The sequence below is a fragment of the Yersinia mollaretii ATCC 43969 genome, assembly GCF_013282725.1.
GTDB classification, from domain to species: Bacteria; Pseudomonadota; Gammaproteobacteria; order Enterobacterales; family Enterobacteriaceae; genus Yersinia; species Yersinia mollaretii.
The window spans coordinates 865,074-980,416 of record NZ_CP054043.1; the positions used below are offsets into that span (position 1 = coordinate 865,074).

The window sequence follows — 115,343 nt, forward strand, 5'->3', positions numbered from 1 at the left end:
GATGCTTAAATATGCTATCACGGTAACCAAATTGGCAATCTTCAGCTGAAAGACGCAGAACGGTGCCCTTATCCATATCAAGTAGGTCAACGTATTCGCAAACTTTTTGCAGTTCAACGCCATAAGCACCGATATTTTGAATAGGTGCGGAACCGACGCAACCCGGAATTAGCGCTAAGTTCTCTAAGCCGGGCATGTTGTTTTGCAATGAATAACAGACTAATTGGTGCCAATTCTCTCCAGCCCCGACATGCAGATGCCACGCAGCATCGTCTTCAGTAGAAGTGATACCTTTAATACGATTAAGTAATACTGTCCCTGAATAATTTTCGATAAATAGAACATTACTACCTTCACCTAGTAAAAGTACGGGTTTGTGCTTAGATATAGATTCACGCCATGCGTTAATCAATTCTTCAATCGAGTTGGCACTGATTACGTGACTCGCGTAGGCTGATAGCGCGAAAGTATTGAGATGTTTTAGCGGGGAACCTTGATTCAACATTACATTAGATACTCATTCTAACTAGCTCTGACGCTAGTCTAACCGATCATAATACGCATATTGTATTTTGTTTTAAGTGAGAGCATAAAAAACTGCACCCTGACTTGTTGGGCTTCCAACTGTCAGAGTGCAGTTCAGTCGCGGAGACTTTTTTTGGTTTTGACACATAGCAAAAACCCCACGCTTTTGGCATGGGGTCTCGGCTTGATTTGATGCCTGGCAGTGTCACAGTATTCGTCTCATCTTGAGGATGAGTCTCACCCCTTCGGGGCCAGCGCAAGGCGCTGTTCAAACTGCATGCGCAGTAGTATTCGTCTCATCTTGAGGATGAGTCTCACCCCTTCGGGGCCAGCGCAAGGCGCTGTTCAAACTGCATGCGCAGTTTGTCGCATGTCATGCTCGAATAGCGCACGCCAGAACCATAAACAAAAAAGGCCACCCATCAGGGTAGCCTTTTTTGTTTATTTGATGCCTGGCAGTGTCCTACTCTCGCATGGGGAGACCCCACACTACCATCGGCGCTACGGCGTTTCACTTCTGAGTTCGGCATGGGATCAGGTGGGACCACCGCGCTAAGGCCGCCAGGCAAATTCTGTTTCAATCAACTCGCTCACGATAAACTCTCGTCAGCCAGCCAATCCAATCTCGGAACATTCGCTGAAAATCTACTCTCAAATCACCAAAACACCTTTGGTGTTGTAAGGTTAAGCCTCACGGATCATTAGTACTGGTTAGCTCAATGCATCGCTGCACTTACACACCCAGCCTATCAACGTCATAGTCTTTAACGTTCCTTCAGGGGGCTTAAAGCCCCAGGGAAGACTCATCTCGAGGCAAGTTTCCCGCTTAGATGCTTTCAGCGGTTATCTCTTCCGAATTTAGCTACCGGGCAATGCCATTGGCATGACAACCCGAACACCAGTGATTCGTCCACTCCGGTCCTCTCGTACTAGGAGCAGCCCCTCTCAATCTTCCAACGCCCACGGCAGATAGGGACCGAACTGTCTCACGACGTTCTAAACCCAGCTCGCGTACCACTTTAAATGGCGAACAGCCATACCCTTGGGACCTACTTCAGCCCCAGGATGTGATGAGCCGACATCGAGGTGCCAAACACCGCCGTCGATATGAACTCTTGGGCGGTATCAGCCTGTTATCCCCGGAGTACCTTTTATCCGTTGAGCGATGGCCCTTCCATTCAGAACCACCGGATCACTAAGACCTACTTTCGTACCTGCTCGAGCCGTCACTCTCGCAGTCAAGCTAGCTTATGCCTTTGCACTAACCTCACGATGTCCGACCGTGATTAGCTAACCTTCGTGCTCCTCCGTTACTCTTTGGGAGGAGACCGCCCCAGTCAAACTACCCACCAGACACTGTCCTCACCCCGGATTACGGGGCCGAGTTAGAACATCAAACATTAAAGGGTGGTATTTCAAGGTTGGCTCCATGCAGACTGGCGTCCACACTTCAATGCCTCCCACCTATCCTACACATCAAGGCTCAATGTTCAGTGTCAAGCTATAGTAAAGGTTCACGGGGTCTTTCCGTCTTGCCGCGGGTACACTGCATCTTCACAGCGAGTTCAATTTCACTGAGTCTCGGGTGGAGACAGCCTGGCCATCATTACGCCATTCGTGCAGGTCGGAACTTACCCGACAAGGAATTTCGCTACCTTAGGACCGTTATAGTTACGGCCGCCGTTTACTGGGGCTTCGATCAAGAGCTTCGCCTTGCGGCTGACCCCATCAATTAACCTTCCAGCACCGGGCAGGCGTCACACCGTATACGTCCACTTTCGTGTTTGCACAGTGCTGTGTTTTTATTAAACAGTTGCAGCCAGCTGGTATCTGCGACTGGCTTCGGCGCCGAGAGCAAGTCTCTTTACCTAATGCCAGCGTGCCTTCTCCCGAAGTTACGGCACCATTTTGCCTAGTTCCTTCACCCGAGTTCTCTCAAGCGCCTGAGTATTCTCTACCTGACCACCTGTGTCGGTTTGGGGTACGATTCAATGTTACCTGATGCTTAGAGGCTTTTCCTGGAAGCTTGGCATCAACTACTTCTGCACCGTAGTGCATCGTCATCACACCTCAGCGTTGATAAGCAACCGGATTTACCAAGTCACTCCGCCTACATGCTTAAACCGGGACAACCGTCGCCCGGCTAGCCTAGCCTTCTCCGTCCCCCCTTCGCAGTAACACCAAGTACAGGAATATTAACCTGTTTCCCATCGACTACGCTTTTCAGCCTCGCCTTAGGGGTCGACTCACCCTGCCCCGATTAACGTTGGACAGGAACCCTTGGTCTTCCGGCGTGCGGGTTTTTCACCCGCATTATCGTTACTTATGTCAGCATTCGCACTTCTGATACCTCCAGCAGCCCTCACAGGCCACCTTCAACGGCTTACAGAACGCTCCCCTACCCAACAACGCCTAAGCGTCGCTGCCGCAGCTTCGGTGCATGGTTTAGCCCCGTTACATCTTCCGCGCAGGCCGACTCGACCAGTGAGCTATTACGCTTTCTTTAAATGATGGCTGCTTCTAAGCCAACATCCTGGCTGTCTATGCCTTCCCACATCGTTTCCCACTTAACCATGACTTTGGGACCTTAGCTGGCGGTCTGGGTTGTTTCCCTCTTCACGACGGACGTTAGCACCCGCCGTGTGTCTCCCGTGATAACATTCTTCGGTATTCGGAGTTTGCATCGGTTTGGTAAGTCGGGATGACCCCCTAGCCGAAACAGTGCTCTACCCCCGAAGATGAGTTCACGAGGCGCTACCTAAATAGCTTTCGGGGAGAACCAGCTATCTCCCGGTTTGATTGGCCTTTCACCCCCAGCCACAAGTCATCCGCTAATTTTTCAACATTAGTCGGTTCGGTCCTCCAGTTAGTGTTACCCAACCTTCAACCTGCCCATGGCTAGATCACCGGGTTTCGGGTCTATACCTTGCAACTAGACGCCCAGTTAAGACTCGGTTTCCCTACGGCTCCCCTATTCGGTTAACCTTGCTACAAAATATAAGTCGCTGACCCATTATACAAAAGGTACGCAGTCACACCACGAAGGTGCTCCCACTGCTTGTACGTACACGGTTTCAGGTTCTATTTCACTCCCCTCGCCGGGGTTCTTTTCGCCTTTCCCTCACGGTACTGGTTCACTATCGGTCAGTCAGGAGTATTTAGCCTTGGAGGATGGTCCCCCCATATTCAGACAGGATGTCACGTGTCCCGCCCTACTCATCGAGTTCACAGAAGGTGTGTTTTTGTGTACGGGACTATCACCCTGTACCGTGCGACTTTCCAGACGCTTCCACTAACACACAAACTGATTCAGACTCTGGGCTCTTCCCCGTTCGCTCGCCGCTACTGGGGGAATCTCGGTTGATTTCTTTTCCTCGGGGTACTTAGATGTTTCAGTTCCCCCGGTTCGCCTTGCATGGCTATGTATTCACCATGCAATAGTGCAACGAATTGCACTGGGTTTCCCCATTCGGGTATCGTCGGTTGTAACGGTTCATATCACCTTACCGACGCTTATCGCAGATTAGCACGCCCTTCATCGCCTCTGACTGCCTAGGCATCCACCGTGTACGCTTAGTCGCTTAACCTCACAACCCGAAGGTGTTTCTGTGCTCAAAGTGGTTGCGCGTTCACAAATGCGGTGTTGTTCCGTGCGCGCAATCCTCATGAACGTTAAGTTCACTCCGGTTGCTGTGCGCGGTACGCCTTGCCTTTGCGTCGCTCACTCACTTTTTGACATTGAAAACCTGTCGCATTGCGATTATTTGAGAGACTCTAATACAGGTTACTTCTTATCTCAGTACTGCTACGGAGAGATAAGTTTCAGCTGTATTGTTTCAATTTTCAGCTTGTTCCAGATTGTTAAAGAGCAATATCTTAAACACGACTCGTTAAAGTCATCTTTAAGATATTTTTTAGTTCATAAAGAACCAGTGATAATGTCTTTCACACATTATCGGATTGGCGTCCCCAAGGGGATTCGAACCCCTGTTACAGCCGTGAAAGGGCAGTGTCCTAGGCCTCTAGACGATGGGGACACAAAAATTGCTACTGAATCAGTGATTCAGTATTTTTGTGTAAAGGTGAGAATGTGGTGACACATTCGAACGACTGATGCAGTAAATACTCGATGCCGAGGTTCTACAGCACAATCATCACCCTCATCAACAGGTGCTCTTGCTCATTACATTCATCAGACAATCTGTGTGGACACTACGCAATGCGTATCGTTAGGTAAGGAGGTGATCCAACCGCAGGTTCCCCTACGGTTACCTTGTTACGACTTCACCCCAGTCATGAATCACAAAGTGGTAAGCGCCCTCCCGAAGGTTAAGCTACCTACTTCTTTTGCAACCCACTCCCATGGTGTGACGGGCGGTGTGTACAAGGCCCGGGAACGTATTCACCGTAGCATTCTGATCTACGATTACTAGCGATTCCGACTTCATGGAGTCGAGTTGCAGACTCCAATCCGGACTACGACAGACTTTATGTGGTCCGCTGGCTCTCGCGAGTTCGCTTCACTTTGTATCTGCCATTGTAGCACGTGTGTAGCCCTACTCGTAAGGGCCATGATGACTTGACGTCATCCCCACCTTCCTCCGGTTTGTCACCGGCAGTCTCCCTTGAGTTCCCACCATTACGTGCTGGCAACAAAGGATAAGGGTTGCGCTCGTTGCGGGACTTAACCCAACATTTCACAACACGAGCTGACGACAGCCATGCAGCACCTGTCTCACAGTTCCCGAAGGCACCGAAGCATCTCTGCTAAGTTCTGTGGATGTCAAGAGTAGGTAAGGTTCTTCGCGTTGCATCGAATTAAACCACATGCTCCACCGCTTGTGCGGGCCCCCGTCAATTCATTTGAGTTTTAACCTTGCGGCCGTACTCCCCAGGCGGTCGACTTAACGCGTTAGCTCCGGAAGCCACGCCTCAAGGGCACAACCTCCAAGTCGACATCGTTTACAGCGTGGACTACCAGGGTATCTAATCCTGTTTGCTCCCCACGCTTTCGCACCTGAGCGTCAGTCTTTGTCCAGGGGGCCGCCTTCGCCACCGGTATTCCTCCAGATCTCTACGCATTTCACCGCTACACCTGGAATTCTACCCCCCTCTACAAGACTCTAGCTTGCCAGTTTCAAATGCAGTTCCCACGTTAAGCGCGGGGATTTCACATCTGACTTAACAAACCGCCTGCGTGCGCTTTACGCCCAGTAATTCCGATTAACGCTTGCACCCTCCGTATTACCGCGGCTGCTGGCACGGAGTTAGCCGGTGCTTCTTCTGCGAGTAACGTCAATCAATCGTGCTATTAACACGACTGCCTTCCTCCTCGCTGAAAGTGCTTTACAACCCGAAGGCCTTCTTCACACACGCGGCATGGCTGCATCAGGCTTGCGCCCATTGTGCAATATTCCCCACTGCTGCCTCCCGTAGGAGTCTGGACCGTGTCTCAGTTCCAGTGTGGCTGGTCATCCTCTCAGACCAGCTAGGGATCGTCGCCTAGGTGAGCCATTACCTCACCTACTAGCTAATCCCATCTGGGCACATCCGATGGCGTGAGGCCCGAAGGTCCCCCACTTTGCTCTTGCGAGGTCATGCGGTATTAGCTACCGTTTCCAGTAGTTATCCCCCTCCATCAGGCAGTTTCCCAGACATTACTCACCCGTCCGCCGCTCGCCGGCAAAGTAGCAAGCTACTTTCCGCTGCCGCTCGACTTGCATGTGTTAGGCCTGCCGCCAGCGTTCAATCTGAGCCATGATCAAACTCTTCAATTTAAGATTTGTTTGATTTGCTACTAATGAAAGTAGCGATGCTCAAAGATTACTTTCTGCAAATATGCATTCGAACCGAAGTTCAAATGTGTACTGCTTTGGTCACTCTTCAAGACTTTGATATTGCTTCTGCCTGCCGAAACAGGCTTCGATATCGTCTTGCGAGTGCCCACACAGATTGTCTGATAAATTGTTAAAGAGCGTTCGTTACCCGTTTGCCTTGCGGCGAATCTTACGGTAACGCGGGAGGCAGATAATACGCTTTCCCGCTGAAGAGTCAAGGTTTTATTTGGTTTCTTTCGAACTCAAACGCCTTCTTTTCTCTTCCTGACCCGACGAAGTGTGTTTCGTTGTTCCCGGTCAGTGGAGGCGCATTATAGGGAGTTCCTGACAGGCTGCAACCCCTAATTTGAAAAAACTTTTCAACCGCGTTTTATTTCAACAAGTTGCTGTGATATACAGCGGTATTGCTATTTTTCGTACTGTAGTGCTGAGAAATCCTGAGTAAAACTGCTGACTTGTTGCCAATCAGTATATTCAATTTCTTTACTCGTATCGGTTTCTCCACCTGTCATACGCATAATCAGCTGAATCATCACTCGATCTATCCAGCGATAGCGGGGATAACGCAGGGCACCTGCAAATACTGCACATAGTGTGGGTTGCCAAGGCGTGCTGAGTAAGAATTTACGGACATAGGCATTCGTTTGTGGAGATCGTTTTTCTGGCTTACGTGCTGTCAGATTTACCGCAAAGAAGGCACTCGGCATTTGATTTAGCTGTTCGACGTGTTTGCTAACGAATTGACTCAATACCGGACTGAAATGCCCATAACGCACAGAGGCACCAATCATGACTTGTTGGTATTGGTTCAAGTCAATTTGCCCAACCTGCGATAGGTCCTGTATTTCACAGGTCGCCGTCGCTGACAGTTGCTTAGCTATATAAGAAGCAATTGCCTGTGTTTGGCCATCTCGGCTAGAGAAGAGTATCAGTACGTTCATAGCAATGTTCCTTATGCAGAATTACTCTCGCCAGAATGTTGGGGTGAAAAGCACCAGCAAGGTGAAGACTTCCAATCGGCCAAATAACATAGTTATCACCAATATCCATTTAGCCGCTGGATTCATAGATGTGAAGTTATCAGCGACCACTCCCAGACCCGGCCCGAGGTTATTTAGCGTCGCGGTGACAGCGGCAAAAGCGGAGAACTCATCAACCCCAGTTGCGATGATCGCCAACATACTGATGATGAAAACCAAGGCATAAGCGGAGAAAAAGCCCCAGACTGCTTCCAGTATCCGTTCCGGCAGCGCCCGCCGCCCCAGTTTGATGGTATAAACCGCATTCGGGTGGACAAGTCGTTTTAATTCACGCGAACCTTGCAGATAGAGCAGCAAGATGCGGATAACTTTCAAACCGCCCCCAGTCGACCCCGCACATCCACCAATAAAAGCAGAGCATAATAAGAGTATCGGTAGGAACAGCGGCCACTTAGAGATACTGTCGGTCGTGAAGCCCGCCGTTGTCGCCATAGAGACTACTTGGAAAAATGCCTGATTTAAGGTTTCCAGCCCCGATTTGTACACACTATGTTGCCAGAGCACTAAGGTACAAACGATAACCAGCGTCAATTGTACAAAGATAAACATGCGGAATTCGGGATCGCGCCAATACACTTTCAAACTGCGTCCACTCAGAACCGCAAAATGCAGGCCAAAGTTACAACCAGAAATCAGCAAGAAAATGCCAATAATGGTGTTAATGGTAGGGCTGTTGAAGTAGCCGATACTGGCGTCATGGGTTGAGAAGCCGCCAATCGCGATAGTAGAGAAGCTATGAGAGATAGCATCAAACACGGACATCCCCGCGCCCCATAGGGAAAGCGCACAGGCGATAGTCAGCAATACATAGATGAGCCAGAGTGTTTTGGCTGTTTCAGCAATTCGTGGCCGCATTTTATTGTCTTTCAGTGGGCCGGGCATCTCTGCTCGATAGAGCTGCATCCCCCCGACACCCAAAATCGGCAAGATAGCGACCGCCAACACAATGATCCCCATACCACCGAGCCATTGCAGCATTTGTCGATAGAATAAAATGGCTTTAGGCAGTGAATCCAATCCGACCAAGGTGGTCGCACCGGTGGTTGTTAGCCCAGAGAATGACTCAAAAAATGCATCGGTGAGTGAAAGGTTTGGCCGCTCTGAGAATAAGAAAGGTAATGCCCCCACGCTACCCAGCACCGTCCAGAAAAGCACCACGATAAGAAAGCCCTCACGGGGCTTAAGTTCATGTTTTTGTTTTCGGTTCGGTAGCCAGAGCAAAAGACCTATCGACAGAGCAACAAAAAAGGTTTCGCTGAAGGCACGGCCGGCACCATCACGATAGATTAAGGCTACCAGTCCGGGAATAAACATTGTTCCGGAGAATAGGATGACCAGCAGACCAACAATACGGGTTATGGCACGAAAATGCATTCCGGCACGTTCCTTAGCAATTCACTTGGATGGGGATTATTGCGAAATGGGCGTCAATTGCAACGTACCACGACTGAGATCACGCAATTTGTCCCCGACCTGACTGGCTTGAGTTGCTGGCAAAGAGAGATGAAGTGTCACGAGTTCCGCGTATTCACTCCGTAAAGTCTGTCCTTCAACTTGCTGTAATAAAGTTTCTACCCTAGCAAGCTGCGCGTAGTCACACTGCAAAGTATATTCTACCTGCGGGACTTTATATTTTACTTCGATCTGTTTTAACGCCTGCTGAACGCCGCTACCGTAAGCCCTTACCAGCCCGCCCGTTCCCAGTTTGATGCCACCATAATAACGCACAACGACCGCCGTGATTTCTCCGATACCGCTGCCCATAAGCTGAGCCAGTATGGGTTTCCCCGCCGTGCCAGAGGGTTCACCATCATCGGAAAAACCCAATTGTTGTGAATCCGCTGGCGTACCCGCAACAAAGGCCCAGCAGTGATGCCGGGCGGTTGGGTGTTGCTGCTTAACCTGCTGAATAAAATCTTTCGCTTCATTCACCCCACAGGTATGTGCCAGTAAGGTGATGAAGCGACTTTTCTTGATCTCTTCGCTGATTGACACCGGCGCAGCAGGTATCAGGTAAGGCTGCATCAGGCTAATTTCAGATCACGTGTCATATTCTCAACCCGCTTATCGTGAATAACAATATTGTCTTCTATGCGTATACCACCATAAGGTTTCAGCGCATCGATACGATCCCAATTGAAATGCCGACTGAACTCGCCGGTACGCCACGGAGCTAACAGCGATTCGATAAAGTAAAGACCCGGTTCGATGGTCAAGACCATACGTGGTTGCAGAATCCGCGTGCAACGCAGGTAAGGATACTTGGATGGAGCACTGAGATGCGTACCTTTGTCATCTTGCATAAAACCAGCGGTATCATGCACTTGCAATCCAAGTGGATGCCCTAAGCCGTGAGGGAGGAATGGGCAGGTAATGCCTTGTTCGACCATCGCCTCTTCGCTGATACCGGTGACCAAATTATGAGTGCGCAGCAGTTTGGCAATGCGCTGATGCATCTGAACATGATAATCGGTATAGCGCTCGCCACTTTTAATGGTTTTGATCAGTTCAAGCTGCTCGGTATTCAGGTCTCTAATTAATGCTGCAAAATCGCTGTCACTGTCTGCGGCATAGGTACGAGTCAGGTCGGCAGCATAGCCGTTATATTCAGCGCCCGCATCCATAAGGAAGCTGCGCATTTCTGCCGGAGGCTGATGCTGTAACGTGGTGTAATGAAGTACCGCCGAGTGTTCATTCAGCGCAACAATATTATCGTAAGGGACATCAGTATCACGGTGACCCGTCGCCATCAGATACGCCAAATTGATATCAAACTCACTCATGCCAGACTGGAATGCTTCATGAGCTGCACGATGCCCAACCACTGCGGTCTTTTGCGCTTCACGCATACACGCCAGTTCATAATCCGTCTTATAAGAGCGGTAGAAATGAAGATAGTCCAACACCGGTTGCGGATTGATGTTTTCGGCACTGAATCCCAACGCCTGAGCGCGCAGTTGGGCATACCCAATGTACGCCACTCGATCACGTTGCACAGGTAATTGCTGCGCAATGTCATCCGCGTTAGTTAATGGCCGGATATCGATAGCCTTGGTCCAGAAGCTGTCCGGCAATGGCTCAACACTGTGCCAATAATCGACTGGAGAGTAGAACCATAGCTTCGGTGTATTGACCCCATCTACCCATAACCAGCAGTTTGGTACTTGAGTGACAGGCACCCACGCTTTGAATTGGGCGTTTGCTTTAAAAGGATAGTCGCGGTCATCGAGAAAAATTCGTTGTAATTCACCGGAATGAATCAGTAAAGCATCTAACTGATGACGCTCCAGCACATCACGGGTGCGCTGTTGTAGGGTGGATAAATGTTCGTTATATAAAGAAGCCAGCGTTTCCATCACAGTACCCTTTGCTATTAGAACTTAATTTTTTAATCTTATCATAGTCACCGCGGCCATGTTTCGACGACACACATTCCAAGACGTGATAACAACGGCATCCAAAATAACTGACCTGACAGCCAGCCCGCAAGCGAGCAATAACCTCGTTTTTCAGCCTCTCGAGCCGCCTCGAATAAAATTGATGAAAATCAATTAGCCCATTCGATTGACTGTGATCTTCACTGCAAAAAATCAATCTCTTATTTGCAATTCATTAACAAAATATCCACACTTCCTGAATATCTGGTCATACCAGATCACATGCGCTTATTCAGGAGATAGATATGCTCTACCAAAGCGAAACATTACAGCTTCACTGGCTAGAAAACGGCATTGCCGAGTTGGTGTTTGATGCACCGGGTTCAGTTAATAAGCTGGATACCAAAACCGTGGCCAATTTGGGTGAAGCCCTGGCTGTATTGGAAAAACAAAGCGAACTCAAAGGGTTGTTGCTTCGTTCTGCTAAAGCGGCCTTTATTGTCGGGGCTGATATCACCGAGTTTCTATCTCTGTTTAATGCCCCATCAGAAAAGCTGCACCAATGGCTGGTTTTTGCGAATGATATTTTCAATCGTTTGGAAGATTTACCAGTGCCGACCATTTCTGCAATCAATGGATACGCATTGGGTGGCGGATGTGAATGTGTTCTCGCCACAGATTTCCGTGTTGCCTCGCCGGAAACCCGAATCGGCCTGCCAGAAACCAAATTAGGTATCATGCCGGGCTTTGGTGGTTCAGTGCGTTTGCCGCGTTTATTGGGTGCAGACAGTGCGCTGGAAATTATTGCCGCTGGTAAGGATATTATTGCCAAAGACGCATTGAAAGTCGGGCTGGTTGATGCGGTGGTCGCCGCCGAGAAGCTAACGGAAGCGGCATTGGTGATGCTGAAACAGGCGATTGATGGCAAGCTCAACTGGCAAGCCGCGCGTCGCCCGAAGTTAGAACCACTGAAGCTCAACCCAACTGAAGCGGCGATGTGCTTTACCATTGCCAAAGGTATGGTTATGCAAGTGGCAGGCAAACACTATCCCGCCCCCTTAACCGCCGTAAAAACCATCGAAGCCGCCGCAAAATTTGGCCGCACCGAAGCGCTGAAACTGGAAACCAACAGTTTTGTGCCATTGGCCGGTTCCAATGAAGCGCGTGCTTTGGTCGGTATTTTCCTAAACGATCAATTTGTTAAAGGACAGGCGAAAAAACTGTCTAAAGGTGTCAACGCCCCCAAACAGGCCGCAGTGCTGGGTGCCGGGATTATGGGCGGCGGGATAGCCTATCAGTCGGCATTGAAAGGCGTGCCCGTCATTATGAAAGATATTAATGACAAATCCCTGACCATTGGGATGAATGAGGCTGCAAAATTACTGAACAAACAATTGGAGCGCGGTAAAATTGATGGCCTGAAAATGGCGACTATTTTGGCGACCATCCAGCCAACGTTGGATTACACCGGCATTGAACGCGCTCAGCTTATTGTGGAAGCGGTGGTAGAAAATCCAAAAATTAAAGCCGCTGTCCTTGCTGAAGTTGAAGCGTTGATCAGCGAAGATGCTGTTTTGGCCTCTAATACCTCTACGATTCCGATCGATCAATTGGCGAAATCCTTGCAGCGCCCAGAAAATTTCTGCGGTATGCACTTCTTCAACCCCGTTCATCGGATGCCACTGGTTGAGATTATTCGTGGCGCAAAAACCTCAGACAAAACTATTGCTGCCGTTGTGGCATACGCCACGCAAATGGGTAAAACCCCGATTGTGGTGAATGATTGCCCCGGCTTCTTCGTTAACCGTGTCTTATTCCCCTATTTGGCGGGATTTGGCATGTTAGTCAGAGATGGCGGCGACTTCCGTCAGATTGATAAAGTGATGGAAAAGCAGTTCGGTTGGCCAATGGGCCCAGCTTATCTGTTAGATGTGGTGGGCATTGATACTGCGCATCATGCACAAGCCGTAATGGCGGTGGGTTTCCCTGATCGGATGAATAAAGATTACCGCGATGCAGTGGACGTGATGTTTGATAACCAGCGTTTTGGTCAGAAGAATGGCCAAGGTTTCTACCGCTATACGCAGGATGCAAAAGGCAAACCACGTAAAGAAAATGACGAGCAGGTGGATATCTTACTGGCCGCAATCAGCCAGCCCGCTCAGAAATTCAGTGATGAGGATATTATTGCCCGCACCATGATCCCGATGATCAATGAAGTGGTGCGCTGTCTGGAAGAGGGGATTATTGCCAGTCCGGCCGAAGGGGATATCGCGCTGGTTTATGGCCTTGGTTTCCCGCCATTCCACGGGGGGATTTTCCGTTATCTCGACACCATCGGTAGCGCCAATTATGTCGAAATGGCCCAGCGCTATGCCCATCTTGGCGCGCTGTATCACGTCCCTGCAGGGCTGAGAGCCAAAGCGGAACATAACGAAAGCTATTATCCTGTGGCAGCAGCGCTGCTTGATGTTTCTACCAGTCAACCGGCATGAGGTCTGAAAACATGGAAAACGTAGTCATTATTGATGCCGTCCGTACGCCGATGGGCCGCTCGAAAGGGGGCGCGTTCCGCCAAGTACGGGCTGAAGATCTCTCCGCCCATTTAATGCGAGAAGTGCTGAGCCGCAATCCGGGGCTGAATGCCGCCGAAATCGACGATATCTACTGGGGTTGCGTGCAACAAACACTGGAGCAGGGTTTCAACATTGCCCGCAATGCGTCTTTGCTGGCAGAGATCCCGCATAGCGTACCCGCAGTCACCGTGAACCGCCTGTGTGGTTCATCGATGCAAGCCTTGCATGATGGTGCCAGAGCTATCATGGTGGGTGATGCGCAAGTGAGTTTAATTGGCGGCGTGGAACATATGGGCCACGTCCCCATGAATCACGGAGTGGATTTCCATCCGGGTATGGGTCGTACCGTCGCTAAAGCCGCCGGTATGATGGGATTGACCGCAGAAATGCTGGCAAAAATTCACAATATTAGTCGCCAGTCACAAGATGAGTTTGCCGTCCGCTCTCATCAACGCGCCTATGCCGCCACTCAAGCCGGTCATTTCGCCAACGAGATTGTCGCCACCAATGGGCATGATGCCGATGGCATATTGAAACGTTTTGATTTTGATGAAGTTATCCGACCTGAAACCCACCTTGCGGGTCTGGCTGCTTTGCGCCCCGCTTTTGATCCGGTCAACGGCACAGTGACGGCGGGGACATCATCAGCACTTTCTGATGGTGCGTCTGCCATGCTGATTATGAGCGAATCTCGAGCAAAATCATTAGGTTTAACGCCGCGCGCCCGCATTCGCTCAATGGCGGTTGTAGGTTGTGACCCATCAATCATGGGCTATGGCCCGGTACCTGCGAGCCAACTGGCCTTAAAACGTGCCGGACTCAAGCTGGAAGATATTGGATTATTTGAGTTAAATGAAGCGTTTGCTGCTCAATCGCTGGCTTGCCTCAAGGGGTTGGGTCTGCTGGAGAGTATGGACGACAAAGTGAATCTCAACGGAGGTGCCATCGCATTAGGCCATCCATTGGGTTGTTCAGGGGCGCGTATTTCTACCACCTTACTCAATCTGATGGAGCGCCGTGATGTACAATTCGGTCTGGCAACCATGTGCATCGGCTTAGGTCAGGGTATCGCGACCATCTTTGAGCGCGTTTAACTTCCGAAGATATTCATCTGAAAAACATTCAGGGCCTGAATTCAGGCCCTGATAACCGCTGTATCTGGTGTTTAGTTGCCGTTTTCCCGCCTGTCAGGGGCGGGCTTTTTTTTATCTATTTTTTACTCAGATAAAGGCAAATGCATCACCAAAAATGTGAGCTTCTTGCGCGCCACGTTCCGCACAGAAACGCTCACGCGCAATTTTTGCCATCTCAAAACGGCCAGCAATATAGATATCTTGCTCAGCAAGAGAGCCGTAATCTTGCAATACGGCACTCAGTACCGTTCCGGTGCGACCACGCCAGCCCTCTTCCGGCTGCTCCACCACAGGAATCACTTTCAACTGTGGATACTGAATAGATAGTGCTTCCAGTTCGCTGAGATCATAGAGATGCACTGCTTCGCGCCCACCCCAATAGATAGAGACTTCGCGATCAGGCTGCTCTGCTAACGCGGCCAACAAAATTGAACGCGCATAGGAAAAGCCCGTGCCGCCAGCAATCAGCACCAATGGGCGGTGACTTCCCTCGCGGAACCATGCCTCACCATGTGGAATATCCACATCCAAAGTTTTCTCTTTCAGAATCCGGTCCATGACGGCCATGGCATAAAGATTCAGTTCCGAAGCACCAATATGCAACTCAATGAAATCTTGCTGCAACGGCGTAGATGCCATAGAAAATGGCCGTTTATCACGCTCGTCCATGACGACCATCAAATACTGCCCAGCACGGAAAGAAAACGCAGATGCAGGCACCAATTGCACCCGGTACACCGTATCGGTAATGGCCTCTACGGAGGTTACTTTACAGCTTAAAGTTGTCATGCCTTCCCTCTGTCGGGTCATCAAATGCAAAACTAAGGACAAAATCTAACGCCGGTTAGCGTGTAGTTTCATTGTCACTGAAAATGGCGAGCTCGTCCCAAATAGCATCAACACGGGCTCGGACGTCTTCATCCATTTTAATTGGACGCCCCCATTCACGCGGGGTCTCAGCGGGCCATTTGTTGGTGGCGTCCAGCCCCATTTTCGATCCTAAACCGGAAACCGGTGAGGCGAAATCCAAATAATCTATTGGCGTATTTTCAATCAACACTGTATCGCGAGAGGGGTCCATCCGAGTCGTAATCGCCCAAATAACATCATTCCAATCACGTGCATTAATATCATCATCACAAACAATAACAAATTTTGTATACATAAACTGGCGTAAAAACGACCAAACGCCCATCATCACGCGTTTAGCATGGCCTGCATACTGTTTCTTGATAGTGACCACCGCCAATCGGTATGAACACCCCTCTGGTGGCAGATAGAAATCCACAATTTCTGGGAACTGCTTTTGCAAAATAGGAACAAAAACTTCATTCAGCGCAACCCCCATAACCGCAGGTTCATCCGGCGGGCGACCAGTATAGGTTGAATGATATATCGCGTCTTTACGCTGAGTAATATGTGTGACGGTAAAAACAGGGAAACTGTCTATTTCGTTGTAATAACCGGTGTGGTCGCCATAAGGACCTTCCGGTGCCATATCACCCTGCTCAATATATCCTTCCAATACAATTTCTGCACTTGCAGGAACTTCCAGATCATTGGAGAGACACTTCACCACTTCCGTTTTATGCCCGCGTAATAAACCAGCGAAAGCATATTCAGACAGCGTGTCAGGTACTGGCGTGACCGCAGCCAAAATGGTTGCAGGATCGGCACCCAAAGCAACGGCAACCGGGAAGCGCTCACCGGGATGTGCTTCGCACCATTCCTGATAATCCAAAGCACCACCACGGTGGGATAGCCAACGCATAATTAATTTGTTTTTGCCCAGCACTTGCTGGCGGTAGATGCCCAGATTTTGTCGCTCTTTATGTGGGCCTCGGGTGACCGTCAGCCCCCAAGATACGAGCGGCGCGGCATCTTCTGGCCAGCAGTGCATGACGGGGATTCGGCTTAGATCGACATCATCTCCTTGCCAGACTTGCTCCTGACACGGGGCCGAGCTTAAGCATTTCGTCGGCATATTCAATACCTGCTTAAATTTCGGCAGCTTATCGAATAGATCACGGAAGCCTTTCGGCGGATCAGGTTCTTTCAGGAAAGCCAACAGCTTGCCAACATCTCGTAGGGCGCTGACATCTTCTTGCCCCATCCCCATAGCTACGCGCTTGGCCGTGCCAAACAGATTGCACAGTACGGGCATGTTATATCCCTTCGGATTCTCAAAAAGCAGCGCGGGCCCACCGGCACGCAAGGTGCGATCGGCAATTTCTGTCATTTCCAGATAGGGATCAATAGGCTGGCTAATACGTTTAAGTTCGCCCCTCTTTTCCAGCAACGAGAGGAAGTCACGTAAGTCACGGTATTTCATGCTGATCATTTCGGCGGCTAGATGATGCGCCATTATAGGCTGTCTTTATAGCAGTTGCTGTCTTTTTGTTAAAAATGAACACAACCTTACTCAAAAAAATAGCCTGCAACAGGGCGCGATTAATTAGTCCCCATACAAATATCATTTTATCGAAATAAAATAGACTAAATCTTTGTATAACAAACTATATATCCAGAGTGATGATTTCTTCCTCACTATATATATCCCCCTACTTTTGCTATGCTGCCAGATAGGATCCAAAGGCATGTGACATTATGAAACAGTGGCATTTATTATATTGTAAACGTGGTCAGCTTTTGCGCGCCAAAGAGCATTTAGAGCGCCAAGCAGTGAACTGCTGGACACCGTTAGTGATTATCGAAAAAATAGTTCGAGGGAAACGTGCTGAGGTGACGGAGCCTTTATTCCCCAACTATCTGTTTGTAGAGTTCAATGCGGAAGATATTCATACCACCACGATCAGTGCAACTCGAGGTGTCAGCCACTTCGTCCGTTTTGGTGCACAGCCTGCGGTGATACCCGCTATCGTTATTACCGAGATGCAATCTCATACTGCGGATAAGATCATTGCACCAGAAGTGCCTCTGCCCGGTGATATTGTGACGATTACTGAAGGTGTTTTTGCCGGATTACAGGCGATTTATACTGAACCTGATGGTGAAGCACGGTCAATGTTGCTACTGAATATGCTTAATAGCCAAGTGATACAGAGTCTGGAAAATCGCCAGTTCGAAAAACAATAATATTTCTGCCTAGAACAATTCAAACACGATTCTTGGTAGGCACAGCCGTACCTACCTTATTATCCATGCTCAAACGTTAACGCTGCATTTGATCATCATGTAACCATTGCGCCACCTGCTTCGCGAAATAGGTTAATACCCCATCCGCACCCGCACGTTTAAAGCACAATAGTGACTCCATCACCGTTGGTTTTTCTTGCAGCCAGCCATTCTGAATGGCAGCCATGTGCATAGCATATTCACCCGAGACCTGATAGGCAAAGGTTGGCACACCAAAGGTGTCTTTCACCCGACGCACAACATCAAGATAAGGCATTCCAGGCTTCACCATCACCATATCAGCGCCTTCCTGCAAGTCCTGCGCTATCTCTTGCAAAGCTTCATCACTGTTAGCGGGGTCCATTTGGTAGGTTTTTTTATTACCCCCTTTCAAATTACTGCTGGAGCCAATAGCATCGCGGAATGGGCCATAGTAACAAGAGGCATATTTCGCTGAATATGCCATGATTTGTGTATTCACTAGGCCTTGTAGTTCCAACTGATCGCGAATCGCGCCGATACGGCCATCCATCATATCGCTCGGGGCGATAATCTCAGCGCCAGCTTCAGCGTGTGATAATGCCTGACGCACTAAAATCTCTTTCGTAATGTCATTAATGACATAGCCATCAGCATCAATCACGCCATCTTGCCCATGGGTAGTGTAGGGATCGAGAGCGACATCGGTAAGAATCCCTAATTCTGGTACTGCGTCTTTTAATGCGCGCACGGTGCGTTGCACCAAACCATTCGGGTTATAAGCTTCTTCCGCGTGCAATGATTTCGAACCAGACTCGATGACTGGGAACAACGATATGACTGGGACACCAAGCTTGGCAATGGCCTCTGCCTCTTTTATCAGAAGATCTATCGTCATGCGCGAAACACCCGGCATTGATGATACCGCTTGCTGCTGGTTCGCCCCCTCCATGACAAACACCGGATAGATCAGGTCATTGACTGTCAGCTGATTTTCAGCGACCAGACGACGGCTGAAATCATGACGGCGCACACGGCGCATACGGCGACCAGGAAAGGTGCCGGGGAATGCATAGCTCATATTGTTCTCCTAACTAAACCAACCGGAAAATCCGGCGGGCGTTTTCATCAGTTTTCTGCCCTAGCCATTGAGGGTCTTCTTGTCGCCAAATAGCAACCTGTTGGACGATATGGGGCAAAAAGCAGGGTTCATTGCGACGGGAAGCAGGTTTAGGATGTATATCCCGTGGCAATAAATAGGGAGCATCCGTTTCTAATAACAACTGCTGGGCGGAAATACGTGGCAGCATCGCTCTCAGTTCAAGGCCACGACGTTCATCGCAAACCCAACCGGTGATACCAATCGATAAGCCCAAGGCAAGACAGGAATCTAATTCATTAGCACTACCGGTAAAGCAATGTACAACCGCTGCCGGAATTTTATCTAACCAAGGCGAAAGCAACGTAATAAAACGCTCGTGGGCATCGCGGCAATGTAAAAATACGGGCAAAGAGAGTTCAGCAGCCAGTGCCAATTGGGCAGTAAATGCCATCTCTTGCTCTGCGGGGGTAGAGAAATTGCGGTTGAAATCTAATCCACACTCACCAATAGCCACCACTGAGGGATTAGCCGCTAATATTCTAATTTGCTGTTCAACGTGGGTTTGCCAAGTGCTCGCCTGATGAGGATGAACACCGGCAGTTGACCAGCAATATCCCGAATTGGCGAGGGCAATTTCAAGTGCAGACTGACTTTCTTCAGCATCAGTCCCCGTGATAAGCATACCGGTAACCCCAGCATCTTTTGCGCGAACAACGACCTGAGTGTGATCTTTTGCAAATTGTGAACTTGTTAAATTCACGCCAATATCAAACATGAGCGTTCCCAAACAGAAGCCGCCCCAAAGGGCGGCTAAAACATCAAGGTATCGATTTAGGGTACTTTCGGATGGTTATCGGCTTCTTCATCCTCTTCCTCAATATCTGTGCGGCGCTGTTTGCCAGTATAAAAACGGGCAAAGAACACACCAACTTCAAATAACAGATACATCGGGATCGCCAATAGCGTCTGCGATAACACATCTGGGGGGGTAAGAAGCATGCCGACAACAAACGCCCCAACAAACACATAAGGGCGTTTTTTCTTCAATGCCTCAGGCGTTGTAACTCCCGCCCAGCATAAGAGAATTATCGCAATCGGGACTTCAAAAGAGATGCCGAAGGCCATAAAAAGCGCCATAACAAAATCAAGGTACTTAGTGATATCCGTTGCGATCAACACACTTTCTGGCGCTGTCTTAGCAAAAAAACCAAAGGCTAACGGGAAAACGACAAAGTACGCAAACGCCATACCCAGATAGAATAAGAGGCTACTGGATATCAATAGTGGAACCATCAACCGACGTTCATGCTTATACAGTGCAGGAGCAATAAATGCCCAGACCTGATAAAGGATCATCGGTGCTGAAACAAAAACCGAGACCATCATCGTCAATTTAATTGGGGTAAAGAAAGGCGATGCAACGTCGGTCGCAATCATACTGGAGCCAGCAGGGAGTTGTTTGATCAAGGGTGCTGAAACCAGATGATAAATATCATTGGCAAAAAAGACCAATACCAAAAAAACCACTAAAACAGTGATTATGCAATTCAATAGTCGCTTACGCAGTTCTATCAAATGCGTGATAAGGGGTTGGGTATCATCAACAGCCATGTTTACCGATCGCCGCCAGGTTGGTGAATTCGAGGTTGTTCAGCACTAAGTGAGTCTGTGCTATGGGGATCCATTGCGGCAGTATGAGCCTTGTTAACGGATGTTTTCGTAACAGGCAAAGCATCCCCATCTACCGAGGAAGTGGACTTAGCAAATGCCTCACCCTGAAGAATGGGTTTATCAAAGCTATCAGGCGCAGCCTCAACACTGGGTTTAGTGTCTACCGGCGTATTCATGTCGCTCATCTCCGGCACTTGCGGTGATGCCGAGGCTTGAGTTGCTGACTCAGCAGGTGTGACGCCATCATGAATAGCTTCAGGCTCAGTCACCAATGGATTATGGATTGTATGCGGCGCTTCCGAGCTAGTGTCAGATTGATAGGTGCGTTTCAGCGCTTCAGCGGCCTCTTTGAGTTCATCCATCGAAGCCTTCAGTTCAGGTGTCAGATTTTGCAAGCCAGCCTGTTCTACTTTCTTTAAGCTATCTTGTAACTCTTGCACCTTAAGCTCTTGCGCCAATTCGTTTTGCACTGTTGCTGCAAGTGAACGCAATGTACGAATCCAGCCAGAGACTGTTCTGACAGCCACAGGCAACCGTTCCGGCCCAAGTACGACCAGACCGATGACAAGAACCAGTAGCAGTTCACTAAACCCAATGTCAAACACAGCTTATCCCTGCTCTTTATCGTGGCTCTTAGTTTCTTCAGCTTTGACTGCTGGCTGCTGTTTTTCAGTAATCGATTTTGCAAAATCAGCATCATTGCTGGTTTTGTCAGCATTCGTTGGAGGGGTTTGTGGATCATCACCTATGGCCTTTTTAAAACCCTTGATAGATGCACCCAGATCTGACCCTAACGTCCGCAGTTTATTTGTACCAAACAGCAGAACGACGATCACGGCAATGATTAACAACTGCCAAATACTTATACCGCCCATTACATGTACCTCTATTTACAGGGGTTATTCCACAGAGAACTCTATTATACGTCATATAGCCTCTGTGAATACTTATCTAACTTACCGCATTTTGAACTAGCTCATAGCTTACTGAACAAGTTTACATAATTCAGGGTTATCTAATAATCGATAACCCGACATTCTGAGAGATAAATACCTTAACGGGTACGCCGCCACCCAATAAACCAAGCCAAGACGCCCGCAGTAATAAATCCTATTGAAAGCTCAACTTCATTAGCCAAGAATAAAATAGTACCGCTCACTAATAGTGTAGCGCCAACACCGAACAAATACCGTGATTGCCCCTGACGTTGTTGCTGGCCTTGTATCTGTATAGTGAGCTTATCCACACTTTGTTGTAATAGTTTATGCTGCTGCAGACTGTCGTAAACCAGTTCCGGCAACTCAGGAAACTTTTCTGCCCAGAAAGGAGCCTTTTCTTTCAATGCACGAATGACTGCTGGCAGACCGACTTGATCACGTAGCCAACTTTCAAGAAAAGGTTTGGCCGTCGTCCAGAGATCAAGCTGAGGGTATAGCTGACGCCCTAATCCTTCGACATATAACAAAGTTTTCTGCAACAACACGAGTTGCGGTTGTACTTCCATATTAAAGCGGCGTGCCGTATTAAAGAGATTCAACAGCACATGCCCGAATGATATCTCTGCCAGTGGCTTTTCGAAAATAGGCTCACAAACAGTACGAATAGCGAATTCAAAATCTTCAACATTGGTGTCACGAGGAACCCAGCCGGAATCGACATGCAGTTCAGCAACCCGCCGATAGTCACGATTAAAAAAAGCTATAAAATTTTCAGCAAGATAGCGCTTATCTGCTTTGTTCAATGATCCGACGATGCCGCAATCAATACCGATATAGAGCGGATCATGGGGATGATCATAGCTGACAAAAATATTCCCTGGATGCATATCCGCATGGAAAAAACTGTCGCGGAAAACTTGAGTGAAGAAGACTTGAACCCCGCGCTCAGCCAGCAGCTTCATATTTGTGCCTTGAGCTTCCAAAGCGGCAATATCAGAGACCGGTATGCCGTAAATACGCTCCATCACCAAGACACTTTCCCGGCAATAGTCTGAATAGACCTCTGGGATATAGAGCATGGGGCTGTTTTCAAAATTACGGCGCAATTGAATTGCATTAGCCGCTTCACGTAGCAGGTTAAGCTCATCAAGCAGTGTTTTTTCGTATTCACGCACCACTTCGCGGGGACGTAATCTGCGTCCATCAGGTAACAGTTTGGGGACCCAGCCCGCCAAACGGTACATCAAGCGCACATCTGCTTTGATAATTGGCAAGATATCGGGGCGAATAACTTTAAGCACCACTTCTTGACCGTTATGCTTTAAGCGCGCGGTATGTACTTGAGCAATAGAGGCAGAAGCCAGCGCTTGCTGGTCAAAATCGTCAAACCATGTTTCTAAAGGCCCACCCATCGCTATCTCAATGTGCTTTCTTGCGAGTGCGCCATCAAATGGGGCAACCCGATCCTGCAACATCGCAAGTTGATCGGCAATTGTCGGTGGGAAGAGATCACGACGAGTGGACATCATCTGACCAAATTTGATCCAGACGGGCCCTAATTCTTGTAAGGCAAGGCGCAGGCGCTCACCCAATGGCATATCTTTATGGCGATTTGGCAGCCAGAAAAATAGATAACGGCCAATGCGCAGTGGTAGCGTCAAACGTATCTTCGGGATGAGTTCATCAAGCCCGTAGCTCAAAAAAACCCGAATAATTAGATACAGGCGCCGAAGTTCTCCTGGCGTCATTGTTTTGTCTCCATGGTTGCCAATCTGGCACTCAAAGCCTCTGTCGCTCGAGCAGTGGCATCAACCTCTTCGTTGAACCACACTACTTCCAGTGGTGCCGGAGCCATTTTCCACTCTTCAGTTATGGCTTCAGCTAGATAGTGTTGCTGCTGTCGCAATTGCTCACGGATAAAATGGTGACTCTTATGCACTATCTGCCCTATGGTTTCTGCTGCAATATCACCGATGTAGGGTGCCAACCATTCAGCGGGGTCCCACTCAGCGAGATCCAAAAGTGCAACGAGTTGCTGAACTACCTGAATATCACCTTCAACGATCAACTCACCACTGCGCATTAAAGGTGAAAGTTGCTGCCGATCACGCAATTTGGCTAATACAGCAACTTCCGTTTTCACTATGCAATCCGCATCACCATCCCATTGACTTAAAACATCCACCTGCCGTTCGCTGAATATGAGTAGCAAAGGGGAGCTCATCTCACGTAACTCGATACGCAATACCTTCCCAACTAGGCGTAAACGCGCAGTTTTCATGCTCTTATCGCGAAATAACACACTATTTAATGATGTCTCTATAGTGGCTGTTATGAGTGGCGACAGTAGTGTAGGTTTTAATGAAAATGGCTTAAATATCAGTGATCTTAGCGGCATGCTCATATTCCTGTTAAAACTTAAAGCCCCGATGTAATGCAACAATACCACCGGTTAAATTGGAATAAGTTACGTTTTCGAACCCAGCATCTATCATCATGCCTTTGAGCGTTTCTTGATCAGGATGCATCCGAATAGATTCCGCCAAATAACGGTAACTTTCAGAATCCTGAGCCACAAGTTCACCAATTTTAGGCAAGATATGGAAGGAGTAAGCATCGTAGGCTTTGCTCAAAGGCTCCAAAAGCGGTTTAGAGAATTCAAGAACGAGCAAACGGCCACCCGGTTTTAAGACTCGAAACATTGAACGCAGTGCTTTTTCTTTTTCGGTTACATTTCTCAAACCAAATGAAATAGTAATGCAATCAAAGTAATTATCAGGGAAAGGGAGTGCCTCGGCATTAGCCTGTACATAACTGACATTACCGACAATACCCTTGTCACGTAGCTTTTCGCGGCCCATACGCAACATAGATTCATTGATATCAGCCAGAACCACTTCACCCTGTTCACCCACAAGGCGAGAGAACTTGGCTGTCAAATCGCCAGTACCACCTGCCAGATCTAATACCCGCTGACCGCGACGAACACCGCTACAGTCAATGGTAAAACGCTTCCAAATACGGTGAACACCGAACGACATCAGATCATTCATCAGATCGTATTTAGCGGCTACGGAATGAAAAACTTCTGCCACCATGCCTTCTTTTTTTTCTTTGGCTACGGTGCGAAAACCAAAATGAGTGGTTTCCTTCTCCTGATCTACCATTTTTTATGCCTGCTTTTCAGTCAATCTTTCGAGGAAGTGTACCAGAACTCCGATGAAAGCCCCACCTCACCTGGTATTAAGGCGACTGCTTAACCGCAGTCTTCTCAACATCATACAGAAGAGGAACATGCAACTAACCCTGATACTTCAGCGGTGCGGGATCATCTATTCCCATCTTACCTGGGTATGCCTCTGATTCCGCATCATCGGATAGCGCTAAATCACCCTCTGGTTGATCTTCCATGCTGGCTTTCTCTGCCAATGATGGACTAATAGGTCGTTTTACCTCGACCCCCAGAGTGCGAAAACCTTCAACTTGCCCTATCAGGTTACCACGGCCTTGCGACAGTTTGTTCATTGCCTGACGATAACTTAGCTGCGCTTTATCGAGGCTTTGCCCCAATGACTCCATATCATCAACAAATAAACGCAATTTGTCATAGAGTTTGGCGGCTCTCTCAGCGATACGTTGCGCATTTTGGCTTTGATGCTCGTAACGCCATAAATTCGTGATAGTCCGTAAAGCCACCAGCAGTGTTGTCGGGCTAACCAACATAATGTTGTGCTGTAGTGCTTCACTGATCAATTCAGGTTGGCGGTCGATAGCCACTAAAAAGGCAGGCTCTACTGGGATAAACATCAATACATAATCAAGTGAACGTAAGCCAGGAAGTTGCTGGTAATCCTTACGGCCTAACATTTTGATATGGGCACGCAGCGACGATAAATGCTCATTCAATGCGACTTCGCGCTCAACATCATTCTCGCTATTAAAGTAACGTTCATAAGCCACCAGCGACATTTTAGCGTCAATAACAACATCTTTACCCTGCGGCAAGCGGACGATAACATCCGGCTGCATGCGACTATTGCTATCAATTTTTACACTCACCTGAGTTTGATACTCATAGCCTTCACGCAGCCCCGATGCTTCCAGCACTTTAGCCAGAACCACCTCTCCCCAGTTCCCCTGAGTTTTATTATCCCCTTTCAGCGCCTTGGTTAGGTTCAGCGCTTCTCGGGCCATTTGGGCATTAAGTTGTTGTAGGCTACGAATTTCGTGGGTCAGGGTGTGGCGTTCTCGAGCTTCCTGCCCGAAACTGTCCTGAACTTGTCGACGGAAGCCATCCAGTTGCTCTCGTAAGGGCAACAATAAGCGATCTAAACTCTGCTTATTTTGTTCATCCGCGCGTCGTCCGGTTTGTTCAAAGATGCGGTTAGCCAGATTTTCGAATTGCGTGGTCAGCCGCTGCTCACTGTTAAGGAGTAAACGCTGCTTCTCTTCAGCTGTCAGGCGCGTCTCCTCCAAACGAATAGTCACTTCCCGCAGTTCTGCCTCTTGGGCGCTATTCACTTCTCTTTGAGCACGCAACTCTTGATTGAGTTGATCACATTCACTACGCCAATGAGCCAACTGTTGCAGTTTTTCAGCATTTGCCGCGAGTTGGCTGTGCAAATTGCGCAGCTCCAGCTCCCCTTGCCGTAATTGCTGCTCATTTCGTTGCAAGGTCGCCTGTAAATCTGCTGTATTCTGCTGAGCTTGCTGTAATGCCTGCTCCAGTAATCGCCGCTCAATATCTTGCTGTGCTTTATTGCGCTGCTGAGACAAATTGGCGATCAACCAACCCATCAGCCCGCCAATAAGGCAACCCCCAAGCCCATAAAATAAACTGATATCCACGGTTATCTCCCCATTAACCTAATGTCAGTCAAGGTAAGGGGATACTGTATGGATGTCCAGAGTGTTTTTTCCGTTACATTCTGTCTTGCGAAGCGGTGCGCATAAATAACAAGCAGATAAAAAAGCGCTCGCCATCTTGCACAAGATTAGGCTAAAACTGTCCTCCGCTGGCTACCGGCATGCCACTTATAGGCTTAATCTATCCAGCGAGCAAACCACTGAATACCGAATGCGCCTGGAGCCAAAATGCCGAAAGCCCAAATGAGGGCAGAAGTGATATTGGCTAGCTGGAAATAAAATCTTGGCATGGCACAGATACCTGCAACTAAAGGAACAACTGCGCGTAATGGGCCAAAGAAGCGGCCAATAAAAGCACCAAAGAATCCCCAACGCTCAAAGAATGCATGGCCGCGCACGAGTAGCTGGGGGTTTCGGGAAAATGGCCATAGAGTGCTGACACGTTCTTTGTAATGGATACCAACCCAGTATGAGACCCAGTCGCCAAAAAAAGCACCAGCAGCAGCAGCGGCCCAAATAGGCCAGAAAGAGATACCACTTTCACCAATCAGTGCGCCCAACCCGAGCAGGATAACCGTTGCAGGCAGCAATAAGGAAAGGAAGGCGAGGGACTCACCAAAAGCGAGAATAAAGACGATAGGCATGGCCCATGACTCATGTTCGCGAACAAAATCAATAATGATAGTAATGATGTCATTCAGGGTCACATGCGTTTTCCTATTGTTAATAAAGTGGCCATTAGCATACTCAATGTATCGCTATTTTGGCTTAACAAATAATAAACGGCCGGAGGATTCCGACCGCTTATATAGGTTAACGCAATGAATTAAAGATATCAGGCGTTGGCAGTCACTACTTTATTACCCGCCATTTCGGCAGATCTGCGGATCCACAGTTCGCGCCATTTTTTCAGTGCTGATATTAAGATAATGACGCCCAGTGTCATCATGATAATAGAGATGATGCCGTTGAACAGGTTGTAACCCTTGGCTGCTGAGTTGAAGTACACGTGAGTGATCATCCAATAGCCCGCATAGTTTACGGTGACAAATAGATAAGCGAGAGGGATTACACAGGTCAGCATATAGATACGTTTGGTTGCCAGCCGCAGAATAATAGTGGCACCAATGATTAAGCCAACAGAAGCCATTAACTGGTTAGAGACACCGAATAACGCCCAAACCGAGTTGATGTCACCAGAGTTAAGGAGATAACCCCATAGTGCACAAGCGATAACACTACAGGCAAGGGTGCCAGGTAACCAATCGGTGCGTTTCAGTGGTGCCCAAATATCGCCCAAGAAATCTTGCAGCAGATAACGAGCAACACGGGTGCCTGAGTCAACAGCGGTTAGGATAAATACGGCTTCAAACATAACAACAAACTGGAAGAAGTATGCAGCCATGCTACTGAACCATGGCACACGGATGAAGATATCCGTCATACCGACGGCTAAGGTGACAGCACCACCGGTACGACCATATAGGTCGAGGCCAATTTCTTGGCTCAGTTGTGGCAGGTTAACCACTTCCATACCCAGCAAGCTCCAGGCTTCAGCGGAAGAGTTAATAGCGAAGTAGTCAGCAGGATGCAGAGACGTTGCCGCAATCAGAGCCATAACCCCAACCATACATTCGGCCAGCATCGCACCAAAGCCGACGGGCAGGATATCGCTCCATTTGTCGATCTGTTTTGGCGTAGTCCCTGAGCCGATAAAGGCATGGAAACCAGAGATAGCGCCACAGGCAATAGTGATAGAGATAAACGGCCAGACGGGACCAGCCAATACTGGGCCACCGCCATGAATAAATTGAGTTAATGCTGGGAATTGAATTTCGGGGTTAATAAAGACAACACCAACAATCAGCGCACCGAACACACCGATCTTCATAAAACTGGAAAGGTAACCTCGAGGGGTCAATAACATCCAAACAGGTAAGGCGGTCGCAAAGAAAGCATACATTGGCAAAATAATGCTTACGGTATCTGCTTTTAGCATTAACCAGTCGCCGAGCCAGGTGCCTTCAATGTAAGGGCCGACAAATACACACACCATGATAGCAGCAATACCGACATAAGAAGCCCCTTTCATGCTGCCGGTCATGCGTTCCCATAAACCCACACAGATAGCGATAGGGATTGTCATGAATACCGCGAAAGTCCCCCAAGGGTTACGTTCCAAAGCATGTACCACCACCATGGATAACCCAGCCATGGTAATCGTGATAATGAACAGCATTGCGAGACCCGTGCACCAGCCAGCGACTGGTCCAAGTTCTGATTTAGCGACTTCAGACAGGGATTTCCCCTGATGCTTCATTGACGCAAATAGAACCACAGTATCGTGAACGGCACCGCCAATAACACAGCCGATCAGTAACCACAGGAAACCGGGTAAATAACCATATTGGGCTGCCAGCACAGGGCCAACCAAGGGGCCAGCCGCAGCAATTGCTGCAAAGTGGCTACCAAAGTTCACCCATTTTTTAGTCGGAACGTAATCTTTACCATCTTCAAAGGTGTGGGAAGGTGTGACTTCACTATCATCGACCCGCAGTACCTTACGAACAAAAAAGATACCGTATAAACGGTAGCAGATTGTCAAGATACAAGCGGAGGCGATAACAAAGGTAATCGCATGTTGCATGAGCATTCTCTCCAGGGAATTTGTCAGGCGTTAACATACGCCTGACGCCTAAGAGAAATATCAGTGATCTGGTTAAGCGGTAGTTTGCATCATTAAGCGGTTAAAAAGAGCCGCTCAGTGGTGGCTCAATGCAAGGTAAGGTGGGCGACTAGCATGTAAGAAAACGATTTTCCTATGGAAAACATTACTCTAAAAAATAGGACTGTAACTTTTCACGTTCAACAGCGCCCAGACCAAATTCATGTTGCAACCACTGTTCACGGCTGCCATATCGCTCTTGAATACTGCGCAGCGCGGTTTGAATAAACTCGTCTCTGGCTGATAAGACAAAAGCAAATTGGCCTAGCGCTTGGTCGTTGAGTTTCAGTGACAACTCGGCCAGCATATGTTCGCGAAAAGGTGCCAGTGTGGTTTCGGTCAACAGGTAATCTTCCAATACTGTTGATTCATCAGCGCCTAAGGCAAATAGCACCAGCGCCGAACCAATACCAGTACGGTCCTTCCCGACAGCACAATGTTGTACGACACTGGCAGCATCATGCTCTGATGAAGCGCAGTTTTGCAACAATCCTGCCAGTTGCTTATAAGCCTGATTATTAAACGGCAATCGGTGGTAAAGCTCTAACATAAAAGCGCGGGCATCAAATGCGGCCAAGGTCTCATTAGTCAGTTTCTCCAGATTGGCATTCACCTCGCTACTCAACGGGTTGGCTGGAATGTTGTGATAACTCGCCCTTTGCCAGACCACATCGGGCTTGGCCTGAACTTCATCCGCATCACGATAATCAAGAATTTGAGCTACAGGACCACTGCTAAGCACATCACAATCTTTGGCACTCAAGCGATCGAGTGAACCAGAGCGGAATAGCAGACCGCGCTTGATGCGCCGACCATCAGCGGCAAGGTTACCGCCGAGATCACGAAAGTTAATACCGCCATCCAATGGCAGCAGGGAAGGATGAGAGAGAGCGGCTGTCTTCATGATTTCCTCTTATTATTGTCCATTATATCCAAAGAACTTGGCATTGCAGATGGGGCGAAGATCTGCGCAGCGTCAAATACGCGGGATAGATAAGAGTGGTGACCTTATCAGATAATGAGCTGAAATAAAAAACGGGCCAGTAAACTGACCCGCTCATCACATGTTGACTGGCACTTGGCCCAGTAACCGCCGGTTACAGCAGGTGACGCGCTGCCTCTACCACAATTTTCACCGCGTGGCTTTCGGTCGCTTTCATGGTTTCTTCGTTCGGGATTTCTTGCTGGGTGCGGTTTACAATCACCCCGGCGACCATACCGGCACGCAGGCCCTGACTGGCACACATGGTTAGCAAGGTGGCAGATTCCATTTCATAATTCATCACGCCCATAGATTGCCACTCTTCCATGGAGCCTTTAAAGCGGCGAACAACACGGCCGGAGAAAGTATCGTAGCGCTCTTGCCCCGGGTAGAAGGTATCTGAAGAGGCGGTAACACCAATGTGGGTAGTTGCACCCACAGATTTTGCGGCATTAACCAGTGCGGTTGTACAAGCAAAATCCGCCACGGCCGGGAATTCCATTGGTGCAAAGTGCAGGCTGGCACCGTCTAAACGCACCGCTGCTGTGGTGACCAAAACATCACCAACATTAATATGTGACTGGATAGCACCAGTAGTACCAATACGTAGGAAAGTCCGGACACCAAGTTGTGCTAACTCTTCAACCGCAATCGACGTCGAAGGGCCGCCAATCCCTGTTGAGCAAACAATCACGGCTTTGCCGTCTAATTCCGCGCGCCATGAAGTAAATTCACGATGAGAAGCCAGATGTACTGGGTTATCCATCAATTTAGCGATTTTCTCAACACGCTGTGGATCACCCGGCACGATAGCCAGAGTCGCCCCTTGCAGATCATTTTTAGTCAGGCCCAGGTGAAAAACGTCGGATTTAGCCATGTGTGAGACTCCTCTTTCATGAGAGATGTTGTAGGGAGGTACAAAGAAATACTTTACTCAAAATCATCACATTATTTCGTGATGACAATCACTTTGATAAAAGAAATGATAATAGTGAATACATTTTAATTGTGATATCAGTCACGTTTAATATTGATTGAGGCTATTTATCATCCAAAACCAGCCCGCTGTCGTCGTTATTTGTGTGCGAATAGCAATGATAGAACTCATTGATTAATGTTGTATCAATATCTTTTCAGTATTTATCAGCCTGACTTATCAAATGCCCTCCCTATCACCACAAAGCGGTTCGTTACGACAAAACTGGAACTCATTAATCTCAAATATTACCTATAGTTAAAGTCGATAATGAGCAACACAACAGCCATGGTTTATCGAGTAATAATAGTTTATCGAGTTACTTTTCCTCATATGCAAGGAGACCACAGTGAAAACTGATCTACTGATGACTCTCAGACAGGCAGCAGGCGGATTCACACCTGCGGTAGCACCATTAGCCTCGACGACCCGCCATACCGATCAACAAGGTATTTACTGCGGAGAAACCACGATTCCGTCTCAGGGCGACGAATTGCCGGCATATATTGCCAAGCCCGCCCAACACACGGGGCCATATCCTGTGGTGATTGTTGTGCAGGAGATTTTTGGCGTGCATGAGCACATTCAGGATATTTGCCGCAGGCTGGCGAAGCAGGGATATCTGGCTATCGCACCAGAGCTATTTTTTCGTCAAGGTGATGCCAAAGAGTATGAGGATATCAATGCGTTAGTTAAAAATCTGGTCAGCAAAGTGCCAGACCGTCAGGTCATGGTCGACCTTGATCACGCGGCACACTGGGCCTCTCGTCATGGCGGCGATACCAGCAAATTGGCGATAACGGGATTCTGTTGGGGTGGCCGAATGGCTTGGTTGTATGCCGCCCATAACCCACAACTCAAAGCCGCCGTGGCTTGGTATGGCAAACTGGTGGGTGAAAAAACCTTACTACTGCCGAAATATCCGGTTGATGTTGCCATCGATCTCAGTGCTCCGGTGCTGGGGCTGTATGGCGGTAAAGATGGCAGTATCACGCAAGAGCACATCGACACTATGCGGCAAGCATTGCGCGCCGCGAATGCGGATGCGGAAATCATTGTTTATCCCGAGGCAGGACACGCGTTTAATGCTGACTACCGCCCTAGCTATCATGCAGAGTCGGCTCTGGACGGCTGGCGGCGGATGCTGGATTGGTTTGCTCAGCACGGCGTGGCCGCCAATCCCGTGCCTGAAGAGGGTAAATAGCTGCCATAAAAAAGGGCGCGATATGCGCCCAAGTCTCACAACACAGAGTAAATAGGTCTGAATCAGATCTGTTCTTCGCGCAAACGCTGCGCCGCCAGCACCATGTTTGCCAATGCCTGACGGGTCTCCGGCCAGCCACGGGTTTTCAGGCCGCAATCTGGGTTAACCCACAAACGCTCTGCGGGGATACGCTGAGCGGCTTTGCGTAATAGCGCTTCAATCCATTCCACACTTGGCACATTCGGCGAGTGAATATCATAAACACCGGGACCAATTTCATTCGGATAAGCGAAATCTTCAAATGATTCCAGCAGCTCCATATCTGAACGCGAGGTTTCGATAGTAATCACATCCGCATCCAGCGCAGCAATGGAATCCATGATGTCATTGAACTCGCAATAACACATGTGAGTGTGAATTTGGGTATCGTTTTGCGCAACCGCCGCATTCAATTTAAAGGCGTCAACCGCCCATTGCAGATAGGTTTGCCAGTCAGCGCGGCGCAGCGGTAACCCTTCACGCAGTGCAGGTTCATCAATCTGGATGATGCCAATGCCTGCTTTTTCAAGGTCTTCCACTTCATCACGCAGTGCCAGCGCAATTTGTTTGGCGATAGTTTCTCGGCTGACATCTTCGCGCGGGAATGACCAACACAAAATGGTGACTGGCCCCGTCAGCATCCCTTTTACCGGCTTGTCCGTCAGTGACTGAGCATATTTAGCCCACTCAACCGTAATGGCTTCCGGGCGGCTGATGTCGCCAATAATCACTGGCGGCTTCACACAGCGGGAGCCGTAACTCTGTACCCAGCCATTTTGAGTGAAGACAAAACCGTCCAGATGCTCGCCGAAATACTCCACCATGTCGTTACGTTCAGCTTCACCATGCACCAGCACATCCAGACCCAAACGCTCCTGTTCCGCGATAGCTTGCTTGATATGCTCGCTGATGCCGATACGGTAGTTTTTACCGTCCAAACGACCCTGTTTGAAGTCCAGACGCAGGCCACGGATTTCAGTGGTTTGCGGGAATGAGCCAATGGTGGTGGTCGGCCAGGCGGGCAAGTTAAAGCGCTTACGCTGAGATTCAGCACGAGCTTCATAAGGCAGTTGGCGCTCAATATCTTGCGCGGTAATGGCCGCCAGACGTTGCCCCACTTGCACATTATGTACTCGGCTGGAAGCACGGCGGGCGCGAATTGGCGCGCTGTAAGCGGCCAGTTCCGTCAGCTTGGCTTCACTCGGGGCATTCAACGCCTGAGTGAGCAATGCCAGCTCAGCACATTTTTGTAGGGCAAAGGCGAACCAACTTTTCACCTCAGCATCAAGGCGGGTCTCTTCACTTAAATCAATCGGGCTGTGTAATAGGGAGCAAGAGCTGCCGAGCCATAACGGGCGGCTATTAATCAGTGGCTGTAAGCGCTCGAACCAATGACTGAGATCAGCACGCCATACGTTGCGCCCATTGATAACCCCCAGTGATAGCAGCCAGTTTTTTGGCAGTTGTACATTTAGAGCCGCAATATCATCCTGACCCGCAACCACATCAACATGCAGACCTTGCACCGGCAGTGCACGGATAGTGTCGAGGTTATGGCCGATGCTGTCGAAATAGGTGGTCAGCAATAATTTGACTTGGCCTTGCAGCGCCTGATATGCCGGCTGGAAAGCCGCCTGCCACTCTGCGGGCAGTTCCAGCACCAGTGCTGGCTCATCAATCTGCACCCACTCGATGCCACGTTTTGCCAATTCAGCCAAGACTTGCTGATAAACCGGCAGAATATCTTTCAGCAATGAGAGGCGATCAAACTGCTCACCTTTCACTTTACCCAGCCACAGGTAGGTCACCGGGCCGAGCAGTACCGGCTTGATTTTGTGGCCCAAGGCCAGCGCTTCATCAACTTCATCCAACAACTGAGTCCAGCCCAGTTTGAACTGCTGACCTTGTTGGAACTCAGGCACCATGTAGTGATAGTTGGTGTTAAACCATTTGGTCATTTCTGCTGCTGCCGCCGGGGTGCCAGTTGGCGCACGACCACGACCAATGCGGAATAAGGTATCTAAATCAATCGAGCCATCCGCATTCTGATGGCGCTCTGGGACGTTACCCAGCAGCAAACTGGTGGTCAGTACATGGTCATACCAAGCAAAGTCACCCACGGGCAGTAAATCAACGCCCGCTTGTTGCTGTTGTTGCCAATGGCGGGCGCGCAATTCACGACCCACATTGAGCAATTCTTCTTGCGTGGAGTTGCCTGCCCAGTAACTTTCTTGTGCTTTTTTCAGTTCACGTTTCAGACCTACACGCGGAAAACCCAGTGTGTGATTTAAAATTGTCATCGTCATATTCCCCATTTAGCCATCCAGATGTTTACACATCCATAATCAGCAGGTACTGTATAATCCACAAGCGCAATTTGTTCACTGTCACTGTGAAGGACTCTCATGATCGAACTGAAACACTTACGCACCCTGCAAGCCTTGCGTAATACCGGCTCACTGGCAGCGGCGGCGACACAACTTCATCAGACCCAATCGGCCCTGTCCCATCAATTCAGCGATCTGGAACAGCGGCTGGGCTTTCGTCTGTTTGTGCGTAAAAGCCAGCCGCTGCGTTTCACCACACAGGGAGAGATCCTGCTACAGCTGGCAGAACAAGTGTTGCCACAGATTAAACAGGCGCTGCAAACCTGCAACGAGCCGCACCAAACTGCGCTGCGCATCGCAATCGAGTGCCATAGCTGCATTCAATGGCTAACGCCCGCGTTGGATAACTTCCACAAAAACTGGCCACAAGTGGCGATGGATTTCCAGTCAGGGGTGACCTTCGATCCGCAACCTGCCTTACAGCAAGGGGGGCTGGATTTGGTGCTGACCTCCGATATTTTGCCGCGCAGTGGGCTGCACTATTCGCCAATGTTTGATTTTGAGGTGCGTTTAGTACTGGCACCGGATCACCCATTAGCCAATAAAGCCCGCATTGAGCCGGAAGATTTAGCGCCGGAAGTGTTGATGATCTACCCAGTGCAACGGCAGCGATTAGATATCTGGCGGCATTTCCTGCAACCGTCAGGGGTCAATCCGGTGCTGAAAAATGTTGATAACACCTTGCTGCTGATTCAAATGGTCTCTGCACGGATGGGGATCGCCGCACTCCCTCATTGGGTGGTGGAGAGCTTTGAGCGTCAGGGGTTGATTACCACGAAAACACTGGGGGATGGCTTATGGAGCCGGTTATACGCTGCCGTCCGTGATGGAGAGCAGCGCCAACCGGTGACTGAGGCGTTTATTCGTTCGGCTCGGCAGCACGCTTGCGATCATCTGCCCTTTGTAAAGAGTGCGGAGCGACCCAACGCCGGTGTACCCATAGCGAGGCCATTATCACCGTTGCACCAATGATAAAGCTGGGCCAATGGGGTTTTTCCTGCCAGATGGCCAAATTCACCAGTAACCCAGCCGGGACATGCACGTTATTCATGATACCCAAGGTGCCGGCATCAACCTGTGTCGCACCATAATTCCACATGAAATAGCCCAAGCCAGAAGCACCGACGCCAAGCCACACCAGCACGCCCCACTGTAATTCCGTTGTCGGCAGCTTTTGTGGATTGCCGAAAGCAAACCAAGCGAAAACAGCGACCAAAAAGGCCCCGACGTAGAACCATGAAAAGGCCACATGCTGCGGGATCGGGTGCACTTCCATCAGCCGCTTGTAACCGACTTGCCCGATGGCAAAACAGAGGTTTGCTGCCTGTACCAGCACCAATCCCCACCAAAAATGCTCACTCAGGTGGTCATAACGAATAATCGCCGCCCCCACCACCGCCAGCAATGCACTGAGGGCATAGCCCCACCGTAGCCGCTGACGACGTAGCAAATCATAAATCAAAGTGACATACAGCGGGGTCATCACGGTAAACAGCAAAAACTCCGGCACCGTCAGGTAGAGATAGGCGCGGAAGCTGAATAAGTACATGATACCTAACTGAATTGCACCCACCACCATATACAGCAGAATCACTTGCCAACGGATATTACGCCAGCGCAGAAACGGCAAAAAGACCAGCGCCGCTAAGCCGACTCGCATCAGCACGGAGAACCAGCTATCCACCTGCCCTGCCAGATATTCGCCAATCAGGCTAAAAGAGAACGCCCACAAAATGGTGGTAATGACCAGTAACGGCACGATAATTAGGCTCAATGAGGGGATAAAGTGCCATTGTAGCGGAAGTGAGAGAGGAGTTTTGTGCGAAGTGGGTTTACATCTGGTCAAAATGAAACCCACTGAGTGTTCTGCGGCTATTTTACATCACCGTTTTTACAGCGCCGAGCTACATCCCTACCCCAATAATGGTCAGGATCAGTGGGGTGGTGACGGCGGCCAGCACGGTGGACATCACCAAGCTGGCGGCGGCGGGGCCGGTTAGCACATTAAACTGGCGCGACATAAGATACACATTCACGCCAGTCGCCATTGACCCCAGCAATACCACTACCTGTGTTTCCAGCACGGGCAGATTCATCGTCCATGCCAGCGCCCAAATCACCATCGGCTGGACAATCAGTTTGAGGAAGCAGATGGCACTGCTGATTTGCCAACCTTCGGTGACCCGATACTCCGCCAGCCCCATTCCCAGCACAATCAGTGACAGCGGTGGCGCAACTTGCCCTAGCATGGTGACAGGTTGGTCGATAAATTGCGGCAGTGACAACCCCGTCAGGCTGAATAAGGTGCCGGAGATAATCCCAATAATCAGCGGGTTCGTCAGCACGCTACGCGCCGTTTTCACAAACCCCGCCATGGTCGGCGATCCATTACGCGCCCACTCGACCGAAATCGTCACCAATGTCCACAAAATCAGGCCGTTAAATACCAATACCAGTGCCACTGCCGGAATCGATTTCTCCCCCAGCATCAGGGTGGCAATGGGCAACCCTAACATCACGTTATTGGAGAAAATCCCGCCGAGAGCAAACACCGAGCCGGAGACACCATCCAGATGAAACACCCGTTTGGCGATCATTCGCCCGATGACAAACACCACTAAGCAACTGCCAAAAAAGGCGATCAGCAGGCGGGCATCCACTGCGGGGCGCTCGGAGAAGTCGCACATCATACGGAACAGCATGGCGGGTAACGCGAGGGAGAACACAAAGCGGGTGAGGCCATCGGTGATGGTGGAGGGCCATTTACCGAATCGCACCAAACAGTACCCCAGAGCGAGCAGAACAAAGAGCGGTGAAGACAAGACAATCTGGTGCCAGAGCGAAATAACAAAGGCGGGCATAATTCACTTCCTGTCAAACCGGGCAGGTCAGCCCGACAATGTAAAATGGCTGACCTGTCTGTTTCCTGTTCTGTATATATCAAAGTCATTGGAGTTACAGGTAGGCAGCAAGTAAGCGAATCCCGATGAGCATACGCAAGTATGTAATTCGGGTGAGTGAGCGCGGCTAACGCCCCTGTAGCTTCAAGTACGAAGATATATTGAATCTATACGGTCGGTGCAGATAGAGTCAACGCCCCAATTTAACAATTCCTGCGCGCGGGCTGGCTGATTGACGGTATAGACCAAAATATGCAGCCCTGCGCCCTTGAGCAGCGCTACTCTCTCTGCTGTCAGCGCTTTGTGATTGATATGCAGAGAGACGCAATCCAGCTGCTGGGTCAATGCTTGCCAGTGATCATCCCACTGATCCAGCAATAACCCACGCGGCAACTCAGGTGCGGCCTGTTGCGCGGCGGCTAAGGCGTCGAAGGAGAATGACGACAGCAGCGGCGGTATCGCCTGATCCTGCCACAACTGGCGAGCCGCCAGCGCGATAGCCCGCCCAGTAGCCTCTTCCGTACCCGTGGTCGGCTTAATTTCAATATTTGCGGCCATGCCGTGTTGCGCACAGCGGGCGGCCACTTCGGATAGAAGTGGTAAGCGCTCACCTCGAAATTCGGCGCTATACCAGTCACCGGCATCCAACTGGATCAGTTTTTCCCACGGCAAATCGCCCGCCACACCCCAGCCATTGCTGGTGCGCTCCAGCGTGTCATCGTGCAGCAGAAATATCTGGCCGTCTTGGGATAATTTGGCATCAAATTCAATCATCTTGTGGCCGTAGTGAGCACCCACATCAATGGCCGCCAAGGTGTTTTCCGGTGCCAATGCACCGCCGCCCCGATGGGCAACGATGGCAGGATAAGGCCAGTTTTTACTCATGAGTCCATCCGTAATCCGCTATCTGAATCAAAAAAGTGCAGCGCCGCAGGCGGGAGATAGAGATTTAATACCGTGCCCGCAGTGGGCATCTCCTCATGGGATAAGCGGGCAATAATACTCTGCCCGCCCCACACCCCGTGTGCCAGATTATCGGCCCCCAATAATTCTAGGGTCAATAATGCCATCGGCACGCCCTGCGCTGACGTTGTCTGCTGAATATGCTCCGGGCGGATACCCAAGGTCAAGCGCCGGGAAGCCCATTGTGGCCGAGGTGTTTCCAGCGGTAGGCGCATCCCGTCCGATAAAATAAACGCGCGCCCCTCTGCACTGACGGTGCCGTCGAATAGGTTCATGGCGGGTGAGCCGATAAAGCTGGCGACGAACAGTGACGCGGGTCGCTGGTAGACTTCGCTTGGCGTGCCAATTTGCTCCGCCACGCCTTTGTTCATCACGATCACCCGCTGCGCCAGTGTCATCGCCTCAACCTGATCGTGAGTCACATACAAGCTGGTCGTTTTCAGCCGACGGTGCAGTTGTTGTAGTTCGAGTCGCATCTGCACCCGCAATTTGGCATCCAGATTAGAGAGCGGCTCATCAAACAGGAAAACTGCCGGTTCGCGCACAATGGCGCGTCCCATCGCCACGCGTTGCCGCTGGCCGCCGGATAACTCACGCGGTTTACGTTTTAGCAGTGGCTCCAGCTCCAGAATACGTGCCGCCTCATCCACGCGCTGGCGGATCTGCTCTTTACCAAAGCCCCGGATTTTCAGGCCATACGCCATGTTGTCGAACACGCTCATGTGGGGATAGAGCGCGTAGTTCTGAAACACCATGGCGATGCCGCGATCTTTAGGTTCCAGATCGGTCACTCGCTGATGATCAATATAGATATCCCCGCTGGTGGTGCGCTCTAGCCCCGCCACCATCCGCAGCAGGGTTGATTTGCCGCAACCGGAGGGGCCAACCATCACGATAAACTCTCCGTCGGCGACATCTAAATCAATCTGCTTAATCACCGGCGTGATGCCGTCGTAAGATTTGGTTACTGCTTGGAGCTTTAAACATGCCATATCAGATTACTTCTCGCTGTCTACCAGGCCGCGTACAAACCAACGCTGCATCAGAAGGACCACCGCGACCGGTGGAATTAAGGTCAGGATCATTGCCGCCATCACTTGATTCCACTGAGTCGGTGCGCCCGAAGTGGAGATCATGCTTCTTATTCCCGCCACCGCCGTGCCCATAGAGGCATCGCTGGTGATCAGGATCGGCCAGAGATATTGGTTCCAGCCATAAATAAAGGTGATCACAAACAGCGCCGCTAAATTGGTTTTTGATAGCGGCAACACGATATCCCAAAAAAAGCGCATCGCCCCTGCACCATCAATACGCGCCGCTTCCAATAGCTCATCCGGCAAGGTCATAAAGAACTGGCGGAAGAGGAAAGTCGCGGTGGCGGAGGCCATTAGCGGCAGGGTCAGACCGGTATAGCTATCCAGCATATTCAGATTCGCAATCACTTGAATTGTCGGAAAAATACGCACTTCCACGGGCAACATCAAAGTGAGGAAAATCAGCCAGAAAAACAGATTTCGCAGCGGAAAGCGAAAATAGACGATGGCGTATGCCGAGAGCATCGACACCGTGATTTTGCCGACGGTAATCGCGAAAGCCATCACAAAACTGTTAAACAGCATCAGCCCGAAAGGTGCACTGTTATTGCCCACCCCGCTGTGCCAAATATTGCTGATGTTCTGCCACAAGTGTGGCCCCGGGATCAGGGTCATCGGCACCTGAAACACCTGAGTGTCATCCAGTGATGCCGCCACAAAAGCGACATACAGCGGGAATAGAATCAGCAGCACGCCAATAATCAGCATGACGTGACAAAAGATATCCAGCCCACGGCGATTCTCAATCATTGGTAACGCACCTTACGCTCAACAAAGCGGAACTGGATCACCGTCAGGCCAATCACCAGCAACATCAAAACCACCGACTGGGCGGCTGAGCTGGAGAGATCCAACCCGGCAAAACCTTCGCGGTAAATTTTATAGATCAGGGTGGTGGTCGCCTGCATCGGGCCACCGCCAGTCGCCGCATCAATAACCGGAAAGGTATCGAAAAAGGCATAAACCAAGTTCACCACCAGCAGGAAGAAGCTGACAGGTGATATCAGCGGCAAGACCAGATTAAAAAAGCGGCGCACTGGCCCGGCTCCATCTATGGCAGCAGCCTCCACCAGTGAACGGGGGATAGATTGCAAAGCGGCGAGGAAAAACAGGAAGTTATAGCTAATTTGCTTCCAAACTGAGGCTAATACCACCAGAAACATCGCCTGCCCGCTATTTTGCGCATGGTTCCAGTTGTAACCCAGTGTGGCGAGGAAGTGGTTAATCAAACCCAGCCCCGGATTGAACAGAAAGATCCACAAAACAGCCGCCACCGCAGGGGCCACGGCATAAGGCAAAATCATTAGCGTCTGATAGATACGGCTGCCGCGCAGCACATAATCCACCATCGCGGCCAGAAATAACGACACAATCAGGCCGATCCCCGCCACCAGTGAACTGAAAATCAGTGTGGTGTAAAACGAGGCTAAATAGTACTCATCCTGAAAGAGCGCAATGAAGTTACTCAGCCCCACAAATTCGCTGGAGAGGCCGAAAGGATCGAGCATTTGCACCGAATACCACAGGGCTTCACCAGCAGGCCAAAGGAAAAAAACCGCCGTGATGGCCAGTTGGGGGAAGACCAACAGATAAGGTAGCCAACTACAGGAGAAACCGGGACGGGAAGATGACATAAAATTAACCACTTATCGGACGCAATGCTGATGATCAGCACCGCGTCTTAACTCAATACCCCACAAAACTATTTGGCGTGACAGGCAAGTACAGCCGCCAAATAACCTTACTTATTCGCTTGTTCGAAGCGGCGCAGTAACACATCACCCCGCTTCACTGCTGTGTCCAATGCTTCCTGAGGCGTCTTCTTACCGGTCCACACCCCTTCCAGCTCTTCATCAACCACGGTACGAATCTGTGGCATATTGCCCAGACGCAAACCCTTGGTGTAAGGCAATGGCGGCTTGTTCAGCATTTGGCGAGTCGCCACATCAGCACCAGGATTCTTGTCATAGAAGCCCTGCTGCTGAGTCAACTCATAAGCGGCAGTGGTAATCGGCAAATAGCCGGTCTTCTGGTGCCACTCGGCGGCAATCTCCGGTTGGGTTAGGAATTGCAGGAATTCAGCCACGCCCTTGTAGGTCTCTTTATCTTTGCCGTCCATCACCCACAAGCTGGCCCCGCCAATAATGGCGTTTTGTGGAGCATCTTTCGCATCGGCGTCGTAAGGCATCATGCCGACACCATAGTTAAACTTGGCGTAATGACGAATATCCGCCAGCGAACCGGAAGAGGCGGTGGTGATAGCGCAATCGCCATTATAAAACTTGGCGGTTGACTCATCTTTGCGACCGAAATAGGTGAAATCACCCTTCTTATTCATGTCCGACAGCAATTGAATATGCTTCACCTGCAATGGCTTATTGAATTCCAACACCGCATCAGTGCCATCAAAACCATTATTGCGGCTGGCTATCGGCTGACCATGCCAAGCGCTGAAGTTCTCAATTTGAATCCACCCTTGCCAACCGCTGGCGTAACCACAGCTTGAACCCGCAGCACGTAACTTGGCGGTATCTGCCGCCAGCTCTTGCCAGGTTTTCGGCGGTTGATCGGGGTTCAGGCCGGCTTTTTTGAAGGCATCTTTGTTGTAGTACAGCACCGGAGTGGAGCTGTTAAATGGCTGGGAGAGTAAATGACCCGTTTTGGCGTCGGTGTAATAACCGGCGACTGTCGGCACGAAAACAGATTCATCAAAATTAATATTAGCGTCTTTAAATACTTGGAACACTGGCTTGATCGCTTTACTCGCCATCATGGTTGCCGTGCCGACTTCGTAAACCTGCAAAATGGCCGGGGCTTTACCGGAACGGAAAGCCGCAATACCCGCCGCGAGGCTCTGCTCATAATTGCCTTTATAGACAGGCACAATCTTATAATCGCTATGCGTCTGATTAAAACGATCAGCTAACGAGTTGACCTCGACACCTAACTCCCCTTCCATCGAGTGCCAGAAAGGAATTTCAGTCACGGCCATGGCATTGGCGCTGAATGCCAAGGTTAGCGCGATACAAATCGACGTTTTGCGAATGGTCTGGTTAAACATATCTAGCCCCTGAATGAATCTGTATGGCTCACATCAATAAATGGCTGCAGGTGAGCGAAATAAATCATTTTTCTGTTCGAAAGCAAACATGACACTGTTTCATGACAGAAATATAAATGTAATGTGACGGAGGTGTGACAAAGACATGAAAATAATGCTGCATGGAATTTCTTATTTCTCACAATGAAGTACTTTCAGCAGCATCATCCAATTTTTATTTTTAATGGTGAGTAAATTAAAAAATAAATTTAAAAAGATTAACTAATGAGAACACTTAACTCATTCCACTAATCCTAATTATAAAAAATGAAATTAATAAAACTTAATAGCGCCTAACTCGTCACCGCTTGAGAAAATACTATTTAGCGTGTTAGTGTTCTCGCCGTCCTGTGACGGCCCGTACATTTATTTTGCTATACCGCCCCTTGTTATCATTACTTATAAGGCTCACGGAAATAATTAACACCTCAGCCGCATGGGAAAGCAATTTTTATTTATATAATGAATCAATTACATAAGGTAATAATTATGATGAAAAAGACCCTGCTTTCTATTATCACTATGGCTATAGTGACGAGCAGCAGTGCTTATGCTGCTCACTCGGTACAAAAAGATATCTCGATTGAAGTCGAGATTGCAGAATCATTAATAATTACAATGAATAAAGCAGATGGCACTCCATTTAATAGTCTAAATCTTACTCTTGATCATAACTACTTTGGCACTGGCTATGTCCATTCAGATTCTTCCTTTAGTGCAGCTCCTAGCTACTTGGTCGCCACACAACCCGTCAAAATAACCGCTCTTCAAGATACAAAAGTTGAAATCTCACTTGCAGAAGAATTTGTCATGCATCACGCAAAGGGAGAAGACAAGCGATTATATCCTAACGTTCACATAGATGACGAAGAACTATCTCTTCTGAGTGGTTCTGAAATTATTTTAAAAAACAAAGAAAAGGATGTAACCCTAGAAGTTGTTGTTCAAGACTCCGGCACCCAACCAGGAGACAAATACACGGGCATCCTTAAACTTGTTATGGAATACGTCGCTTAATTCAGTCAAAATATAATAGATGATAGACACACTATAATAAATGATGACCACTAAATGTAACTGGATCATCTCCATTTGAGGGAGCACTATTTCTCATGTTAACCTTATTGTCTTCTTGTGATGCTCGCATATTGACACTTTTATAAGCTTCCTCATTATCATTGCTTATAGGGTTCACAGGAATAACTAATATCACCCGCATGGGTAACAACTCTATATTTATAGAATGTATTAATTACATAAGGTATCTATGATGAAAAAGACCCTGCTTTCTATTATCACTATGGCTATAGTGACGAGCAATACTGCTTATGCCGCTCACTTTGTACAAAAAGATATCGTTGTTGAGGCTGAAATCGTCGAACCTTTAATACTGACAAAAGCAGATGGCTCCACATTCAATAACATACAACTTGAATACAAGCCTGAAAAATGGAATGGGATTGGCTCTCACCTTGTGTTTTCTCCTGCCAAACTGACAGTTAAGCAACCCATAAAAATAATTGCTAATCAAGGTGCAAGAGTTAAATTATCACTTGCAGAAAATTTTTATATGGCCGGTGCAAATGGGGAGAACGACCGATTATATCCTGATGTTTTCATAGATGATAATATGCTACAGGGGGTGGACGACGATTACGAATTTACGCCAGATAACAGGGTGCAGGAGCTGCGGCTTGAAACTGAAGTACCCGATAATGCCAAGTCAGGCGACAAATATACGGGTGTCCTTAAGCTTCTTATGGAGTCTGCCCCTTAACTCAGTCACAACATAATAACATCCTTGTCGTTAACTTATGCAGTTGGGACGAAATTCCCGACTGCAATTTTTTTATTGCTCGGTGTATTTAATTAAAACGTTTAACTCACAAGTCAACCTCTACACTCAATACGATTTTAAATTAGCAGAGAGTGTAACGTAGATTAAAAGTCACGCCAACTCATGGAGAGGATTAACAATGAAAATATAAATTAGACATTCATTCAGTCAATTACTTAAATTATTTTGTTTTCTTAATTCAACAATAGGGACGTTGAGCCACTAAAGGTGTCATGTTAGCATAACTTCGCTTATTGAGAGAGGCTGCATTAATAATATGTTATTGACACTCACTATCACCTTTATATATGCAGCTCACAAAAATCATTAAGTAAAATAGTGCCATTCCATTCAGGAATAAGGCTCCGATTAAATAAAGGACTATTAGGTAATTATGATGAAAAAGACCCTACTCTCTATTATGACTATGGCAGCATTGGTCAGCAGCGCTACTGCAACAGCAGAGACTAAAAATATTATCGTCAGCGCAGAAATTCCACATGTAATCACTATGCAAAAAAACGGTGGTGGTGATGTAGATCGAATTACGTTAGAACCTGGTTTTGGCAATGCTCCCGCTGATGTTTACGGAGCAAGCGAAAATATTGCTATACGTAATGGCGGCGCAGATATAAAGGTTAATATCGTCGGCGACTTTAAACTGCAATCGCTTACCGCTCCAGGCGAGAGAGAATTTACTGAATTGACGGTAATTCTGGGTGGTGAACAGTTGAAAGGTAATGATGCTAATAAAATTAAGAGTGGCAATATTGAGCTAGTGATACATGGTAAGAAACCATCAGAAGCGATAGCTGAAGAAAAGTACAGCGGGACATTAAAGCTTAACCTAGAACCTGTTACTTAATTATAAAGTCCGTTTCGAAGATACATATCTTTGACTAAGATATCCGGCTAAGTGATTTGATCCTTAGCCGGACTTAATAGCCAAAAACTTATTTATATATTTTCACACGCAGCCAGTGGATTAAATATTTTGCGATATCACCCTTTGTTATCAATATATAACATGAGCTAATGCAAGTCGTTAATATATAAAACAAAGCAAAACTGTCTCTATAATTTAATGATGGAATGGAATCCAATGGCAAAGACACTTAAAGTTAATCAAGCAATTTTATCGGCGTTACTCTTTTCTGCATTCAATTCAGCTCAAGCAGAAGAGCTAACCATAGAACATTTAGTCCCTGAGGGGTTCTCAGCACTTGAGGAGCACAATACATTACAAATACTCGGTGTATTCGACGGAAAAACACTACCCGCTCCACTCTCTTTCTCAGAAGAGAAACAACAACTCACCTTTGATGCGCAAAAATATCGTAATAATAATATTGATGAGCAGTCAATTATATTGTTAGAGGAAATCTTATCGCAACTGCCTTATTTACAGTGCCAAACGGGGTGTGACTATATTTTATCAGGTCATAACATCATGTTGGATAAGGTCAATAATGTGATAACGATATCCAATACAAATAACCGCTACTTGATGCCCACTACCACATGGGGGGTAGTACATAACCAATCTTTTGACCTGCGCATGACCGCCAGAAACTACCGTGCCATCTCTGGCCGAGGGCAAGGTTATATTGGTTTGCCATTACAATCTTATGGCTTTATAAATTGGTTTTATAACGCGACACGGTCAAAGAACCATTATCAGTATGGGAATGAGTCATTATATCAGCACCAAACCCAAACAGGGGTTGATAGTTGGTATCTGCAAAAGAACTTTCAGGCACTCTATTTACGGGCGGGAAGGCAGAATAACCTAGATAACAGTGCGGGTAGCATTCATACCTTAATTAATCCGGCTTTAGACCAATTCATCACCTTGGGTAGCCAAAGTTATTTAGCCCTTGATGCTCCTTCTGCGGGCAGTCTGGTGTTATATGCCACCACTGAAGGGGATTATGAAATTTACCGCGACAACCAACTTATTCGCCGTATTCCCGCACAATTAGGCCGCAATGAGATTGATTACAACCAACTCCCCGGTGGCTATTATCAGGTTGAAATTCGTTTAGTGGATAATACTGGCCGCATCGTCAGTCAGGAAAGCCAAATCATCAGCAATATTGGCACTCAAACCAATCATGGTTGGTTTTTGACCATGGGGAAAGGGGCAATACACCACCGCAACAACTCTCCCCATTTGGTGCAATTTGGCCGCAGCATGAAGATACAAAACCTACAAACAAATCTCTCGCTGCTGGCAGACAATGCCCACCACTGGGCTGGAGAAGGAAATATATCGCGCCCATGGAGTTTCTCCAACCTGACGATCACCCCCAGCCTTGGCATGATGTCGGGTGAAAAACACGGGGGAGGCTATCTGCGCTTAAACGGCGGGAATGCCGCATTGGGGTACTTCTCGGTGGCCCGATATCAGACGCCAGATGTCTCCATTTATGCACCCAATTACGGCAGCACCTCTGCCTCTTATAGTCGCCGTTTTGGGCCAACTCAACTCAGTTATCAATTTAATCAATATAAGCACAATAGACAGCACCGTATTCAAAGCAGTTGGGACTGGCAACGGCCGCAATTCGGTCTGAACCTCTCCCTAGGTGTGCAAAAAGGGGGGCAATGGATCAACCCAATTAGCTCTGGCGCTAATTTCTTCAGCACTAACAATTACAGTGTCTTTCTCAATACCACATTGTCTTTCCGCAAAAGCAGCGCCAGCATCAACAGCGCCTATGCGCAGCAACAGTTGACCACCAGTGCCAATTATCAGCAAGAGTTCACCGACAACCATGGCACCAGCGCGTTGGGTATTAACGGTAGCACCAGCGGGAACACGAATAACGTCGGCAGTTTTGCTCACCGTAGCGGAAGCCGTGGTGACATGTCAGCCCGAGTGGGCATTGATAGCAAGATAGCTAATGGCGGGATCAGTTATAACGGCATGATAGCCATCAGCCCACAAGGGGCGGCCCTGGGGCGCAGCAGCTACAGCGGCTCGGCACTACTGATAGAAACACCAGAATTATCAGGGACACCTTATAGCTTCCGAGCAGAAGGTCATCCGATAACGGGCGAAGGGCTCTATGCCATCCCACTTTCTCGCTATCAAGATCGCTTCTTTATTCGTACCCATAATGACCGCAGTGATCTGAATATGCACATTCAATTGCCGGTCAATATTATGCGCGCCCACCCCGGACAAGTTTTTTCCAGCAAAGCCGATATCACTTTAGACCTGCTTTATAACGGTTTTCTCAACGATGCTAATGGGTTGCCAATCAATGGAGTGATTCAGGAAACGGGCGACACGGTTCACCCTAATGGGCTGTTCTCCATTAGTTCAAATACCATCCTGAATAGCATTTCTGTCCAAAATGGTTCGACCCGATATCGCTGCGATATGCGCCAGCAACGTGATCACATTTACCTTTGCCACACCGATGAATATCAACAGGACTGACCATGAAATACAGTAAATTATTATTAAGCACTATTTTATTGCTCGCTCCGATAACCGCGACTTATGGTCAACTAGTGGCGATCCCTGTCCGCACAACAGTTGAAGCGCTGGATCAGCACCGCACCGTACAAGTCTATAACAGCGGTGATAAGCCGCTCTATTTGGATATCTCACTGCAACGGGTCGATAACCCGGGTGTTAGCCCAGAGAAAAAAACACCGATCAGTGAAATTGCTCAACCTGAGATCATTTTTAATCCTAGCCGGATTACGCTAGGACCGAAACAGAAGCGAGATATCAAGCTGTTACCCTTAAAATCGCCGCAGCAGGAAACCCTCTATCGGCTGTATATCAACCCGGTGGTTGAGACCAAAGTCGTTGGCGAAAGCAAAGATCAAAGCAAAATCCATGCGCCGATGACCATCAGTATTGGTTATGGGGTCCTCATTCATCATGTTCCCCCCACAGCAGCACAGACTCGCCATTGGCAGCATCAATGTCTGCCCGACAACAACTTAATGCTCAGTTCTAAGGGCAGTGTTCACAGTAAATTCAAAGAACTCATCTCACAGGGTGATGCCAAACTGACTGACAGCCTGAATTTGTACCCAGGCACGCCGGTCACCTTGCCAGTGAAACAGCTTAGCGGGAAGGTAGATGATGAACCTTTTACTCTTCATTGCAGCTAGTTTGCTGCCGTTCAGCGCTTTTGCGGCAATAGACATTCAGCCGCATGTGTTGGAGATGCAACAGGCTAATGCCGTGGTGAATGTGATCAACCACAGCTCGGCGACTGAATATGTCACTGTTCAGCTGTATCAGATTAATAACCCCGGCGTATCACCTGAGCAAGAGTCATTAACTTTTGTTGGTGAACAGTCACGGCCATCATTATTTGCTGCTCCAACCAAGTTGACCCTCGGCCCAAAACAGAGCGGGAGAATATTGCTGAAAGCACTCCAATCACCAGAGAAAGAGCAGATCTATCGGTTGTCCGTGGTTCCTGAAAAAAACCTGCTGATCAGTGGGGGCCATGGGGCGGTATTGGGTGTGCAATTAAGTTATATGGGGTTGATCCGGCATTTACCCACATCGCCACAACAGCAGTGGGAGCACTACTGTATTCGTGGGGTATTAGAGTTACAGAATACCGGTAATACCCGCTTACAGTGGCACCAATTAAAAACCACAGACCAAGATATAGATGATTTTAATCTCTATCCCGGACAGCGCCGACAACTGGCCACCAAAGAGATACAGGGCATGATTGAGGATAAAACCTTTAGTTTGCGTTGCAGTGTGGATTAAAAACTGTGGACGAAAACTGTATATGAAAAAAGGAGCGTTATGAACATCATTAAAATAGTCGCGATATCACTATTACTCCTCTGGCGACCTGTTTCAGCGACGGTTCCGATTCCGCTAGGGAATATTGAGGTTAAATTAGAGGTCACCGCACAACCCAAAATTGAGATCGAAAAACCCACAGGTGGCTGGTACAACAATATTAAGCTGAATAATAGCCCAGAAAGTCCATCTCTATTTCAGGCGGAAGTCCCCGTGAAAATTAAACTTCGGCGGCAAGAGGGATTCAGCGTGTCAATTCAAACTCCCTTAATACTCAGTCGTGAAACGGGGGACACACATTCAGTACCTCCGGTATTCTCACCTGCCGAAATCAAGTGGGGAAAAGAGCGCGCCAATCTACGGCCATTATCAGCGACACCAGAAATATTCACGGTTGATACTGTTGATAACGGCAACACCAGCCAGACGGGTACTGACTATCTATTACATATTTCAGCGTTGGCACCCAGTGGACGAGATATCGCTGGGAAATATCATGGGCAGTTGACATTAATTTTTGAAACAAACAGTTGATAGTCATGGAGTGACACTAAGTGAATGTGAAGAATAAGTATTTATTTTCTGGGTTATTACTATTGATCCTATCCCCTACTGCGATGGCGGCACCCGCTTTTTATTATAACGACTACGTCAAAAGCTATTCCAATTGTTCAGTAAAACTATTAGATGATAACAGTGTGGAAGTCTCTTTTCAGGCAAATCTAGCAGATCATCTCTTTAATCTCCCAGAGGCGGGTAAGCATTTAGAACAGTGGAAAAAATTAATTAAGATAGATAGACCCATTCCATTGAGTCGTAAAAACGCACTACTTTCACTCTATTTCTATCATGCTGATGGTTCGCCCAATACGCATATTCAACTTAATGATATTAGTCATCTTGCTCTCAATGGATCTACACCTAAGAGTGCGAGCAATAGAATTCAAGACATTCGATTTGAGAGTGACTCAGCCCCCTTCAACAGGACACACTATTCTGTATCATTTAACGTTTCCGCTAATACACTCAAGAGTATAAGAATCGGTGCAACTGTGGGGGGTATACTCATTGCCCACTCGACTAAGCAGGAATATCCTCTGTTTTCATCAAGAGGGATCTCTTTTAGCCCCACAGGTCATCAATGCGCATCTTTTGATCCCCAATCAGGTATTGCACCTCAAGCTTTGAAAGTGGACCCAAAATTTCATTTAGCATCCACGGTATGGCAATTGGCCTCTCTCGATTTGGATCATTTGCTTGAAAATACCGCTGAAGGCCGGGGGTTAGATGCACCCATGATTAACCCACAAGCTAACCGTTTCTGTATCAACTATCACGCCATGGGGACGCAAGATACCCGCTATATGATTAGTGCTAATAATAGAAATGGATTATCTACAAGTGGTCAACAGTTTAAATTAATTGAGAAATCAGGAAGTAATGTCATTAACTACCACGTAGAACTGGAGGAGACCGGGAGGCCTGAAACAAGCATCTCATTACCCAAAGAGAGAAAGTTTATTCAATTGAAAAATAACAATGGCGGAATGGAGCAGATGTGCTGGTCACCAAAAGTCCTTGCTTACAGTACCAAGACGACAGATAAAGGTAGCTATAGCGATACACTGTATTTCACTATCACTCCTCAGTCATAAAGTTAATTATATCCATAACAGGCATCTCAGTAACCGCCAAATAAGGCCCACCATCGGGCCTTAGAATAAATTTAGTTTACAATGACTTCGCTACCTATACCTGACTCGCTATTGCTTATTTCTGTATCTGCACCCAGTGGATAAGATATCACTGGTTAATATCACAATCAGTTGTCATTACTCTTTTGTAATAAACAACTGGCAGTCATGGAGAGACACCAAGTGAACGTTAACTATAAACATTTATTTATAAGTACATTACTATTCATGCTATCGCCCACAGTGATAGCGACACCCTCTTTTTATAATTATCATGTTAAAAACTATACTAACTGCTCGGTAAAACTATTAGATGACAGCAGTGTGGAAGTCTCCTTTCAGGTAAATCTGGCAGATTATATGCTTAATAATCCCCACAATGAAAAAGAGGGGGAGGAACAAGAAGAGGGCTGGGAATATAAAGAGGGTTGGGAACATCGCCAGCGGTTGAAAGAATTATTTAAGCTGGATAAGTTTATTCCATTGAGTCCCAACCATGCGCTGCTTTCACTCTATTTCTATCACACTGATGGTTCACCCAATACGACGATTCAACTTAGCAATATCAATAATCTGACTCTCAATGGATCTTCACCTAAACATACGAGTAATCGTACTCAAGAAATACGATTTGAAAACGGCTCTGCCCCCTTCAGCAATACACACTATTCTGTGTCATTTACAGTTGCCCCTAATGCACTCAAGAGTATAAGAATTGGTGCAACTGTAGGGGGCATACTCATTGCCGACGCCACTGAACAGGAATATCCTCTGCTTTCATCAAAAGGGGTCTCTTTTAGCCCGACAGGTCATCAATGCGAGCCTTTTGATCCTCAATCAGGCATTGCGCCCCAGCCTTTGAAGGTTGATCCCAAATTCCGCCTAACATCAGGCGTATGGCAACTCAAAACCCTCGACTTGGATTATTTGCTCGAGGCTCTTGCTGCCCATGGGAAACTGACTACCGCTAGAGGTTTACATGTCCTACTGGTCAATCCAACAGCGAGTCGATTTTGTCTCAGCTATCGTTCAATAGGAATTGAAAATACCCGCTATATGATTAAGGCCAGCAATCGTAATGGGTTATCTGCAAACAATAAGCACTTTCAATTAAAGGAAAACACAGGAAATAACACCATTAACTACCAAGTGAGAATGAAAAATGCTGAAAACAGGGAAGTAAACTTCGAGTTACCCAAAGAGCAGAAATTTATTAAGTTAAGAAATAATAATAACGACACAGAACAGATGTGCTGGTCGCCAAAAATACGGTTTTACGGCACTGATACGACCATCGACAAAGGCAGCTACAGTGATACGTTGAATTTCACCATTACCCCTGAGGCGTGATACTCATTAATCCAATGATAACTTTATATTTTCGCTATAATTAAGGCCCGAAATCGGGCCTTATAAAGAGAATAGTGCATCAAAGCTGAACCGTTAGCCGCCAAGATAAGCTGAACGCACGGCCTCATTTGCCAGTAAAGCAGCACCAGTATCTTCCAAAACAATACGGCCATTTTCCAGCACGTAGCCACGGTCAGCCAATTTCAATGCCTGATTCGCGTTCTGCTCAACCAAGAAAATGGTCATCCCCTCTTCTCTTAGCTGTTGAATCGTATCAAATATTTGCAAGATAATAATCGGGGCCAGCCCCAATGACGGCTCATCCAATAGCAGCAATTTGGGTTGGCTCATCAAAGCACGCCCTATCGCCAACATCTGCTGCTCACCGCCGGACATTGTTCCCGCCCGCTGAATACGCCGTTCAAACAACCGTGGGAACAAGTCGTAAACGCGCTCGATACGCTGTTGATATTGTTGGCGATCCGCAAAGAATCCACCCATCGCCAGATTCTCTTCAACCGTCATGCGAGAAAACACGCGACGCCCTTCTGGCACAATCGCAATCGCCTCGCGCATGATGCGGGCCGTCTGCCAATCGGTAATGTCTTGTTCACCGAAAACAATACTGCCCTCAGTGGCGCGAGGCTCGCCGCACAATGTCCCCAGCAATGTGGTTTTACCCGCGCCATTGGCACCAATTAGCGTGACAATCTCGCCCTGTTGAATATGCAAACTAACCTGATGCAGCGCCTGAATTTTGCCGTAATGAGCTGAAACTTGATTAAATGACAACATGTTATGTTTATGCCTCGCCCACTTTCCATTTACCCAACATAAGGTTACTCACCCAAATAGGCCCGAATCACATCCGGGTTATCACGGATTTCAGCGGGTGTGCCTTGTGCCAACGGCGTTCCCTGATTCACCACATAAATGCGGTCAGAGATTCCCATCACCAGTTTCATATCATGCTCAATGAGCAAGACTGAAACTTGATGTTGGCCCCGTAACTCCATAATCAACTGATTCAGTTCATCAGTCTCTTTCGGGTTCAGACCTGCCGCTGGCTCATCAAGCATCAATAGCTCGGGGCGAGTCACCATGCAGCGGGCAATTTCCAAACGCCGTTGCTGACCATAAGCCAGATTCCCCGCCTGCCGGTTTGCCAGCTCTAGTAGCCCGACCCGCTCCAGCCAAGTCGCTGCACGCTCTAGTGCATCCGCTTCTGCACGGCGAAAGCCCGGCGTTTTCAGCAGACCAGCAAAAATACCGCTTTTAAGATGCTGATGTTGTGCCACCAGCAGATTCTCTACCACGGTCATTTCACGGAACAAACGCACGTGCTGGAAAGTCCGAATCACGCCCATGCGGGCAATCATCTGACCGGGAAGCCCTTCCAAATGGCGCTCGCGTAACTTAATGGTGCCGCCAGTCGGGCGATAAAATCCTGTCAGACAGTTGAAGATGGTCGTTTTACCGGCTCCGTTTGGGCCAATCAGAGAAACAATCTCCCCCTGATTCAGGGTCAATCCTACATTGTTGACCGCCAGCAACCCACCAAAACGCATCGACAGCCCTTCAACGGCTAACAAAGGTTGCGTATTCATGCTTTCTCCCCCTGCTTCGCGTCGATCTCGGCGACTTTCAACTTCAGTTGTGGCCGCTTCATGGGCAGCAGACCTTGTGGCCGCCAGATCATCATCAGCACCATCAATGCCCCCAACAGCAACATGCTGTAGGCATTGAGATCACGCATTAACTCGCGCGAAACCACCAGTAATACCGCCGCCAGAATGACCGCAAACTGTGATCCCATCCCGCCTAATACCACAATCGCCAGCACGAAAGCCGACTCGACGAAGGTAAAGGATTCTGGGCTGACAAAACCTTGCCGTGCAGCAAACAATGTACCGGCAAAACCCGCAAAAGCCGCACTGATGGTAAACGCCGTCAGCTTGATTTTTGTTGGGCTAAGGCCCAGTGAACGGCAGGCAATTTCATCTTCGCGCAATGCTTCCCATGCGCGGCCCAGCGGCATACGCAGCAATCGGTTAATCACAAACAGGGTCAGAATCACCAACAGCAGTGCCACCATATACAGGAAAATGATGCGATCACTGGGGTCATATGTCAGGCCAAAGAAGTTATGGAAAGTATCCCAACCCCCATCTTTTGCGGTGCGGCTAAATTCCAGACCAAACAGCGTCGGTTTAGGAATTTGGCTGATGCCATTCGGGCCACCGGTGATTTCAGTATTATTGAGCAGCAAAATACGCACAATTTCACCGAAACCGAGGGTGACGATCGCCAGATAATCCCCACGCAAACGCAATACCGGGAAGCCCAGCAAGAAACCAGAGAGCGCCGCGACTATCCCCGCCAGCGGCAAACTTTCCCAGAAACCTAAACCGTAATAGTGATTCAACAGCGCATAGGTGTAAGCACCAATGGCATAAAACCCACCGTAACCCAGTACCAGCAGGCCCGATAAGCCCACCACAACATTCAATCCCAGACCCAGCATCACATAAATGAGTGTCAGGGTGGCGATATCAACAGAGCCTCGAGAGACCAAAAATGGCCATGCTATTGCGGCGATAATAATCGCGGCGGCGAATAATTTCTGGCGAGGTGTAGTGCCGTCAAAACTGGGCAAAACCCAAGCTGGACCCGAGATTTTTTTGATGCCCTGCTGTATGACCGGGCGCACCAACTGGAAGAAAAACACCACGATACATGCCGCGCCAATCCACAACCAGCGGACTTCCGACGCACCTTGCACAATCAGTTTGGTGCCGTCTAACTGCAACTGTAACCCCATGACAAACGAGGCGAGAACGAGCAGAACGAAACTGGAGATAATGGCGTTGACGAAGTTGAGCTGTTTCATACTTTTTCAACCTCCGGACGACCTAAGATCCCAGTAGGCATCACTAACAGCACAACAATCAACAGCGCAAATGAGACTGCATCTTTGTATTCTGTGCTGAGATAAGCGGAGGTCAGTGCTTCCGCCACCCCCAAAATCAAGCCGCCAATCATCGCGCCCGGAATGCTGCCGATACCGCCCAAGACTGCCGCAGTGAATGCCTTCATGCCAGCCATAAAGCCGATATATGGGTTGATCACACCATAGAATTGGCCGAGCAACACACCCGCGACCGCAGCCATCAATGCCCCGATCACGAAGGTCAGTGAGATCACCCGGTCGGTATTAATGCCCAACAAACTGGCCATCTTCAGATCTTCAGCACAGGCACGGCACGCACGGCCCATACGGGAATAGCGGATAAAGAGTGTCAGCGCCAACATGGCGAGGAAGGTGACTATCCAAATAGTGAGCTGCATGGTGCTGATGGTGGCGGCGAAACCATTGGTTTCAGCCAAGGTCCATTGACCCGTCACCAAACTCGGCAGCGCCAAATCCCGTGAGCCTTGTGTGAGGCTGACGTAATTTTGTAGGAAGATCGACATCCCGATCGCTGAGATCAATGCAATCAAACGCTTAGAGCTACGAACTGGCTTATACGCCACTCGTTCAATACTCCAACCATAAGCACTGGCGATCACAATGGAGACGAGGAAAGCACAGCCGATCAATAACCAGCTGGCATCGATCCCTATCATCATTAATGCGGCGATCACGATAAATGAGACGTAGCTGCTGATCATATAGACTTCGCCGTGAGCAAAGTTGATCATGCCAATAATGCCGTACACCATGGTGTAACCGATGGCGATCAGCGCATAGGTGCTGCCCAACGTAACGCCGTTGAACATTTGTTGCAGAAAATACAGAAACTGCTCTGACATACACTAACCCTTTGATTCACTTGCCTGGCTGCCCTAGCCAACTGCCTCTGATCTACTGTGTGCAGAGAGAAAAATCCCCCGGAACTGGGGGATGCAATTGGTAAAAGGGGCCGGGTTGCTGCGGGAGCAACCCTACAACTTGATGATTCTACTATTCTTGTTATTTGACTGCGGTAGATGAACCATCCGCATGCCATTCAAAAATACCGAATTCAAACCCTTTCAGATCGCCTTTGTCATCCCAGCTCAATGGCCCCATCACTGTTTCAACCGGCTTGCCGGTTTTCAGATCTTTGACCAAATCGGCGGGCTCCTGACTGCCAGTACGCTCCATCGCCGTGGTCAGCGATTGCAGTGCGGCATAGGTGGTCCAGACGAATGGGCCAGTTGGGTCCAATTTCTTCGCTTTCAGCGCATCGACGATAGGTTGGTTAGTTGGCACCTGATCATAACGTTTCGGTAATGTCACCAGCATGCCTTCAGAAGCATCACCCGCGATATTAGAGAGTGAGGAGTTACCCACGCCCTCAGGGCCCATAAAGCGTGCTGTCAGCCCTGCTTGCTTAGCCTGACGCAGAATTTGGCCCATCTCTGGGTAGTAACCGCCGAAGTAGACGAAATCGACGTTCTCTTTCTTCAGACGTGCCACCAGTGTAGAGAAATCTTTATCACCCGCAGTCACACCTTCAAACAACACAGGTTCTGTACCTTGCTTTTTCAAACTGTCACGCACGGAACGCGCCAAACCTTCACCATATTGCTGCTTATCGTGCACTACAGCGATACGTTTAGGTTTGATGGTCTCCAGGATATATTTCGCGGCGGTTGGGCCTTGATCAGAGTCCAGACCGGTAGTGCGCATAATCATTTTGTAGCCACGAGTGGTCAGATCAGCGTTTGTCGCGGCAGGGGTGATCATAATCACGCCTTCATCTTCATAAATATCTGAAGCAGGCTGAGTTGAGGAGGAGCAGAGGTGACCAATAACGTAGCGGATACCGTCGTTAATCACTTTGTTGGCAACAGCCACGGCTTGTTTCGGGTCGCAGGCATCATCGTATTCCACGCCGACCAGTTTATCGCCTTTAATTCCACCTTTGGCATTGATATCAGCAATAGCCTGACGTGCACCGGTAAATTCCATGTCACCATATTGGGCAACCGGACCGGACATCGCGCCAACAATGGCAACTTTAATGTCTTTCGCCAGTACAGAATGGCTCATCGCCATCGCGATACACCCAGCCAGCAACACTTTACCTTTCGTTAATTTCATCCGCGAATTCCCCATCTGTCATTGTGAACGTGCTTGTTGTGTTGGTCTTAACGTTTTATCGTGCCGCTACGTTTTATTCATATGTAATAATGATTTAGTCTCAAAAGTAACGCTTTTTTCTAATAAGACTTTATTTTTCATGTCATTAAACAGGAGTTTTATGCTGTAAATCAACTGAGACAAGCAGAAACAAGCGGTGTAAACAGCATAAAATTAGGATTAAATTGAATGGGTTTTACTCAAATGATAGTGGGTTATGCTGGTTCTGTGATCATTTACTCAGTTAAAACTCGGAAAATGCAGTATCGAAAAAACATTTTCCCCCACGTACGTACAGAAAAACTTACACAACGCTCTGGTCTGTGATCTAGTACAATAAACCACAGCACAATACCCTTTACTTTTTTATGGTCTATCGACGATGAAACTGACTATTGAACGATTAACCACCCTGACTCATCAAGATCTTATCGATTTAGCGAAGATTTGGCCTGAGCAACAACAAACTAGCTGGCAACAATGGGTTATCGACGGTAAGCCACTCTTTGCGGCGCGCTTTAATGAGCGTCTGTTAGGTGCGGTGAAAGTTGCCGTGGAGGGTCAAGATGCCGAGCTTCAGGATTTGTGTGTCCGAGAGGTCACGCGTCGGCGTGGTGTAGGGTTGTATCTGATTGAAGAGACGCTGCGTCAGCTACCCGCGGTTCAGCACTGGTCGCTGAGCCATGAGCAGGTCACAGCTGAAAATCGCGAGGCTATGGAGGGTTTTATGCACGCCTGTGGTTTTAGTCGTGGCGCGAAGGGTTGGCAGCGATAACTCGCAGCAATAATAGCGCTGGCGTTATTCATACTCCGCCATTGCACGATGTCAGGTTGTGCTCACTAAATCAGCCAGACGTCTTGAGTACCAGAAAAGCAAAAGGGCGATATTAATATCGCCCTTTTAGTCGTATCACAATCTCTGAATCGCCCTATCAGGCTTCAATTGCCATACGCAGTTTTTTCATCGCATTCTTTTCGAGCTGACGAACACGTTCAGCCGATACGCCGTACTGATCAGCCAGCTCCTGCAACGTAGATTTGTTGTCATCGTCCAGCCAACGGGCGCGGATAATATGCTGGCTCCGCTCGTCCAATCCTTCCAACGCATAAGCCAGTTTATCTGCTGCGTGACCATCCCAGTTATCCTCTTCAATGCTATCAGCAAAATCAGAGGTTTTATCCTGCAAATACAGAACTGGAGCCATAGATTGGCCATCACGCGCTTCGTCATCTGGAGAGGGATCGAACGTCATATCCTGTGCGGACATGCGTGATTCCATCTCGCGAACGTCTTTACTGGTCACACCCAGCTCTTTGGCAACCAACTCGACTTCATCCTGGTTAAACCAGCCCAGACGCTGCTTGGTTTTGCGCAGATTAAAGAACAATTTACGCTGCGCTTTGGTGGTCGCAACTTTCACAATTCGCCAGTTACGCAGAACATATTCATGAATTTCTGCTTTGATCCAGTGCACCGCAAAGGAGACCAGACGCACCCCAACTTCAGGGTTGAAGCGGCGAACTGCTTTCATCAAGCCAATATTACCTTCTTGGATAAGGTCAGCCTGTGGCAAACCATACCCAGAATAATTACGGGCAACATGAGCGACAAAGCGCAGGTGAGACAGGATAAGCTGTTTAGCCGCTCCCAGATCGCCCTGGTAATGCAGCCGTTCAGCCAGCTCCCGCTCTTCCTCTGCTGTTAGCATTGGATAGGCGTTGGCAGCCCGAATATAGGCTTCCAGACTACCTTGGGGTACTAAGGCTAAAGTTTGCATTTCTTTGGTCATTCAAAACCCTCTCATTGCATTGGCTATAGTGCAAATTTCTCTCAGCGCCGATATTTTAGCATTTGCTTAAGCAGATTCAAGCGCTGGGCACCTTATCATTTCACTGTGTTGTTCGACCGGATATTGCCATAAAAGTTCACGCTGGATCACATTTTTTGCAGTGGATCATAGCAGATAACTAGCAATACAGAGCAGGAAGCGTCGATAGGATTAATGGGAAAACTGCGCCTCTTTCCCTGCCTTAACTGAACACCGCAGGGAAAGAGTATAACAAACATTCTTTACTGCGGTGTAAATCGGCGTAAATGTTGCACCGTCGCCAGCCAAGCGGCGATCCAGCCAATCATGGCGGAGATCAACACCAATAGCAGACACTCATCCCAGCTTAAACCATGCAGCGTAAAGCTCGTGCCGAACACGGTCGCCACCTGAGTCACAACCGATCCCAACTTCCAAACGAGTGCTTCAGATAGAATCAGCGACAGAACCGCGCCACCGAAACCTAACATCGCGCCACCGTTCAGGAACGGCCGTAGAATAAATCCATCGGTAGCACCAATCAGCTTCATGACATTAATGGTATCGCGACGGCTGAAAATACTGAGGCGCACGCTGTTACCAATGACCAAGAATACCGCGACCACCATCAACACACCAATCATGGCCGCAACCTGCCCGACCAGACCTGTGAGGGCGGCCAAGCGGGCAAACCAGCTATCATCCATGCGAACTTCAGCGACCCCTTCCACTTTGCTGACCCGATCACGCAAGGTATCCAGTGTCCCTGAGCTTTGGAAATCTAACTTGGGTGTGATGATAGCCACAGCTGGCAGCGGGTTCTCTTCCAACATATCCAACGCGCCACCAAAACCGGACCAGTTGCGGAACTCACCCATCGCCTCTTCCCGCGACAGATAATTCACTTTCTCGACACCGGCTTCCGCTTTCAGCGTGGTGACCACATTTTCAGCCGCGTTGTCATCCAATGCCTTATCCAGATAAACCGTCAGTTGCGGCGTTGGATACCATTGGTCTGCCGCCTGACTGACGTTTTTCCATACGATATAACAGACACTTGGCAGCGTCAGCGAGATGGCAATCACCATCACCGTTAAGAGTGTTGCCAGTGGTTGGCGCATCATATCGGCGATCGCATTGACCCACGAATAGCGCCACTGCTCACGCCAACCGCCTTTCAGCGCCTTGCTTTTTGCTTTCTGTGCATTATTCGCCATGATGCGCTCCTGACATCCGCCCCTGACTTAATGTCAGAATCGGGTAGCGCCGCCGGGCAATCAACGACGTATCGTGGGTCGCCATCAAGACAGTCACGCCCACACGGTTAAACTCTTCAAATAAGCGCAGAATGCCTTCGGATAAGGCGTCATCCAAGTTACCCGTGGGTTCATCCGCCAGTAATACCGCAGGCTTATTCACCACCGCTCGGGCAATGCCAACGCGCTGTTGTTCACCACCGGAAAGCTGAATCGGGAAGTTCTTCGCCTTGTCCAGCAGCCCCACTTTATCCAATGCCGCTGACACTCGGCGGCGGATATCTTCGGTGCTGGCACCGGCGATTATCAATGGCATGGCGACGTTGTCATATACCGTCCTGTCCAGCAGCAGATGGTGATCTTGGAAGATCATGCCGATCTGGCGACGCAGGAATGGCACTTCACGGTTTTTCAAGCGGCTGATATCGTGACCACCAAACCAAATATGGCCAGCACTCGGGCGCTCGATACCACAAATCAGCTTCAGCAGCGTACTTTTCCCTGCGCCAGAATGGCCGGTGAGAAACGCCATTTCTGCTGGGCGCAGATGAAAATCCACCCCTTGCAGCGCTTGTCGTCCGCCGAGATAAGCTTTACTGACCTGTTCAAAGCGAATCATCCGTATTAATCCTCTCGGGCAAAAAGAGCCTCAATAAAATCGTCAGCCTTGAATGGCCGCAAATCTTCTATACCTTCCCCAACACCGATATAGCGGATTGGGATACCGAACTGGTCGGCGATGGCGAAAATCACCCCGCCTTTGGCGGTACCATCCAGTTTAGTCAGGGTAATCCCAGTCAGACCCACTGCTTCATTGAAGAGTTTCGCCTGACTCACCGCATTTTGTCCGGTACTGGCATCTAACGTCAGCATAACCTCATGGGGGGCATCGCCGTCCAGTTTTTTCATCACCCGGACAATCTTCTTCAGCTCTTCCATCAGGTGGGCTTTATTTTGCAAACGCCCGGCAGTGTCGGCCAACAGCACATCAATACCACGGGCTTTAGCTGCTTGAATGGCATCGAAAATCACCGAGGCAGAGTCGGCTCCGGTATGTTGGGCCACCACAGCGATCTTGTTGCGTTCACCCCAAACTTGCAGCTGTTCTACTGCTGCGGCACGGAAAGTATCCCCCGCAGCCAGCATGACGGACTTACCTTCAGCTTGGAATTGACGCGCCAGTTTACCGATGGTGGTGGTTTTACCCACACCATTGACGCCAACCATTAAAATAACAAATGGGTTTTTACCACTGACATCCAGTGGTTTGTCTACTGTAGACAGAATTTCAGACATCTCCTCTTTGAGCTTGCCATATAACGCTTCGGCATCTTTTAACTGCTTACGGCTGGCATGTTCTGTCAATGAGGTAATGATTTTGCGGGTCGTTTCTACGCCAACGTCGGCGATCAGGAGCTGTTCTTCCAACTCTTCAAACAGATCGTCGTCGATTTTCTTACCGCTGAACAGCCCCATAAAACCAGAGCCAAGATTCTGCTTGGTTTTGAGTAAGCTGCGCTTTAGTCGCGCGAAAAAGCCCTCTTTGGTTGGCCGCTCTTGTTCCTGCGCCGCGACCGGAACAATGACCTCTTCAGGCTCTTCTTCTGGTTCAATTTCGTCGTCAGCGACAATCTCGTTTTCAGCTATCGCCTCTTCTTCAACGACAACCTCTTCTTCAACGGCAACCGCTTGCTCGATAGCCTCAATCAGCGGCTCTTCCACAATAATCTGTTGTGCTGGCACAATGGTCTGTGGTTCTGGCACATCAATAACGATGTTCTCTTCCGTGATCGGCAGTTCTGGCGCGCTGACAGTACCTTCATCCCATTCAGCAGCATTGTTAGTATCACTCTGAGGTTGAGAGAAATGATGCTGTAAATACTCGGGGTCTGACGAGAAATTGATAGGTTCATCAATGACCTGATCAGTAAGGTCTGCCCCCACCTCCGGCAGAGTTTCAGCCGCCACTTCACTAATAGCCGCGCTATCCCACTCACCTGGCGTTACCGCAGTATGCTCAGCCCGTTCTTCATGCACGTCTGCTTCATCAGACGTACTTTCAGATATCACTTCAGGTGCAATTTCAGCCGACTTTTCGCTGATAGCTTGCCCTTCAGCTTGCTCAGCAACACCTTCTTTCTCAGTAGCCAATGGCTCTGCTGTTTGTTCTTCACTCTGACGGCCAAGACCCAGCCAGGAAAAAAATCCACGTTTTTTTTCTTTTGCCATTTTGGACTCTAATTACTTTGGGTTTGCGTAAAATAAGATAATAGTTCTCAAGTCTATCACTTTCCCCTGAACAGCAACACGCGCACGATGCTGCTTTCTATTGTGAATTCAATCAACAAAGGTTTAACGTTTCCCCCACAGGGCCGCTGTAGGTAGAATAGACGCTAACTCTCTTATTCAGTGCTGTAATACTGGCCGATTCTCAAGCAAAGCGATCTATGGCAAAGCGACCGATAGTAAAAGAAAAACAAGCACCACAGCAGTCTGCGGGGCAAATCAGGATCATTGGTGGCAAATGGCGAGGGCGGAAATTGCCAGTGCCAAATAGCCCAGGGCTGCGCCCCACAACGGATCGAGTTAGAGAGACGCTGTTTAACTGGCTAGCCCCGATGATTCAGGGCGTTCGTTGTCTGGATTGCTTTGCCGGTAGCGGTGCCTTGGGGTTGGAGGCGCTATCCCGTTACGCGGGTGAGGCCGTATTACTGGAGGCGGATCGGCATGTTGCTAAACAGCTGAGCAACAATCTGACGCTATTGAGCGCCGAAAATGGGCAAGTGGTGAATACCAACTCTCTACAGTGGTTAGCTCAATCGGGGCAGCCTTTTGATCTGGTCTTCCTTGATCCTCCGTTCCGCAAAGGTTTGTTAGCGGAAACCATCAATTTACTGGAGCAATTTAACTGGCTGACGCCCGATGCCTGGATTTATGTCGAAGCCGAGGCAGAGAGTGCCGCCACCGATGTCCCTGCCAGTTGGCAGTTGCATCGCGAGAAAATTGCCGGGCAGGTCGCCTATCGTTTGTACATTCGCAATGTTGTACATTCGCCAAAAGAGGCTCACCAAGACACTGAATTAGCAGGACAACAGGAGCAACACCATGTGGATTAATCTTGGTCGATTATTGATGTTAGGGGTGTGGTTCTTCTTGCTGCTGAATCTGTTCAAGCCGTTCCCTACACCCTTAAAATATTTTATTAATGTTGCCATGATATTTATGGTGTTGATGCATGGCCTGCAACTGGTCTTGCTTAAATCCACCCAACCGAAAGACCAACCCATCAGTGGCTTACAACAATTTAAAATTTTTGTCTTCGGGGTGTTCGAATTATTGGCTTGGCAGAAAAAACAACCGCCACTGCCTAAAAAATAGGGCTTCTGCCGCTATCCTCATTCGCCTAGGCTGCCATTGATGAACGGTTATGGCAGCACAGGTTTATTTGGCGACTGAATTTGGGGTAAACCCAATATAGCGGGTGCCTTGTAGGCGCAATGTTCCCTGTGCGCCTTGCTCTATTCGGTTATATTCCTGCTGTGGCAATATCATTTTGATTTTACTGTCACTTTTCACCTCTAACCCGCTGATGAGTGGTTGGAAGTAGACTTCATAGCGCTTCTCTTCGGCAACAATCTCTTCGCGCTGGCGCGAGCGGCGATTAGGGGCCAATACTTCCCGTTTTTCAGCCACTTCAACTTGCAAACTGCGCACCGGCGAGCGGTCGTTTTCTGCATCCTGCCGTTTTTTCTGCCAGTACTGACGCGTCGCCAGAACAGCTATCAAGACCACCACGGCAATCAATAATAACGGAGGTTTGCTCATAAGGTATGACCTGAAAAATCTCACTCAATATCAATAGTTAGGCTTATGACCCAACATTTAAGGTTTATTGCCCGGTAAATAAGGGAAACTCATTACGTTACTGCCCAACTCAGAGATCCGAGCACTGCCCTTTTCGGTGACAGCATCAATACGAATCACCGAATGCAGAGGGATATAGCTGCGGTTAACACCTGAAAACTCTGTTTTCAGCTTTTCCGTTGAGGGGTCAACCAGCAATGTTGATTGGCTATCGAAGACAAAATCAGCAATTTCAATAAATCCAAACAGGGTGCTTGGCACCACCTCGCGGACATAGAGCTGATAATTTTTACCGTTATTGATAAATTGGATCCGATAAAGTAACTGTTCATTAACCATGACGTTATCTGCCTCTATCCCTTGATTTAGCGAAAGGAAATCGGCGTTAACATACCATGTGGGCCATACAAGACCAAGGCCTGCACAGGTTGATTCTGCCGCTAAATCTGATTATGCGCACTGCCGCGCATTAAGTGTCATAAAACATACAAATCCCTCGCCCATCGCTATCACTCTGGCCTTCCATCCTTTACACTTATTCAGGTATATACCTAAAGATATTGGTGTTACGTCTTTTTATTACAACTCAGGTATCTCGCTGAAACCTGCATAGAAAAAAGGATAAATAATGAGCTGGCCATTCCTTGCCGTATTCTTTTCTGGTTGGTTGTTTGTCGATGCGACTTATCGTGGCCCGCGTTGGCAACGTTGGGTGTTCAAACCCGTCACTCTGTTGCTGCTACTCTTACTTGCGTGGCAAGCACCCACACTTGGCCCTGTGGGGTATCTGATTGTATTAGGCTTGCTCGCGACCTTAGCCGCCGATGCCTTATTGCTGCTACCCAGTGAGCGCTTACTTTATGCGCTAGGGGCATTCTTCCTCTCTCATTTGCTGTATACCATCAGCTTTGCCAGCCAGATGACCTTCACACTGTTCTGGCCGTTGCCCTTGGTTTTGATCATCATCGGTGTGTTGCTGCTAACCACTATCTGGACAAAACTGGACGAGATGCGCTGGCCTGTCGTTGCCTTGGTCGGCATGACCTTGTTGATGGTTTGGATGGCTGGCGAGCAGTACTTTGCCCGCAGTACCGACCTGAGCTTCTCATTGCTGGCAGGTACAGTGTTGCTGTTGATTTCACATAGCATTTGGCTGCTGAGCCGCTATCGTTTTTCTTTCCGGGCTTCAGACGCCATCGTCGCTGGATGCTATTTTGTCGGACACTTTCTGATTGTCAGGTCGCTGTATCTATAATTGAGTCAGTACAGCAACACATAATTAAGCAGATTGATGTGATTTATCGCTCCAAGGAAGGAGCTAAGCCTCTTATTATCTTGATCTAAGCGCGGGATGCATTCCCCCTTAATCGCCCCTTCCTGACAGCAAAATCCCTATTTAACAATGACTCTCATTTGCCTCTTGACTCTGGAGTTGACTCCAAGGTGTAGAGTGCCGTTATACCTGCTCAAATCCTGTTAAGGGGTCACTACTATGCATTCACATTCTGAACATAAGCACTCAACTGAGACACAGGGTAACTGTGGCTGCGGTCATACTCATGCAAAAAAACAGGTCGGTTGCAGCAGTCAACAGACAGTTAATACCAGCCATGACACGGCCGAATCAGTGAGTGAGCATTCACATAGCAATGGAGGTTGCTGTAGTCAAAGCCATGCCGATGAAGGTGATGACGAAAGTGACATACTTGCGGCGGCTATGCCTGCGGGGAGTCAGCGCTTTAGCTGGCAAGTCAAAGGGATGGACTGCCCAAGTTGTGCCAGAAAGATTGAGAATGCCGTCAGCAGTCAGGTAGAAATTGAAAATATCAAAGTGCTGTTTGCCACGGAAAAACTGGTGGTTGATGCTCGCACGGATATTCGTCTTCAAGTAGAGCAGGCGGTTAAGCACGCCGGATTCACTCTGGTGGATACCCAATTATCCGCTGAAAACAAGGTCGCTGAGTCCGAGTCGCGCCTTCGTGAATATCTGCCAATCGCATTATTAACCCTACTGATGCTGATCAGTTGGAGCATCTCTTTATTCAGCACTGAATTGGCTGAGTTCGCCTTCGCCGCGACCACCATTGTCGGGCTGATCCCCGTGACAACCAAAGCTTGGAAGCTCATTCGCTCAGGCACACCTTTTGCCATTGAAACCTTGATGAGTGTCGCCGCTATCGGGGCGATGTTTATTGGCGCAACGGCTGAAGCCGCGATGGTATTGCTGCTGTTTATGATAGGTGAGTTGCTGGAGTCCTATGCTGCGAACCGCGCTCGCCGTGGGGTAAAAGCGCTCATGGCGCTGGTGCCAGAAGAGGCATTGTTATTGAAAAATGGCGTGCGAACCTCAGTACCCGTCGCCAGCTTGCGCCCCGGCGATATCATTGAGATTGCACCGGGAGGCCGCCTGCCCGCAGATGCCGAATTAATGACTCCGTTCGCCAGTTTTGATGAAAGCGCCCTCACCGGAGAATCAATCCCAGTTGAGCGGCTGCAAGGTGAAAAAGTCGCGGCGGGGTGCTTATCCGTCGATCGCGCCACCGAGATGAGGGTTATTTCAGAACCGGGTAATAATGCCATCGACCGAATTTTGCAACTTATTGAATTAGCCGAAGAACGTCGCGCACCTATTGAACGCTTTATTGACCGTTTTAGCCGTATTTATACCCCGGCGATTATGTTGCTCTCGGTGCTGGTGATGTTAGTACCGCCGTTGGCTTTCGCCGAACCTTGGGAAAATTGGATCTACCGTGGTCTGACGTTGCTGTTGATTGGTTGTCCGTGCGCACTGGTCATCTCCACCCCGGCGGCAATCACCTCTGCGCTGGCGGCGGCAACACGGCGCGGCGCACTGATCAAAGGCGGCGCGGCGCTGGAACAACTTGGCCGTATTCAAACCGTGGCCTTCGACAAAACCGGTACGCTGACCGAGGGTAAACCCAAAGTGACCGATATTCTGCCCGCTGCTGGCGTCAGTGAAACCCGCCTGCTGGCTTTGGCGGCGGCCGTCGAAGCCGGATCACACCATCCGCTGGCGGTGGCGATTATGCAGCGAGCGCAACAAAATACCCCACTGCTACCGTTAGCTGAAGAGCGTCGCGCACTGGCGGGGATTGGCGTTGAAGGTCGAGTGAATGGGCTGGCAGTACGTGTCAGTGCCCCCGGTAAATTACCTGCTGGGTTATTGACCGATGAGTGGCAAACGCAACTCGATCAATTGGAGAGTAGCGGCAAAACTGCCGTCGCCGTGCTGGAAGATGAGCAGTTTGTTGGTTTATTGGCACTGCGCGACACATTGCGCAGCGATGCTAAGCAAGCCATTGATTCGCTGAAAAAACTGGGCATTCAAGGGGTAATGTTGACCGGTGATAACCCACGGGCTGCGGCGGCCATTGCCAGTGAATTGGGGATTGATTACCGCGCTGGGTTACTGCCCGCCGATAAAGTTCAGGCGGTGATGGCGCTGAATGAAGCCCAGCCGACCGTGATGGTCGGGGACGGCATCAATGATGCACCTGCTATGAAGGCGGCCAGTATCGGCATTGCCATGGGCAGTGGTACTGATGTGGCGCTGGAAACCGCCGATGCCGCGCTGACCCATAATCGGCTTACCGGGCTGGCAGAGATCATTCTGTTATCACGCGCGGCTAACGCCAATATTCGCCAGAACATCACTATCTCATTAGGGCTAAAAGGGATTTTTCTGGTGACAACCCTGCTGGGCTTAACCGGCTTGTGGTTGGCGGTATTAGCGGATTCAGGTGCCACCGCATTGGTGACAGCTAACGCGTTGAGGTTGTTACGCAAGCGGGATGTTTGAGTCAAAGCGGGTTATCCCGCTTCAGACTGATGACAAACCTCGACGACTCGATCTGAAACGGTGAGGACAGTCGGAAGAGTAAAGCGTCCGCGCCAGGGAGGGCGCGGCTCGAGCCTCCAAGGACGGATTGACGGCGTCTTTACGATCCGCCTGTTCTCTCCGCCGCTAGCACTTTGTCAATAACCTCAAGCGGGTTATCCCGCTTTTGCCCCTTTTTTCACCAGGTACCGATAGGGCGTTTGTTCGGTATCTTGGGCCAGTAACTGGTGATCCATAAAACGACAAAAACCGGGGATATCGCGGGTGGTTGCCGGATCGTCAGCAATGATCAGCAGTGTCTGGCCCTCTTCCATGTGCCGGACCGTTTTACGTACCATCATCACCGGCTCTGGGCAGCGCAGGCCCAATGCATCAAGTGTTTTATCTGGATGAGCAAAAATATCGGTCATGGCGGTTCTCTTATGGGTCAGTATGCTGTGGCGCAAAAATATCGGGATTTATAAACTTGCTTATGAAGTGGGCTAGTCTATAAAGGCGCATAGTTTACCCCGACGATTTTTAGGCGCAAGTGGCGCTAACGTTTGCGTTAAAATTAACCATTGCATTCGTTGCGCAAACGGGTATCATGCCGCCGCGTCGTAAAATTACGGTGCATTTTGTTTGGGTTCCCTCACCCCAATAACCAAAAAGGTCACATTTATGTTTTCGTTTACGCCTCAACAGCGGATGACCGCTTTGGTATGGCTGTCGCTATTCCATATTGTCATCATTACCTCCAGTAACTATCTGGTGCAATTGCCGATCGCTATCTTCGGTTTTCACACCACTTGGGGGGCATTTACCTTTCCGTTTATCTTCTTAGCCACCGACCTGACAGTGCGGATCTTTGGTGCCCCTTTGGCGCGCCGGATTATTCTCTCTGTGATGGTGCCCGCACTGCTGATTTCCTACCTGATTTCAGCCCTGTTTTATCAGGGGAGCTGGCAAGGATTCCCGGCGCTAACCCATTTTAATCTGTTCGTGGCGCGTATCGCCGCCGCCAGTTTTATGGCCTATGTGCTTGGGCAAATTCTGGATGTGCAGGTGTTTAACCGCCTGCGTCAGCGCAGTGCTTGGTGGGTTGCCCCGACAGCGGCCATGTTCTTCGGCAATATCAGCGATACTATGGCGTTCTTCTTTATTGCGTTTTACCGCAGTAGTGATCCCTTTATGGCCGCAAACTGGGTGGAGATCGCTTTGGTGGATTACAGCTTCAAGCTGATGATTTGCATGTTGTTCTTCCTGCCCGCTTATGGCGTGATGCTCAATGTATTGCTGAAATATTTTGCCCGCAAAACCGACCAGCAAGCATTAGCCACCGCCAGCTCTACGGCACGATAATGTCTGTTCAGGCAGCCACATCATTGTGGTTGCCGCACTCTGCCCACCACAGCTTATGGATTGTTCCTAAAACTGCCCACCTTTTCGTGACCCGCTGAACAATAGGTTGCTTTTAGCGACTGAATAGGGTGCGATATACTGATTAATCATTAATTACTGATAAGTTATTGATGACGGTGAGTCATCGCATTTGATACGCGCTCAGCATCCATAAGGAACAACCCCCATGCATAAAATGATCCAATTTCTCGCCATCGGCCTGCTGGTTATCGGACTAAGCGCCTGTGATAGCGGCAGCGATAATAATGTGGGCCAACCCGTCAGCCTGCTAGAAGGTAAAGTGGCGTTGAGCTTGCCCGCCGATTTATCGGACCAGAGCGGGAAGATGGGCAATCAAGCCAATAACATGTACGTTTTCGCCAATAAAACCGGCGATAAAGCTGTGATCGTGATTTTGGGCGATAGCACCGATGAGGCGCTGGAGGTGCTAACGGGCCGTTTAGCCGATCAACAGCGGGCGCGCGATGCCAATCTGCAAGTCGTGACCAATAAAGCGATCAAAATCGACGGGCAACCTTTCCAGCAGTTGGACAGCATTATTACCAGCGGCGGCCAGAAAGCCTACTCATCCGTGTTGATGGGGAAAGTTGATAACCATTTGATGACATTGCAAATTACCCTGCCGGCTGAAAATCAGCAGCAGGCACAAGCTGAAGCGGAGTCCATCATCAGCACCTTGAAGCTGAAATAACCTTCCTCAACAGAGCGCGGTCAATCGCGCTCTGTCTCTATAGTGCTAGGCTAAAGCACGCGCCAGTAAAGTTATCGGATGTTCACACTTCTTACTGGTCGACATCTCAATCTGCCATTTACAGGTTTCGCAGTCGGTAATCACCAGATCGACACCGCTCTCCTCAATTTGCTGAAATAGCGATGCGCCGATCCCTTGTGCTGTGGCGTAATTCTCTGATTTAAAACCGTAAGTCCCAGCGATGCCGCAACACTGAGAGTCCAGCACTATCAGCTCAATATTGGGAATGCGCTGCAATAACGCCAAGGTATACGCGGTCCAGCCCATTTTCTCCATGTGGCATGGCGTGTGATAGGCGATGCGCAGTGGTTTGTTTTCTGAGGAAAAAAGCGGTTTCAGCGGTAATTCGCGCCCCTGATCTAATAAGCGGTAGAGATAGCGGGTGGCCAACTCCACTTTGTCGCGCACGGGCGCGGTATCGACATCCAGTAAATGGGGATACTCATCGCGCAGTGTGAAGGTACAGCTAGAAGAGGTGGCGACCACCGGGATATCTCGCCCAATCACGGCGTCAGTCAGTGATTCCAGATTGACTCGCGCCTGTTTTTTCGCCTGCTCAATGAACCCATTGGCGATCAGCGGCACGCCGCAGCACTTCTCCCGCTTAAGCAGTTGCACACCAATGTTCATCGCATTGAATACGCTGATTAAATCTTTCCCCAACTGTGGGTGGTTGTAGTTAACAAAGCAGCCATGGAAAAACGCGACCTGCTCCGCATATTGCTGCTGTTTTTCGGCCTGTTTGTGATACCAACGGCGAAAGGTGCCGAACGAATATTTCGGCAATTCACGGCGGTGGTCTATCTTCAGCGCTTTATCCAGCAAGGTCCGCACCGGTTTCAAACCGGTGACGGCATTGATCACCGGCGCGAATGGTGTCGAGAGTGTCCCCATGATGTCGGTATGACTGAGGATCGCATCGCGCAGTTTCGGTTTGTGGCTACTATAACTCGCTTTAGCACGCTGGATGATGTCACCGATTTTGACATCTGACGGGCAGGCGACTTCGCAGCGTTTGCAGTTGGTGCAATACTTCAATGCATCATCATACAGCGCCGGATCTTTGAGGCGTAGCCGCTCACCATCCGGGCCAGCTTGCTTAGGCCCCGGATAGAGTGGATTGACCTTCGCCACCGGGCAATAGGTGGTGCACACCGTGCATTTGATGCAACTTTCAAAACTGTTATCTCGTGCCAAATGCTTATCCTGCGGTAGATCCTGAGAAAAAGTGCCGCTCTCTTTGTTCTGTGGCAACCTTGTCATAATGTCACCTCCATGGCGCTGACAATCTGCTCTGCGACGAATAGGGCGCTGGTCAGTGATACCCCTGCGCCACAGCCCTGTTGCAGCGGATCGTACCCCCCCAACACCGCGCCGATCACATGCAGATTATCCAATGCAACCCCACCACGCAGCGCCCGTAATCGGTTATCCGTGTTGACACCAAATTGCAGGTAAGGCTGCGGGGCAAACATATTACTGCGGCTCCAGTCGGCACGGTTTGGCAGCGATAAAATATCCAGATCCAGTATTGGCTCGTAGACCTGCTCGAAGGTGGCGACCAGCCCATTGCTGAAGAAACTGCCGCTGGCGAGCACCATCTGGGCCGCTCGCAACGGAATATCACCATGATTGCGGCTGTAAAGTCCGGTAATTCGGTTGCCCACCAGCTCAGCGCGTAATACCGCGTCGCCCGGCATGGTGATGCCGCCCAATTGCTGGAAGCGCTGACGCAACGCCTGATGTAAGCGGATGCCGAGTAACGAAGGCGGCAGTGTCGGCAGCAGTTGAATGGGTTTGCCGACCGCCGCGCGCAGAGCCTCCAGCGGTGCCGACTCATCCAGCCCGATGCAGGCTGGCAGTAAAATCATTTCCGCCGCCGATGATAAGCGCGCGAGTTCGTCCGCCAACGGTTGCCGATTTTCCGGCAGGTCCAGCAGGCGGGCAATATTCACCGCCCGGAATTCGCTGGGGTTATCGCGCAAGCGATCGAGTGCAGGTAAGTGCAGATAGTCCGCCGTGGCTGCGACGCCCTGCTCCTGCAAAGCACTGGCAACCATCTGCGGCTGAAAATCGAGGAAACCTTCGATGCCAATCACTGCGACATTTTGCCAAGGCAGCGGGCCTTCCAGTGGTGCAACCGGAATATCCGCCGAGCTGAGCCAAGTGGGTCGGCAGCCGCCTAACGGCGTCAAACGCAGGTGATTTTTTGCCGCGCTCCCCACCAGTTTCAGGCCACAGCGCTGCAAGAGTGCTTCAGCTTGGGGTGCCAATTCACTCAATTCGCCCGCTGGCCCCGCTTGGCGCATCTTGCTGTAGGGGTGTTCAGGGGCCAATTCCGCTAATGCGTCAAGGGCGGATAGCGGCTGGCTGACTGCCCGCCCGTCAGGTAATTTTGCCAATAGATCCAAAGAGCCGGAGGAGAAGTGCAGCGCATTTTGGCCCGCGCTGACAATCGCACAATATTTTCCTTGCTCGGCCAGACGAATCCCACAAGCCAAGCCCGCTAGCCCACCGCCGATGATAATGACATCAAATTTCATCGTGTTTCTCCTGAACAGGGGTCACGGGCGGGGTGTCATCCAGACCACACAATCCCTGATAGACCCAATGGGTAAATTCACTCTCCCGCAATGCGTCGCCCCAAGCGATTGGGCGCACCCCTTTCCAGCGCTCATTCAAAAACTGCCTAAGCTGTTCGCGGGATTGTTGCGGCGTCGTCACCTTAAAGCGGCTGAGTAAACCAGCGGCGCGACAGGCGCAGAGTTCCCCCTGACAGGTGCCCATGCCGACACGAGTGCGACGGCGTAAATCCAGCAGGTTGTTCACCGAGAGCGACTCAACGGCATAGCGCACTTCACCCGCCGTGACCGCTTCACATTCGCAGACCAAACTGTTGTCGAGTCGGTTCCCCGCCAAGAGCTGGGTCGCGCGGTCGCCATGGCGATAAACCGCAGAACCGCGAATGCTAGCGGGCAGCGAAATCACTTTGCTGAGTGTCTGTTCCGCCGATTGTTGCGAACCGGGCAGTGGCTCTTGCGCCGTGGTGCAGCCCGCACTCACCCCCAGTTTTTCACACACTTTATCCGTAGCCCACTCCGCCATCAGACGGTAGGTCATCAGTTTGCCGCCGGTGATGGTGATAAAGCCCTCCAGCCCATCCCGACTGGCATGATCCAGTAGCACGATGCCACGACTGACATTGCGCCCTGACGGGTCATCATCACTGGCCACCAGCGGCCTAACACCGGCGTAAGCCCGTAGAATGCGGGTTTGCGCCAGTTGCGGCGAAAGTTTTGACCCTTCGCGGATTAAGGTGTCCACCTCTTGCGCGGTGACCACCATATTGTCGATTTGGTCATATTCGATATGTGTGGAGGTGGTGCCGATCAATGAGATGGTGTCGCCGGGGACCAAAATATCCGCATCCGCCGGTTTACGACAGCGGTTGATCACCATGTTGTTGATCCGATGGCCGAGGATCAGCAGTGCACCTTTGGCAGGGAACATGCGGATGCGCAGATCGGCATACTCGGCAATGTGTTGCCCCCAGATCCCCGCCGCATTCACCACAATTTGCGCATGGATTTCATACTGGCGGTGATTTTTATGATCGAAAACGCGCACGCCGCTCACGCGGTCACCTTGGCGTAACAGCCCGATAACCTCGTGATAAGTCAGCACATTCGCCCCGTGCTCGCGGGCATCCAGCATATTGGCGGCGGTTAAGCGGAAGGGGTCCACGGTACCATCGGGGACGCGGACGGCAGCAATCAATGAGGGATTGACGGCGGGTTCCAGCCGCAGTGCCTGCTTGGGATCAATGGCTTGCGCGTCGATCCCCGCTTCCTGACAGCGGGCGATAAATTGCTGCTGATAGTCCAGAGAGTCTTCCGGCAAGGTGATAAACAGCCCATCCGTTTGCTCAATACAGTGGCGAGCAATACGTTTTAGAATCCGGTTTTCTTCAATGCATTCACGGGCCGATTCGCCGTCAGTCACCGCATAACGTGCGCCACTGTGCAATAAGCCGTGGTTGCGACCCGTCGCGCCAGTGGCAATGTCATGCCGCTCCAACAGCGTACACGCCAAACCCCGTCGGGCGCAGTCGCGCGCGATCCCTGCGCCGGTCGCGCCGCCACCAATGATGATGACATCCGTTTCTGTGTAAGGAGAACTGTTCGTCATGAAAGACCCCGCATTATCAGACAGCCGCGTGGCGGCTAATTATGCGTCTATTGAGCCACACTCTTTATGGGTATTGTTTGATAAGGAACAAAAACGAACTAAAAACGAAACCGTTATGGTGCTTTAAAACCATGATTGTGATCAAAGTCACAGGTATTTCCTCATTACTGGTTTCAAAATGTTAACCAATCGCTCAAAATTGCCCCCGCTTTCATATAACTGTAACAAATGCGCCATCACTCACAGATAAGTAGCGCGAATTTATCTAGCATGGCGTTCGTTATAGAACATAAACGAGAGCACGTTAGCCGTTTAACCACCGGGTTGAAACACCGGGGTAAAAAACAACAAAAAAGCCATCGGAGGCACTCATGTTGAGTATTTTTAAGCCCGCGCCACATGTGGCACGGCTTCCTACAGACCAGGTCGACCCCATCTACCGCCGCTTACGCTGGCAAATTTTCATGGGCATTTTCTTCGGTTACGCTGCCTACTATCTTGTGCGTAAAAACTTTACGTTGGCTATGCCGTATTTGATCGAACAGGGATTCTCTCGCGGGGATCTGGGGTTCGCACTATCCGGTATTTCTATCGCTTATGGTTTCTCAAAATTCATCATGGGGTCGGTCTCTGACCGCTCGAATCCACGGGTATTCCTCTCGGCCGGTTTGATCCTCTCCGCCGCCGTGATGCTGTTTATGGGCTTCGTGCCTTGGGCAACATCCAGCATCGCCGTAATGTTCGTGCTGCTGTTCTTGTGTGGCTGGTTCCAAGGGATGGGTTGGCCGCCATGTGGCCGAACCATGGTGCACTGGTGGTCGAAGAAAGAGCGCGGCAGTATTGTGTCGGTCTGGAACTGCGCCCATAACGTAGGGGGTGGTTTGCCGCCATTGCTGTTCCTGCTGGGGATGGCGTGGTTTAACGACTGGAAAGCAGCACTCTATATGCCGGCTTTCGGTGCCATTTTGGTGGCATTAATTGTCTTTGGGCTGATGCGAGATACTCCTCAATCCGTGGGCTTGCCGCCGATTGAAGAGTACAAAAACGACTATCCAGACGACTACAGTAAAGAGGCAGAAGAAGAGCTGACGGCGAAGCAGATCTTCATGCAGTACATCCTGCCTAACAAGCTGTTGTGGTACATCGCGATTGCTAACGTTTTTGTCTATTTACTGCGTTACGGCATCCTCGACTGGTCTCCGACCTACCTGAAAGAGGTGAAACACTTCGCGCTGGATAAGTCGTCATGGGCTTATTTCCTGTACGAATACGCGGGTATTCCGGGGACACTGCTGTGCGGTTGGATGTCCGATAAAGTGTTCAAAGGTAACCGTGGTGCCACTGGTGTGTTCTTTATGACGCTGGTGACTATCGCGACCATCATTTACTGGCTGAACCCGGTCGGTAACCCTGGTATCGATATGGCGTGTATGATCACCATCGGCTTCCTGATCTATGGTCCGGTGATGTTGATTGGCTTGCATGCGCTTGAATTAGCACCGAAAAAAGCAGCAGGTACGGCGGCAGGCTTCACTGGCCTGTTCGGTTATCTGGGCGGTTCGGTCGCGGCGAGTGCTATCGTCGGTTACACCGTGGACTACTTCGGTTGGGATGGCGGCTTTATGGTCATGATCGGCGGCAGCATTCTGGCCGTGATCTTACTGATTGTCGTGATGTTCAGCGAGAAGAAGCATCACGAAGAGCTGGCAAGAAAGCAGGATTTATAAGTTTAGCGAGTTGAGCTAAATAGAGGCTGTGCCGTTATTTATGGATTAATAGCGCCGCGGCCTTTTTCATACCCTGAAATTGATTAAAGGAGCAATATCAATGCAAACTCACATAAAATCGCTGGTAGCGAGTATGATTCTGGCATCATCAGTCGCCGGTATGGCACATGCAGTAGAACCCCTAAGTAAAGATAAATCAGCCGACAAAGTGGTTATCGCGCATCGCGGTGCCAGTGGCTATTTGCCTGAGCACTCCCTGCCCGCGAAAGCGATGGCTTACGCGCAAGGCGCTGATTATCTTGAGCAAGATTTGGTGATGACCAAAGATAATGAGTTGGTGGTGCTGCACGACCATTATCTGGATCGGGTGACAGATGTCGCCGATCGCTTCCCGGATCGCGCTCGCAAAGATGGCCGCTATTACGCCATTGACTTTACCCTGCCCGAAATTAAGTCGCTGAAATTTACCGAAGGTTTTGATATCGATAAAAACGGCAAAAAGGTGCAGAGCTATCCGGGCCGTTTCCCGATGGGCAAATCTGACTTCCGCGTGCATACCTTCCAGGAAGAGATTGAATTTGTTCAGGGGCTGAATCATTCGACCGGTAAGAACATTGGTATCTACCCTGAGATCAAAGCGCCATGGTTCCATCAGCAAGAAGGCAAAGATATCTCAACCAAAGTGTTGGACGTGCTGAAGCAGTATGGCTACACCAGCAAAGCCGATAACGTTTACCTGCAATGCTTTGATGCGAATGAGTTAAAACGCATTAAAAATGAGCTGGAACCGAAGATGGGCATGGATCTGAAACTGATTCAGTTGGTGGCTTATACCGATTGGAATGAAACCTACGAGCAGAAGCCAGATGGCAAGTGGGTGAATTATAGCTACGACTGGATGTTCAAGCCCGGCGCAATGAAGCAAGTGGCACAGTATGCTGACGGCATCGGCCCTGACTACCATATGCTGGTGGTTGAAAGCTCCACACCCGATAACATCAAGCTGACGGATATGGTCAAGGAAGCCCATGCCAACAACATGATGGTTCATCCCTTCACTATCCGCGCGGATAAGCTGCCTAAATACGCCACTGACGTAAATCAGCTATTTGATATTATCTACAACCAAGCGCAAGTGGATGGGGTGTTTACCGACTTCCCCGATAAGGGCGTGCAGTTCCTGCAAAAGCAGGGGCAACACCAGTAAGTGACTTATCTGAGATAACTTAATATAAGAAATGGCGCACTCATCTACAGTGCGCCATTTTTTTACTGCAATGAATCAGTTACTTATCGGTACCTAAAAACATCTTACGCAGATAGTGTGGTACGGCATCATCCGCATTCGAACCAATCACTTCCAGATTCGGCAGCATATCTTTCAGGCGCTGATGCGCATCGCGCATAATGCAGCCTTTGCCGGACATGGAAAGCATCTCCAAATCATTCATGCCATCGCCAAACGCGATGCACTCTTTCAGTGAATAGCCGATGATTTTGGCGACTTGCTCGAGGGCGTGGCCTTTGGATACCCCACCGCCCATCACTTCCAAACAGGTAGGGAAGGAGAAACTGACATTGACACGATCGCCCCAACGCGCGTTGATGGCCTCTTCCAAAATCAATAACTTGTCATGATCTTCGCAGGTAAAGTAGACCTTGCAGACCCCTTCAGTTGGCAGCAATGCCGGTTCAAACACCTGATAGTTGAATACCGATTCGCGGAAGAACTCTCTCTGCGCCGGGCTTTCACGGTTCATGTACCATTCATCGTTCAGATACACGTTGGTCAAGATATCCGTATTGTGGTGTTCGATGTTGTACAAATCACGCGCAATATCCGCATCGAGGTTATGACTGAAAATCAGCTCCCCCGCTGTGTTGTGCACCCGTGCGCCGTTGGAGGTGATCATAAAGGCGCTGATCTCCAGACTGTCACGGATTTGCGCCACATCGATATGGTGACGGCCAGTGGCGAACACAAAGTGCACATCACGCTGAGTCAGCAACTTCAGTGTCTCTTTGGCATAAGGCGTCAGGATGTGATCAGGTGATAGCAGCGTGCCATCTAAATCGGAAGCAACGACATGATACATAACGGTATGTTCTAACCTCTGGTGGCGTCGGGGCCTTCATGGCCGACTGATGATTGATGTTGCGCAAAAAAGCGCAATATGGCGCTAAGCGCCTCGGCACGCAGTGTGTCCCGCTCGAACAGGATCTCATGGCGTGCGCCTTGAATGACCTTAGGCTGCCCCCCTTCGCAAGGGTGCCCCGCCAGCGTCATTGCCTGAGAAAATGCGTTATGGGCCGGGTTATGGACCACCCGATCCTCGCTGGCCTGCAACAACAGGACCGGCGTCGTAATTTTATCTGCTTCGGCGATAATTTGTTCACCCACCCGCAGGCTTTCACGAATCCAGTGATACGTGGGGCCACCAACACGAATTTCGGGGGTATCCGCATATTGGCGCAAATAGCGGCGATAGCGCTCACGGCTGTGGGTCAGCATATTGACCAAATAGGGCAGCGGTCGCCACTGCCCAGTACCCATCGCGTAATAATCCCGCAGTTTCTGGTGCCGCTCGGTCCAATCCACAATCCGGTGAGCCAGCCAGCCCGGCATCGGCAAGTGGATACCAAACATCGGCGCGCATAAGGCCACAGCATCAAATGCATCCGGCTCTCGGGCCAGAAAACGCGTCAGAATTGCCCCCCCCATAGAGTGGGCGAGTGCAAAACGCTGCTGGTAATGGCTGCCAGTGATTTCGCGCGACACCAGTTGCGCGAAATCCTCAATATAATCATCAAATTTGATCACATGACCCCGGTGGTGATCGGCGAGCATCCGCCCGGATCGACCCTGCCCGCGATGATCCAGTACAATCACATCATAGCCCTGCTGGAACAGATCATAGGCGACTTCAGGATATTTGACGTAGCTTTCAATGCGGCCAGGCACTACCACCACCACACGAGTATGCTGCGGCGCGCAAAAGCGGACGTAGCGGATGGGGATGTTATCGACGCCGATAAACTCATCTTCATCTCGCTGTTGCCAGAAATCCAATAATGGGCCGTTCACAAAAGCGGCAAACTGCGCTTCGCGATTGAGCCAATTATTCATCTGATTATCTAACGGCATAGTGTGATTGATTGCATCCTTAAGCCGATGGAAACTGCGATTAGGTGAGCCATAGCGCAACGATTAGCAATAGCGTATTGTGACATAAAATGACACGTTCAGGGAACTTTGCCGATGACCTTAGACTGGTGGTTAACCTATCTGCTGACAACACTGATCCTCAGTCTCTCCCCCGGCTCGGGTGCCATTAACACCATGAGCACCACCATCAGTCACGGCACACGCGGGGTTATCGCCTCGATTTGCGGCTTACAACTGGGTCTGGCTGTCCATATTGTATTGGTTGGCGTGGGACTTGGCGCACTCATTTCACAGTCCCTACTGGCATTCGAAATATTAAAATGGCTCGGTGCGGCTTACTTAATTTGGCTAGGCATTCAGCAATGGCGGGCGGCGGGGGCACTGGATTTACATGCCCTTGCCAACAGTATGCCACGACGAAAACTGTTTAAACGTGCGGTATTTGTGAATCTCACCAACCCAAAAAGTATTGTATTTCTGGCCGCATTGTTCCCGCAATTTGTGCTGCCGCATCAGCCGCAGGTGGCGCAATACTTGATTCTCGGCAGCACCAGCGTGATTGTCGATATCATCGTAATGATAGGTTACGCCACCCTCGCCACGCGTATTGCGGGCTGGATTCGCTCACCACATCAAATGAAATTGCTGAACCGAATCTTTGGTGGCTTATTCATGCTCATCGGTGCACTGTTGGCCACCGCCAGAAAAGTGTAATACGGCGAGCAAAAAATGAGGCCCCAACTGGGTAAACCCACCGATTGGAGCCTCATTCAGATCGCCATAGCGGTTAGCGGAACAAAATGCGGTTAGCGGGACAAAATCAGGTGGATACCAAAACCGGTGAACAAGACGCCAGCCAAACCATCAATCCATTTGGATAAACGCTGATAGCCACGGCGCATCACTGGCAGGGCAAAGACACAGGCCACCACGCTGAACCACACGAAGGTTTCAGCCACGATCAGGACAAACAAACCCCAGCGCACACTGGCACTGACATCATCGCCAACAAACAGTGAGAACACACTGCCGAAATAGATAACCGCTTTCGGGTTCGAGAGATTGGTCAGGAAGCCGCGCAAGAAAGTCCGGCCACGAGCAGGCAGCGCCACTTGCGCCTCACCCTCAATGCCATGGCGTTTGGCACGGGCGGATTTCAGTAATTGCCAGCCCATCCAGCAGAGATATAACCCGCCACCGACCATGATAATTTGGTGCAGCCACGCCATTTTCTGCAAGATCAGGTTCAGCCCCATCAGGGCGACTCCGGCCCAGACCACAATACCGAGAGAGATCCCGATGACGCCTTTCATCGCCTCACTGCGCGAACGGCTGGCAGCAGTTTGTGAGACAAAAAAGAAGTCCGGCCCCGGACTCATCAGCGCGATCAAGTGAACGAAGGCAACGGTCAGAAATAGCATTAGCATGAGAATGTTCTCTTTACCGGAAAAGCGGCAGGTTAATCATCGTTGTTGTCAACATGGTCGCGGATCATCGCCATAAACGGCGCACCAAAGCGCTCGAGTTTGCGCTGACCCACCCCCGTGACACTCAACAGTTCGCTGGCAGTAATGGGCATCTGTTCCGCCATCTCCAGCAAGGTCGTATCGTTAAACACCACATAAGGCGGAATGTTGCCTTCATCGGCGATAGATTTACGCAGTTTGCGTAATTTGGCAAACAACTTGCGATCGTAATTGCCGCCATAGGATTTTTGATTGGCGCTGCTACGCACTTTCAGGCTTTGAATACGCGGCACCGCCAGTTGCAGCGGCAATTCAGCGCGCAAGACCGGACGCGCGGCCTCCGTCAGTTGTAAGGCCGAAAACTGGGCAATATTTTGGCTCAGTAACCCCAGATGAATCAGTTGGCGCAAGACACTGACCCAGTGCTCATGGCTCTGCTCGCGACCCAAGCCGTACACGGAAAGTTTGTCATGACCAAACTCGCGGATGCGCTGGTTATTAGCCCCGCGTAGCACTTCGACGATATAGCCCAAACCAAAGCGCTGCCCGACGCGATAAACGCAGGAGAGGGCTTTTTGTGCATCAGCCAAGCCATCGTAACGTTTTGGCGGATCAAGACAGATATCGCAGTTGCCGCACGACTGCTGTTTGCCCTCACCAAAATAGTTGAGCAACACTAATCGACGGCAGGTTTGCGCTTCTGCAAATGCGCCCATGGCATTTAACTTATGCCGCTCGATATCTTGCTGCGCGCCTGCGGGTTTCTCTTCCAGACAGCGGCGCAACCACGCCATATCCGCCGGGTCATACAGCAGCACGGCTTCGGCGGGCAGACCATCACGCCCAGCACGCCCCGTCTCCTGATAATAAGATTCGATGGTACGCGGGATATCAAAATGGACCACAAAGCGGACGTTGGGCTTATTAATCCCCATGCCGAAAGCCACAGTGGCGACCACCACTTGCAAGTCATCGCGCTGGAAGGCTTCCTGCACCTGCGCACGCCGTTCGTTATCCAACCCCGCGTGGTAAGCGGCGACACTCAAACCTCGGCTCTGTAAGCGGGCGGTGGTGTCTTCCACTTTGGCGCGGCTGTTGCAGTAAATAATGCCACTTTTTCCGCGCTGGTCTTGGACAAAACGCCACAACTGATCGAGCGGTTTGAACTTCTCCACCAAGGTGTAGCGGATATTCGGGCGGTCAAAACTGCTGACCTGAATCAGTGGCTGATCCAAATTGAGCAGACGCACAATATCGCCCCGCGTGGCTTCATCAGCCGTGGCGGTCAGGGCAATGACAGGCAGATTGGGGAAACGCTGCTTTAGCTGCCCAAGGGCGCGATATTCCGGGCGGAAGTCGTGGCCCCATTGGGAGATACAGTGGGCTTCATCCACCGCTAACAGCGCAGGACGCCATTGATGCAGTTGGTCTAGGAAGCTCTCCATCACCAGCCGTTCTGGCGCGATATACAGCAGCTTAATCTGACCACTGCGGCACCCGTCCATCACTGCCAATTGCTGTTCACGCGTTTGTGACGAGTTTAAGCACCCCGCCCCCACGCCATAGGCCAGCAGTTGGTCAACTTGGTCTTTCATCAGGGAAATTAAGGGGGAAACCACCAGCGTCAACCCGTCGGTCACCAGTGCAGGGATCTGATAACACAAGGATTTACCCCCACCTGTGGGCATCACGACCAGACAGTCTTGCCCTGATAGGGTGGCGTTGATAATTTCCTGTTGTCCGGGCCGGAACTGCTGATAGCCGAAAGTATCTCGCAATACTTGCACTGCCAGTGATTCCCTATTTATGACTGCTGCGGTCGACACACTGCTCCCCAACTATGAGATCGACACAGGCCGGTTAACCGGCCTGTGTCTGAAACTTTTCTAACGCCGGATGACGTTAAAGGACATCATTCAACATGATACCCACACCCACCCGTGTTTGCCTAAAGTTATAGTCAATCATTGACTCACCATAGCCGCTGAACACTTGCGTGTAGAAACGAACATGACGGGTGATTGGGTAGCTCCAGCCCATCTCCGCACCACCGAAACCGGTATTCCAGTTATAGTGACCATCAATACTGAACACGCTATCACCCAAGGCATAACCGACCTTCAGGCGATAATAACCCATGTATTTATTGATATCTGGGTTGTCATCTTTGGCATCATTTTCCGGCAGACGATACCAAGGTTTCAGGTCAATTTCCAAATTGCCGCGTTGTGCCATCACACGGGTATAAACACGATCCCAGCTACGTGAAGTGGGATCGGCTTTCCCGTTGGATTGGTGATTGTAACCAAACTCCACTTCACGGAATGTCCAGCCAGCCAGCTCGTAATCCGTTGCCCATGCCAAGAACAGTTGCGGTTCGTAGTTGGTTTCACGGAATGGCGAGGATTCGTCGCTATTGGATGCCTGCCACCAAGAACGCTGAGTATAGGACGCACCCAGCAATGAGTTCTCGCCAGCAATACCGCGCCAAATAGGGAAACCTAAACTCAGCTGAAACTTAACTTCATCTCGCTTGGCATTTTGCGCCCAATCGTAAGAACTTATCGCGTCCTTATTGATATCGCTGGTATAGGTATATAACAGATAGTTCGTTTCATACGGATAAAGCAGAAACGGATTATCGTGGTCCTGCAACATTGCCGCGATAATGCTGCCACGCACCGCAGGTGCGTCATGAATCTTCTCAACCGTTGCCGGTTCTGCCTGTGCCAGTGTTGGCACCAGTAATAACGCTATCAGTATCCGCCAAAATCTTCCCATCATTCCCCCATCACCTTACGAATTATTTCTATTTGTAATGAAAACAGCTCATTCTACACACAAATGTATTCTTGGTTCAGTGTTGTTTATATTTATGATTTAACGACTGGAAAACAACAAAACAGAAGCATAAAATAAACAATCCATTAACTCGCAGCCTTATTACCCGTAGGTAATATTGAGAGAATAGAGCGCAATGTCAGTAACCCCCTTAACACTAGACGATGCTCGCCGCATGATCGGCGAAGTTTTTGTGTATCACATGCCCTTTAACCGTGAGTTAGGGCTGAAATTAACACGGTTCGAGCAAGATTATGCCGAAATCACTTTCGACAATAATGACAAATTGGTTGGCAATATCGCGCAACGCATTCTGCATGGCGGAGTGATCGCCGCCGTATTGGATGTTGCTGCGGGGTTAGTTTGTGTCGGTAACAGTCTGGTTCGCCATGAGCCGCTGATTAAAGAACAACTGCAAATGAAGTTAGCCAAAATGGGCACTATCGACCTGCGTGTAGACTATCTACGCCCCGGCCGTGGCGAGCATTTTATCGCCAGTAGTAGTATTTTGCGCAGTGGCAATAAGGTGTCTGTCGCCCGCGTCGAGCTGCATAATGACCAACAAATGCATATCGCCAGCGCGACCGCAACCTATCTGGTGGGCTGATTTGATCTTCAGCGGTGATGATTCGTAGCCCGAAGTTAAGTACACTCACCGCATCTCCTCTCTTGTTCTGAGCCACACCATGGATAAACAACGAACCCGTCAGGGCATTTTTTTTGCTCTGGCTGCCTATTTTATTTGGGGTATCGCCCCCGCTTATTTCAAGCTCATCCAACAGGTGCCGGCTGATGAAATTCTGACCCATCGAATTATCTGGTCATTTTTCTTTATGTTGATTCTGCTCACGGTCAGCCGGAATTGGCCGCAAGTTCGCAGTGCTTGTCGAAATGGTAAGCGCCTGTTATTGCTGGCAGTAACGGCGGTGCTAATCGCCAGTAACTGGCTCATCTTTATCTGGGCGGTGAACCATAACCATATGCTGGAAGCCAGCTTGGGTTATTTCATCAATCCGCTGGTGAATGTGCTGTTTGGTATGATTTTTCTTGGCGAGCGCTTTCGTCGTATGCAGTGGGTGGCGGTATCATTGGCCTTTGCGGGCGTCTTGATTCAGTTGTGGCAGTTTGGTTCGCTGCCGGTGATTGGGCTGAGTCTGGCGATCACCTTCGCTCTATATGGTCTGATCCGCAAAAAACTGGGGATTGATGCCCAAACCGGTATGCTGGTTGAGACTATGTGGCTGTTACCTATTGCAGCGATCTATCTGTTCTTTATCGCCGATAGCCCAACCAGCCACATGAGCGCCAATGCTTGGTCGCTTAATGTGCTGTTGGCCGCTGCTGGGGTGATTACCACTATCCCGCTGCTGTTCTTCACCGCCGCCGCCTCGCGCTTAAAGCTATCGACACTCGGCTTCTTCCAGTATCTCGGCCCGACACTGATGTTTATTCTGGCGGTGACCTTCTATGGTGAGACCATTGGCAGCGATAGAATAGTGACCTTCGTCTTTATCTGGGCCGCCCTGCTGCTGTTCACACTGGATGCGCTCTACACTCAACGCAAAAGACGTGCCTAAAAGTTAGGCCCAACGTTATTGAAGTTGCAGATGGCACCTGCACCTGCAACTTCAACTTCAACTTCAACTTCAACTTCAACTTCAACTTCAAATACGAAGGCTATAGCCAATTTTTGCGCTTGAAATAGAGATACGGCGCTAAACCCGCAACAATCATCAAGCCAATCGCCGCCGGATAACCAAACGACCAACGTAGCTCTGGCATAAACTCAAAGTTCATCCCGTAGCTGGAGGCCACTAGCGTTGGCGGCAGAAAGACCACCGAGACCACCGAGAAGATCTTGATGATGCGGTTCTGCTCAATATTGATAAAGCCCATCGCCGCCTGCATCAGGAAGTTAACTTTCTGGAACAGGGATTCATTGTGTGGCAGCAGGGATTCGATATCGCGCAGCACCTCACGAGCCTGCTCCAACTGACCACTGGGTAACCGCGCCTTACGCACCAGAAAATTCAGCGCTCGCTGGGTATCCATCAAACACAGCCGCACTTTCCAGCCGATATCCTCCTGTTCTGCCAAGGTAGAGAGCGCAGCATCATACTCATCGCCCTGCTGGCCCTCCATGATGACGCGGCTTAAGGCTTCCAGATCGCTGTAGATGTTTTCGATTTCATCCGCCAACTGCTCAATTTTGGTTTCGAACAGATCCAGCAGCAGCTCGTAAGCATTGCCGTCAACCAGTGTCTGATTACGGGCGCGCATCCGATACAAGCGGAAGGCCGGGAGTTCCCGCTCACGCAGGGTGTAAAGGCGGCCATCACGGATGGTAAATGCCACGGTTGAGTTACCGGCGTGGTCTTCTGCATCTTCATAATAGAAAAAGGAGTGGATATGCAAACCATCTTCATCTTCGAAGAAACGGGCGGAGGCTTCGATATCGTCCAGCTCTGGCCGGGTCGCCAGGCTCTGCCCTAATTCACACTGGACGCGTTCCCGCTCGCCCTCTTCCGGCTCGACTAAGTCGACCCAAATTGAGGTGGTCAGGTCATCTGATTCATCCAGCTCCAAACGGGATAAGCGATTGTTGCTTAATTTAAATGCGCTTAGCATGTGCCAAAACTCCCTCGCGGTGATGGATAGGGATAACGCATTGAAGCACAGAAACAGATAAGTATTGAGAAATACTCTATGTTTCAGACCATAAGGAGATCTGACTCACAGCGACGGTTTAGCGGGGCCGCTGACAACCACGAAGGCTATCAGCAAATAGGAGGATAGCCTTAGAAGTTGCACCCTATGAACAGGTTATTGAGCCAGTATCTACTGGGTGTGTCCAAGGCGAATGTCCTCATAAAGAATAGTGCGCGCATGTTACGCCGAGAAGAAAAAGACTGTCAACAGAGCGTTCAGAATTCTGTCCCCTGTTCATGATGATAATGCAGGACTTCCTACCCTCTGGCCCCATTCCAGCAGAATAGGAGACCCTCAGCTTGAGAGTGGCTGGCACAGCGGTAACAAAAATTTCATGGAGGGTTGATGGGTAAAACCGCCCGATTAAGGCTTAACGCCGGTAATGATACTGAAATAGCCAAACGCCGGTAATATCTCAATATCACAGAATCCCGCCGCGTGAAGCATCTGTCTCATTTCTGAATGAGAATACTGCTTGCCTTGGCTCCAAATTAACATAGTCACGTTAAAACCCGCGACGGCTAATGGCCCCGGTGTTTCATCATTAAATAGCGTTTCATGAATAATAATTCGGCCACCACGGGGTAAAACATCATAGCTTTTCTGGGTCAGAAATAGATTTTCCGGCATAGGCCAATCATGAAGTACATTGGAATAGAAGTGAATGTCGGCAGCAGGAAAAGGATCAGACCACATATCGCCGATTTGAATTGAGATTCTCTCTTCTAAGCCATAGGATTTTATAAAATCGGTCGTGATGCGGCCCACCGTCGCAATATCATAAATAATTCCGCGAAGATTGGGCCAGCGAGTCACCACGCCCACAGAGTGCGCCCCCGAGCCACCGCCAATATCGAGCATACAGTGGTTATCCATTAAATTCAGTTTGTTGGGCCATATGCTCGCCGCACCAATACTGACACCATGCATGGCTTTAATAAAAGCCTCTGCTTTCTCAGTGTGATAGATACTCTCTTCGAATAAGGTTTCTTGTGCCTCATCCTGCGTGTCATGTTTTCTCATCACACTTTCTAAATTTGCGAGAGAGAAATTATCCCCCGTGCTATAAATCAGATCCCAATAGTCGCCACAATAATTAGGGCTTTTTTTAAGTAAAAACTCCTCAGTGACCTTGGTGAGTTTATAGCCTCCCTTGTCTAACTCGACCAATTCCAGCGCCAGCACTACCGCCATCACGACCTCAACCGATCTCAGCTCAATGCCAATAAATGCGCAGATTTCAGAAGCATTTTTATTATCTTTAGCAATAAATTCAAAAATACCGAAGTGATGTGCGAGTATGGCTGTTGGATATAAATATAAACTGGTGGCTATATTGAATAATGTTTTGTCATCACCTTGTGCTTTCTTAATCACTCTAATCATATATTCCTCACAAGAATAAAAGTCATATGTATTAACTTCCGTGAAAAATAGCGTAAATCAATATTTAACAGTAAATTCCGAGGCTAAATTTATTGATCCTCAACAGATTACGATGAAAACTATACGCATATATCTGATATAACCGCATCAATGTTTTTTAGTTAAATCGTGATCAAAAAAAACCGAAGCCAGAATTGACTTCGGTTTTACGTATCCTGCATCTTCATTTAGCCAATCACTTAGCAAAACTCACAAACAGGCTTTCCCTTAAGTATTGGCAAGAATATCAACGTTTTATTTTTTTAAACTGTCTGGTCGTGTCCGTCAGTGCAATTTCTGTCGGTAACCGTTCCATCGAACTGGCACCATAGAAACCGTCACATTGCGGGCAGTTATCCATAATATATTGGGCATCGTCAGGCGTAGAGATAGGCCCACCGTGGCACAGCACAATCACATCTTCACGTACTGCTTTGGCGGCGGCGGCCCACTCATTAATTAAAGGTACGCAGTCCGCTAGCTTTAGTGCCGTGTCCGCGCCAATATTGCCGCCAGTCGTGAGCCCCATGTGAGGAACGATAATATCCGCCCCCGCTTGCGTCATGGCGACCGCATCGGCAGCACTGAAGACATAAGGTGTCGTCAGCAAATCTTTTTCGTGAGCGAGGCGGATCATATCCACTTCCAGACCATAGCCCATGCCGGTCTCTTCCAGATTGGCGCGGAAGTTACCGTCGATTAACCCCACGGTTGGGAAATTCTGCACGCCAGAAAAACCCAGTGCTTTCAGTTGGTCTAAGAAGTGATCAAACTGGCAGAAGGGGTCGGTGCCATTCACGCCAGCCAGTACGGGCGTGCTTTTGACCACGGGCAGCACTTCTTTCGCCATATCGACCACAATTTCGTTGGCATTGCCGTAGGCCAGCAATCCTGCCAGCGAACCACGACCCGCCATGCGATAGCGGCCAGAGTTGTAGATAACGATTAAGTCAATTCCGCCAGCCTCTTCACATTTGGCTGACAGCCCTGTCCCCGCGCCACCACCAATAATAGGCTCACGGCGGGCGATCATTTCCCGGAATTTGGCCAAGATGGCCTGGCGTTGAAATTTTGGCATCTGTTTCTCCACAATAAATTGGCCCTAACCCCGTCATATTTCAAACTGCATGTGCGTTGGCCGCCTTCCTGCAATTCGAATTATTTAGGGTGGGATAGGCTCTTTGCTATTTCTTTAAAGTTTTCTACCGCAGCTTGGGCAAACTGTGGGTCGTTAATATTGAACGGATAATGTACCAAGCGGCGTTTATCCGTTTGAATCACCGTCTCTTCCAGCGTCTCGATAAAGGCGTGCAGTGCTTTTTCATCCCAGAATGGCTGACCGGGGGCATCCAGTGCTGAGAACCCGCCCTCAGGGATTAAAAAGCGCACCTCCCCCTGACAACGATTGAGCTTCTCGCCAATCCAGCGCGCCATCTCAATGTTCTCTTGCTCGGTGGTGCGCATCAGCGTGACCTGTGCATTATGCTTATAGAATAGGCGATCAGCATATTTAGCCGGAATGGTTGCCGGGCTGCCGAAGTTAACCATATCCAAGGCACCACAAGAGCCGACGTAAGGAATCTGAGTATGCGCAATGGCATCGAAGCGCTCTGGGCCGCAGGCCAATACCCCATCAAAGAGCAGGTCGCAGACTTCAGTGGTGGTGAGATCAAGCGCCCCGGCCAGCAAGCCACTTTCAGCCAGTTTTTCCATGGCTTTACCGCCGCTGCCCGTCGCGTGGAAAACTAAACAGTCATACTCTGCCGATAATGCGGCGCTCACCGCTTGAATGCAGGGGGTGGTCACACCAAACATGGTCAAACCTAGCGCCGGTTTGTCCTCAACCTGTGACTCTTCTTTCGCGAAATAGACCGCGCCAGCCATTTGGTGGGCCGCATTACTCAGCACCCGCCGAGAGATACGATTCAGCCCAGCAATATCCGTCACGGAATACATCATGGCAATATCACTTGCTCCGATATAGCCAGAAACATCACCAGAAGCCATGGTAGATACCATCAGTTTAGGAATACCGATAGGTAGGCCTTGCATTGCGGGTGTGATCAGCGCCGTTCCACCGGAGCCTCCCAAACCTAACAGGGCGGCCACATCATCGCGGCTCATCATAAATCGCTCAAATGCCACAGCCATCGCGCTGATCGCCCGTCCTCGGTCACCACAAAAAACCGCCTGACGCCCCTCAGGATGATAGCCCGCGACCACTTCCGCCGCGATATCCGCGCCACTGTCGCTGTGACCCTCTTTGGTAGACAAATCAACCGTGATCGTCGTCAGCCCGGTTGCGTTAATCAATGCGCTGACATAGGCCAACTCTTCGCCTTTGGTATCTGTGGTAGTCGCGATAAAAATATGACGAGGCATCTGAACATCCTTCTATGAATGCGGAATGTTGCAAAAATTTAAGCAGCTCATTTCTTATTTATTGGGCTTTTATTTTTATGCTGATAGCCGAACAACGAAGCGAGTTGGTTAAGATAGAATCATATTGAGACTAGAGTATCATTTCTGCAAAGTTCATAAACCAAATATGAGACGGTAGTCTCAAAATTAATTTGAATGTGAAATGCTTTCATAGAAGATTGTGCAGGCGGTTTGTTATAGTGGGCGCAAATGCGAGCTGTAGACCCTGGAGTGACCGTGAATAATCAAGATAAACAGGACAGCACCCCGCCATCGTTGACCACCATCAGGGCCAGAACCCGACGGTTACTTATCGATACCGCCATGTCGATGTATGAGCAAGGTGCTTTTCCGTCGATCACCGAGGTAGCAAACGCCGCCCAGCTCTCCCGTGCCACGGCGTACCGCTATTTCCCGACACAAAGTGCGCTGGTTTCTGCCATGGTCGATGAAAGCCTTGGCCCGATATTGGCATGGCAACCGACCCAGCCCGATGCAAGACAGCGGATTGCTGAATTACTCTCCTTTGCTTATCCGCGCATGTTGCAACATGAAGGCGTGCTACGGGCCGCGCTACATCTGTCATTGCAGCAATGGGCCGACAACCGCAGCAATCCGAACAATGAAGAGAAGTTAGTGCGTGGCAACCGTAAGCGGTTGTTAAAGCTGGCAGTAGAGCCGCTGGAAGGGAAGTTGACACCGGAAGCCCTGCAACGGGTGATCCACGCGTTTTCGTTAATTTATGGCTCAGAAGTGTTTATGGTGCTGAAAGATATTTGGCATCTGGATGATGCCGGTATTCAGGATGTCACCCAATGGATGGGGAAAGCCATTTTGTTGCAGGCCGAAACCGATGCAAAATTGGCGGCTCAGAGTGAGTGCCGCTAACGCCGCTGCGGAGAGAACAGGCAGATCGTAAAGACGCCGTAAATCCATCCTTGGAGGCTCGTGCCGCGCCATCCTTGGCGCGGACGCTTTACTCCTCTACCTGTCCTCACCTCTTGAGATCGAGCCGTCGAGGTTTCTCATCAGTCTGAGGGGGGTTTACCCAAAGTCATTGACGTTGCAGCAAGGCAGCAAACGAACACGTCCCGATGAGCTTACATCAGTAAGTGATTCGGGCGGGTGAGAGCCGCTAACGCCGCTGCGGCGTCAAGGCCGAAGGGTAAATTACCCTGCGGCTTCTAACCGCGCATAGGCCGCAACCAACCACTTAATCCCCTCACCGGGGAACGCCACCTGCAAGCGGCTATGCTCGCCGCTGCCTTCCAAATTAACGATAGTGCCTTCGCCAAATTTAGGGTGGCGCACGCGTTGGCCCAATGAAAAACCACTGTCATTCTCATTCATCGGTGTCCCCATGCTGCGGTGATTGACCGGGCGGGAGACTGTGGCACGCAGCCGCACTTCCTCGACGCACTCCTGCGGCAGTTCGCCGATAAAGCGGGAGGGGCGATGGTTTACTTCTTTGCCGTACAAGCGGCGGCTTTCGGCATAGCACAGTGTCAGCTTTTGCATGGCACGAGTGACGCCGACGTAGGCCAGCCGGCGCTCTTCTTCCAGACGCCCGCCCTCATCCAGCGACATTTGGCTTGGGAACATCCCCTCTTCCATACCCACGATAAATACTTGCGGGAACTCCAAGCCCTTAGCGGAATGGAGCGTCATTAACTGCACCGCATCCTGATAGGCATCCGCTTGCCCCTCTCCCGCTTCCAAGGCCGCATGAGAGAGAAATGCCTGAAGTGGCATCAGATCCTGATCTTCATCCTGATAACTGTATTGGCGGGTGGCGTTGACCAGCTCTTCCAAGTTTTCTACCCGCGCCTGACCCTTCTCACCTTTTTCCTGCTCGTACATCGACCACAAACCGGAGTCGCGGATCACCCGGTCAGTTTGGACATGCAGTGGCATATCTGCGGTTTCATGGGCCAGTGAATCCACCAGCTCAACAAAACGTTGCAGCGCAGAGGCCGCGCGTCCTGCCAGCACTTTTTCCTGCAATAGGGCGCGGGTGGATTGCCATAAAGTGAGCTGGCGGTCACGGGCGGTTTGCCGCACTACATCCAGCGTACGATCGCCGATACCCCGGGTGGGCGTATTGACCACCCGTTCAAAGGCGGCGTCGTCATTACGATTGGAGACTAAACGCAGGTAAGCCAAAGCATCTTTGATCTCCTGGCGCTCGAAGAAGCGCTGGCCGCCATAGATGCGGTACGGCATTGCGGTCTGCAATAACGCCTCTTCCAGTACGCGCGATTGGGCGTTGCTGCGATACAAGATGGCGCAATCATTCAGCGCGCCGCCATTGTCTTGCCAAGCGCGAATGCGGTTGACCACAAAGCGGGCTTCGTCCAGCTCGTTAAAGGCACAATAAATTGAGATGGGTTCGCCTTCGGCCCCTTCAGTCCAGAGGTTTTTCCCCATGCGGCCATCATTGTGGGCAATCAGGGCGTTCGCCGCCGTCAAGATATTGCTGGTTGAGCGGTAGTTCTGCTCCAGCCGGATAGTTTCAGCACCGGGAAAATCATTCAGGAAACGCTGGATGTTCTCGACCTGCGCCCCGCGCCAGCCATAAATAGATTGGTCATCGTCGCCGACGATCATCACATTCGCGCGGTCGCCCGCCAGCAGGCGAATCCAGGCGTACTGGATGTTGTTGGTATCCTGAAACTCATCCACCAGAATGTTGGTAAAGCGTTCGCGATAATGGTTAAGAATATGGGGTTTGTTGAGCCACAGTTCATGGGCGCGCAGCAAAAGTTCGGCAAAATCCACCAACCCCGCGCGGTCACAAGCTTCCTGATACGCCTGATAAATACGCAGCCAAGTGGCTTCAACCGGATTGCCGTAGCTCTCGATGTGTTGCGGGCGTAATCCCTCATCTTTTTTGCCGTTGATGTACCACATAGCCTGACGCGGCGGCCACTGTTTCTCATCCAAATTCAGCGCCTTAACCAAGCGCTTTAATAAGCGCAGTTGGTCGTCGCTGTCCAGAATTTGAAAATCTTGCGGCAGATTGGCATCCATATGGTGAGCACGCAGCAGGCGATGCGCCAGCCCGTGGAAAGTGCCGATCCACATCCCACCCTGACTGGTACCAATGAGATGCTCAATACGGTGGCGCATCTCTGCCGCCGCCTTATTGGTGAAGGTGACCGAGATAATCGAATAGGGCGAGGCGTTTTCGACTGAGAGCAGCCAAGCAATACGATGCACCAGCACCCGGGTTTTGCCACTGCCTGCACCGGCCAGTACCAACAGGTTGCAGCGTGGCGCAGCCACGGCTTCGCGTTGTTTTTCATTCAGGCTGTCGAGCAGATCAGAAACGTCCATAGGCACCGTTTATCGGATAAGGGAAGGTGGTCAAATCACCGGCTATCCGGGTATTTTACCACCATTCCACTGTGAATTTATACAGAGTTATTGCAGGGGATTATAGCAATGCTGTCAGGGATGCCAACTGCGAAATCTCAATATGGGGCAATAATCGGCTATCACTGGCGGTCATCAGGCTTTGTTGCCGGTCATTAATCCAGCACGCCTGCATCCCGCAGCGCAGCGAGCCAGCGACATCCGTGGTGAGGTCATCGCCCACATGCAGGATATGTTTCAGCGGGACATCCAGATGATTCGCCGCTTTATGGTACATATCGCGGAACGGCTTGGCGCGGCCATGGGGGCCGGAGCGCAGCACAAACTGGAAATAGTGATCCAAGCCGCACGCCTTAGGGTCGGCATTGCCGTTGGTGATCGCCACCAGCGGATAGTGTTCAGCCAGCGCGCTCAGAGTGTCATGGGTGGCTGGCGGGACATAAATGCGGCTACGCCATTGGGCAAAGTTCTCCATAGCGGCATCGGCCCCACATTGTGCTTCTGATTTACTCAGGCCGTGGCGAATCAAGCCCAGTTCGATAGCATGCCAGCGCCATTGGGTGACATCGTGGTAGATATCAGGGTCTTGTGCCAGCAACTCACTGCGAAAACGCTGGAAATCCGCTGCTTGCAACTGCGCCAAATTAGGATGGTACTGCTGCAAAAAGGCCACCGACTCTTGTTCAGTGCGGGTAATTACCGGGCGATTGTCATACAGCGTGTCATCCAAATCGAAGGTAATGGCGGAAATACGCTCAAGTGGACGATAAAAATGCATCAGGATTTGCCTCGTTTGGCCCGTGGATGAGCAGCATCATACACTGTCGCCAGATGTTGAAAGTCGAGATGAGTATAAATTTGTGTGGTGGTCAGATTCGCGTGGCCCAGCAACTCCTGCACCGCGCGCAGATCACCGCTGGACTCCAGCATGTGAGTGGCGAAGGAGTGACGCAATTTATGCGGGTGGATATGGCTACTGACCCCCTGCTTCACTCCCCACTCGGCAAAGCGCTTTTGCACATTGCGTGCTGAAATTCGCTTGCCGGTATTGGCTAAGAAGATGGCATCATCTTGCGGCTCAAACAGTTCGCGCAATGCCAGCCAGTGATTCAACCACGTGACCGCCGTTCTGCCGATCGGCACTTTGCGCTCTTTGCTGCCCTTCCCCATCACCCACACTTCACCGCCAACTAAATCCACGTGTTTGCAGTTCATGCCCACCAGCTCAGAGAGACGCAGGCCCGCGCCGTACATCACTTCCAGCATCGCGCGGTCGCGTACCGCCAGTGGATCGTTGAGGTCGATATCCAGCAGTTTATCGACCTCATCGACATCAATATTTTTCGGCAGATGACGGCCAGAGCGCGGCGTACTCACCCCTTTGGCGGGATTGGCCTGCAACACACCTTGGCTGACCAGCCAATTGAGGAAGCTGCGCAACGCCGAGAGCCGCAATGCCAAGCTGGAGGCGTGCAAACCGGCACGTTTACTGCGGGAGACCAGTGAGCGAACCTGTGCGGCATCCAGCGTTTGCCAGTGCGCCAAGCCCATTTGCTCGCCCAGTTCCATCAGCGCCTGTAACTGGCGTCGGTAGCTGGTGATTGTGAGCGGGCTAAGTTGACGCTCAACTTTGAGATAGCGCAGAAAAGCCTCTACCTGCGGGGCAAGCGAGGCACTGAATTCGGTCATGCCGGTTCGATCCACCGCGCGAGCAAGCTGGGCAATAATAGCGATAATTGATTCAACATCACGGTGCCCATCCCTTGCTGGTAGTGCTGTGTGTCGCGGCTGCTGAAGATAATCACGCCCAAATCTCCCTCTTTGCCCAGCAATGACAACGCCACTGAACCCACGTTCTTCGCCTGAGGCAGTAGCAGCAACAGTTCCGGCCCATTCAAGCTGCCGAGATAGTGGTTATCACTGCCTAGCCGTTGAATACGTAGCGGCTCGAAGGCGGGGCGGGAGAGTCCTAAATGGGTGAAGTCAGAGGGCGCGCCGATATGCCAGCGGTCGCTGAACAACCGGACATTGGCACCGCTCAGCCCGAAATCTCTGGCCCAGCGCTGGAAGCGATTGAGCATATCTTGCAAGCTGCTAGCCGCCGCCAAATGACTTTGCAGTTGCAGTAAGCGGCTGAACAGCACTTCATTCAGGCCCGCCTGCTCCATCAGCAAGGTGATCTCTTCTTCCAACTGACCAATCTGGTTGCGCTGTCGCCCCAGTTGCCACTCCACCAGCGAGACACTGCCTCGAACCGGATGGGGAATATGCATCTGTTCGACCAGACGGGCATTGCGGATAAAGAAGTCGGGATTTTGCAATAAGAACTGCATCACCGCATCGTCGTCTAACTCGATGCCCGCTAGCGCCTGATCCTCATAACTTTTCATGTCATACCCGTCATAATGAACATTTATACCCTAGATAATTCAAGTTGCAGGAAGGCGGCAACTGAGTAAATCCCCAGGAGCTTACATCAGTAAGTGACTGGGGTGAACGAAGGCAGCCAACGCACATGCAGCTTGAAGTATGACGGGTATATTATAGGTGGATAAATCCGTCATAGACATGGGTTGCCGGCCCCGTCATATACAGTGGGTGGCCTGGCCCTTTCCAACTGATCAATAAACTGCCGCCCGGCAACTCCACCGTCACCTCTTCATCCAGCAGCTCTTGCTGGATACCGACCGCCACAGCAGCACAAGCGCCGCTACCACAGGCTTGGGTTTCACCTGCACCGCGCTCATATACCCGCAGTCGAATATTTTCGCGGCTCACTACCTGCATAAAACCGATATTGGCCCGCTCAGGAAAGCGCTCATGGCTCTCTAATACTGGACCCAGCAACGCAACATTAGCCACCGAAACATCATCCACCTGTAGCACGCAGTGAGGATTGCCCATCGACACCACGCCGCACAATACCGTGTGCTCTGCCGCGCGGAAAATGTAGGTTTTCTCCGCTTTGGTCGCCCGGAAAGGGACACTTTGCGGGTCAAAATTGGGTTCGCCCATGTTAACGCAAACCTCTTCATCTTCCGTGACACTCAAGATCATGCGGCCAGTTTGCGTGCTCACACTGATGTCACGCTTGTTGGTCAACCCCTTCAGCCGGACAAAACGGGCAAAACAGCGCGCGCCATTGCCACACTGAGAGACTTCGCTGCCATCGGCATTAAAAATACGGTAGTGAAAATCCAGTTCAGGATCATAAGGCGGTTCAACCACCAACATCTGATCAAAGCCCACGCCAGTGTGCCGGTCTGCTAATCGGCGGATTAACTCCGGCGAAAAGTAAACATTTTGGGTAACTGCATCGACAACCATAAAGTCGTTGCCAAGACCGTGCATTTTGGAGAACTGCATTTCATGCTCCACTGACTCTAATTATTGGCTAAATTCGGTACTGGCTAAGCTGCTATCTGGCTGCGCTAGGATTCATCACTGTGGCCCGGCGATAGATTTTGTCTGGGGGCTACTGGAGAGATCCTGCTGGTTTCTCTCTACCTGACCACTATCCGGTTGCGTTGTTTCTGTTTTTGGTTTGTCTGACGGCGGAAAGTATAGCGGGCCTTTCAGGCCACAGCCGGACAGCGCAAGTACCATCATCGCCAGCAGCGGCCAGCGGAGTTCTTTTTTCATTTCTAACGCCTGCTTCATTTCTAACGCCTGTTTCATTTCTAGCGCCTATATAGTATTTAGCACCTAAATGCCTGTGATTCATGCGTCCAAGGTCTCTATAATCGCAGGTGGATCATGAAAAGCAAATAGGAATTGAATATGAACGATAGCGAGTTTCATCAGTTAGCTGATCAATTGATGCTTTGCATTGAAGAAACACTGGATGCTTTTGGCGGCGAGAGCGATATCGATTATGAAACCAATGGCGGGGTGATGACCCTGACATTCGAGAATGGCAGCAAGATTGTGATTAACCGCCAAGAGCCATTGCATCAAGTCTGGCTGGCCACCAAAGCAGGCGGTTACCATTTTGATTACCGCGAAGGCCACTGGTACTGCTCGCGCAGCGGCGCAGAGTTTTTTGCCAAATTATCTGAAGCCGCCACCACTCAAGCGGGTGAAGAAGTGAGCTTTGGCGAGTAGATCATCAGTCAGTGATTCAGGTAATTGATTCGGGTAAGTGAGCGCAGCTAACACCCCTGCGGCTTCAAGGACGCCCCCCAAAGTCATTGGAGTTGCAGGTAGGCAGCAAGCAAACGCATCCCGATGAGCTGACATCAGTCAGTAATTCGGGTAAGTGAGCGCAGCTAACACCCCTGCGGCTTCAAGGACGAAGGGGGGTTAGTGTAACTGGAACTGCTGCGCTGGCGCGGAGGCTTCTTTATCCGCAATATACAGGTGAGATAACGTATTGCTGCGGAACGGAATCACTTGCGTCCGGCCATCTAGCTGCACAATTTGGTAGAACTGCGGCAGGTTGAAGTTGATAAAGCTGGAGCCATAAGTAAAGCGGTCGTGGGATGACGAATAAAATCGACTGACGTCCCGCACCAACTCCTCTTTACTGCCCTCGCAATGGTGATACACCTCAACGCGGTTTGTCTCATCCAAGATATAGATATTGAAGCCTTTTTCATCTGCGGTACCCTCGAAGAAGAACTGAATGATCCCTTCGCTAGCAAAACCGTCGACAGCCGGCGGCAGATGAATTTGATCGGTTTCAAGCTGAATCGACAAGCCATGCAGTTTGTTATTCGAGATCGCACCGTAGAATTCGACCGCATTCTCCAACTTTTGGACCGAGACACTCAGGCGCTCGAAGAACAGCCCCCATGTCTGACCGGAGACTCGCACCGCTTTGAAGCGGCCCGGTTCCTGACGAGTGCTGGATAAGCGCAGCTCAATGCACTCAGAGACCAGTTGCTGAATTCGGGTACGAATCAAGCCACGTAGATGCTGGCTGTAGCAGAACACATCCACTGACTCTGGCGGAGCGGCATCCTGATGCATCTTGCCTAAAATGGTTTTCAGCGCCTCTAATACCGCCTGCTCACCGCTAAAATGCAGGGTCCGCACTTCGTTCCACGAGTTGCGGTACAGCAAGTCGATACTGCCCACTAAGCACTGCTGCTGCTCGCCAAAACTGAATACATCCAGTTTACGGAAATCAAAATGCACCACCTGATTGCGGAAAGCCGCTGTCGGGTCATGTTCCAGATTGACAATAATCGCTAAGTGGCGAATCTCGCACGGGCTATACAGCGCCTTAGGTGTAGGCGCAGGTAGGCGCAGCGGGAAGTGGTGAGAAATATCCGTCACCAACTCTTGCAGCTTGGTGGTATTGCACAAATTGGCGCTTTTAATATGCAGCCGGGTCTTGCTGGTCAATAGGCCGTTGAAATAGGCCCAAGAGACCAATTTGTTCAGGTAGCGGTTATATTCCAGCGGCTGGTGGCTAACGATAGTGTCCATCAAGGGCGCTTGATTATACAAGTACCAGCCGGGGCGATTCGCACGGCCTGCTGGAACATGGATAAAGGTCAGGTGCTCTTCTGAAAGGTCCGGTGAAATTTGCGGGTTAACCAGTGTCACTTTACCCGGCAAAGCTTCAAATGCCGCGTACAGTTTACGGGTCAGCACCCCGATATCCTGCGGGCTGGCGCTGACACTCAGGTTGTTGCGGCGAGCAAAACGAATCAAGTTACGATAGCTCTGCATCATCGCGTCTAACAGCTCGTTATGCGCTTCACGTACCCGCTCAATCTTCCAGTTGGCACGATTATCCAGCACTTCCAGACTCTCCTTGCTCCAGCCCCACTCACTGACCAGTTGGCTAAGAATTTCACGCCGCCAGCCTATACTCGCTGGCGTACGGGAGAGTTTTTCGCACACTTTCAGATAGAAGCAGCGGCGCACCAAATTCAGCCGGGTGGTGTCATTGATTTGGGTCAGATAGCGGGTAACACGATCGAGCATCATGCAGTAAGCATCGAGGCCGAAAGCGACAATTTCACCGGCATGGAGGCGCTGTTTGATCTCCATCGCCAACAGTTGGGAATTAGGGTATTCCCAAGAGTAGGCTTCCAGCAGCAGGGTTTTCAACACCGCCTTATAGGGCGAATCGATACTTTTATAGAGCTGCCACAAACTGGCACCGAAATACTCTTCAGCCGACAGGGTGCTTAAACCGCCCAGATCCAGCCACTCATTCGGCGTTAGTACGCCCTGCGCATAGAGCGACAGCACGTAATCATCGTAATTATTCTCTTCTTCAACCGGAACCATATTCCACAGAATACGTTTCCCCGCCAGACGCACCGCGCTGCGGTAAAATTCATCCAGCAATAAAATATGTTGGGTCGAGCCGCAATCTTCACCGCCCAAACTGCCACTGGCGTTGTGGCGGAAGCGGTTCTCATCAATCAGGAAGAAGCTGACTTCAACCCCCATTGATGCGGCCCATTTTTCCAGCAAGCTGCATTTTTGCTGTAAACGATGGCGCTCTTCCGTATCAAGCCATGCCTGATGGCACACCCAGATATCCAGATCCGAGGTATGACATTGGCCGATGGAGGAGGTACTGCCCATTGAATAGACGCCCGTAATCGGCAGTTCGCCGCCGACACTCTGCTCTAGAGGTGCGCCCCACTTGGCTTCGACCTCAGACAGATAGTCCTGTTGCGTTTCATTAGGCGTGAAGATACAGACGCCGTGGGGAACGTTACCATCAAGGTAGCCCGGCATCAGTGGATGATGATGATGTAGTAGGGTCGGTAGCAGACTGTAAACCTTTTGGAAGGCTGGCCCCATGGCCGCCAAGGCGCGATCGACTCGTAATTGGTTGATCGCATCCAGTCGCTGTTTCAGTGTCTCGATGTAGAGGTACAAGACGTCTCGCCTGATTGTTCCGGTGCTTAGAAAGAAACCCGCGTTCCACATTCGTTTGTTGCTTATTTGGCCTTCTCGAAAAATAGATACTTTTTGTTGAAATGACCAAAAAACAGTTTGTTTGAAGAATATTTAACGAATGATTGCTGGAAACGTGATCAATCTAACACCTTGCTGATTGACCGTAAAGAAAGTAAAGCTATCCCTACAATTATAACGTCTCTTCTCTGACTAAAATCATTTGCGTCGCCATCGGGCAACAGACCCATGAATTTCAGCGAAAGCCGCTGACAACGCAGCCATGTGTGGAAGGTCGGTTTAAACCCCTTATCTCGCCACACATTTGTTACAATAGTTGCTTTCTTGTACTCTTACCCGCCTTGATCATGTGGCTACCACACTGACAGTGCTTGTCGGTCAATGGTAGGATGGGCCGCAAAATATAAAACGGTAACAAGCAATGTTAGACAAAATTATTCGAATTGCCACGCGACAAAGCCCGCTCGCCTTATGGCAAGCACATTATGTTCAACATTTACTGCAAGCCAATCACCCCGGCCTGCAAGTTGAGTTGGTCCCGATGGTCACTCGCGGGGATATCATTCTGGATACGCCACTGGCAAAAGTGGGTGGTAAGGGCTTGTTCGTCAAAGAGTTAGAGTTGGCGTTACTGGATGGGCGAGCGGATATTGCTGTGCACTCGATGAAAGATGTGCCGATCGCTTTCCCTGAAGGCTTGGGTCTGGTCACCATTTGTGAGCGTGATGATCCCCGTGATGCATTCGTTTCATCACATTACGCCCATCTGGATGATCTACCGGCTGGCAGTATCGTCGGCACTTCTAGCCTGCGCCGTCAGTGCCAATTGCGTGAGCGCCGCCCCGACCTGATTATCCGCGATCTGCGGGGTAACGTCGGCACCCGCCTCGCTAAGCTGGATAACGGCGATTACCACGCGATTATTCTGGCTGTCGCGGGCCTTAAGCGCCTCGGGCTGGAAACACGGATTCGCTATGCCATGCCCGCCGAAGAGTCCTTACCCGCCGTGGGTCAGGGGGCCGTGGGTATCGAGTGCCGTCTGGATGATGATGTGACCCGCCAACTGTTAGCGCCACTGAATCATCGCGACACTGAATTACGCGTCTGCGCAGAACGTGCCATGAATACCCGTCTTGAGGGAGGGTGTCAGGTGCCGATTGGCAGTTATGCCGAATTGGCCGGCGGCGAGCTGTGGCTTCGTGCCTTAGTGGGCGCGCCAGATGGCAGTGAAATCATTCGCGGTGAACGCCGTGGCCCGGCTGAGAATGCCGAGCAGATGGGGATTGAGCTGGCCGATGAGCTGCTCTCACGGGGCGCGCGAGAAATACTGGCCGCTGTTTATCAGGATAACCCGCCGCTATGACCATTCTGGTGACCCGTCCCTCCCCCTCCGGGGAGCAATTAGTCAGTCGCCTGCGTGCGCTGGGCCGGGTTGCCTATCATGCTCCCTTGATTGATTTCTCACCCGGTGATGACCTGCCCAAACTGCCCACCCTGTTGCAAGAGATGCAGGCGGGTGATTTGGTGTTTGCGTTATCACAGAACGCCGTACGCTATGCTAACCCGCTGTTAAAAAGAAATAACCTGTCATGGCCAGCACAGTTATCTTATTATGCTATTGGTCGTGGCACGGCGTTGGCACTGCATACCGCCAGCCATTTGCACGTCACCTTTCCGCCAATGGGTGAGACCAGCGAGATGCTGCTATCATTGCCTGATCTGCAAAAACTGGCAGGCAAAAAGGCGCTGTTATTGCGCGGTAATGGTGGGCGAGAACTGCTGGGCGAGAGCCTTGCGCAGCGAGGTGCGACTGTGACCTTCTGTGAATGTTACCAACGCAGCCCGATCTTTTATGATGGCAGTGAACAAAGTGCTCACTGGCAGCGGGCTGGCGTCAATATTCTGGTGGTGACCAGCGGCGAAATGTTACAACAGATCTATACTTTAGTTCCTGATTACTATCGTTCTTCCTGGTTGCTACGCTGCCACTTGGTGGTGGTGAGTGATCGTTTGGCTGCCTTGGCCGCCCAAATGGGTTGGCGTGATATCCAAGTGGCAGAGAATGCTGATAATGACGCGCTGATCCGCGCGCTACAAGAGCTAAAACACACCTGAAACCTGACTATGGGATGCCCAATATGACGGAACAAAATACCCCATCCGCACCAGTGGAAGAGACAACCACTGCGGTTGAGAGGCACCAACAGCCAGCACCTGAAGACCGCCGGGGAAAACAGACCGGGCCAATTCTGGGGGCTATTGCTATTGCACTGGCTATCGCGCTGGGTGCCGGGCTTTATTATTACGGACAGCAGCAGGCCCAGTCACAAGATGCAGCCACTCTCGCGCTGCAAGAGCAACTGGCGGAACTGAAACAGAGCCAATTGCAGGAGAAACAGCAGCTTGAGTCATTGCTGCAACAGCAAGGCAAGGCGCTGGAAGCGGCCGACCGCCAACAGACGTCACTCATTCGCCAACTCAATGAGTTGCAGGAAAAAGTCGCCACCATTTCAGGCAGCGACGCCAAAACCTGGCTACTGGCACAGGCTGATTTTCTGGTGAAAATGGCGGGTCGCAAATTGTGGAGCGATCAAGATGTCACCACCGCAGCCACCCTATTGAAAAGCGCCGATGCCAGCCTCGCTGACATGAATGATCCCAGCCTTATCGATGTACGCCGCGCCTTGACCGAGGATATCAGCACTCTCTCTGCGGTCAGTCAGGTGGATTTCGACGGCATCATCCTCAAATTAAATCAGCTCTCCAATCAGGTCGATAACCTGCGTCTGGCTGACAACAATATTGATGATTCGCCGATGGATGCCGATAGCGATGAACTGTCGAGTTCATTATCTGAATGGCGTCAGAATTTGACCAAAAGCTGGCACAGCTTTATGTCTGATTTTATTACCATTCGCCGCCGTGATAGCAGCGCTGAACCCCTGCTGGCACCGAATCAGGACGTTTATCTGCGCGAGAATATCCGCTCTCGCCTGTTGGTGGCGGCCCAAGCCGTGCCTCGCCATCAGGATGAAGTGTACAAACAGTCGCTCGAGACTATCTCCACCTGGGTTCGCGCCTATTTTGATGTGAACGACCCCAGCACCAAGGCTTTTCTGGATGAATTAGAGAGCCTGAGCCAGCAATCCATATCAATGGATGTGCCAGATCAATTGAAGAGCCAGCCGCTGCTGGAAAAATTGATGCAAACTCGAGTTCGTAACTTGCTGGCGCAAGCGCCAGCTGCCGCTCAGGGGGAATAAGTATGCTGCGAGTTTTACTGTTATTCCTCATTCTGACCGCCGGGATCGTCCTTGGCCCGATGTTAGCCGGCCATCAGGGTTATGTGTTGATCCAAACCGATAACTATAACGTCGAGACCAGTGTGACCGGTCTGGTCATTATGCTGATACTGGTTTTGGTCGCGTTCCTGATAGTCGAGTGGATACTGCGCCGCATTTTCCGCACCGGTGCTCGCACCCGTGGCTGGTTTATGGGTCGCAAACGTACCCGCGCCCGTAAGCAAACTAAGGCGGCGTTGATCAAGCTGGCTGAAGGTGATTTCAAGCAGGTGGAGAAGTTGCTTACCCGTAACGCCGATCACGCGGAGCAACCGATGGTGAACTATCTGCTGGCGGCGGAAGCGGCCCAGCAGCGCGGTGATGAGTTCCGTACCAATCAATATCTGGAGCGGGCGGCAGAAGTGGCCGATACCGATCAACTGCCGGTGGATATTACCCGCGTGCGCATTCAACTGGCGCAGGGCCACATCCATGCGGCGCGCCATGGCGTCGATCGTCTGCTGGATCAAGCACCGCGCCACCCGGAAGTCCTGCGTTTGGCGGAGCAAGCTTATCTGCGCTCTGGCGCTTACAGCTCATTGCTGGAAATTTTACCGGCGATTGGCAAGGTTCAGCTTCATACGTCAGAGGAGATCTCCGCGCTGGAACAGCAAGCTTACATTGGTATGATGAATCAATGTATGGCGGAAGAGGGCAGCGATGGCCTGAAACGCTGGTGGAAAGATCAGAGCCGCAAAGTGCGCAACGAGATCCCGCTGCAAGTGGCATTAGCCGAGCATCTGATTGAGTGTGATGATCATGATGTCGCTCAGCAGATCATTCTGGATGGCCTGAAGCGTCAGTATGATGAGCGTTTGGTGCTGTTGATCCCGCGTCTGAAGTCAGGTAATCCCGAGCCGCTGGAGAAGTCATTGCGCCAGCAAATCAAGCAGCATGGTGCGACACCGCTGCTTAATAGCACGTTGGGTCAGTTGATGCTGAAACACGGTGAGTGGGAGAAAGCCCGCGAAGCCTTTACCGCTGCCCTTGTACAGCGCCCAGACGGGTATGATTATGCTTGGTTGGCGGATGCCTTGGATAAACTGCATCGCCCTGAGGATGCCGCACAAGCCCGCCGTGAGGGGTTGCTATCGACCCTACGGCAGAATGGGGAATCGCTCTAAGTTTTGTGGGCACGGCGGAGAGAACCGGGTTTGTCAGCGGCGGAGAGAACAGGCGGATCGTAAAGACGCCGTAAATACTTCCTTGTAGGCTCGAGCCGCGCCATCCTTGGCGCGGACGCTTTACTCTTCCACCTGTCCTCACCGTTCCCGATCGAGTCATCGGGGTTTGTCATCAGTCTAAAAGCTCCTACGGGAGCTTTTTTGTTATCTACTTTTCAAAAAAAAACGCCTGCCATTTTCGGCAAGCGTCTAAAATCTTCAGGTCTACGACAACATGTCGGCGCCTCACTCAACGTTATGCCCGGTATGTGATGAAGGTATTCAACATCGTTTACTTGGACAATAGGCACCCTAAAATTGGCTCTGCATCATCTCTGGGTTTATGAAGCTAAATTGGCGGTAAGACCAAGCTGTCATAATAAGTGAGATGAGCATCTACTGGGTAGATGTTGCACTTAGCGTGCCAAGTCGCGCAATCGACGGCAGTTTCATTTCATTGCCTGCAAATAAAAACCTAACTAACTGATAAAAAATAGATTTATTTTTACGCCCATTTAGCATTCTATGCCCACGCCCACTGGCTCTGATGGCGAGGTGCCATTAGTGATCTGTCGCTACAAAACGACGTTATCCATCATCATACTTTTTCTTTTTATTTATCAATTAATTATATGTCTCTTTTTAGAGACAAAGCATGTGTCTTTTGTCGTGAAAAGCCAACACCGACTCTCTGAGGGGATAAATCACCGTTCGGGTCAGGCTAATCGCCTCATTTGATCAAAGGGCGGCAACATCGTTTCGGGCGTCGAGAAGACGATAGTGGTGTCGCACCGATGGCGGATAACAAAACAGGGATAGGATTAATTCGGGATGAGCAGAGATTATGGGGAGAGCGATATTATCTGGACAAATAATAGACGAAAAAAAACCCCGCATTGCGGGGTTTCTTCTGAAATTGGTCGGCGAGAGAGGATTCGAACCTCCGACCCACTGGTCCCAAACCAGTTGCGCTACCAAGCTGCGCTACTCGCCGATTTCTTACTTCTTACTCTACAAGGTCTTTCGACCTATGTCCATGTAAATCTTAATAAAAATCTACATGTTTGTGTGGTGCGAAGGGAGGGACTTGAACCCTCACGTCCGTAAGGACACTAACACCTGAAGCTAGCGCGTCTACCAATTCCGCCACCATCGCATGTTCCACAAAATTTGGGGTGGCTAATGGGGCTCGAACCCACGACAACTGGAATCACAATCCAGGGCTCTACCAACTGAGCTATAGCCACCATAACTTCTTACAGCTTACTTCGTTCTTCGTCGTACGCGGCAATCTTACCACCGCAGCTCTTGCACACAAAATTAATGGTGCGCCCGACAGGATTCGAACCTGAGACCTCTGCCTCCGGAGGGCAGCGCTCTATCCAGCTGAGCTACGGGCGCTTAGCGCCGTTGCGGGTGAGGATACTACGGTTTTAATACTTGGCTGTCTAGTGCTTTTTTAGAAGAAATGGCGTGTTTGCTTACGCTTTGCACAGTCTGCCACAAAAGTCAGCCATTGATAGCCCTCACCTCGCCTTGTTCGCTGGTTTTATAGGCGTTTCATCTCCTTGGTGCTGGAAGCTGCGGGGAGTTAGCAGCAACGCCCATTACTTTGGGGATAGCTCGACGACATTCTGTTTATGCATTCTTAAACCGAAGTAGCACGCCGAGACTAATCCAAGGAAGCTCGCTCCCGCCAACAGAGATAAACGGGTTTCCGGGTTAATGCCCATCCCGACCAGCACACAAATCAAAAAGGCGATCGTGAGGTAGTTGACGTACGGGAACATGATGGATTTAAACGGATGCTGTTTTAATGCCTCTTTATGTACCTGCCGGAAACGTAGCTGGCTCACCAGCACCACAAACCACGGCACCATGCCCGGCAATACACTGGCACTGTAAACGTAAACAAATACCTGCTGCGGGTTGGGAATGATGTAATTGAGGCTAGATCCCACCAACAGGCACAGAATAGTGACCGCAATACAGTAGACCGGAACACCACTGGCAGAGAGTTTCGTTAGGCAAGCGGGTAACTGGCGGTTTTTCGCCAAGGCATACAACATGCGCCCACCACTGTACATGCCGCTATTACAGCCGGACAGCGCAGCGGTCAGTACCACGAAGTTGATAATCCCAGCGGCAGCCACTATCCCTATTTTGGCAAAGGTCAGCACAAAGGGGCTGCCTTCCGTGCCGATACCATTCCACGGGAAGATAGTGACAATGACAAATATCGCGCCGACATAGAAAATCAGAATGCGCCATAAGATGTTATTGATGGCGCGCTTTAAGGTGACTTGCGGATTTCGGGCTTCACCGGCAGTAATCCCCACCAGTTCAACGCCTTGGTAGGATGCCACCACAATACAGAGCGCGAACATGAAGCCTTTCCAGCCGCCCGCAAAGAAGCCACCGTGGGCCGTCAGGTTATCAAAGCCAATGGGTTGGCCGTGATTGCCAAAACCAAAGAAGATCACCCCTAGCCCCACCAGAATCATCACGATAATGGTCGTGACCTTGATCATCGCAAACCAGAACTCTAACTCGCCATATAATCTGACCGCCGCCAGATTAGCCAGTGCCACGATAGCAACCCCCATGATAGCCGGCAGCCATTGGGGAATTTCGGGGAACCAAAACTGTACGTAGACGCCAATAGCAGTAATTTCGGATATCCCCACTGCTATCCACATAAACCAATAGCCCCAAGCGGTCAGATAGCCAAAATAGGGGCTAAGATACTTATGCGCATACACGGCGAAAGAGCCTGCAACCGGCTCCAGATAGAGCATTTCGCCCATCGCACGCATGATAAAGAACACAAATAAGCCGGCAACAATGTAGGCCAGCAACACGGATGGCCCGGCCCATTTCAAGGTACTGGCTGACCCCATAAACAGCCCGACGCCAATTGTCCCACCTAGCGCTATCAGTTCGATATGCCGGGCTTCCAGCCCACGGTGTAATCCTTTTTTCTCTTCGTTATCTGCCATATATCCCTCTGTAAATCGACTGGTGTGTGTCTGCTCCGGATTCCCGGTTGTTGTTGTTATAAAAATAAAATGCATGACCGAACAAAAACATTCAGTCAAGTTATCAATAGCTTCAGATTAAATCATAGGGAAACGGCACCGAATAAAAAATGATGGCGACCGCAAAATCCTAATCGGCCCGTATCGTTCCGTATATGCGGCAGATTAGCAAACGGGAATCTAAAACTTTATGGAATAAAAATAATTAAATTGATTCCGTAATGGAATTAAAGTGGGGGACATTAGCGGGATGGATAGTTAGCGTAGATGGATAGTTAGCGTAGATGGATAGTTAGCGAAGCGAATAGATGGCGTGGTTATCATAGCAGGGCCGTAGGTGGCCCTGCCTGTCTCAGAATATTACAAGCGGCCGCTGTAATAATAACCGACAAATTTAAGCAGTTTGAATTGACGGCGGATGCGGCTTGGCTGCGCCAATAGGCGATAGAGCCACTCTAGCCCCAGATTCTGCCAGATCTTCGGCGCACGTTTGACATGCCCGGTAAAGACGTCGTAAGTCCCGCCCACGCCCATATAGAGCGCATCAGGGTAGAATTTACGGCAGTCACGCATAAACATCTCCTGTTTAGGCGACCCCATGGCAACCGTGACAATTGCCGCGCCACTGGCAGCAATGCGCGCAAATAGCGCCTCACGCTGCTCTGGCGTGAAGTAACCATCTTGGCTACCCACCAAGTTCACATTCCATTGCGACCGCAGCTTAGCTTCCGTTTCAGCCAGAATCTCAGGCTTGCCCCCGACTAAAAAGACTGGCGTCCCTTGCTGCCCCGCGCGTTGCATCAAGGCTTCCCATAAGTCAGCCCCCGCCACCCGAGAGAGTTGGGCTTGCGGGTATTTACGGCGAATCGCCCGCACCATGCTGATGCCGTCGGCATACAGGTATTCAGCCTCATTAATCAGTTCACGCAGCGCCGCGTCGTCTTCGGCTTTGAGCAGTTTCTCTGCATTCATCGCCACCAGCGTGCCGGTCTTCACCGGGCCACTGCTCAGCAGATGATCCAGTGTCTGGGTCATGTCACGAAAGCCCCAGATCTCGAAACCACGGACATTATATTTTGGGATGCCCGTTTCTTGGGTTGGAATGCCCGTTTTTTGGGCTGGAGTAGCAGTATTCGGTTCCATTTCAATCCTTACAGTTGATTGCCCGTTTCAGGCGTGGACAGGCGCTTAGGCTTGTTAACATGACGCTGAACCCGCTGTGTTATCAAACCTGCCGTATCGAACAACCAGTACAACAATTTTGCCAGTACCAGACAGGCACCAAAAATCACGCAGAAAAACACCACACGCGAGACAAAGGAGTCTAAACCTTCCCGTGCCAAGACGATGATGTTAAATATCGCACCAAAACAGAAACTTTGCAGAATAGCGGCTTTGTAGCGATTTTTCTCTGCCTTGCCCTGCTCGTAAAGCCAGTCGAACCACTTAATGATTAACCCAACCACGATGGCACCCAGCGGGATAAACAGCACCCCGCCCATCACCACCAAAGAGCCGATCAGCGTCGGGGAGATGGCCAGCCCTGAGTGGTTATCCAGCACATCCCACGTAAAGTAGTTGGCGGTATTCAGCACCAAATCTGGGCGCTCCGGCCACAGGAAGCTGGGGATAAACACATAGAAATCACGGGCTATCGGCGCTAAGCCTTGGAAATCGATTTTGTCGTAGTTCTGTAGCAGCAACCCGAGGTTTTCCCACGGCGAGAAGGTGTCCCGCGTCAGATAGAGGAAGGTGTAAAACGCCTCCGCCCCATTAACATCCAGCCCATAACGTTTCAGCGCCAGCCAGAACATCCCCACAATACCAAAGGCCCCCGCCGCCGCCAGCATCCACAGGGTTATCCAGCCACGAACAATGCCGATAAACAGGAATAATGAGAACGCGATAATGATATTAGCGCGTGTCCCGCCGACAATCACATAGGTCAGGATGCCAAAGGCCACCGTGCTGGCAAGGAAGAAAAACCACGCGCGCATGTCCTGTTTTAGGAAGTAGACCACCAGCATGGCCGGGATAAAGAAGTAGAAAAAGCGCTTCAACGCCACGCCCGAGACATCACTGGAGAAGATTTTGCTGTAGGAGTCCAGCTTAAACAGCAGGAAACCATTCTGCATAAAGAAGATGCCCACGGTGCCTATCGCCACCAGTGCCAGTAGCACCCAGGTCAGGTTGGTCTCCACCCGATTCATGGTAAAAATCGGGGTGCGCGGCTGTGCACGCGGCTTGGTCAGCCGTGTTTTGTAACTCACGTAGTAAATCGCATAAAACGCGGTGGATGAGAGAATCGCATACAGCAAGTACTCAACCGGGACGACCGCCACGCCAAACTGGAACACCAACATGCAGGTCAGTGGGAAGCCAAAATAGAATGTCAGCAGATAGAGCATGGAGAACAGCACGTTGAAGTTAAAGCGGACGCGCCGAAACTCCTGATACGTCAAGATCAGGATAAAGATGACCGCCATCAGGTAGACGCCGAACAGGCCGCCAAATTGCCCCAGTGTCATGACTGTTCTCCTGCGGCCAGAGCCAGCGCTTGCTGCCAGCCCTCAATATAATTGGGGTTAAAGAAGGCGATCGATTGTTTATCCAGCCCAGCTAATTGGCGCTGTGCCTCACGAATCAATGGCTCATCCAATGAGTCGCCATAGAAAAGCACCGGGATATGCTGCTCAGCCAAATCTTGCCAGAAGGGATTTTTACGGCTCAGCACAAAAGGCACACCAAATTGCGTTAATAGACACAGGGTACCAATCCCTTGCTGACGATTGAAAATAAAATAGCCCAAATCGCATTCGCGCAGGATATTCAGGTAGTCATCAAAGGGGATCTGATCCGTCAGGATGCGCAAATTTTCTGGCGCAAAGAGGGCCAGCCCCGCCTGCCGAACCTGCTCGATATACGGCTCATTATTGGCCGGATAGCCCATCGGCAGAATCACTCGGGCATCAGGGCCAAACTGCTGATGAATCGCTTTCAGCGCTTCAATATGGCGGTTCGTGGTGTCACCGGAGTTACCGACTAAAATCGTCATTGGCCCCGCCAGTGGCTTCTCCACGCTGATGCCGGTTAATGCCGGGTCCATGCGCGTTGGGAAGTAGAGCAGTGACGCTGGCACCCGAGGATGGCGCTGCTGGAAATAGATTAAATCGCCACGGGTGGCAAACACATGGCCCACCCGCCCCTGAGCGAAGCGGCGCAACACGTAAAATAGGCGAAACTTCCAGCTTTTGGCGTCCTCATATAAATCCGCGCCCCAGATATGCCAACAGACCTGCCGTGGCTTAATTTTGCCACTCAACAGGGCCAGCCACAGAGTGGCATTAAACTGGCCGTGCCAAAAGAAACGCGTGTTGCGATCCGCCTGCGCGCGGGCAATCACCGCCTCAGCCAAGGCTTTTTTACTGCCATGCGCTTCGATATCCAACAGTGTGAAGGATGAAAAGGCTGCCGTCTCTTTTGCCGCCACCATAAAGTGCCGCACCTGCTCTGTGGGCACGCGAGTGGCCAGCACATCATTAAAGAAGCGCAGCACAGTCAAATTATGGTGCGGGATATCAGATCCCAGTACATGAATCAGGGTTGTCATTTTTTTCTGCTGTAAAGAGTGTTTACGGTGATGAATGTCTACGATACATAATGAATACGCAGCTACAGAGCGCAAAATAGACAATATAAGTCGCCATATAGGCTTGTGCTGCGCCCAACGAGCCATTCATTGGGATTAACCAATGGGCAAATCCAGTCAACAGTAAGAACTGGCTCACTTCCGCCAAAATGTAAAAGCGCAGGGAGGCTTTGGCAATAACCAGATAGCCGAACACGTACGATCCCACTTTCAACACATCGCCCACCAACTGCCAAGCGAAGAGATCACGCATCGCCGTGAACTGATGCGAGAACAGCAACCAGATAGCAAAGTCCCGTAACAGCCAAACCATCAGGCTGGCGATCGCCACTGCGGGTAGGACAAACTTCAGTGAGCGCAGAATTTCGCGGGAAATATCCGCTTTCGCTTTGAGTCGCGACAGTGTTGGCAGCAAATAGACGGTAAATGACGCCGTAATAAATTGGAGATAAGCATCGGAAATACTGCTCACCCCTTGCCAGATTCCCACCGCATCCCAGCCATATTGATCGGCCAGCAAGTTCCGCATCATCACGTAGGCGACGGGCAAGGTCACTGAGGTAATCAGCGCCATAATAGTAAATTTGCCCAAGTGGCTGGCTAAGGCGCGATCCCAGCTTAGCTTCAGATAGCTCAGCGGAATAGTTTTACGCCGAATCAACAGAGCTGCCGCAGGGATAACCACCAGTGCGGGGACTAATGCCAAGCCCACTAATGCGCCGGAATATCCGCCAATGCGGAAGCAGATATAGTAAGCCACCACCCCAATCAGACTGCCGCCAATCACCGCTAGCGCATTGCCCATCGCATCGCGATAGCCTTTGAGGATCGCCAAAAACAGGTTGGCGTAGGCAATCCCCATCTGGATAAGCGCGACAGCACGCACCACATTCTGGTAATCACCATGACCAAATAGCGCAATACTGACGGGTTTCGCCGCCAGCAGAAAAATCAGCGCCAGCAGCGTTGAGAACCCCAGCACGATGGCCGATGAGGTGCCCAGAACCGCGCGCAGGCGTTCAGGTTGCTGATGATATTCAGCAACATACTTGGTAATTCCGTTAAAGATACCCGCGCCAGAGAGCACGCCTAATACCGTAATTAGCTGGCGAAAATTCCCCGCCTGCCCAACACCACTGGGGCCAAAGGTCACCGCCAGCAGTTTCACCACTAACAACCCTACGCCGATCTTAATCAGCGTAGAGCCAGCAGTCCAAACCGATGCTTTTGCCAGAGACATATCAGGCGAAGTAACTCAGTACAGTGTTAATGACCGTTTTCTGATTGATATCAGTCAGGTTATAGAAGATAGGCAAGCGAACCAGACGCTCACTCTCTTGGCTGGTAAAGCGGTCTTCACCCGCCATACGGCCAAACTCTTCACCCGCCGGACAGGCGTGCAAGGGAATGTAGTGGAAGACCGCCATGATCTCGGCTTCTTTTAGGAAGCTGATAAATTTAGAGCGGTCGTCAATGTCGCGCAGTTTGAGATAAAACATGTGCGCATTTTGTTTCAGGTCGGCTGGAATCACCGGGAGATCAATGCGCCCAGCATCAGCCAACGGCTTAAAGGCATGGTAATAGGTGTGCCACAACGCCAGACGGCGTTCGTTGATCTGCTCTGCGGCTTCCAATTGGCCCCACAGATAAGCGGCCTGTAGATCAGACATCAAATAGCTGGAGCCAATATCACGCCAAGTGTATTTGTCTACCTGACCACGGAAGAACTGGCTGCGGTTGGTGCCTTTTTCGCGAATGATTTCTGCACGATCAATCAGTGACGGGTCATTGATCAGGGTCGCGCCGCCTTCACCGCCGGCGGTGTAGTTCTTGGTTTCATGGAAGCTAAAGCAACCAATATGACCAATGGTGCCGAGTGCTTTGCCTTTGTAAGTGGACATCACGCCTTGCGCGGCATCTTCGACCACAAACAGATTATGTTTTTTTGCCAGCGCCATGATGGTGTCCATCTCGCAGGCCACACCCGCGTAGTGGACCGGCACGATAACTCGGGTTTTATCGGTGATCGCCGCTTCAATCTTGGTTTCATCGATATTCATGGTATCTGGGCGGATATCAACAAACACCATTTTCGCCCCGCGCAGCACAAACGCATTGGCGGTCGAAACGAAGGTGAAACTCGGCATGATAATCTCATCACCGGGCTTGATATCCAGCAACAACGCGGCCATCTCCAGCGAGGCGGTGCAAGAAGGCGTCAGCAAGACTTTCGGGCAACCAAAATGCTGCTCCATCCACTGCTGGCAGCGACGGGTAAACCCACCATCGCCACATAACTTCCCACTGGCCATCGCAGCCTGCATATAACCCAGTTCAGTGCCAACTACCGGTGGAGCGTTAAATGGAATCATTTCATCCCCTACATAACCAATACGCGGTGCTCTCAATCGACGCACCACTGCGAATATAAAGACGTAAAGCAGCAATATTGCTCATCTGCGTGGCTACCCGTAACCGCTGTAACCCGTGACCATGGCACCACTGCTTTGCCGCCGACATTAATGATGAACCTATGCCTTTACCCTGCGCATCGGGGAAGACCGCCAACAGGCCAATACGGGCGCTGCCATCGTGCAGATCCCGTAATGTCACAAAACCCGCAGGCTGCCCCAGCGCATCCATCACCAATAAACATTGATGATCGAAGGTGCCCAATACCGCCTTTTCAGCCCACAGTGCATAAAATCGCCCGCTGTCTTGTGGGTCATACCAAGGTGCGCGAAAACGGCTTAATGCAAAAGCGCTGGCGGCGACACGACGCAAGAGTGGAATATCCGCCACAGTGGCGACCCTCAGCTCATTATCTGCCGCAGATGTAGCATTTTCCGTGCCAATCTCAGTGTTGATAGCCACGGCCAGCGACAGATCGACCTCCCCTTCAACGAGTTTGAAGCCAAGTTGACCCAGAGAGTCAATGAGATCAAGGCGATGGGTAGGCACTTTGGCTTGGGTAAGGGTATACGCATCCAACTCAGCCGGGTTAAGTTGCGGGGCTGAGTCGGAGAAAATCAGTTTTGCACTGTGGCGCTGGAAAAACTCACTCTCCCAGGCCAGTGGCTCAATACTGGCGTGGACGGGCATGTAACAGATCCAACAAATATTTGCCGTAACCCGTTTTAGACAGCGCCGTTGCTGCGCGTCTTACGCCGTCATCATCCAACCAGCCGTTACGCCATGAGATCTCTTCCAGACAGGCGATTTTGAAACCTTGCCGTTTTTCAACGGTTTGCACAAAGGTACTGGCCTCAATCAAGCTGTCATGGGTGCCGGTATCCAGCCAAGCGAAACCACGGCCGAGCAGTTCAACCGTCAGCTCACCGCGCTCGAGATACATCTGGTTGATGCTGGTAATTTCCAGCTCACCACGAGAAGAGGGTTTAACCTGCTTGGCGAAGTCAACCACCTGATTATCGTAGAAATAAAGCCCCGTCACCGCCCAGTTGGACTTCGGCTGGCTCGGTTTCTCTTCGATAGATAAGGCGCGGAAGTTGTCATCAAACTCCACCACACCAAAACGTTCTGGGTCCATCACCTGATAGCCAAAGACCGTTGCGCCGTGTTCACGGGCAGCAACCGCTTTCAGTTTCGGGCTAAAGCCTTGACCAAAGTAGATATTATCGCCCAGCACCAAGC

General features: G+C 50.2%; 100 protein-coding genes, 5 tRNA genes and 3 rRNA genes (2 of these 108 cut by a window edge). 33 read left to right on the forward strand and 75 right to left on the reverse strand.

From position 1 onward, the window contains the following. From murB to pepQ, 9 genes are all read right to left on the reverse strand, one after another. A protein-coding gene (gene murB / locus HRD69_RS03785) for a UDP-N-acetylmuramate dehydrogenase (RefSeq protein ID WP_004876746.1) crosses the window boundary here: on the reverse strand, nucleotides 1–505 show its 5' end (the start). The gene continues 533 nt to the left of window position 1, outside the view; the window shows 505 of its 1,038 coding nt (coding positions 1–505); the start codon lies at nucleotides 503–505; its stop codon lies beyond the left edge, outside the window. A gap of 470 nt (nucleotides 506–975) precedes the next feature. After that, nucleotides 976–1,091, reverse strand: a 5S ribosomal RNA gene (gene rrf / locus HRD69_RS03790). A 114-nt stretch (nucleotides 1,092–1,205) separates the two neighbouring features. Next, nucleotides 1,206–4,112: ribosomal RNA gene (locus tag HRD69_RS03795) — 23S ribosomal RNA — on the reverse strand. A gap of 374 nt (nucleotides 4,113–4,486) precedes the next feature. After that, a tRNA-Glu gene (locus tag HRD69_RS03800) sits at nucleotides 4,487–4,562 on the reverse strand. 197 nt (nucleotides 4,563–4,759) lie between these two features. Beyond that, nucleotides 4,760–6,302, reverse strand: a 16S ribosomal RNA gene (locus HRD69_RS03805). Together the 16S, 23S and 5S rRNA genes with 1 tRNA gene alongside form the textbook arrangement of a ribosomal RNA operon. Nucleotides 6,303–6,769: 467 nt before the next feature. Beyond that, nucleotides 6,770–7,303 carry a menaquinone-dependent protoporphyrinogen IX dehydrogenase gene (hemG, locus tag HRD69_RS03810; protein ID WP_004875889.1) on the reverse strand — a complete coding sequence of 178 codons (534 nt, stop codon included), beginning with the start codon at nucleotides 7,301–7,303 and terminating at the stop codon, nucleotides 6,770–6,772. Nucleotides 7,304–7,324: 21 nt separating this feature from the next. Further along, a complete protein-coding gene (gene trkH, locus HRD69_RS03815) occupies nucleotides 7,325–8,776 on the reverse strand; it encodes a Trk system potassium transporter TrkH (RefSeq protein ID WP_004875888.1) in 1,452 nt (483 codons plus the stop codon). A gap of 36 nt (nucleotides 8,777–8,812) precedes the next feature. Further along, a complete protein-coding gene (locus HRD69_RS03820) occupies nucleotides 8,813–9,427 on the reverse strand; it encodes an IMPACT family protein (protein WP_032814906.1) in 615 nt (204 codons plus the stop codon). Continuing rightward, nucleotides 9,427–10,758 (reverse strand): Xaa-Pro dipeptidase, encoded by a 1,332-nt coding sequence (gene pepQ, locus HRD69_RS03825; RefSeq protein ID WP_004875887.1) that lies wholly within the window; start codon nucleotides 10,756–10,758, stop codon nucleotides 9,427–9,429. The genes HRD69_RS03820 and pepQ overlap by 1 nt, the downstream gene beginning before the upstream one ends. A gap of 326 nt (nucleotides 10,759–11,084) precedes the next feature. On the opposite strand from pepQ, the gene fadB reads away from it, so the two are divergent. Further along, nucleotides 11,085–13,274 carry a fatty acid oxidation complex subunit alpha FadB gene (fadB, locus tag HRD69_RS03830; RefSeq protein ID WP_004875886.1) on the forward strand — a complete coding sequence of 730 codons (2,190 nt, stop codon included), beginning with the start codon at nucleotides 11,085–11,087 and terminating at the stop codon, nucleotides 13,272–13,274. An 11-nt stretch (nucleotides 13,275–13,285) separates the two neighbouring features. Further along, nucleotides 13,286–14,449, forward strand: coding sequence for an acetyl-CoA C-acyltransferase FadA (gene fadA, locus HRD69_RS03835; protein WP_004875885.1), 1,164 nt, complete (start codon nucleotides 13,286–13,288; stop codon nucleotides 14,447–14,449). A gap of 126 nt (nucleotides 14,450–14,575) precedes the next feature. Here fadA and fre read toward each other — a convergent pair whose 3' ends face one another. Both fre and ubiD read right to left on the reverse strand, forming a co-directional pair. After that, the gene (fre, locus tag HRD69_RS03840) at nucleotides 14,576–15,277 is read right to left on the reverse strand and encodes an NAD(P)H-flavin reductase (protein ID WP_032814905.1); all 702 of its coding nucleotides are present in this window, start codon (nucleotides 15,275–15,277) and stop codon (nucleotides 14,576–14,578) included. A 55-nt stretch (nucleotides 15,278–15,332) separates the two neighbouring features. Continuing rightward, a complete protein-coding gene (gene ubiD, locus HRD69_RS03845) occupies nucleotides 15,333–16,829 on the reverse strand; it encodes a 4-hydroxy-3-polyprenylbenzoate decarboxylase (protein WP_032814908.1) in 1,497 nt (498 codons plus the stop codon). Nucleotides 16,830–17,095: 266 nt separating this feature from the next. Between ubiD and rfaH the strand changes: the two genes are divergently transcribed. Beyond that, entirely contained in the window at nucleotides 17,096–17,584 is a 489-nt protein-coding gene (gene rfaH / locus HRD69_RS03850) for a transcription/translation regulatory transformer protein RfaH (RefSeq protein WP_004875882.1), read from the forward strand. 76 nt (nucleotides 17,585–17,660) lie between these two features. On the opposite strand, the gene hemB is transcribed toward rfaH, so the two are convergent. From hemB to udp, 13 genes are all read right to left on the reverse strand, one after another. Further along, a complete protein-coding gene (gene hemB, locus HRD69_RS03855) occupies nucleotides 17,661–18,683 on the reverse strand; it encodes a porphobilinogen synthase (RefSeq protein WP_004875881.1) in 1,023 nt (340 codons plus the stop codon). Nucleotides 18,684–18,696: 13 nt separating this feature from the next. Further along, a complete protein-coding gene (gene tatD / locus HRD69_RS03860) occupies nucleotides 18,697–19,479 on the reverse strand; it encodes a 3'-5' ssDNA/RNA exonuclease TatD (protein ID WP_004875880.1) in 783 nt (260 codons plus the stop codon). 56 nt (nucleotides 19,480–19,535) lie between these two features. Next, nucleotides 19,536–20,315, reverse strand: coding sequence for a Sec-independent protein translocase subunit TatC (tatC, locus tag HRD69_RS03865; RefSeq protein WP_004875879.1), 780 nt, complete (start codon nucleotides 20,313–20,315; stop codon nucleotides 19,536–19,538). 2 nt (nucleotides 20,316–20,317) lie between these two features. Further along, nucleotides 20,318–20,980 (reverse strand): Sec-independent protein translocase protein TatB, encoded by a 663-nt coding sequence (gene tatB, locus HRD69_RS03870; RefSeq protein WP_004875878.1) that lies wholly within the window; start codon nucleotides 20,978–20,980, stop codon nucleotides 20,318–20,320. A gap of 3 nt (nucleotides 20,981–20,983) precedes the next feature. Continuing rightward, nucleotides 20,984–21,250 carry a Sec-independent protein translocase subunit TatA gene (gene tatA / locus HRD69_RS03875; RefSeq protein ID WP_004875877.1) on the reverse strand — a complete coding sequence of 89 codons (267 nt, stop codon included), beginning with the start codon at nucleotides 21,248–21,250 and terminating at the stop codon, nucleotides 20,984–20,986. A gap of 179 nt (nucleotides 21,251–21,429) precedes the next feature. Beyond that, complete coding sequence (gene ubiB / locus HRD69_RS03880; protein WP_032814904.1) at nucleotides 21,430–23,061, reverse strand: ubiquinone biosynthesis regulatory protein kinase UbiB; 1,632 nt, start codon at nucleotides 23,059–23,061, stop codon at nucleotides 21,430–21,432. Next, entirely contained in the window at nucleotides 23,058–23,711 is a 654-nt protein-coding gene (gene ubiJ / locus HRD69_RS03885) for a ubiquinone biosynthesis protein UbiJ (RefSeq protein ID WP_032814903.1), read from the reverse strand. Before ubiJ ends, ubiB begins: the two co-directional genes overlap by 4 nt. Nucleotides 23,712–23,724: 13 nt before the next feature. Then, a complete protein-coding gene (gene ubiE, locus HRD69_RS03890; protein ID WP_004875874.1) occupies nucleotides 23,725–24,480 on the reverse strand; it encodes a bifunctional demethylmenaquinone methyltransferase/2-methoxy-6-polyprenyl-1,4-benzoquinol methylase UbiE in 756 nt (251 codons plus the stop codon). Between the two features lie 133 nt (nucleotides 24,481–24,613). After that, nucleotides 24,614–26,161, reverse strand: a complete 1,548-nt coding sequence (gene rmuC, locus HRD69_RS03895; protein ID WP_004875873.1) for a DNA recombination protein RmuC — start codon at nucleotides 26,159–26,161, stop codon at nucleotides 24,614–24,616. A 194-nt stretch (nucleotides 26,162–26,355) separates the two neighbouring features. After that, nucleotides 26,356–26,886, reverse strand: a complete 531-nt coding sequence (locus HRD69_RS03900; RefSeq protein ID WP_004875872.1) for a DedA family protein — start codon at nucleotides 26,884–26,886, stop codon at nucleotides 26,356–26,358. 128 nt (nucleotides 26,887–27,014) lie between these two features. Further along, nucleotides 27,015–28,826 (reverse strand): carbon starvation CstA family protein, encoded by a 1,812-nt coding sequence (locus HRD69_RS03905; protein WP_004875871.1) that lies wholly within the window; start codon nucleotides 28,824–28,826, stop codon nucleotides 27,015–27,017. 184 nt (nucleotides 28,827–29,010) lie between these two features. Next, nucleotides 29,011–29,808, reverse strand: coding sequence for a tyrosine-protein phosphatase (locus tag HRD69_RS03910; protein ID WP_004875870.1), 798 nt, complete (start codon nucleotides 29,806–29,808; stop codon nucleotides 29,011–29,013). Nucleotides 29,809–30,001: 193 nt separating this feature from the next. Further along, nucleotides 30,002–30,763: a uridine phosphorylase gene (udp, locus tag HRD69_RS03915; RefSeq protein WP_004875869.1), complete on the reverse strand. Its 762-nt coding sequence runs from the start codon at nucleotides 30,761–30,763 to the stop codon at nucleotides 30,002–30,004. Nucleotides 30,764–31,211: 448 nt separating this feature from the next. Here udp and HRD69_RS03920 point away from each other — a divergent pair, with 448 nt between their 5' ends. Next, on the forward strand, nucleotides 31,212–32,066 hold the full coding sequence (locus HRD69_RS03920; protein ID WP_004875868.1) for a dienelactone hydrolase family protein: 855 nt from the start codon (nucleotides 31,212–31,214) through the stop codon (nucleotides 32,064–32,066). Nucleotides 32,067–32,128: 62 nt separating this feature from the next. On the opposite strand, the gene metE is transcribed toward HRD69_RS03920, so the two are convergent. Then, nucleotides 32,129–34,405, reverse strand: coding sequence for a 5-methyltetrahydropteroyltriglutamate--homocysteine S-methyltransferase (gene metE / locus HRD69_RS03925; RefSeq protein WP_080545050.1), 2,277 nt, complete (start codon nucleotides 34,403–34,405; stop codon nucleotides 32,129–32,131). A gap of 105 nt (nucleotides 34,406–34,510) precedes the next feature. On the opposite strand from metE, the gene metR reads away from it, so the two are divergent. Beyond that, nucleotides 34,511–35,464, forward strand: a complete 954-nt coding sequence (gene metR / locus HRD69_RS03930) for an HTH-type transcriptional regulator MetR (protein ID WP_032814901.1) — start codon at nucleotides 34,511–34,513, stop codon at nucleotides 35,462–35,464. Here metR and HRD69_RS03935 read toward each other — a convergent pair. The 7 genes from HRD69_RS03935 to ugpB form a co-directional block, all read right to left on the reverse strand. Further along, complete coding sequence (locus HRD69_RS03935) at nucleotides 35,352–36,251, reverse strand: carboxylate/amino acid/amine transporter (RefSeq protein WP_032814900.1); 900 nt, start codon at nucleotides 36,249–36,251, stop codon at nucleotides 35,352–35,354. The genes metR and HRD69_RS03935 overlap by 113 nt on opposite strands. A gap of 145 nt (nucleotides 36,252–36,396) precedes the next feature. Further along, nucleotides 36,397–37,353 carry an AEC family transporter gene (locus HRD69_RS03940; protein WP_004875865.1) on the reverse strand — a complete coding sequence of 319 codons (957 nt, stop codon included), beginning with the start codon at nucleotides 37,351–37,353 and terminating at the stop codon, nucleotides 36,397–36,399. A 183-nt stretch (nucleotides 37,354–37,536) separates the two neighbouring features. After that, the gene (gene ugpQ / locus HRD69_RS03945) at nucleotides 37,537–38,277 is read right to left on the reverse strand and encodes a glycerophosphodiester phosphodiesterase (protein WP_004875864.1); all 741 of its coding nucleotides are present in this window, start codon (nucleotides 38,275–38,277) and stop codon (nucleotides 37,537–37,539) included. Beyond that, nucleotides 38,274–39,347: a sn-glycerol-3-phosphate import ATP-binding protein UgpC gene (locus HRD69_RS03950; protein ID WP_172984597.1), complete on the reverse strand. Its 1,074-nt coding sequence runs from the start codon at nucleotides 39,345–39,347 to the stop codon at nucleotides 38,274–38,276. The genes ugpQ and HRD69_RS03950 overlap by 4 nt, the downstream gene beginning before the upstream one ends. 6 nt (nucleotides 39,348–39,353) lie before the next feature. Continuing rightward, on the reverse strand, nucleotides 39,354–40,199 hold the full coding sequence (gene ugpE, locus HRD69_RS03955) for a sn-glycerol-3-phosphate ABC transporter permease UgpE (protein WP_032814899.1): 846 nt from the start codon (nucleotides 40,197–40,199) through the stop codon (nucleotides 39,354–39,356). Then, nucleotides 40,196–41,083 (reverse strand): sn-glycerol-3-phosphate ABC transporter permease UgpA, encoded by an 888-nt coding sequence (gene ugpA / locus HRD69_RS03960; protein WP_032814898.1) that lies wholly within the window; start codon nucleotides 41,081–41,083, stop codon nucleotides 40,196–40,198. The genes ugpE and ugpA overlap by 4 nt, the downstream gene beginning before the upstream one ends. Nucleotides 41,084–41,190: 107 nt before the next feature. Continuing rightward, nucleotides 41,191–42,510 (reverse strand): sn-glycerol-3-phosphate ABC transporter substrate-binding protein UgpB, encoded by a 1,320-nt coding sequence (gene ugpB, locus HRD69_RS03965; RefSeq protein WP_004875860.1) that lies wholly within the window; start codon nucleotides 42,508–42,510, stop codon nucleotides 41,191–41,193. A 528-nt stretch (nucleotides 42,511–43,038) separates the two neighbouring features. On the opposite strand from ugpB, the gene HRD69_RS03970 reads away from it, so the two are divergent. From HRD69_RS03970 to HRD69_RS04010, 9 genes are all read left to right on the forward strand, one after another. Further along, on the forward strand, nucleotides 43,039–43,566 hold the full coding sequence (locus tag HRD69_RS03970; RefSeq protein WP_032814896.1) for a hypothetical protein: 528 nt from the start codon (nucleotides 43,039–43,041) through the stop codon (nucleotides 43,564–43,566). 250 nt (nucleotides 43,567–43,816) lie between these two features. Further along, nucleotides 43,817–44,326: a CS1 type fimbrial major subunit gene (locus HRD69_RS03975; RefSeq protein ID WP_004875858.1), complete on the forward strand. Its 510-nt coding sequence runs from the start codon at nucleotides 43,817–43,819 to the stop codon at nucleotides 44,324–44,326. A 454-nt stretch (nucleotides 44,327–44,780) separates the two neighbouring features. After that, on the forward strand, nucleotides 44,781–45,251 hold the full coding sequence (locus HRD69_RS03980; RefSeq protein WP_004875857.1) for a CS1 type fimbrial major subunit: 471 nt from the start codon (nucleotides 44,781–44,783) through the stop codon (nucleotides 45,249–45,251). A gap of 222 nt (nucleotides 45,252–45,473) precedes the next feature. Continuing rightward, nucleotides 45,474–47,834, forward strand: a complete 2,361-nt coding sequence (locus HRD69_RS03985) for a TcfC E-set like domain-containing protein (protein WP_004875856.1) — start codon at nucleotides 45,474–45,476, stop codon at nucleotides 47,832–47,834. A 2-nt stretch (nucleotides 47,835–47,836) separates the two neighbouring features. Next, nucleotides 47,837–48,523 carry a fimbria/pilus periplasmic chaperone gene (locus HRD69_RS03990; RefSeq protein ID WP_004875855.1) on the forward strand — a complete coding sequence of 229 codons (687 nt, stop codon included), beginning with the start codon at nucleotides 47,837–47,839 and terminating at the stop codon, nucleotides 48,521–48,523. Then, nucleotides 48,495–49,142 carry a hypothetical protein gene (locus tag HRD69_RS03995; RefSeq protein ID WP_032814892.1) on the forward strand — a complete coding sequence of 216 codons (648 nt, stop codon included), beginning with the start codon at nucleotides 48,495–48,497 and terminating at the stop codon, nucleotides 49,140–49,142. The genes HRD69_RS03990 and HRD69_RS03995 overlap by 29 nt, the downstream gene beginning before the upstream one ends. 39 nt (nucleotides 49,143–49,181) lie before the next feature. Next, nucleotides 49,182–49,715, forward strand: coding sequence for a hypothetical protein (locus HRD69_RS04000; protein WP_004875853.1), 534 nt, complete (start codon nucleotides 49,182–49,184; stop codon nucleotides 49,713–49,715). A gap of 20 nt (nucleotides 49,716–49,735) precedes the next feature. Next, on the forward strand, nucleotides 49,736–50,836 hold the full coding sequence (locus HRD69_RS04005) for a hypothetical protein (protein WP_004875852.1): 1,101 nt from the start codon (nucleotides 49,736–49,738) through the stop codon (nucleotides 50,834–50,836). A gap of 222 nt (nucleotides 50,837–51,058) precedes the next feature. Further along, nucleotides 51,059–52,225 carry a hypothetical protein gene (locus HRD69_RS04010; protein WP_032814891.1) on the forward strand — a complete coding sequence of 389 codons (1,167 nt, stop codon included), beginning with the start codon at nucleotides 51,059–51,061 and terminating at the stop codon, nucleotides 52,223–52,225. 93 nt (nucleotides 52,226–52,318) lie between these two features. On the opposite strand, the gene livF is transcribed toward HRD69_RS04010, so the two are convergent. From livF to HRD69_RS04035, 5 genes are all read right to left on the reverse strand, one after another. After that, entirely contained in the window at nucleotides 52,319–53,020 is a 702-nt protein-coding gene (livF, locus tag HRD69_RS04015; protein ID WP_004875850.1) for a high-affinity branched-chain amino acid ABC transporter ATP-binding protein LivF, read from the reverse strand. Between the two features lie 44 nt (nucleotides 53,021–53,064). Continuing rightward, entirely contained in the window at nucleotides 53,065–53,832 is a 768-nt protein-coding gene (gene livG / locus HRD69_RS04020) for a high-affinity branched-chain amino acid ABC transporter ATP-binding protein LivG (RefSeq protein WP_032814890.1), read from the reverse strand. After that, entirely contained in the window at nucleotides 53,829–55,115 is a 1,287-nt protein-coding gene (locus tag HRD69_RS04025) for a high-affinity branched-chain amino acid ABC transporter permease LivM (RefSeq protein WP_032814889.1), read from the reverse strand. The genes livG and HRD69_RS04025 overlap by 4 nt, the downstream gene beginning before the upstream one ends. After that, a complete protein-coding gene (gene livH, locus HRD69_RS04030; RefSeq protein ID WP_004875847.1) occupies nucleotides 55,112–56,038 on the reverse strand; it encodes a high-affinity branched-chain amino acid ABC transporter permease LivH in 927 nt (308 codons plus the stop codon). Before livH ends, HRD69_RS04025 begins: the two co-directional genes overlap by 4 nt. Nucleotides 56,039–56,198: 160 nt before the next feature. Beyond that, the gene (locus HRD69_RS04035) at nucleotides 56,199–57,314 is read right to left on the reverse strand and encodes a branched-chain amino acid ABC transporter substrate-binding protein (protein WP_004875846.1); all 1,116 of its coding nucleotides are present in this window, start codon (nucleotides 57,312–57,314) and stop codon (nucleotides 56,199–56,201) included. A 421-nt stretch (nucleotides 57,315–57,735) separates the two neighbouring features. Here HRD69_RS04035 and panM point away from each other — a divergent pair, with 421 nt between their 5' ends. Beyond that, a complete protein-coding gene (gene panM / locus HRD69_RS04040) occupies nucleotides 57,736–58,128 on the forward strand; it encodes an aspartate 1-decarboxylase autocleavage activator PanM (protein WP_004875844.1) in 393 nt (130 codons plus the stop codon). 157 nt (nucleotides 58,129–58,285) lie between these two features. On the opposite strand, the gene rpoH is transcribed toward panM, so the two are convergent. The 4 genes from rpoH to ftsY form a co-directional block, all read right to left on the reverse strand. Beyond that, on the reverse strand, nucleotides 58,286–59,143 hold the full coding sequence (rpoH, locus tag HRD69_RS04045) for an RNA polymerase sigma factor RpoH (protein WP_004875843.1): 858 nt from the start codon (nucleotides 59,141–59,143) through the stop codon (nucleotides 58,286–58,288). A gap of 281 nt (nucleotides 59,144–59,424) precedes the next feature. Next, the gene (gene ftsX / locus HRD69_RS04050; RefSeq protein WP_032814887.1) at nucleotides 59,425–60,378 is read right to left on the reverse strand and encodes a permease-like cell division protein FtsX; all 954 of its coding nucleotides are present in this window, start codon (nucleotides 60,376–60,378) and stop codon (nucleotides 59,425–59,427) included. Beyond that, the gene (gene ftsE / locus HRD69_RS04055; RefSeq protein WP_004391337.1) at nucleotides 60,368–61,036 is read right to left on the reverse strand and encodes a cell division ATP-binding protein FtsE; all 669 of its coding nucleotides are present in this window, start codon (nucleotides 61,034–61,036) and stop codon (nucleotides 60,368–60,370) included. Before ftsE ends, ftsX begins: the two co-directional genes overlap by 11 nt. A gap of 5 nt (nucleotides 61,037–61,041) precedes the next feature. Then, nucleotides 61,042–62,646 carry a signal recognition particle-docking protein FtsY gene (gene ftsY / locus HRD69_RS04060; protein WP_004875841.1) on the reverse strand — a complete coding sequence of 535 codons (1,605 nt, stop codon included), beginning with the start codon at nucleotides 62,644–62,646 and terminating at the stop codon, nucleotides 61,042–61,044. 218 nt (nucleotides 62,647–62,864) lie between these two features. Between ftsY and rsmD the strand changes: the two genes are divergently transcribed. Both rsmD and HRD69_RS04070 read left to right on the forward strand, forming a co-directional pair. Next, the gene (gene rsmD, locus HRD69_RS04065; protein ID WP_004875840.1) at nucleotides 62,865–63,533 is read left to right on the forward strand and encodes a 16S rRNA (guanine(966)-N(2))-methyltransferase; all 669 of its coding nucleotides are present in this window, start codon (nucleotides 62,865–62,867) and stop codon (nucleotides 63,531–63,533) included. Further along, nucleotides 63,523–63,795, forward strand: a complete 273-nt coding sequence (locus tag HRD69_RS04070) for a DUF1145 family protein (protein WP_032814886.1) — start codon at nucleotides 63,523–63,525, stop codon at nucleotides 63,793–63,795. The genes rsmD and HRD69_RS04070 overlap by 11 nt, the downstream gene beginning before the upstream one ends. Nucleotides 63,796–63,858: 63 nt before the next feature. Here HRD69_RS04070 and HRD69_RS04075 read toward each other — a convergent pair whose 3' ends face one another. Both HRD69_RS04075 and HRD69_RS04080 read right to left on the reverse strand, forming a co-directional pair. Beyond that, nucleotides 63,859–64,242 (reverse strand): DUF2500 domain-containing protein, encoded by a 384-nt coding sequence (locus HRD69_RS04075; RefSeq protein ID WP_004875838.1) that lies wholly within the window; start codon nucleotides 64,240–64,242, stop codon nucleotides 63,859–63,861. A 57-nt stretch (nucleotides 64,243–64,299) separates the two neighbouring features. Beyond that, nucleotides 64,300–64,620 (reverse strand): DUF1820 family protein, encoded by a 321-nt coding sequence (locus tag HRD69_RS04080; protein ID WP_004875837.1) that lies wholly within the window; start codon nucleotides 64,618–64,620, stop codon nucleotides 64,300–64,302. 289 nt (nucleotides 64,621–64,909) lie between these two features. On the opposite strand from HRD69_RS04080, the gene HRD69_RS04085 reads away from it, so the two are divergent. Both HRD69_RS04085 and HRD69_RS04090 read left to right on the forward strand, forming a co-directional pair. After that, entirely contained in the window at nucleotides 64,910–65,536 is a 627-nt protein-coding gene (locus tag HRD69_RS04085; protein ID WP_004875836.1) for a lysoplasmalogenase, read from the forward strand. Between the two features lie 237 nt (nucleotides 65,537–65,773). Continuing rightward, entirely contained in the window at nucleotides 65,774–68,101 is a 2,328-nt protein-coding gene (locus HRD69_RS04090; RefSeq protein WP_004875835.1) for a zinc/cadmium/mercury/lead-transporting ATPase, read from the forward strand. Nucleotides 68,102–68,295: 194 nt separating this feature from the next. Here the strand turns inward: HRD69_RS04090 and tusA are convergent, their stop codons facing one another. Beyond that, nucleotides 68,296–68,550 (reverse strand): sulfurtransferase TusA, encoded by a 255-nt coding sequence (tusA, locus tag HRD69_RS04095; protein ID WP_004876658.1) that lies wholly within the window; start codon nucleotides 68,548–68,550, stop codon nucleotides 68,296–68,298. A gap of 250 nt (nucleotides 68,551–68,800) precedes the next feature. Here tusA and HRD69_RS04100 point away from each other — a divergent pair, with 250 nt between their 5' ends. Continuing rightward, nucleotides 68,801–69,481: a 7-cyano-7-deazaguanine/7-aminomethyl-7-deazaguanine transporter gene (locus tag HRD69_RS04100; RefSeq protein ID WP_032815213.1), complete on the forward strand. Its 681-nt coding sequence runs from the start codon at nucleotides 68,801–68,803 to the stop codon at nucleotides 69,479–69,481. Between the two features lie 226 nt (nucleotides 69,482–69,707). Next, nucleotides 69,708–70,232, forward strand: coding sequence for a DcrB family lipoprotein (locus HRD69_RS04105; RefSeq protein WP_004876654.1), 525 nt, complete (start codon nucleotides 69,708–69,710; stop codon nucleotides 70,230–70,232). A 45-nt stretch (nucleotides 70,233–70,277) separates the two neighbouring features. Here the strand turns inward: HRD69_RS04105 and glpC are convergent, their stop codons facing one another. The 3 genes from glpC to glpA are packed head-to-tail and all read right to left on the reverse strand — an operon-like array spanning nucleotide 70,278 to nucleotide 74,480. Next, nucleotides 70,278–71,555: an anaerobic glycerol-3-phosphate dehydrogenase subunit GlpC gene (glpC, locus tag HRD69_RS04110; protein ID WP_032815212.1), complete on the reverse strand. Its 1,278-nt coding sequence runs from the start codon at nucleotides 71,553–71,555 to the stop codon at nucleotides 70,278–70,280. Next, nucleotides 71,552–72,835: a glycerol-3-phosphate dehydrogenase subunit GlpB gene (glpB, locus tag HRD69_RS04115; RefSeq protein WP_032815210.1), complete on the reverse strand. Its 1,284-nt coding sequence runs from the start codon at nucleotides 72,833–72,835 to the stop codon at nucleotides 71,552–71,554. The genes glpC and glpB overlap by 4 nt, the downstream gene beginning before the upstream one ends. Further along, nucleotides 72,825–74,480, reverse strand: a complete 1,656-nt coding sequence (gene glpA / locus HRD69_RS04120; protein WP_004876650.1) for an anaerobic glycerol-3-phosphate dehydrogenase subunit A — start codon at nucleotides 74,478–74,480, stop codon at nucleotides 72,825–72,827. Before glpA ends, glpB begins: the two co-directional genes overlap by 11 nt. On the opposite strand from glpA, the gene HRD69_RS20725 reads away from it, so the two are divergent. From HRD69_RS20725 to glpQ, 3 genes are all read left to right on the forward strand, one after another. After that, nucleotides 74,479–74,607 carry a hypothetical protein gene (locus tag HRD69_RS20725; protein WP_004876651.1) on the forward strand — a complete coding sequence of 43 codons (129 nt, stop codon included), beginning with the start codon at nucleotides 74,479–74,481 and terminating at the stop codon, nucleotides 74,605–74,607. The two genes, glpA and HRD69_RS20725, sit on opposite strands and share 2 nt — an antisense overlap. A 244-nt stretch (nucleotides 74,608–74,851) precedes the next feature. Continuing rightward, complete coding sequence (gene glpT, locus HRD69_RS04125; protein WP_032815208.1) at nucleotides 74,852–76,207, forward strand: glycerol-3-phosphate transporter; 1,356 nt, start codon at nucleotides 74,852–74,854, stop codon at nucleotides 76,205–76,207. Nucleotides 76,208–76,307: 100 nt separating this feature from the next. Continuing rightward, the gene (gene glpQ, locus HRD69_RS04130) at nucleotides 76,308–77,414 is read left to right on the forward strand and encodes a glycerophosphodiester phosphodiesterase (RefSeq protein ID WP_032815206.1); all 1,107 of its coding nucleotides are present in this window, start codon (nucleotides 76,308–76,310) and stop codon (nucleotides 77,412–77,414) included. Between the two features lie 79 nt (nucleotides 77,415–77,493). Here the strand turns inward: glpQ and yigL are convergent, their stop codons facing one another. Together yigL and pldB are read right to left on the reverse strand one after the other, a co-directional pair. Continuing rightward, nucleotides 77,494–78,303: a sugar/pyridoxal phosphate phosphatase YigL gene (gene yigL, locus HRD69_RS04135; protein WP_004876645.1), complete on the reverse strand. Its 810-nt coding sequence runs from the start codon at nucleotides 78,301–78,303 to the stop codon at nucleotides 77,494–77,496. Between the two features lie 11 nt (nucleotides 78,304–78,314). Continuing rightward, nucleotides 78,315–79,352 (reverse strand): lysophospholipase L2, encoded by a 1,038-nt coding sequence (gene pldB / locus HRD69_RS04140; RefSeq protein WP_004876642.1) that lies wholly within the window; start codon nucleotides 79,350–79,352, stop codon nucleotides 78,315–78,317. Nucleotides 79,353–79,466: 114 nt separating this feature from the next. Between pldB and rhtB the strand changes: the two genes are divergently transcribed. Beyond that, nucleotides 79,467–80,087: a homoserine/homoserine lactone efflux protein gene (gene rhtB / locus HRD69_RS04145; protein WP_004876640.1), complete on the forward strand. Its 621-nt coding sequence runs from the start codon at nucleotides 79,467–79,469 to the stop codon at nucleotides 80,085–80,087. A 92-nt stretch (nucleotides 80,088–80,179) separates the two neighbouring features. Here the strand turns inward: rhtB and rhtC are convergent, their stop codons facing one another. The 3 genes from rhtC to pldA form a co-directional block, all read right to left on the reverse strand. Then, a complete protein-coding gene (rhtC, locus tag HRD69_RS04150) occupies nucleotides 80,180–80,800 on the reverse strand; it encodes a threonine export protein RhtC (protein ID WP_032815205.1) in 621 nt (206 codons plus the stop codon). A 32-nt stretch (nucleotides 80,801–80,832) separates the two neighbouring features. Then, nucleotides 80,833–82,665, reverse strand: a complete 1,833-nt coding sequence (gene recQ, locus HRD69_RS04155; protein ID WP_004876634.1) for an ATP-dependent DNA helicase RecQ — start codon at nucleotides 82,663–82,665, stop codon at nucleotides 80,833–80,835. Between the two features lie 76 nt (nucleotides 82,666–82,741). Beyond that, nucleotides 82,742–83,620 (reverse strand): phospholipase A, encoded by an 879-nt coding sequence (pldA, locus tag HRD69_RS04160; RefSeq protein WP_032815215.1) that lies wholly within the window; start codon nucleotides 83,618–83,620, stop codon nucleotides 82,742–82,744. A gap of 196 nt (nucleotides 83,621–83,816) precedes the next feature. Here pldA and HRD69_RS04165 point away from each other — a divergent pair, with 196 nt between their 5' ends. Next, nucleotides 83,817–84,287 (forward strand): thioesterase family protein, encoded by a 471-nt coding sequence (locus tag HRD69_RS04165; RefSeq protein ID WP_032815204.1) that lies wholly within the window; start codon nucleotides 83,817–83,819, stop codon nucleotides 84,285–84,287. Between the two features lie 79 nt (nucleotides 84,288–84,366). Further along, on the forward strand, nucleotides 84,367–85,257 hold the full coding sequence (gene rarD, locus HRD69_RS04170; RefSeq protein ID WP_004876629.1) for an EamA family transporter RarD: 891 nt from the start codon (nucleotides 84,367–84,369) through the stop codon (nucleotides 85,255–85,257). 100 nt (nucleotides 85,258–85,357) lie between these two features. Here the strand turns inward: rarD and corA are convergent, their stop codons facing one another. The 4 genes from corA to HRD69_RS04190 all read right to left on the reverse strand — a co-directional run bounded on the left by corA (nucleotide 85,358) and on the right by HRD69_RS04190 (nucleotide 90,196). Beyond that, nucleotides 85,358–86,308 carry a magnesium/cobalt transporter CorA gene (gene corA / locus HRD69_RS04175; protein ID WP_004876626.1) on the reverse strand — a complete coding sequence of 317 codons (951 nt, stop codon included), beginning with the start codon at nucleotides 86,306–86,308 and terminating at the stop codon, nucleotides 85,358–85,360. Between the two features lie 444 nt (nucleotides 86,309–86,752). Next, nucleotides 86,753–87,775 (reverse strand): methyltransferase, encoded by a 1,023-nt coding sequence (locus HRD69_RS04180; protein WP_032815203.1) that lies wholly within the window; start codon nucleotides 87,773–87,775, stop codon nucleotides 86,753–86,755. Nucleotides 87,776–88,061: 286 nt separating this feature from the next. Further along, entirely contained in the window at nucleotides 88,062–88,892 is an 831-nt protein-coding gene (locus tag HRD69_RS04185) for a phosphoenolpyruvate hydrolase family protein (RefSeq protein WP_032815202.1), read from the reverse strand. A gap of 80 nt (nucleotides 88,893–88,972) precedes the next feature. After that, nucleotides 88,973–90,196, reverse strand: coding sequence for a Tm-1-like ATP-binding domain-containing protein (locus tag HRD69_RS04190; RefSeq protein WP_004876621.1), 1,224 nt, complete (start codon nucleotides 90,194–90,196; stop codon nucleotides 88,973–88,975). Nucleotides 90,197–90,472: 276 nt separating this feature from the next. On the opposite strand from HRD69_RS04190, the gene HRD69_RS04195 reads away from it, so the two are divergent. Beyond that, the gene (locus HRD69_RS04195; RefSeq protein ID WP_032815201.1) at nucleotides 90,473–91,123 is read left to right on the forward strand and encodes a TetR/AcrR family transcriptional regulator; all 651 of its coding nucleotides are present in this window, start codon (nucleotides 90,473–90,475) and stop codon (nucleotides 91,121–91,123) included. A gap of 282 nt (nucleotides 91,124–91,405) precedes the next feature. On the opposite strand, the gene uvrD is transcribed toward HRD69_RS04195, so the two are convergent. From uvrD to lptM, 6 genes are all read right to left on the reverse strand, one after another. Then, nucleotides 91,406–93,571 carry a DNA helicase II gene (gene uvrD, locus HRD69_RS04200; protein ID WP_004876617.1) on the reverse strand — a complete coding sequence of 722 codons (2,166 nt, stop codon included), beginning with the start codon at nucleotides 93,569–93,571 and terminating at the stop codon, nucleotides 91,406–91,408. 100 nt (nucleotides 93,572–93,671) lie between these two features. Next, the gene (gene yigB, locus HRD69_RS04205) at nucleotides 93,672–94,388 is read right to left on the reverse strand and encodes a 5-amino-6-(5-phospho-D-ribitylamino)uracil phosphatase YigB (protein ID WP_032815200.1); all 717 of its coding nucleotides are present in this window, start codon (nucleotides 94,386–94,388) and stop codon (nucleotides 93,672–93,674) included. Beyond that, the gene (gene xerC, locus HRD69_RS04210) at nucleotides 94,388–95,299 is read right to left on the reverse strand and encodes a tyrosine recombinase XerC (RefSeq protein ID WP_032815199.1); all 912 of its coding nucleotides are present in this window, start codon (nucleotides 95,297–95,299) and stop codon (nucleotides 94,388–94,390) included. Before xerC ends, yigB begins: the two co-directional genes overlap by 1 nt. Beyond that, nucleotides 95,296–96,000, reverse strand: a complete 705-nt coding sequence (locus HRD69_RS04215; protein ID WP_004876613.1) for a DUF484 domain-containing protein — start codon at nucleotides 95,998–96,000, stop codon at nucleotides 95,296–95,298. The genes xerC and HRD69_RS04215 overlap by 4 nt, the downstream gene beginning before the upstream one ends. Before the next feature lie 151 nt (nucleotides 96,001–96,151). Then, the gene (gene dapF, locus HRD69_RS04220) at nucleotides 96,152–96,976 is read right to left on the reverse strand and encodes a diaminopimelate epimerase (RefSeq protein ID WP_032815198.1); all 825 of its coding nucleotides are present in this window, start codon (nucleotides 96,974–96,976) and stop codon (nucleotides 96,152–96,154) included. Between the two features lie 75 nt (nucleotides 96,977–97,051). Beyond that, the gene (lptM, locus tag HRD69_RS04225; protein ID WP_032815214.1) at nucleotides 97,052–97,252 is read right to left on the reverse strand and encodes an LPS translocon maturation chaperone LptM; all 201 of its coding nucleotides are present in this window, start codon (nucleotides 97,250–97,252) and stop codon (nucleotides 97,052–97,054) included. A 138-nt stretch (nucleotides 97,253–97,390) separates the two neighbouring features. On the opposite strand from lptM, the gene cyaY reads away from it, so the two are divergent. After that, nucleotides 97,391–97,714 (forward strand): iron donor protein CyaY, encoded by a 324-nt coding sequence (cyaY, locus tag HRD69_RS04230; protein ID WP_004876607.1) that lies wholly within the window; start codon nucleotides 97,391–97,393, stop codon nucleotides 97,712–97,714. Between the two features lie 198 nt (nucleotides 97,715–97,912). On the opposite strand, the gene HRD69_RS04235 is transcribed toward cyaY, so the two are convergent. After that, on the reverse strand, nucleotides 97,913–100,459 hold the full coding sequence (locus tag HRD69_RS04235) for a class I adenylate cyclase (protein ID WP_004876605.1): 2,547 nt from the start codon (nucleotides 100,457–100,459) through the stop codon (nucleotides 97,913–97,915). 460 nt (nucleotides 100,460–100,919) lie between these two features. On the opposite strand from HRD69_RS04235, the gene hemC reads away from it, so the two are divergent. From hemC to hemY, 4 genes are read left to right on the forward strand one after another with little or no spacing between them, the layout of a single operon-like run. Next, complete coding sequence (gene hemC, locus HRD69_RS04240) at nucleotides 100,920–101,861, forward strand: hydroxymethylbilane synthase (protein ID WP_004876602.1); 942 nt, start codon at nucleotides 100,920–100,922, stop codon at nucleotides 101,859–101,861. Further along, nucleotides 101,858–102,613, forward strand: coding sequence for a uroporphyrinogen-III synthase (hemD, locus tag HRD69_RS04245; RefSeq protein ID WP_032815197.1), 756 nt, complete (start codon nucleotides 101,858–101,860; stop codon nucleotides 102,611–102,613). Before hemC ends, hemD begins: the two co-directional genes overlap by 4 nt. A gap of 23 nt (nucleotides 102,614–102,636) precedes the next feature. After that, entirely contained in the window at nucleotides 102,637–103,761 is a 1,125-nt protein-coding gene (gene hemX / locus HRD69_RS04250) for a uroporphyrinogen-III C-methyltransferase (protein ID WP_032815196.1), read from the forward strand. A gap of 2 nt (nucleotides 103,762–103,763) precedes the next feature. Continuing rightward, on the forward strand, nucleotides 103,764–104,963 hold the full coding sequence (hemY, locus tag HRD69_RS04255; RefSeq protein WP_004876597.1) for a protoheme IX biogenesis protein HemY: 1,200 nt from the start codon (nucleotides 103,764–103,766) through the stop codon (nucleotides 104,961–104,963). A 956-nt stretch (nucleotides 104,964–105,919) separates the two neighbouring features. Here the strand turns inward: hemY and HRD69_RS04260 are convergent. The 12 genes from HRD69_RS04260 to rfbA all read right to left on the reverse strand — a co-directional run. Continuing rightward, nucleotides 105,920–105,996 (reverse strand) — tRNA-Pro (locus tag HRD69_RS04260). A 75-nt stretch (nucleotides 105,997–106,071) separates the two neighbouring features. Continuing rightward, a tRNA-Leu gene (locus tag HRD69_RS04265) sits at nucleotides 106,072–106,158 on the reverse strand. A gap of 15 nt (nucleotides 106,159–106,173) precedes the next feature. After that, nucleotides 106,174–106,249, reverse strand: a tRNA-His gene (locus HRD69_RS04270). Between the two features lie 77 nt (nucleotides 106,250–106,326). After that, nucleotides 106,327–106,403, reverse strand: a tRNA-Arg gene (locus HRD69_RS04275). Between the two features lie 206 nt (nucleotides 106,404–106,609). Continuing rightward, on the reverse strand, nucleotides 106,610–108,001 hold the full coding sequence (gene thrP / locus HRD69_RS04280; protein WP_004877102.1) for a bifunctional threonine/serine APC transporter ThrP: 1,392 nt from the start codon (nucleotides 107,999–108,001) through the stop codon (nucleotides 106,610–106,612). Between the two features lie 399 nt (nucleotides 108,002–108,400). Continuing rightward, the gene (gene wecG / locus HRD69_RS04285) at nucleotides 108,401–109,183 is read right to left on the reverse strand and encodes a lipopolysaccharide N-acetylmannosaminouronosyltransferase (protein WP_004877101.1); all 783 of its coding nucleotides are present in this window, start codon (nucleotides 109,181–109,183) and stop codon (nucleotides 108,401–108,403) included. Nucleotides 109,184–109,191: 8 nt separating this feature from the next. Next, entirely contained in the window at nucleotides 109,192–110,568 is a 1,377-nt protein-coding gene (wzyE, locus tag HRD69_RS04290) for an ECA oligosaccharide polymerase (RefSeq protein ID WP_032815346.1), read from the reverse strand. Continuing rightward, nucleotides 110,565–111,650 (reverse strand): TDP-N-acetylfucosamine:lipid II N-acetylfucosaminyltransferase, encoded by a 1,086-nt coding sequence (locus tag HRD69_RS04295; RefSeq protein WP_004877096.1) that lies wholly within the window; start codon nucleotides 111,648–111,650, stop codon nucleotides 110,565–110,567. Before HRD69_RS04295 ends, wzyE begins: the two co-directional genes overlap by 4 nt. Before the next feature lie 22 nt (nucleotides 111,651–111,672). After that, complete coding sequence (gene wzxE, locus HRD69_RS04300; protein WP_004877094.1) at nucleotides 111,673–112,929, reverse strand: lipid III flippase WzxE; 1,257 nt, start codon at nucleotides 112,927–112,929, stop codon at nucleotides 111,673–111,675. A 1-nt stretch (nucleotide 112,930) separates the two neighbouring features. Continuing rightward, entirely contained in the window at nucleotides 112,931–114,061 is a 1,131-nt protein-coding gene (gene rffA, locus HRD69_RS04305) for a dTDP-4-amino-4,6-dideoxygalactose transaminase (RefSeq protein ID WP_004877093.1), read from the reverse strand. Nucleotide 114,062: 1 nt separating this feature from the next. Continuing rightward, the gene (rffC, locus tag HRD69_RS04310; protein ID WP_032815345.1) at nucleotides 114,063–114,791 is read right to left on the reverse strand and encodes a dTDP-4-amino-4,6-dideoxy-D-galactose acyltransferase; all 729 of its coding nucleotides are present in this window, start codon (nucleotides 114,789–114,791) and stop codon (nucleotides 114,063–114,065) included. Further along, a protein-coding gene (gene rfbA, locus HRD69_RS04315) for a glucose-1-phosphate thymidylyltransferase RfbA (protein WP_004877089.1) crosses the window boundary here: on the reverse strand, nucleotides 114,769–115,343 show its 3' portion. Its footprint extends 307 nt past the window's final position; only the last 575 of its 882 coding nucleotides appear in the window; its start codon lies off the right edge, out of view; its stop codon occupies nucleotides 114,769–114,771. Before rfbA ends, rffC begins: the two co-directional genes overlap by 23 nt.

Excerpts from the sequence above, each read along its gene's own strand:
- glpQ (WP_032815206.1), top strand. The coding sequence starts at position 76,308 with ATGCAAACTCACATAAAATCGCTGGTAGCGAGTATGATTCTGGCATCA.
- livF (WP_004875850.1), bottom strand. The coding sequence starts at position 53,020 with ATGTTGTCATTTAATCAAGTTTCAGCTCATTACGGCAAAATTCAGGCG.
- wzxE (WP_004877094.1), bottom strand. The coding sequence starts at position 112,929 with ATGTCTCTGGCAAAAGCATCGGTTTGGACTGCTGGCTCTACGCTGATT.
- HRD69_RS04075 (WP_004875838.1), bottom strand. The coding sequence starts at position 64,242 with ATGAGCAAACCTCCGTTATTATTGATTGCCGTGGTGGTCTTGATAGCT.
- HRD69_RS04035 (WP_004875846.1), bottom strand. The coding sequence starts at position 57,314 with ATGAAATTAACGAAAGGTAAAGTGTTGCTGGCTGGGTGTATCGCGATG.
- HRD69_RS03970 (WP_032814896.1), top strand. The coding sequence starts at position 43,039 with ATGATGAAAAAGACCCTGCTTTCTATTATCACTATGGCTATAGTGACG.
- rpoH (WP_004875843.1), bottom strand. The coding sequence starts at position 59,143 with ATGACCAAAGAAATGCAAACTTTAGCCTTAGTACCCCAAGGTAGTCTG.
- metE (WP_080545050.1), bottom strand. The coding sequence starts at position 34,405 with ATGACAATTTTAAATCACACACTGGGTTTTCCGCGTGTAGGTCTGAAA.
- HRD69_RS03940 (WP_004875865.1), bottom strand. The coding sequence starts at position 37,353 with ATGCCCGCCTTTGTTATTTCGCTCTGGCACCAGATTGTCTTGTCTTCA.
- hemC (WP_004876602.1), top strand. The coding sequence starts at position 100,920 with ATGTTAGACAAAATTATTCGAATTGCCACGCGACAAAGCCCGCTCGCC.
- livH (WP_004875847.1), bottom strand. The coding sequence starts at position 56,038 with ATGTCAGAGCAGTTTCTGTATTTTCTGCAACAAATGTTCAACGGCGTT.
- HRD69_RS03910 (WP_004875870.1), bottom strand. The coding sequence starts at position 29,808 with ATGAAGACAGCCGCTCTCTCTCATCCTTCCCTGCTGCCATTGGATGGC.
- pldA (WP_032815215.1), bottom strand. The coding sequence starts at position 83,620 with ATGGGAAGATTTTGGCGGATACTGATAGCGTTATTACTGGTGCCAACA.
- hemG (WP_004875889.1), bottom strand. The coding sequence starts at position 7,303 with ATGAACGTACTGATACTCTTCTCTAGCCGAGATGGCCAAACACAGGCA.
- HRD69_RS04000 (WP_004875853.1), top strand. The coding sequence starts at position 49,182 with ATGAACATCATTAAAATAGTCGCGATATCACTATTACTCCTCTGGCGA.
- HRD69_RS04180 (WP_032815203.1), bottom strand. The coding sequence starts at position 87,775 with ATGATTAGAGTGATTAAGAAAGCACAAGGTGATGACAAAACATTATTC.
- dapF (WP_032815198.1), bottom strand. The coding sequence starts at position 96,976 with ATGCAGTTCTCCAAAATGCACGGTCTTGGCAACGACTTTATGGTTGTC.
- rffA (WP_004877093.1), bottom strand. The coding sequence starts at position 114,061 with ATGATTCCATTTAACGCTCCACCGGTAGTTGGCACTGAACTGGGTTAT.
- rsmD (WP_004875840.1), top strand. The coding sequence starts at position 62,865 with ATGGCAAAGCGACCGATAGTAAAAGAAAAACAAGCACCACAGCAGTCT.
- wzyE (WP_032815346.1), bottom strand. The coding sequence starts at position 110,568 with ATGACACTGGGGCAATTTGGCGGCCTGTTCGGCGTCTACCTGATGGCG.
- fadA (WP_004875885.1), top strand. The coding sequence starts at position 13,286 with ATGGAAAACGTAGTCATTATTGATGCCGTCCGTACGCCGATGGGCCGC.
- HRD69_RS03995 (WP_032814892.1), top strand. The coding sequence starts at position 48,495 with ATGAACCTTTTACTCTTCATTGCAGCTAGTTTGCTGCCGTTCAGCGCT.
- trkH (WP_004875888.1), bottom strand. The coding sequence starts at position 8,776 with ATGCATTTTCGTGCCATAACCCGTATTGTTGGTCTGCTGGTCATCCTA.
- tatA (WP_004875877.1), bottom strand. The coding sequence starts at position 21,250 with ATGGGCGGTATAAGTATTTGGCAGTTGTTAATCATTGCCGTGATCGTC.
- ftsX (WP_032814887.1), bottom strand. The coding sequence starts at position 60,378 with ATGGCGAATAATGCACAGAAAGCAAAAAGCAAGGCGCTGAAAGGCGGT.
- pepQ (WP_004875887.1), bottom strand. The coding sequence starts at position 10,758 with ATGGAAACGCTGGCTTCTTTATATAACGAACATTTATCCACCCTACAA.
- udp (WP_004875869.1), bottom strand. The coding sequence starts at position 30,763 with ATGGCTAAATCCGACGTTTTTCACCTGGGCCTGACTAAAAATGATCTG.
- rfaH (WP_004875882.1), top strand. The coding sequence starts at position 17,096 with ATGAAACAGTGGCATTTATTATATTGTAAACGTGGTCAGCTTTTGCGC.
- hemY (WP_004876597.1), top strand. The coding sequence starts at position 103,764 with ATGCTGCGAGTTTTACTGTTATTCCTCATTCTGACCGCCGGGATCGTC.
- yigB (WP_032815200.1), bottom strand. The coding sequence starts at position 94,388 with ATGCATTTTTATCGTCCACTTGAGCGTATTTCCGCCATTACCTTCGAT.
- tatD (WP_004875880.1), bottom strand. The coding sequence starts at position 19,479 with ATGTTTGATATTGGCGTGAATTTAACAAGTTCACAATTTGCAAAAGAT.
- ubiJ (WP_032814903.1), bottom strand. The coding sequence starts at position 23,711 with ATGCCGCTAAGATCACTGATATTTAAGCCATTTTCATTAAAACCTACA.
- HRD69_RS03950 (WP_172984597.1), bottom strand. The coding sequence starts at position 39,347 with ATGGCATGTTTAAAGCTCCAAGCAGTAACCAAATCTTACGACGGCATC.
- HRD69_RS04070 (WP_032814886.1), top strand. The coding sequence starts at position 63,523 with ATGTGGATTAATCTTGGTCGATTATTGATGTTAGGGGTGTGGTTCTTC.
- ubiE (WP_004875874.1), bottom strand. The coding sequence starts at position 24,480 with ATGGTAGATCAGGAGAAGGAAACCACTCATTTTGGTTTTCGCACCGTA.
- HRD69_RS04085 (WP_004875836.1), top strand. The coding sequence starts at position 64,910 with ATGAGCTGGCCATTCCTTGCCGTATTCTTTTCTGGTTGGTTGTTTGTC.
- livG (WP_032814890.1), bottom strand. The coding sequence starts at position 53,832 with ATGAATACGCAACCTTTGTTAGCCGTTGAAGGGCTGTCGATGCGTTTT.
- HRD69_RS03975 (WP_004875858.1), top strand. The coding sequence starts at position 43,817 with ATGATGAAAAAGACCCTGCTTTCTATTATCACTATGGCTATAGTGACG.
- HRD69_RS04080 (WP_004875837.1), bottom strand. The coding sequence starts at position 64,620 with ATGGTTAATGAACAGTTACTTTATCGGATCCAATTTATCAATAACGGT.
- pldB (WP_004876642.1), bottom strand. The coding sequence starts at position 79,352 with ATGCCGTTAGATAATCAGATGAATAATTGGCTCAATCGCGAAGCGCAG.
- glpB (WP_032815210.1), bottom strand. The coding sequence starts at position 72,835 with ATGAAATTTGATGTCATTATCATCGGCGGTGGGCTAGCGGGCTTGGCT.
- fre (WP_032814905.1), bottom strand. The coding sequence starts at position 15,277 with ATGACAACTTTAAGCTGTAAAGTAACCTCCGTAGAGGCCATTACCGAT.
- fadB (WP_004875886.1), top strand. The coding sequence starts at position 11,085 with ATGCTCTACCAAAGCGAAACATTACAGCTTCACTGGCTAGAAAACGGC.
- HRD69_RS04100 (WP_032815213.1), top strand. The coding sequence starts at position 68,801 with ATGTTTTCGTTTACGCCTCAACAGCGGATGACCGCTTTGGTATGGCTG.
- ubiD (WP_032814908.1), bottom strand. The coding sequence starts at position 16,829 with ATGATCAGCATGAAATACCGTGACTTACGTGACTTCCTCTCGTTGCTG.
- HRD69_RS04105 (WP_004876654.1), top strand. The coding sequence starts at position 69,708 with ATGCATAAAATGATCCAATTTCTCGCCATCGGCCTGCTGGTTATCGGA.
- tatC (WP_004875879.1), bottom strand. The coding sequence starts at position 20,315 with ATGGCTGTTGATGATACCCAACCCCTTATCACGCATTTGATAGAACTG.
- HRD69_RS04090 (WP_004875835.1), top strand. The coding sequence starts at position 65,774 with ATGCATTCACATTCTGAACATAAGCACTCAACTGAGACACAGGGTAAC.
- glpC (WP_032815212.1), bottom strand. The coding sequence starts at position 71,555 with ATGACAAGGTTGCCACAGAACAAAGAGAGCGGCACTTTTTCTCAGGAT.
- hemD (WP_032815197.1), top strand. The coding sequence starts at position 101,858 with ATGACCATTCTGGTGACCCGTCCCTCCCCCTCCGGGGAGCAATTAGTC.
- HRD69_RS04185 (WP_032815202.1), bottom strand. The coding sequence starts at position 88,892 with ATGCCAAAATTTCAACGCCAGGCCATCTTGGCCAAATTCCGGGAAATG.
- glpA (WP_004876650.1), bottom strand. The coding sequence starts at position 74,480 with ATGACGAACAGTTCTCCTTACACAGAAACGGATGTCATCATCATTGGT.
- ugpA (WP_032814898.1), bottom strand. The coding sequence starts at position 41,083 with ATGTCATCTTCCCGTCCCGGTTTCTCCTGTAGTTGGCTACCTTATCTG.
- hemB (WP_004875881.1), bottom strand. The coding sequence starts at position 18,683 with ATGAGCTATGCATTCCCCGGCACCTTTCCTGGTCGCCGTATGCGCCGT.
- HRD69_RS03905 (WP_004875871.1), bottom strand. The coding sequence starts at position 28,826 with ATGCAACATGCGATTACCTTTGTTATCGCCTCCGCTTGTATCTTGACA.
- tusA (WP_004876658.1), bottom strand. The coding sequence starts at position 68,550 with ATGACCGATATTTTTGCTCATCCAGATAAAACACTTGATGCATTGGGC.
- rhtB (WP_004876640.1), top strand. The coding sequence starts at position 79,467 with ATGACCTTAGACTGGTGGTTAACCTATCTGCTGACAACACTGATCCTC.
- HRD69_RS03980 (WP_004875857.1), top strand. The coding sequence starts at position 44,781 with ATGATGAAAAAGACCCTACTCTCTATTATGACTATGGCAGCATTGGTC.
- metR (WP_032814901.1), top strand. The coding sequence starts at position 34,511 with ATGATCGAACTGAAACACTTACGCACCCTGCAAGCCTTGCGTAATACC.
- rhtC (WP_032815205.1), bottom strand. The coding sequence starts at position 80,800 with ATGCTAATGCTATTTCTGACCGTTGCCTTCGTTCACTTGATCGCGCTG.
- lptM (WP_032815214.1), bottom strand. The coding sequence starts at position 97,252 with ATGAAAAAAGAACTCCGCTGGCCGCTGCTGGCGATGATGGTACTTGCG.
- uvrD (WP_004876617.1), bottom strand. The coding sequence starts at position 93,571 with ATGGACGTTTCTGATCTGCTCGACAGCCTGAATGAAAAACAACGCGAA.
- cyaY (WP_004876607.1), top strand. The coding sequence starts at position 97,391 with ATGAACGATAGCGAGTTTCATCAGTTAGCTGATCAATTGATGCTTTGC.
- corA (WP_004876626.1), bottom strand. The coding sequence starts at position 86,308 with ATGCTAAGCGCATTTAAATTAAGCAACAATCGCTTATCCCGTTTGGAG.
- ftsE (WP_004391337.1), bottom strand. The coding sequence starts at position 61,036 with ATGATTCGCTTTGAACAGGTCAGTAAAGCTTATCTCGGCGGACGACAA.
- ubiB (WP_032814904.1), bottom strand. The coding sequence starts at position 23,061 with ATGACGCCAGGAGAACTTCGGCGCCTGTATCTAATTATTCGGGTTTTT.
- ugpE (WP_032814899.1), bottom strand. The coding sequence starts at position 40,199 with ATGATTGAGAATCGCCGTGGGCTGGATATCTTTTGTCACGTCATGCTG.
- ugpB (WP_004875860.1), bottom strand. The coding sequence starts at position 42,510 with ATGTTTAACCAGACCATTCGCAAAACGTCGATTTGTATCGCGCTAACC.
- wecG (WP_004877101.1), bottom strand. The coding sequence starts at position 109,183 with ATGGAACCGAATACTGCTACTCCAGCCCAAAAAACGGGCATTCCAACC.
- hemX (WP_032815196.1), top strand. The coding sequence starts at position 102,637 with ATGACGGAACAAAATACCCCATCCGCACCAGTGGAAGAGACAACCACT.
- HRD69_RS04025 (WP_032814889.1), bottom strand. The coding sequence starts at position 55,115 with ATGAAACAGCTCAACTTCGTCAACGCCATTATCTCCAGTTTCGTTCTG.
- thrP (WP_004877102.1), bottom strand. The coding sequence starts at position 108,001 with ATGGCAGATAACGAAGAGAAAAAAGGATTACACCGTGGGCTGGAAGCC.
- rarD (WP_004876629.1), top strand. The coding sequence starts at position 84,367 with ATGGATAAACAACGAACCCGTCAGGGCATTTTTTTTGCTCTGGCTGCC.
- HRD69_RS03985 (WP_004875856.1), top strand. The coding sequence starts at position 45,474 with ATGGAATGGAATCCAATGGCAAAGACACTTAAAGTTAATCAAGCAATT.
- ugpQ (WP_004875864.1), bottom strand. The coding sequence starts at position 38,277 with ATGAGTAAAAACTGGCCTTATCCTGCCATCGTTGCCCATCGGGGCGGC.
- HRD69_RS04165 (WP_032815204.1), top strand. The coding sequence starts at position 83,817 with ATGTCAGTAACCCCCTTAACACTAGACGATGCTCGCCGCATGATCGGC.
- HRD69_RS04190 (WP_004876621.1), bottom strand. The coding sequence starts at position 90,196 with ATGCCTCGTCATATTTTTATCGCGACTACCACAGATACCAAAGGCGAA.
- HRD69_RS04295 (WP_004877096.1), bottom strand. The coding sequence starts at position 111,650 with ATGACAACCCTGATTCATGTACTGGGATCTGATATCCCGCACCATAAT.
- HRD69_RS04215 (WP_004876613.1), bottom strand. The coding sequence starts at position 96,000 with ATGAAAAGTTATGAGGATCAGGCGCTAGCGGGCATCGAGTTAGACGAC.
- HRD69_RS03990 (WP_004875855.1), top strand. The coding sequence starts at position 47,837 with ATGAAATACAGTAAATTATTATTAAGCACTATTTTATTGCTCGCTCCG.
- xerC (WP_032815199.1), bottom strand. The coding sequence starts at position 95,299 with ATGACCGAATTCAGTGCCTCGCTTGCCCCGCAGGTAGAGGCTTTTCTG.
- ftsY (WP_004875841.1), bottom strand. The coding sequence starts at position 62,646 with ATGGCAAAAGAAAAAAAACGTGGATTTTTTTCCTGGCTGGGTCTTGGC.
- panM (WP_004875844.1), top strand. The coding sequence starts at position 57,736 with ATGAAACTGACTATTGAACGATTAACCACCCTGACTCATCAAGATCTT.
- rffC (WP_032815345.1), bottom strand. The coding sequence starts at position 114,791 with ATGCCCGTCCACGCCAGTATTGAGCCACTGGCCTGGGAGAGTGAGTTT.
- yigL (WP_004876645.1), bottom strand. The coding sequence starts at position 78,303 with ATGTATCATGTCGTTGCTTCCGATTTAGATGGCACGCTGCTATCACCT.
- HRD69_RS20725 (WP_004876651.1), top strand. The coding sequence starts at position 74,479 with ATGAAAGACCCCGCATTATCAGACAGCCGCGTGGCGGCTAATTATGCG.
- HRD69_RS03820 (WP_032814906.1), bottom strand. The coding sequence starts at position 9,427 with ATGCAGCCTTACCTGATACCTGCTGCGCCGGTGTCAATCAGCGAAGAG.
- glpT (WP_032815208.1), top strand. The coding sequence starts at position 74,852 with ATGTTGAGTATTTTTAAGCCCGCGCCACATGTGGCACGGCTTCCTACA.